Annotated in this window: 91 protein-coding genes (1 of these 91 running past the window's edge); 12 read left to right on the top strand and 79 right to left on the bottom strand. The window is 32.6% G+C overall.

Annotated features, from left to right (window positions below; genetic code table 11):
- From JMO20_RS05315 to JMO20_RS05175, 28 genes are all read right to left on the bottom strand, one after another.
- Nucleotides 1-417 carry the beginning of a type II secretion system F family protein gene (locus JMO20_RS05315; RefSeq protein ID WP_202708499.1) on the bottom strand. It extends 513 nt beyond the left edge of the window, so the window shows 417 of its 930 coding nt (coding positions 1-417); its start codon is at nucleotides 415-417; the stop codon falls past the left edge of the window.
- Nucleotides 410-1753 carry a CpaF/VirB11 family protein gene (locus JMO20_RS05310; protein ID WP_202708498.1) on the bottom strand — a complete coding sequence of 448 codons (1344 nt, stop codon included), beginning with the start codon at nucleotides 1751-1753 and terminating at the stop codon, nucleotides 410-412. The genes JMO20_RS05315 and JMO20_RS05310 overlap by 8 nt, the downstream gene beginning before the upstream one ends.
- A complete protein-coding gene (locus tag JMO20_RS05305) occupies nucleotides 1754-2575 on the bottom strand; it encodes an AAA family ATPase (RefSeq protein WP_202708497.1) in 822 nt (273 codons plus the stop codon).
- Nucleotides 2565-3413 (bottom strand): Flp pilus assembly protein CpaB, encoded by an 849-nt coding sequence (gene cpaB, locus JMO20_RS05300; RefSeq protein ID WP_202708496.1) that lies wholly within the window; start codon nucleotides 3411-3413, stop codon nucleotides 2565-2567. The genes JMO20_RS05305 and cpaB overlap by 11 nt, the downstream gene beginning before the upstream one ends.
- 27 nt (nucleotides 3414-3440) lie before the next feature.
- Nucleotides 3441-3881, bottom strand: a complete 441-nt coding sequence (locus JMO20_RS05295) for a prepilin peptidase (RefSeq protein ID WP_207753442.1) — start codon at nucleotides 3879-3881, stop codon at nucleotides 3441-3443.
- The gene (locus JMO20_RS05290; RefSeq protein ID WP_202708494.1) at nucleotides 3868-4524 is read right to left on the bottom strand and encodes a hypothetical protein; all 657 of its coding nucleotides are present in this window, start codon (nucleotides 4522-4524) and stop codon (nucleotides 3868-3870) included. Before JMO20_RS05290 ends, JMO20_RS05295 begins: the two co-directional genes overlap by 14 nt.
- A gap of 5 nt (nucleotides 4525-4529) precedes the next feature.
- Nucleotides 4530-4853, bottom strand: a complete 324-nt coding sequence (locus JMO20_RS05285) for a hypothetical protein (protein ID WP_202708493.1) — start codon at nucleotides 4851-4853, stop codon at nucleotides 4530-4532.
- A gap of 11 nt (nucleotides 4854-4864) precedes the next feature.
- Nucleotides 4865-5074, bottom strand: coding sequence for a mercury transporter (locus JMO20_RS05280; protein WP_202708492.1), 210 nt, complete (start codon nucleotides 5072-5074; stop codon nucleotides 4865-4867).
- A gap of 15 nt (nucleotides 5075-5089) precedes the next feature.
- Nucleotides 5090-5929: a conjugal transfer protein TrbL family protein gene (locus tag JMO20_RS05275; RefSeq protein ID WP_202708491.1), complete on the bottom strand. Its 840-nt coding sequence runs from the start codon at nucleotides 5927-5929 to the stop codon at nucleotides 5090-5092.
- Nucleotides 5930-5997: 68 nt separating this feature from the next.
- Nucleotides 5998-10419, bottom strand: coding sequence for an S-layer homology domain-containing protein (locus JMO20_RS05270; protein WP_202708490.1), 4422 nt, complete (start codon nucleotides 10417-10419; stop codon nucleotides 5998-6000).
- Nucleotides 10420-10435: 16 nt separating this feature from the next.
- Nucleotides 10436-10666, bottom strand: a complete 231-nt coding sequence (locus JMO20_RS05265; protein WP_202708489.1) for a DUF6133 family protein — start codon at nucleotides 10664-10666, stop codon at nucleotides 10436-10438.
- Between the two features lie 58 nt (nucleotides 10667-10724).
- The gene (locus JMO20_RS05260; RefSeq protein WP_279380055.1) at nucleotides 10725-11072 is read right to left on the bottom strand and encodes an Mbov_0395 family pilin-like conjugal transfer protein; all 348 of its coding nucleotides are present in this window, start codon (nucleotides 11070-11072) and stop codon (nucleotides 10725-10727) included.
- The gene (locus JMO20_RS05255; RefSeq protein WP_202708488.1) at nucleotides 11062-13131 is read right to left on the bottom strand and encodes a VirD4-like conjugal transfer protein, CD1115 family; all 2070 of its coding nucleotides are present in this window, start codon (nucleotides 13129-13131) and stop codon (nucleotides 11062-11064) included. Before JMO20_RS05255 ends, JMO20_RS05260 begins: the two co-directional genes overlap by 11 nt.
- Before the next feature lie 13 nt (nucleotides 13132-13144).
- A complete protein-coding gene (locus tag JMO20_RS05250) occupies nucleotides 13145-13594 on the bottom strand; it encodes a hypothetical protein (protein WP_202708487.1) in 450 nt (149 codons plus the stop codon).
- A gap of 16 nt (nucleotides 13595-13610) precedes the next feature.
- Complete coding sequence (locus tag JMO20_RS05245) at nucleotides 13611-14567, bottom strand: relaxase/mobilization nuclease domain-containing protein (protein WP_202708486.1); 957 nt, start codon at nucleotides 14565-14567, stop codon at nucleotides 13611-13613.
- Nucleotides 14568-14572: 5 nt separating this feature from the next.
- The gene (locus JMO20_RS05240) at nucleotides 14573-14929 is read right to left on the bottom strand and encodes a hypothetical protein (RefSeq protein ID WP_202708485.1); all 357 of its coding nucleotides are present in this window, start codon (nucleotides 14927-14929) and stop codon (nucleotides 14573-14575) included.
- A 6-nt stretch (nucleotides 14930-14935) separates the two neighbouring features.
- Nucleotides 14936-15244 carry a plasmid mobilization protein gene (locus JMO20_RS05235; RefSeq protein WP_202708484.1) on the bottom strand — a complete coding sequence of 103 codons (309 nt, stop codon included), beginning with the start codon at nucleotides 15242-15244 and terminating at the stop codon, nucleotides 14936-14938.
- A gap of 182 nt (nucleotides 15245-15426) precedes the next feature.
- Nucleotides 15427-16278, bottom strand: a complete 852-nt coding sequence (locus tag JMO20_RS05230) for a hypothetical protein (protein WP_202708483.1) — start codon at nucleotides 16276-16278, stop codon at nucleotides 15427-15429.
- Between the two features lie 259 nt (nucleotides 16279-16537).
- Nucleotides 16538-17614 carry a hypothetical protein gene (locus JMO20_RS05225; RefSeq protein ID WP_202708482.1) on the bottom strand — a complete coding sequence of 359 codons (1077 nt, stop codon included), beginning with the start codon at nucleotides 17612-17614 and terminating at the stop codon, nucleotides 16538-16540.
- Nucleotides 17604-19061: a DUF5677 domain-containing protein gene (locus JMO20_RS05220; protein WP_202708481.1), complete on the bottom strand. Its 1458-nt coding sequence runs from the start codon at nucleotides 19059-19061 to the stop codon at nucleotides 17604-17606. The genes JMO20_RS05225 and JMO20_RS05220 overlap by 11 nt, the downstream gene beginning before the upstream one ends.
- 107 nt (nucleotides 19062-19168) lie before the next feature.
- Nucleotides 19169-19582 (bottom strand): DUF6075 family protein, encoded by a 414-nt coding sequence (locus JMO20_RS05215; RefSeq protein ID WP_202708480.1) that lies wholly within the window; start codon nucleotides 19580-19582, stop codon nucleotides 19169-19171.
- 13 nt (nucleotides 19583-19595) lie between these two features.
- Nucleotides 19596-20558, bottom strand: coding sequence for a DUF3991 and toprim domain-containing protein (locus tag JMO20_RS05210; RefSeq protein ID WP_202708479.1), 963 nt, complete (start codon nucleotides 20556-20558; stop codon nucleotides 19596-19598).
- A gap of 3 nt (nucleotides 20559-20561) precedes the next feature.
- Nucleotides 20562-20819, bottom strand: coding sequence for a hypothetical protein (locus JMO20_RS05205; RefSeq protein WP_202708478.1), 258 nt, complete (start codon nucleotides 20817-20819; stop codon nucleotides 20562-20564).
- Nucleotides 20820-20831: 12 nt separating this feature from the next.
- Nucleotides 20832-21539, bottom strand: coding sequence for a JAB domain-containing protein (locus JMO20_RS05200; protein WP_202708477.1), 708 nt, complete (start codon nucleotides 21537-21539; stop codon nucleotides 20832-20834).
- Nucleotide 21540: 1 nt separating this feature from the next.
- Nucleotides 21541-21738: a hypothetical protein gene (locus tag JMO20_RS05195; RefSeq protein ID WP_207753441.1), complete on the bottom strand. Its 198-nt coding sequence runs from the start codon at nucleotides 21736-21738 to the stop codon at nucleotides 21541-21543.
- Nucleotides 21739-21832: 94 nt separating this feature from the next.
- Nucleotides 21833-28939 (bottom strand): DUF6908 domain-containing protein, encoded by a 7107-nt coding sequence (locus JMO20_RS05190; protein ID WP_243414634.1) that lies wholly within the window; start codon nucleotides 28937-28939, stop codon nucleotides 21833-21835.
- Nucleotides 28932-29954 carry a ParB N-terminal domain-containing protein gene (locus tag JMO20_RS05180; RefSeq protein ID WP_202708473.1) on the bottom strand — a complete coding sequence of 341 codons (1023 nt, stop codon included), beginning with the start codon at nucleotides 29952-29954 and terminating at the stop codon, nucleotides 28932-28934. Before JMO20_RS05180 ends, JMO20_RS05190 begins: the two co-directional genes overlap by 8 nt.
- Nucleotides 29947-30729 (bottom strand): ParA family protein, encoded by a 783-nt coding sequence (locus tag JMO20_RS05175; RefSeq protein WP_202708472.1) that lies wholly within the window; start codon nucleotides 30727-30729, stop codon nucleotides 29947-29949. The genes JMO20_RS05180 and JMO20_RS05175 overlap by 8 nt, the downstream gene beginning before the upstream one ends.
- A 170-nt stretch (nucleotides 30730-30899) precedes the next feature.
- Between JMO20_RS05175 and JMO20_RS05170 the strand changes: the two genes are divergently transcribed.
- Nucleotides 30900-31115 (top strand): helix-turn-helix domain-containing protein, encoded by a 216-nt coding sequence (locus JMO20_RS05170; protein ID WP_202708471.1) that lies wholly within the window; start codon nucleotides 30900-30902, stop codon nucleotides 31113-31115.
- 65 nt (nucleotides 31116-31180) lie between these two features.
- Here JMO20_RS05170 and istB read toward each other — a convergent pair whose 3' ends face one another.
- Both istB and istA read right to left on the bottom strand, forming a co-directional pair.
- A complete protein-coding gene (gene istB, locus JMO20_RS05165) occupies nucleotides 31181-31948 on the bottom strand; it encodes an IS21-like element helper ATPase IstB (protein ID WP_202708470.1) in 768 nt (255 codons plus the stop codon).
- Nucleotides 31949-31952: 4 nt separating this feature from the next.
- Nucleotides 31953-33116, bottom strand: a complete 1164-nt coding sequence (gene istA / locus JMO20_RS05160) for an IS21 family transposase (RefSeq protein WP_202708469.1) — start codon at nucleotides 33114-33116, stop codon at nucleotides 31953-31955.
- Between the two features lie 173 nt (nucleotides 33117-33289).
- Between istA and JMO20_RS05155 the strand changes: the two genes are divergently transcribed.
- The gene (locus JMO20_RS05155) at nucleotides 33290-34144 is read left to right on the top strand and encodes an HNH endonuclease (RefSeq protein WP_202708468.1); all 855 of its coding nucleotides are present in this window, start codon (nucleotides 33290-33292) and stop codon (nucleotides 34142-34144) included.
- A 171-nt stretch (nucleotides 34145-34315) separates the two neighbouring features.
- Nucleotides 34316-34462 carry a hypothetical protein gene (locus JMO20_RS05150; protein WP_202708467.1) on the top strand — a complete coding sequence of 49 codons (147 nt, stop codon included), beginning with the start codon at nucleotides 34316-34318 and terminating at the stop codon, nucleotides 34460-34462.
- A 230-nt stretch (nucleotides 34463-34692) separates the two neighbouring features.
- On the opposite strand, the gene rlmD is transcribed toward JMO20_RS05150, so the two are convergent.
- Nucleotides 34693-36063, bottom strand: coding sequence for a 23S rRNA (uracil(1939)-C(5))-methyltransferase RlmD (rlmD, locus tag JMO20_RS05145; protein ID WP_202708466.1), 1371 nt, complete (start codon nucleotides 36061-36063; stop codon nucleotides 34693-34695).
- 422 nt (nucleotides 36064-36485) lie between these two features.
- On the opposite strand from rlmD, the gene JMO20_RS05140 reads away from it, so the two are divergent.
- Complete coding sequence (locus tag JMO20_RS05140; protein ID WP_202708465.1) at nucleotides 36486-36728, top strand: hypothetical protein; 243 nt, start codon at nucleotides 36486-36488, stop codon at nucleotides 36726-36728.
- A 334-nt stretch (nucleotides 36729-37062) separates the two neighbouring features.
- Here the strand turns inward: JMO20_RS05140 and JMO20_RS05135 are convergent, their stop codons facing one another.
- The 10 genes from JMO20_RS05135 to JMO20_RS05090 all read right to left on the bottom strand — a co-directional run bounded on the left by JMO20_RS05135 (nucleotide 37063) and on the right by JMO20_RS05090 (nucleotide 46997).
- Nucleotides 37063-37485: a PPC domain-containing DNA-binding protein gene (locus JMO20_RS05135; RefSeq protein WP_202708464.1), complete on the bottom strand. Its 423-nt coding sequence runs from the start codon at nucleotides 37483-37485 to the stop codon at nucleotides 37063-37065.
- A gap of 47 nt (nucleotides 37486-37532) precedes the next feature.
- Nucleotides 37533-37925: an FxsA family protein gene (locus JMO20_RS05130; protein WP_202708463.1), complete on the bottom strand. Its 393-nt coding sequence runs from the start codon at nucleotides 37923-37925 to the stop codon at nucleotides 37533-37535.
- A 13-nt stretch (nucleotides 37926-37938) separates the two neighbouring features.
- Nucleotides 37939-38352, bottom strand: a complete 414-nt coding sequence (locus JMO20_RS05125) for an acyl-CoA thioesterase (protein WP_202708462.1) — start codon at nucleotides 38350-38352, stop codon at nucleotides 37939-37941.
- A gap of 216 nt (nucleotides 38353-38568) precedes the next feature.
- A complete protein-coding gene (pyk, locus tag JMO20_RS05120; protein ID WP_202708461.1) occupies nucleotides 38569-40326 on the bottom strand; it encodes a pyruvate kinase in 1758 nt (585 codons plus the stop codon).
- A gap of 14 nt (nucleotides 40327-40340) precedes the next feature.
- Nucleotides 40341-41300, bottom strand: a complete 960-nt coding sequence (pfkA, locus tag JMO20_RS05115) for a 6-phosphofructokinase (RefSeq protein ID WP_202708460.1) — start codon at nucleotides 41298-41300, stop codon at nucleotides 40341-40343.
- Between the two features lie 88 nt (nucleotides 41301-41388).
- Entirely contained in the window at nucleotides 41389-41580 is a 192-nt protein-coding gene (locus tag JMO20_RS05110) for a hypothetical protein (protein ID WP_202708459.1), read from the bottom strand.
- 99 nt (nucleotides 41581-41679) lie between these two features.
- A complete protein-coding gene (locus tag JMO20_RS05105; RefSeq protein WP_202708458.1) occupies nucleotides 41680-45156 on the bottom strand; it encodes a DNA polymerase III subunit alpha in 3477 nt (1158 codons plus the stop codon).
- Between the two features lie 165 nt (nucleotides 45157-45321).
- On the bottom strand, nucleotides 45322-45588 hold the full coding sequence (locus JMO20_RS05100; protein WP_202708457.1) for an HPr family phosphocarrier protein: 267 nt from the start codon (nucleotides 45586-45588) through the stop codon (nucleotides 45322-45324).
- Entirely contained in the window at nucleotides 45588-46553 is a 966-nt protein-coding gene (gene whiA, locus JMO20_RS05095; protein ID WP_202708456.1) for a DNA-binding protein WhiA, read from the bottom strand. The genes JMO20_RS05100 and whiA overlap by 1 nt, the downstream gene beginning before the upstream one ends.
- Nucleotides 46554-46592: 39 nt before the next feature.
- Nucleotides 46593-46997 carry an NUDIX hydrolase gene (locus tag JMO20_RS05090; protein ID WP_202708455.1) on the bottom strand — a complete coding sequence of 135 codons (405 nt, stop codon included), beginning with the start codon at nucleotides 46995-46997 and terminating at the stop codon, nucleotides 46593-46595.
- A gap of 352 nt (nucleotides 46998-47349) precedes the next feature.
- On the opposite strand from JMO20_RS05090, the gene JMO20_RS05085 reads away from it, so the two are divergent.
- The 3 genes from JMO20_RS05085 to JMO20_RS05075 all read left to right on the top strand — a co-directional run bounded on the left by JMO20_RS05085 (nucleotide 47350) and on the right by JMO20_RS05075 (nucleotide 49695).
- On the top strand, nucleotides 47350-48387 hold the full coding sequence (locus JMO20_RS05085; RefSeq protein WP_202708454.1) for a M42 family metallopeptidase: 1038 nt from the start codon (nucleotides 47350-47352) through the stop codon (nucleotides 48385-48387).
- A gap of 280 nt (nucleotides 48388-48667) precedes the next feature.
- On the top strand, nucleotides 48668-49216 hold the full coding sequence (locus JMO20_RS05080) for a hypothetical protein (protein ID WP_202708453.1): 549 nt from the start codon (nucleotides 48668-48670) through the stop codon (nucleotides 49214-49216).
- 20 nt (nucleotides 49217-49236) lie between these two features.
- Complete coding sequence (locus tag JMO20_RS05075; RefSeq protein WP_202708452.1) at nucleotides 49237-49695, top strand: DUF2383 domain-containing protein; 459 nt, start codon at nucleotides 49237-49239, stop codon at nucleotides 49693-49695.
- Between the two features lie 196 nt (nucleotides 49696-49891).
- On the opposite strand, the gene JMO20_RS05070 is transcribed toward JMO20_RS05075, so the two are convergent.
- The 10 genes from JMO20_RS05070 to uvrC form a co-directional block, all read right to left on the bottom strand.
- A complete protein-coding gene (locus tag JMO20_RS05070; RefSeq protein WP_202708451.1) occupies nucleotides 49892-51271 on the bottom strand; it encodes a tryptophanase in 1380 nt (459 codons plus the stop codon).
- A 276-nt stretch (nucleotides 51272-51547) separates the two neighbouring features.
- On the bottom strand, nucleotides 51548-52822 hold the full coding sequence (locus JMO20_RS05065; RefSeq protein ID WP_202708450.1) for a gluconeogenesis factor YvcK family protein: 1275 nt from the start codon (nucleotides 52820-52822) through the stop codon (nucleotides 51548-51550).
- Nucleotides 52823-52841: 19 nt separating this feature from the next.
- Nucleotides 52842-53693, bottom strand: coding sequence for an RNase adapter RapZ (gene rapZ / locus JMO20_RS05060; protein WP_202708655.1), 852 nt, complete (start codon nucleotides 53691-53693; stop codon nucleotides 52842-52844).
- 13 nt (nucleotides 53694-53706) lie between these two features.
- Complete coding sequence (locus tag JMO20_RS05055) at nucleotides 53707-54438, bottom strand: PHP domain-containing protein (protein ID WP_202708449.1); 732 nt, start codon at nucleotides 54436-54438, stop codon at nucleotides 53707-53709.
- Between the two features lie 17 nt (nucleotides 54439-54455).
- Entirely contained in the window at nucleotides 54456-55385 is a 930-nt protein-coding gene (gene murB / locus JMO20_RS05050; protein WP_202708448.1) for a UDP-N-acetylmuramate dehydrogenase, read from the bottom strand.
- A gap of 140 nt (nucleotides 55386-55525) precedes the next feature.
- A complete protein-coding gene (locus JMO20_RS05045) occupies nucleotides 55526-56869 on the bottom strand; it encodes an ABC transporter substrate-binding protein (protein WP_207753439.1) in 1344 nt (447 codons plus the stop codon).
- A gap of 105 nt (nucleotides 56870-56974) precedes the next feature.
- Nucleotides 56975-60511 (bottom strand): pyruvate:ferredoxin (flavodoxin) oxidoreductase, encoded by a 3537-nt coding sequence (gene nifJ / locus JMO20_RS05040; RefSeq protein ID WP_202708447.1) that lies wholly within the window; start codon nucleotides 60509-60511, stop codon nucleotides 56975-56977.
- 210 nt (nucleotides 60512-60721) lie between these two features.
- A complete protein-coding gene (locus JMO20_RS05035) occupies nucleotides 60722-61477 on the bottom strand; it encodes a phosphatase (protein ID WP_202708446.1) in 756 nt (251 codons plus the stop codon).
- 21 nt (nucleotides 61478-61498) lie between these two features.
- Entirely contained in the window at nucleotides 61499-62416 is a 918-nt protein-coding gene (gene hprK, locus JMO20_RS05030; protein ID WP_202708445.1) for an HPr(Ser) kinase/phosphatase, read from the bottom strand.
- Nucleotides 62417-62419: 3 nt separating this feature from the next.
- Nucleotides 62420-64285 (bottom strand): excinuclease ABC subunit UvrC, encoded by a 1866-nt coding sequence (uvrC, locus tag JMO20_RS05025; protein ID WP_202708444.1) that lies wholly within the window; start codon nucleotides 64283-64285, stop codon nucleotides 62420-62422.
- Nucleotides 64286-64454: 169 nt separating this feature from the next.
- Here uvrC and JMO20_RS05020 point away from each other — a divergent pair, with 169 nt between their 5' ends.
- Entirely contained in the window at nucleotides 64455-65147 is a 693-nt protein-coding gene (locus JMO20_RS05020) for a hypothetical protein (protein WP_202708443.1), read from the top strand.
- A 197-nt stretch (nucleotides 65148-65344) separates the two neighbouring features.
- On the opposite strand, the gene JMO20_RS05015 is transcribed toward JMO20_RS05020, so the two are convergent.
- Nucleotides 65345-65893 (bottom strand): stalk domain-containing protein, encoded by a 549-nt coding sequence (locus JMO20_RS05015; RefSeq protein ID WP_202708442.1) that lies wholly within the window; start codon nucleotides 65891-65893, stop codon nucleotides 65345-65347.
- Nucleotides 65894-66162: 269 nt separating this feature from the next.
- Here JMO20_RS05015 and JMO20_RS05010 point away from each other — a divergent pair, with 269 nt between their 5' ends.
- Nucleotides 66163-66426 (top strand): CD3324 family protein, encoded by a 264-nt coding sequence (locus JMO20_RS05010; protein ID WP_202708441.1) that lies wholly within the window; start codon nucleotides 66163-66165, stop codon nucleotides 66424-66426.
- Nucleotides 66427-66559: 133 nt separating this feature from the next.
- Nucleotides 66560-67057, top strand: coding sequence for a hypothetical protein (locus JMO20_RS05005; RefSeq protein ID WP_202708440.1), 498 nt, complete (start codon nucleotides 66560-66562; stop codon nucleotides 67055-67057).
- A 258-nt stretch (nucleotides 67058-67315) separates the two neighbouring features.
- On the opposite strand, the gene uvrA is transcribed toward JMO20_RS05005, so the two are convergent.
- From uvrA to ftsE, 8 genes are all read right to left on the bottom strand, one after another.
- Complete coding sequence (gene uvrA, locus JMO20_RS05000) at nucleotides 67316-70141, bottom strand: excinuclease ABC subunit UvrA (RefSeq protein ID WP_202708439.1); 2826 nt, start codon at nucleotides 70139-70141, stop codon at nucleotides 67316-67318.
- A gap of 23 nt (nucleotides 70142-70164) precedes the next feature.
- The gene (gene uvrB / locus JMO20_RS04995) at nucleotides 70165-72138 is read right to left on the bottom strand and encodes an excinuclease ABC subunit UvrB (protein WP_207753438.1); all 1974 of its coding nucleotides are present in this window, start codon (nucleotides 72136-72138) and stop codon (nucleotides 70165-70167) included.
- A 319-nt stretch (nucleotides 72139-72457) separates the two neighbouring features.
- Entirely contained in the window at nucleotides 72458-73462 is a 1005-nt protein-coding gene (locus JMO20_RS04990; RefSeq protein ID WP_202708438.1) for a hypothetical protein, read from the bottom strand.
- Between the two features lie 54 nt (nucleotides 73463-73516).
- Entirely contained in the window at nucleotides 73517-74758 is a 1242-nt protein-coding gene (locus JMO20_RS04985) for a PDZ domain-containing protein (RefSeq protein ID WP_202708437.1), read from the bottom strand.
- 136 nt (nucleotides 74759-74894) lie between these two features.
- The gene (locus JMO20_RS04980; RefSeq protein WP_202708436.1) at nucleotides 74895-76136 is read right to left on the bottom strand and encodes a S41 family peptidase; all 1242 of its coding nucleotides are present in this window, start codon (nucleotides 76134-76136) and stop codon (nucleotides 74895-74897) included.
- Between the two features lie 272 nt (nucleotides 76137-76408).
- Nucleotides 76409-77545 (bottom strand): peptidoglycan DD-metalloendopeptidase family protein, encoded by a 1137-nt coding sequence (locus JMO20_RS20580; protein WP_202708435.1) that lies wholly within the window; start codon nucleotides 77543-77545, stop codon nucleotides 76409-76411.
- 25 nt (nucleotides 77546-77570) lie between these two features.
- Nucleotides 77571-78512 carry a permease-like cell division protein FtsX gene (gene ftsX / locus JMO20_RS04970; RefSeq protein ID WP_243414632.1) on the bottom strand — a complete coding sequence of 314 codons (942 nt, stop codon included), beginning with the start codon at nucleotides 78510-78512 and terminating at the stop codon, nucleotides 77571-77573.
- Nucleotides 78460-79146: a cell division ATP-binding protein FtsE gene (ftsE, locus tag JMO20_RS04965; RefSeq protein WP_202708434.1), complete on the bottom strand. Its 687-nt coding sequence runs from the start codon at nucleotides 79144-79146 to the stop codon at nucleotides 78460-78462. Before ftsE ends, ftsX begins: the two co-directional genes overlap by 53 nt.
- 360 nt (nucleotides 79147-79506) lie before the next feature.
- Between ftsE and JMO20_RS04960 the strand changes: the two genes are divergently transcribed.
- Together JMO20_RS04960 and JMO20_RS04955 are read left to right on the top strand one after the other, a co-directional pair.
- Entirely contained in the window at nucleotides 79507-80253 is a 747-nt protein-coding gene (locus JMO20_RS04960) for a sulfite exporter TauE/SafE family protein (RefSeq protein ID WP_202708433.1), read from the top strand.
- A gap of 472 nt (nucleotides 80254-80725) precedes the next feature.
- Nucleotides 80726-81295 carry a 5-formyltetrahydrofolate cyclo-ligase gene (locus JMO20_RS04955; RefSeq protein WP_202708432.1) on the top strand — a complete coding sequence of 190 codons (570 nt, stop codon included), beginning with the start codon at nucleotides 80726-80728 and terminating at the stop codon, nucleotides 81293-81295.
- Nucleotides 81296-81498: 203 nt separating this feature from the next.
- Here the strand turns inward: JMO20_RS04955 and JMO20_RS04950 are convergent, their stop codons facing one another.
- The 19 genes from JMO20_RS04950 to JMO20_RS04860 all read right to left on the bottom strand — a co-directional run.
- Complete coding sequence (locus tag JMO20_RS04950) at nucleotides 81499-82026, bottom strand: hypothetical protein (RefSeq protein WP_202708431.1); 528 nt, start codon at nucleotides 82024-82026, stop codon at nucleotides 81499-81501.
- Nucleotides 82027-82285: 259 nt separating this feature from the next.
- Nucleotides 82286-84682 carry a Lon protease family protein gene (locus JMO20_RS04945; RefSeq protein ID WP_424141322.1) on the bottom strand — a complete coding sequence of 799 codons (2397 nt, stop codon included), beginning with the start codon at nucleotides 84680-84682 and terminating at the stop codon, nucleotides 82286-82288.
- Between the two features lie 188 nt (nucleotides 84683-84870).
- Nucleotides 84871-86160 (bottom strand): LysM peptidoglycan-binding domain-containing protein, encoded by a 1290-nt coding sequence (locus JMO20_RS04940; protein ID WP_202708429.1) that lies wholly within the window; start codon nucleotides 86158-86160, stop codon nucleotides 84871-84873.
- Between the two features lie 292 nt (nucleotides 86161-86452).
- On the bottom strand, nucleotides 86453-87829 hold the full coding sequence (locus JMO20_RS04935) for a GntP family permease (protein WP_202708428.1): 1377 nt from the start codon (nucleotides 87827-87829) through the stop codon (nucleotides 86453-86455).
- A gap of 72 nt (nucleotides 87830-87901) precedes the next feature.
- A complete protein-coding gene (gene pdxA / locus JMO20_RS04930; protein WP_202708427.1) occupies nucleotides 87902-88900 on the bottom strand; it encodes a 4-hydroxythreonine-4-phosphate dehydrogenase PdxA in 999 nt (332 codons plus the stop codon).
- Nucleotides 88901-88918: 18 nt separating this feature from the next.
- Complete coding sequence (locus tag JMO20_RS04925; protein ID WP_202708426.1) at nucleotides 88919-90238, bottom strand: four-carbon acid sugar kinase family protein; 1320 nt, start codon at nucleotides 90236-90238, stop codon at nucleotides 88919-88921.
- A 20-nt stretch (nucleotides 90239-90258) separates the two neighbouring features.
- Nucleotides 90259-91014, bottom strand: coding sequence for a DeoR/GlpR family DNA-binding transcription regulator (locus JMO20_RS04920; protein ID WP_202708425.1), 756 nt, complete (start codon nucleotides 91012-91014; stop codon nucleotides 90259-90261).
- 351 nt (nucleotides 91015-91365) lie between these two features.
- Nucleotides 91366-91821 carry a protease complex subunit PrcB family protein gene (locus JMO20_RS04915; protein ID WP_341533981.1) on the bottom strand — a complete coding sequence of 152 codons (456 nt, stop codon included), beginning with the start codon at nucleotides 91819-91821 and terminating at the stop codon, nucleotides 91366-91368.
- A gap of 111 nt (nucleotides 91822-91932) precedes the next feature.
- On the bottom strand, nucleotides 91933-92697 hold the full coding sequence (locus JMO20_RS04910) for a DUF4163 domain-containing protein (RefSeq protein ID WP_202708424.1): 765 nt from the start codon (nucleotides 92695-92697) through the stop codon (nucleotides 91933-91935).
- Nucleotides 92698-92750: 53 nt separating this feature from the next.
- The gene (locus JMO20_RS04905) at nucleotides 92751-93560 is read right to left on the bottom strand and encodes a hypothetical protein (RefSeq protein WP_202708423.1); all 810 of its coding nucleotides are present in this window, start codon (nucleotides 93558-93560) and stop codon (nucleotides 92751-92753) included.
- Between the two features lie 505 nt (nucleotides 93561-94065).
- The gene (locus tag JMO20_RS04900) at nucleotides 94066-94374 is read right to left on the bottom strand and encodes a transposase (RefSeq protein ID WP_202708422.1); all 309 of its coding nucleotides are present in this window, start codon (nucleotides 94372-94374) and stop codon (nucleotides 94066-94068) included.
- Nucleotides 94375-94625: 251 nt separating this feature from the next.
- Nucleotides 94626-94847: a hypothetical protein gene (locus JMO20_RS04895; protein ID WP_202708421.1), complete on the bottom strand. Its 222-nt coding sequence runs from the start codon at nucleotides 94845-94847 to the stop codon at nucleotides 94626-94628.
- 224 nt (nucleotides 94848-95071) lie between these two features.
- On the bottom strand, nucleotides 95072-95509 hold the full coding sequence (locus tag JMO20_RS04890) for a hypothetical protein (protein ID WP_202708420.1): 438 nt from the start codon (nucleotides 95507-95509) through the stop codon (nucleotides 95072-95074).
- Nucleotides 95510-95522: 13 nt separating this feature from the next.
- On the bottom strand, nucleotides 95523-95927 hold the full coding sequence (locus JMO20_RS04885) for a hypothetical protein (protein WP_202708419.1): 405 nt from the start codon (nucleotides 95925-95927) through the stop codon (nucleotides 95523-95525).
- A 117-nt stretch (nucleotides 95928-96044) separates the two neighbouring features.
- Entirely contained in the window at nucleotides 96045-106052 is a 10008-nt protein-coding gene (locus JMO20_RS04880; RefSeq protein ID WP_202708418.1) for an RHS repeat-associated core domain-containing protein, read from the bottom strand.
- A 46-nt stretch (nucleotides 106053-106098) separates the two neighbouring features.
- The gene (locus JMO20_RS04875; protein ID WP_202708417.1) at nucleotides 106099-106941 is read right to left on the bottom strand and encodes a hypothetical protein; all 843 of its coding nucleotides are present in this window, start codon (nucleotides 106939-106941) and stop codon (nucleotides 106099-106101) included.
- Between the two features lie 17 nt (nucleotides 106942-106958).
- Nucleotides 106959-107867 (bottom strand): hypothetical protein, encoded by a 909-nt coding sequence (locus JMO20_RS04870; protein WP_202708416.1) that lies wholly within the window; start codon nucleotides 107865-107867, stop codon nucleotides 106959-106961.
- 20 nt (nucleotides 107868-107887) lie between these two features.
- Nucleotides 107888-111187: a fibronectin type III domain-containing protein gene (locus tag JMO20_RS04865; RefSeq protein WP_202708415.1), complete on the bottom strand. Its 3300-nt coding sequence runs from the start codon at nucleotides 111185-111187 to the stop codon at nucleotides 107888-107890.
- Between the two features lie 29 nt (nucleotides 111188-111216).
- The coding region (locus JMO20_RS04860; protein WP_202708414.1) for a fibronectin type III domain-containing protein at nucleotides 111217-115343 on the bottom strand (4127 nt) is incomplete at its 5' end.

Here is a 115343-nt window from a genome sequence, read left to right as displayed (position 1 = left end):
TAAAGCTGTTTCCAGTTCACTAATTAATCCCTTTTTCCATTTTGTCGCTGTAAATTGGACGTACCAAAAAGGAAGTAGTGAAAACCCAATAGCTAGTACCGGCACAAGGAACATATTCCCTAGTGTAATGGCAATAAAAAAGCCGATGGTCATAAATACAAGTGAGAGCATGACGATCAGCATAAATAGATTTTCTTTATTGGTCATTTGTAATACGTGTTTGGTTTCATCAATGAGCTTTTTCAGTCCTTTTTTCTTTTTCTTTGTGGTTAATGTTTTGATTCTTTCATTTAATGCCTCTTCCTTTTTAGCTCTCTTTTTTAGAATATCCGTTACCATATCAAAGGGTGAAAGTCTAAATGCGACAAAGAGACCACTAATCATTACAATAAATGCGATAAGCAATAAACTATTCATGGCTACCACCTCCCTTAAAACGTTTTAATAGGCTACTTGGCATACCGTTTTCTAAAAGCCTTTTCTCAAGGGATGATGATATGTCATTGACCTTTTCATATTCTCCAATGATTTTAAGTTTTCCGTCTATAAATGCATTATCTATTACATTGAATTTATACAGTGTCCTGATTGCTCTTGAACCATCTTCTTTGATCTCGCACTCGGTAATTTCCATGATATGCCTTGAGTTGTCTTCTAGCTTCTTTGAAAAAGCAACAATGGGAAAGGCTTCTGTTACCAAATTATAAAGGGTTCTTTCATCCATATCATATCGCTGTTTACAAAGGGTTACCATTCGATAATAGGTAGCAATACAAGAGCTGGCATGTATCGTAGTAGTTACCCCATGCCCTGTCCTTGCCGATTCCTGAGCGAAAAAGGCTTCTTCCGACTTCATCTCAGCAACACAGATATAATCTGGGTTAACTGTAAGTCCTGTTTCAAGCAATTTAACCATGGTAATATTCTGTTTTGGATCATCACTATGTCGTGTTACAGTGTGGATAACATTGTTGATAACTTCACCTTTTTCATTTTTCTTGACTAAATTAAACTCTCTTGTACCGTTTTCAATGGTATATAGCCTCTTATTATCCGGTAGTGTTGAAAGAATCCAACTCATGAGTGTGGTTTTACCGCTAGACGTTGCGCCTGTTATACAGAGACTTTCACCATATCGGTGTGCAAGTGACAGGAAGTCTAGCATTTCCTCGCTTGCTGTATTCTGTCTGATGAAATCCTCTTTGACCAGTTTCTTGGGATTGACGATACGAATAGAAACTGCAACACCAATAGCAGGATCAATAACACCTTGTCCTAAAACTGTGATTCTAATACGTTCCGATAAATGACCTACAACAATGGGCTGTGACTGGTCAAGAATCATACCACTTTTATGAAGCAGTCTTCGGATGACATCAATGGCATGGCTTGGTGAATTAAAGGTTTCTTTTATAGGTAAAATATCGCCATTTGAATAAGTGACCTTAATATCATTCCATGCGTTAATATTGATTTCTTCTATGTCACTACGAAACAAATACTTGGTTAGGAATGAATACTCCGCCATTTCTGAGTATAGGGTTTCTACCAACTCATCTAGGTTCATATCTTCAACCGCTAAAGAATAGTCCATCAGATACTTAGTAATATAGGACTTCATCTGGTCTTTTTGATTTTCACTGTCATGGGATATTAAAATTGCATATTTCCCTGATATATATTCCTGCACTTCATGAAGGATATCAGAAAAATCCCGGATATTCTTTGCTGATTCTAAAAACACGCCACTCATCTACGCATCACTCCCTTTTTTGAGAAAAGCAATTTTAAGTTTCTTTTCCTTCTTCTTTTCTTTTTTCTCATGATCATCTTCACCAAAGAACAATATATCCATAAGGCTTTGAAGTTGCTTATTGTAACCCTCGCTTTTTTTATCTGTTAGTGTTTCAAAGAGTCTCGCTTCTAGTACTTGTCGTTGAAGTTCCTCACTATAATCCAGTTCATTCTGAATGCCACCAAAACGATTCCCAACAATATCTTTAGGCATTTCTGGTTTCACATTGGATAATATCTTAGTATGATTTGCCAGGTTGTATTTTCGCTCTTCCAATAAAGGTAACGAAGCGTCATAGAAACTAATGGCTTTTAAGTCTGGTGATATTAAACGAATGACTTGATCTGATAATTCAAGTGCACCTCTTGACAGTAAATCATGGTGAAACTGACTACTGCAATCCACAATAATGTGATCTGCAAGATGCTTTAACAGAATGAAAAAATCAAGAACTCTCTCTTTCCCATAGTCTGCATAAGTTCGAATATTCTCACCATGAAGATAGCTTAAAATACTTAAGTTTTTGGTATTCTGGACTGGAATGCACTTTTTCAAAATATTTTCCTGTGAAATCTGAATAGAAGACAATAACGCTCCTAATGACTGATCCTTTGTTTCTGTAAAGGGAAGCACGGTATGAATAGCCGGAGTGAATGGATTTGCCATCACTAATATGACACTTTTATTTTTTTTAACCAGTTCATTTGCAATCTTAATGCTGAGAGTAGTTTTTCCGCTATTGGGATTGCCCCATATAGCAATGATTTTATTATTCTTCATCGTTATCTTCCTCCAATTGTTCCCCAACTTCTTGGCTAGTTCCTTGTACCTCATCTTCTTGATTGGTAACATCGGGTTCATTTGCATCCTTTTGCGCTTCATCAATACTTTCAGATAATATTAACTTCTGTTCATCCAAGAACTTATCTGCATTTTCCTTTGTACCACGATACACAAAAACCACATGAATTTTACCCTTGGCTTCCATTTCTGCAAGGAGTTTTGCTTGTTCATAGGTTGCCTTTAATGTCACTGTAACCGGTAATTCTTTATCTTTTTCTATTGCTTCTCGATCTATTTCATATTCATCTGTATCAAGACCCGTTCCGGCTGTCACTGCTAGCACCTCTACATATTGAAGTTCCGCAGGACTTACTGTTTCTCTCATATCTCCAAAATCAGAAGCCATAACAGTAATAATATCCCCTGGTTCTAATTTTCCTGACAACCCAGCAGCAAAGCTTTTAATGCTGACAGATATGGCTCGTTCACTACCATCAAAATCCGTCAAATACTCATAATTTACAAGCGGTTTACTTGAAATCTTAGAATTTAAAATATAGTCACCTGTATGAAGTTCTGTTAAGGCATAACTACCGATGATGTTTTCTTCCTGACGTAAAACTGTATGTGGCAGATTATATCCACCAATTTCAACCGTTTCTATCATCTTTGATGTAATTCGCTCACCCTTTTGAATATTCTCTGTTACTCTTGCGACCGATACCTTCTCAGAAATCGCCTGATTGAATAATGGGGTCAATCCAAAACAAATAATAAGAGATAGCACGATACTGGCTATCCCTAGAACTGTCCTGTTTCTTAATATTTTTTTCATTACTTGTATTCCTCCTGTCTTTTCTTGTTATTTTACTAGGAAATAGGCTATTAAACAGCCTGCTCCTAGATATGGGGCAAGGGGTATATTTTTAATCACCTTTTTATTTCCAATCACGCTATAAGCGAAATGAATGATAATCGCAAGCATTAGTCCAAGAATACTTGCCATATATCCAGCTTCCAAGCCTAAGCAAAAGCCACAAGCACCCATGAGCTTAATATCACCACCACCTATGCTGTTTTCTTTAAGAAGTGCCATTATAAAATAAGGCAAAGGAACAAGCATCAGCCCTAATACTGCTGATATAGGTTCAATATCAATCAATCCAATAAGAATGATTAGCACAGGTATATGATCCGGTATTGTTCTTGTCTTGAGGTCAATCATGGCAGCATAAGTTAATAGCATGATGAAGGATACCAATTGAACAATATGAATGTACTGCATCATATCAATCCATTTCATAGCCATCATCCTCGATTGCTTGATTTTCCTCTATAGTTCTTGCCAAATCCATAAGACTATTGTTAACTTCTTTTTCGACAATCCCTAAATCATTCGTTGATACACTTTTCAATTCAGAAGCTTTATAAACCTTATCTAGGATGTTTTCAATAGGGATAAGATTTTCAAAATACCTCTCAGTAAAATCAAACTGATCATCATATCGAAAGATACTGTAGGTCTGCATTTTTACTGTCATTTCTGTAATCAATCTAGGCATATCATAAGGTGACTTTTGCTTGAATTCTTCAATAAATTGCTGATATTCTCTTTCTACTTTTTCATGAAGAATACTTTTAAAATGTTCATAGTAAAGACATGTCGTATAGTCTTTAATGAAACGCTTATGATCAACCTCTTTTGTTAAATAACCGGAATCCACATAGAAATCATACATTCTTTCCAGTGGCTCATCTTGATTTACCATCAGTCCAGCAATATGATCAGGAATGTGTTCTTCCAAAAACCATTTTCTAATTGCATAATGGATACTTTCAGCAGTCATATAATTTTCACCAGACCTCAAATCATAATTACCATCCGAGATAACTGCCAACTCCTTATCCATCTTTGATAACACTTTTTCTTTATTAGTTGGTTCCACGTGCGCTACCTCCATTCATCTTGGTATTTGTAAGGATAATATTTTTGCGACCTGGCAAAGCGAACCATAAACCCGACCTGATCTACTACTGAAATATTGGTATGGTCTTTCGTCAACATCATGACGCTTCCTGCAATTGCAACAAGAATGGTAACAATACTTACCACCGTATTCTTAAAAATCAGATAATACATAATATCAAGGATGCCAACGACTATGGTTACCATAATGGTTTTTAATAACTCTTCTTTACCGAACCCGTCAAAAATCTCAACCCTTGTTTTCAATCCTTGTGGAATATACAAGGGATTCTTTTTTCTTTCTTCCATACGCACCTCCATCACATGTAATAGCTCATGACTAAATCTTTAATCTGCCATATGCTTTCTGCTAAGACATAAAAGATTACTGTGTTTTTCATTCTCTTTTTATAGCTAGCACCTTGTTCTTCATCAATTCCTATATGAATAAAGCAGTGAACGACTCTCAATACTGCTCCTACACGAATTAAAAGGATGAAAGCATCAGCCATTTCTTTTAATAGATCCACTGCCTCACCATCCTTCTATTTTCTAAATACTGCTTTTCCCATCTGGTATATTCGAGCAGTTGAGTAAATTCGGTTCATCATGCCACCACCACTGTTACCACTTGAAACGATCAAAAATTCCTGTAAGAACTTCGGTGTCCTTAAGGCTAATAACAGAGCTGCTAGTCCCCAAAACACATGGGCATTGAGCATTAATGAAACGCCAAGTTTTGCTAGTACAATCTGTACCAAAACTGCTGTTGTACTTTGAAAGAACTTTTGTATATAGGTTCTAAACACACCATTGTCTTGATCCATTAATCCCACACAAGCTAGGGGAAGTCCTATTCTAAGAATCAGAATTTCAAGTCCTCTTGTTAGGAACTGTATATACAGCATAAAGAAGCAGATGAAGAAGATGATGGACACAATACCTGTGAAAATCCCTGCGCTAGTAATACCGGTAATAATGGTACTAAAATCCGTTGCCATATCATTAGAGACAGTGGTAATTAATTCATTGCTTAAGTCTTCAACAATTTCTGACAACCAGCCATATAATGTTGGAAAACTAATGGCGATGGCAAGTGACTTAAAGAAACCTGTAAGTAGCATAATGGGTTCAATCTCTGCATCACCTTCCGTCCATAAAATGTATCTCTCAAAGCCTTTTTTTAGAAATTTTAAGACAATCAGTGAAACACCAAATGAAAAGAAAATATCAAATATTCCACTTATGCCGCTAGTTCCAAGAAGTGTATCCATATAGTCTTCTGCATGAAGGGCAATGGGAACAAGGCCATCTAAGAGTGTATTTGCATATGCCAAACAGCCTGTTAATATTGCTCCAATTAATAGCATGATGACATACTCCATCGCTTCCGACCTCCTTTCAGAAAGAGTGGCCTAAGAATAACTTAAGCCACTTTCTTGATATTTTCTTTCTACTCAAAGTGATACTTTACTGAATAGGTGATATTTGATTTGTTGTACATGCAATTGTGATTTGTATAGTAATAGAATTCTAGTTGAGAATAAACACCTGCATTTAACGTCTTACTGAATGTAATCCCGTTCTTGGTTGTTTCATAGTCAAGCTGATCCCATTTTTTAGTTGTCACATTATATCCTCGTACACGACCAAAATCACTTCCGCTATGACCGGATACAGGGGGCACGGTAAAGGTATATTCAGTAATCGTCGCTCCTTCCAGACCTTCTTCTAAAATAACAGAATCTGGACCAGTCAAAGTCATTCCTCCACCACCGTTCGCATCAGCCACGAAAAAGACAATGGCTGCCCAAGGCGATTCAGCTCCGGCGGCATCGACTGCCTTCACACGAACAACATTTTTCCCACGAGGATATGTCTGTGTTTCTGAACTTCGACCATCCCAAACATATGAAATCGAGTCTCCCTCAGGATCTGTACTTTGGGCTGTAATAGTGACAGGTGTCCCCGGTGAAACGCTGTTACCGCTTGGTGATCTACTAATGACCGGCGCTGTCGGCGCTGAGTTTCTTACAGTAAAGGTTTTTGCCAACCATGGTGAATAAAATCCGGCTTCGTCTTTTGCTCTTACTCTTACTGTATGCGTACCGACTACATAGTAATCGTCCGCTGTTCTTCCTTCGTATTCTAATGTTGTCTGATCACCATCGGCATCTGTTGCTGAGGCTTGAATATTAACCAAGAACTTACCATTCTTAATGGTTCTAGTTGGGGTTGCTGTTAATGTAACTGTTGGTGCTACATTTACTACAGTAAAACTCTTTTCTAACCATGGAGAATAGAACCCTGCCTCATCTTTTGCTCTTACTCGTATAATGTGATCGCCTACTTCATAATAATCATCCTCTGTTCTTCCTTCATGTTCTAACGTTGTTGCATCACCATCAGCATCTGTTGCTGATGCTTCAACTTCAACCAAGAACTTACCATCTTTAGTGGTTCTTGTTTGAGTCGCTGTTAACGTAACTTTTGGAGCTGCATTAACTACAGTAAAGCTTTTCTCTAACCACGGAGAATAGAAGCCAGCCTCATCTTTTGCTCTTACTCGTATAATGTGATCGCCTACTTCATAGTAATCACCCGGTGTTCTTCCTTCGTATTCTAATGTTGTTGCATCACCATCGGCATCTGTTGCTGAAGCTTCAAATTTAACCAAGAACTTACCATTTTTAGTGATTCTTGTTTGCGTCGCTGTTAACGTTACCGTTGGCGCTGCATTTACCACAGAAAAGCTCTTTTCTAGCCATGGAGAATAGAAGCCAGCCTCATCTTTTGCACGTACTCGTATCGTATGGGTGCCAACTTCGTAGTAATCATCAGGAGTTCTTCCTTCATATTCCAAGGTTGTTGCATCACCATCCATATCTGTTGCTGAAGCTTCAACTTCAACAAAGAACTTACCATCTTTAGTGGTTCTTGTTGGTGTTGGTATTGCAGATAATGTTACCGTTGGCGCTGCATTTACCACAGAAAAACTCATTTCTAACCACGGTGAATAGAAGCCAGCTTCATCTTTTGCTCTTACCCTTATCATGTGATTACCAACTTCATAGTAATCGTCGGGATTTCTTCCATCGTATTCTAACTTTGTTGCATCTCCATCGGCATCTGTTGCTTTGGCTTCAATGTTGACGAAGAATTTTCCTTCCTTAGCTGTTCGAGTTGGTACTGCTGATAAAGTGACTTCCGGTGCTGTGTTCGTCACTTCAATCCCCTCAGATGATTGATACATGCGACCGTAAGGATCAATAATTGTTGCTGTAAGAACAAATTCTCCGGTATCTCGGATTGCTATTTCTCCTCCATCATTTGTGAGTTCTCCTTCAAACTCAACTGATTCTTCATTTTTTTCTAATGTCCATTTCGCTTGATTTTCATCAAGGTTCAACGATCTCGTTTCCACCTCAAATGTCTTTCCGAAATGTATGGATTCCGGCATCGTAAACGTATACTGAATAACTGGATTGATACTTATTTCTTGACTATGGGAAAAACTTCGACCAAGAAAATCTGTTATCGTTGCTGTTAAAACATAGTCTCCCGCATTAAGAAAGGTTATTTTACCACCATAAGCATTCAGTTCACCCATAATGGCTTTATTCATAGAAATTTCTTCGCCATCTTTTGTTATCTTCCATTCAACAGGAAGAACACTATTGTTACCATGTGTTCTTATATCCATCGTGCTATCCGTATAGGCAAGTTCAGGAAGCTCAAAATCGATATTTAAGACCGGTAACACCTCTGTCCTATCTCCTGGTTCAAATAAGAATACACGACCGGTTTCATCAATTATTCGTGCGACCAATTCATAGATGCCTGCTCTTTTAAATTGAATGGTTCCTCCATCATTATTTAGTGTGCCATCAACATAAGTATACCAATCTTGAAATCCAAAGGTATTATCAAGCAACCACTCAACGGTCAAGTCATTGATCTCGGTACTATTTGCATCTACCTTTATGTCTGTATCCGTATGAGCGTATTCAGGAAGTGAATACGTTATAGTAGGTACCGGATATACCTTGAATGTTTGCTCATAACTATAGCTCCTTCCACCATCATCAGTGAAAGACGCTCTTAAAATGTACTGTCCTTTATGTTTAAAACGTAATTCACCACCTTGATTCGTTAATTGTCCGGTTGTAACCTTGGAAATCTCGACTGGTTCGCCATCTTTAAGTAAGGTCCAATCTGCACGATGTTCTCCAATTTCATTAAAAGTCGCTTCAACGGTTACCGTATCATCTGTATGAAATAGTTCAGGCAAATAAAAACCGGCAGAGCCTACAGGATATACCATAACGGAAGTACTATCTGTAAAGACTCGACCGGTTTCATCGGTAGCCGAAGCTGTTAAGTTATAGACGCCTTTTTCTTTAAAACGAATCCTTTGTTTTCCTGCAGTAATTTCACCCTCAATAAAATCAACAATCGGAACATCCTCACCATTTCGTACCAGAGTCCATTGAAGCTCCATATCTCCTATATTTTCTGTTTCCGTTTTGATGGTGATTGGTCTATCCGAATGTGTAATTGATTCCATCTCTAGGTTAATTTTTGCTACAGGATAAATGTTGATTGTATCCGATGCAGTAATAACCTTTCCCAAGTCATCTTCAATGGTTGCTATCAATTCATAAGTCCCTTGACTTTTGAATTGTACAGTACCACCTTCATTTGACAATTCTCCTGTAAAAGCTGAGTCCATCTCAATAACTTTATCATCTTGTTTAATCGACCACTCAAGATCTCTTTCTCCAAGATTTTCGGTTATCAAATCAACAATAACTGATGTATCCGTATGCGCTTTTTCTAGTAAATCTAATTCTGTTGTAATATTGGAATAGACTGTTATTGTCTGCTCATGGGTTACCGTTCTTCCTCGACTATTCATCGCTGTTGCCATCAGTGTATAGCTACCCATGGATTTGATTTTAACCCAACCACCATCAGCTGTTAACTCTCCTTCGATAGCTGTGTTAAGTTCGATAGGAATATTATTTTTGCTAACCGTCCATGTAACAGATTTGACATAACGACTCTCAGGTGCGATGTTTATTTCTTCATTTACATACGCAGTTTGTGGAATTTCAAAGTGATACTGTGGTGCAGGAACACGTGATGGGCGATGCTCTGATGTTTGCTCACGTTCTTTAGTTTCATCAATAAGTTCCACCTCATCCGTCGCTTCCTCCTGTACCTGGTCTCTCTCATCCTTGATTTTCTTCAACCGATCAAGCATAGAAAAAGCTTCTGCACGAGTAGCTTTTCCCTCCGGTCGAACCGTTCCATCCGGATATCCTGAAATAATTCCATGCTGTTTGCCTTGATAGATATATTCTAGGTCTTCTTTAGATAAACCAGCTATATCAGTAAAGTTTACATCCTCTGTGAAATTTTCCTCATGAGAATGTTCATAAATGGATCGAACCATCATTCTTATGATTTCTAATCGAGTAATCGGTACATTGGGATAGTAATACTGCCCATATTCTTCTTGGAGGATAATCCCTGCGCCAACAAGCTTTTCAATGTCTTCTTGAGCAAAATTTCCTTGGATGTCTTCAAAACCTGTAAAATCAGCCTCTTTATCCTTAGGCTGAAGCTTCGTTACTCGTGCAATAAGAGCAGAGAACTCTGCTCTTGTAATCATTGAATCCGGATGACACAGCCCATCCGGATATCCATGCACGATACCTTTTTCTGTTAGTCGATTTATGACGTTCTCTGCCCAATGCCCTTTTGCGTCAGCGAAAGAACTTTCTGTTGCATAAACCAACCCTGAAAAGTTGGATAATAATATACTTAAAACTAAAATAAAACTTAACCACTGCCTTTTATTTTTATTCATTGTCATCTCTCTCCTTTTATCCTGCAAAGTTAAACATTTCTTCAATACGCTCTTGCAAAGTTGGCAAAATTACGTCACCGAAAAGAGCGTACAAACCCGCTAATAGCAATGCTCCAATTACAATCGAGATCAAAATTTTGACGGCTGAATCAACCATTCCTTCACCGCTATTTCCCGCAAGAATTGCTCTTCCTTTAATCATTACTTTTACCATTTCCATTTGTGCTTTGTTCATTAACTTTCTCATTTCATTACCTCCGTAAGTTTAAATTTATTTTTTATTTTTAATCGAGACCTGCCCATGATTAAACGTAGTAACCAATAATCAGATTAAGTGTTGCAGAAGCTAGTACTGCTCCTATAACTGAAACAATCACCGTTACAATACGGTTGTTCCATTTCTTTTGATCGATTTCATCTGCTGCACTTCTTCTAATGAAGAAATAAATAATCAGCAAAACACCGACAATGGGAGCTAAAACCATTAGCCATGTCGTTACGTCTTGAATCAATTTTTCAGTGCCTTTGACAATCTGACTGTCCTGAACCGTATCTGCCATGACTGGAACCGATGACATCATCATCACGACCAGTGTTCCAAAGATTGTCTTTAAAGTATTCCTTGCTTTCATTTTTAGTGGTTTAAGTTTCACCTTGTTCACCGCCTTTCATATTTCGCATATAGACAAAATTCGATTTTTCTTCTTGGGTGTAATACTCCCAAATGTTCCATGTATCAATGGCATTAGGAGATTTTCTTACGTTACGATTTTCTTCTCTTTTTTCACGCACCTTTCTGTTGTGTTCTTTGTCTCCAAGCCCAAATAGGGTATTAAAAAACCACTCTGATAAATCTGGCAATTGCATCATTGCCGGGTGATTTCTCGAAGTGATTAATGTATATGGTCTATTAATTCGTCTGATTTCATCTACTGTTAAAAGTGCTCGATGGGTCAGATTAACGCTATGGGAACTTGATGGATTAGAATATTTACCATGAGACGAACTTAAAGAATAGGTGGATACAGTGTAGTTCCCCAGCTTCTTTGATATTTCATCCAAAGTTCCCAAATCATCTGCCTGAAGATAAAGCCATGTTTCACAGTTAGATTTAATAGTTCCAGCGACTTCTTTGCCATACTTCTCATCTAGTTGCATAAAACTTTGAAGAAATAAATTAAACCTTATACCCCTTCCACCACCAACTGTCAGCTTGTTTGCAAAATCGGGGATTTTAACAAAGTTACCGAACTCTTCAAGCATGAAGTTTACTCGTCTTTTTAATCGTCCACCTCTTTCATCTGCATTTTTAACCAGTTGCATATAGCATTGATTAACAAAGAGACTTGCCAAACTGTAATAGGTTGTCTTTTCATCAGGAAGAACAATAAATAGCACCTGCTTATCCGTTCCCATTTTCCTTAAATCAAAATCACTGGCCTCTGACATTGAATGGATCAACGGGTTTGTAAACAGCCTTAATGTTGTCAGCGCTGAAGTATAAAATGATCCCCTAGTTTTGCTTGGAGCAACTTCACTTATGGCAAGTAAGGCTTTTGCAGGATGATGTGCCGGCATGTTCTTCATGTATTTAATGATAGGCATTGCGCCATCCACCACTTTGCACATCTCACTGATGAAGAAATAAACATTGCTCATGTTCTGATATCTTCTGTCTTTACCATTACGATTGTCATAAACGACTGCCATAATTGCACTGGCAATAATACTGGCTTCTCCATTGGTCCATATTTTTTCATTATGGCTATTTTCCGGTACAAGGGCAGCTGTTAAATCCCATGTGGCATCAACTGCTTTAGGAATATCATTTTCATCAATGGCATCAATGACCGGCTGTAAGAAGTTATACCGATCACTCTTTAGAGGGTTTTTAAAATCAATGCAAATCACTTCATAACCAAGAGCTTCAAAATAGGGATAGGTATAAGTGAAGATTTCACCTTTTGGATCACTAATAACTAAGCTTTCAGCTGAAAGTCCCAGTAGTCCAACAGATTGAAGCACTACAGACCTTGTTTTTCCTGATCGTGTTGCACCAATACAGAGACTATGAGTATCCTCATCAATGTAAAATATCTTCTCAGTATCTCCCTCTTTATGAAAACCAACAACGATACCGCCTTGGTTTAGCTTGGGTAACGGATATTCCTGCGTATCGGTTTCTGGTAAGTCTTTTTCATTTGACTTTTCATTACTTCTTTCTGATAGTCTTTGAAGGGTTTCTCCTTGGGATAAGTTTTCTTTTTTTGAACAGTATTCTTTTTCTTCATCCTGCCTGATCCTTTCCATTAATATTTTTAGTTCGTTTCTTCTAAGCTTTATAGATTTAAACCCTTTGTTTTTTTCTTCTTCTGTGAGCCATCTAGCTGATCCAAATTGCATTTGTCCTGCTCTAACCGGCGTTGCTATATCAGGAGTAATTGCTTCTAAATCTGATTGATAGGGCTTCATATTTGCCAGATAGAAATAAATAGAGCACAGAAGGATAAAGCCTTGTAAATAAAGAAATAGTGACAAATGTTGACCACCTGCCGTCATACTTTCAAAACATGATTTTATTGGGATAAAAGATAACACCTTCATTTTTCCTGACAATAAAAAATGTAGGTTCGTGGAAAAATAAATATTCATCCATAAACCTACAAGAAATATTAGTGCTGATATCATCAGCTTCAGTTGTTTATACTTCATCTTTCACATCACCTCACAGTTCTATCCCGTCATCAGCAACCATTTCGAGGTCTTCAAGCTTCTCATGGCGTAGAATCTCCGGGACAATCAATTCGATTTTTTCAAGAATCGAACCGATGGCTTTTTCGTCCTTATAATTCAAGTTACCATTAAGTCCCACATAATTCACTAGGCTTGAATGGATTAACTTTAAATCTGTTTCGCCAAACATCCGATTGGCATTAATAAGTCCTGCTCGTTTAGCAAAATCTTCTTTTGCAGCTTCAAGACTTGTAAAATAATGCCCCAATGTAACGGAGTTACCATCATAGGTATATCGCCAAGTCACAAATTCAAAGCCTTCCTGCATTTTGCCCATAGCTAGAACATGTCCATCATGTTCTAAAATTTTACGATAGCCATCTTTTAATCCATCTGCCTGCAATGGTCTGAGTTGATTGTAGAGTTCCATTAATTTTGTCATTCAATCGTCCACCTTTCTACATACTATTTTCACTTTCTTTGTCCCAGTTAAGACCTTTTCCTTTCTTTGATTCTTCAATTTTTTCTTTGAGTGCTTCCCCTTCCAGTGTTGATAATGGATAGTTCTTACCGGTATCTAATGGATCATCCATTTTGACAAGTTGTACTGCCGATAAAAGCATTTCCATTTTATTTCGAGAAAGCTTAGCATCCATCCTCTGGCTGTTTAATTCAAAAGCTTTTAACAGCGCTTCCTTCGTAAAATGCTCTGGAGGATATAGCTTTCTGTTTCTGCATTTTTTGCCTTCCCCATTTGTAAAAGTAATATATTTTCTAGTATCACTCCAATTCACTTGATAGCCTAATGCATTCATATTGGCTATAAACTCCTCTTTGCTTCTGGCAATCCATTTTACTTTTTTCACAGCTAAATAAAGTTCATACTTCCAGCTATGTCCTTTTTCTTTAGAACGGTATTCGCCCCGATTGACATGGCTGCCTGATTTGCCCTGAGTAATAATTAATCCGTATTTTCTACAAATCTCATCGGAATAATCTTTCATCATTTGAAGCTCTTCAGCACTTTGTTTCCACTTAAGTCCAGTTTCTTCATTAACAGTATTCACGATAAAATGTGTATGAAGATGCTCCTTATCAATATGCACTGCATAGGCAATCTGAAAACCTTTAAAGGCTTCGATCTGAACCAGTTCATCAGCAATCTGTTTAACGATTTCAGGAGTCACCTTATCATATGGTGCAAAGCTCTGAGTAAAGTGGATATATTGCCTTCCTTTTGTTTTACTGTTGAGTTCTTTTATCATAAAGAAGTCGTTATAAGCCGTATTAACGTCACAGTTATGACCACCTTTAAGATTCTCTTCTGTTTTAGCCGGATTGATAATATATTTAAGAACTCTTTTGAGCGCTGAAAGGGTATTATTTTTCCCGTTAATAAATTCAATAACAGCCATAAGCTCTACATCTCATCTAACTCATGATCTAGTTCATTGGCTAAATCCTTTAAATCCTCAAGCATCTTCTGACTAATTTCTGCTTTAACACCTACAGCTTCATATAGATTCGATAATGCGCCAATCATTTTTTCAGGATTTTCTTCAAAAAGTTTTGATTGCCTGATGTCTTGAGATATTAAAAAATCTTGTCCTTCAGCATATTGTCCCTTAATTACAACATCCACTGCATAAGAACCGTCAGTAATACCTACAGTGGTATACTTTCCATCTGTCGGTAATTGATTGAAATAATCAGCAGCTTCCTTAAGTTCATCCATCCATTTGCAACCATGTCCAAACCGATAAATATGATATTTCATTTGTCATTACCTCTTTCCTTTTACTAATTTGCATAACTCATCCCATAAACCGGTAAATGCTTCTCTGGTTTTCGTTAGATTGATTTCCTTCATTTTTCCTTGATGGGCTAATACGGTTAACTGGTTTAAATTGTTACCGATTTTGGATAGCTCATGATTCATTCTTTTAATGTCGTCAAAAAAAATAATCTCCTTGTCCAGTGCGGACAGGGAGACATATCTGCTAATACTAAGATTTGCTTTTTTAGCTTTACCTACAATCTTTTGATATTCTTTTTCTGTAACTCGTAAGTTGATTCGTCTAGTCTTATTCAAAATCATCGCCTCTCTTCAAAACTAATAAAAAACTCAAAGTATTATTAAATCCCTTGAGTTTCGATTTCATAAAGTTTTACTTATTCTAATCTCAATATCACCAGTAACTAATATCACATCTGAATTTATAGTAATAGTCTTTCAAATTGAACCACCATCTTCGAATCACTAATTATCCACTCTTATTTTAACATTGAATGGCTGATTTTCTCCTTTGTAACAAAATACTCATGTTCCATGATATCATCATCTCTCAATCGTAATATGGGATTATCATGATCAAAAACATACCTTTCTTCATACGCATAATAGTCGTGCAACCTATTTAAAACTCTATTTATTACATACAATGGTTTGTTGTTTATTGCAGTGTAATCATCTGAATCAAAAATAACCTTTTCAATTGGTACGCAATATTCGAAACAAAAATACTCGCTATTCTTTATGTAATCATTTCCAATATTTTTATCTCCTAGATAATTTGCTAATACATTTATAAACTCAGGTACAGCAGCTAAGTCGCGAGCATAGTGATTTTTATATATTTGATCTTTTAACATAAAACCATTAAAGCAGAAGTCAATTCTTCTAGTATGACCTAGGCGCCAACGTAGATAACTGCTCTCATGTTTATAATTATCATCAAGTGGTATTAGTCTACCATTAAACAGTAAATTCAACTTAGTTCCTTCAGGCTCAAAAACGATCCCGTGATCTTTTAAGAATAAGCTCATTGTAGTAGGTTTTGTCAAAAGTTCATATAGATTTAAGCCCGGACTATCTTGATAAGTATCATTTAACCTTCTGCTAAGATGAAAAAATAACATGTGGGTTAGTTCATCATAATTAATTCTTGTTTCTATAAAACTATTGATTACATCATTAAATATTTGATCGTCAGTAAAAGAATCTTTATTAGATTCTCTATCTGCTTCGTAGAATAAATCTAATAATTCTTCTTTACCAATTTCAAAATACTCAAATAAAGATCTTTCCATATCAAGTTTTGAATATGTGTCAATAAATATTTTCATACTGGATCCTTTCATCTCCCATTAATTAAAATATATGTTATACAATATACATTTTATTTAAATCACTCCACTATTTTCATTCTTTTCAGATTACATCATATGTTATTTAGGGTTTGGGACAAAGTCCCAAGTATTAAAGGGTATGGGAAACTCCCATCAAGCACAATGTCATACATTGTGGAAGCTTGCCCTCATAAAAGCAGAGCTTTCTTATTCGGTCTTTGGGGTATTGATAATAAAGTACTCACATCGAATTAATTCAATCATTTAGTACCCTATTTAATTCGTTTTTAATTATTTCTGAAATTTCTTTTGCATTGAACTTTTTAATGTCAAATCCTCGCTCCTGTATTCTGTTAAAAACAACATCATTGAAACCATCACTACGAATACGTTTTAGATAGTCATCAAAATTAATATTTACAATAAGTCCCTTATCAAAGTTTCTATAGAGCAAGTGTGCGCATGACATCTTGAACAAAATTCTATCCATACCTTCATTTCCTGTTAAATTACCTCCTAATAAAACAGTATACCTATAAGTCACATTGTATCTAATATACGGAATCATATTATACTGAGCACAAGTAAGTAAAATGTTAAAAGCTTGAGCAAAAAAGCCACTGATTATCGAAAAAAATATAACAGCTTCATTTAATTGATTACCAAAAGGATTTGTTTCAGTCAGAAAATCTCTAAACCGTTTGTCGAGTTTAATTGTCAAATCATCATATTCATCAAAAATAATTTTATTTAAGGCATTTTCGTCGAGAGAATTGATAACATCTTCAATATTATTAAATTCAGTTAAATACCTTTCTTTAGTCATTGTCACGTCTTTAAACATGCTAAGAAATGCTTGTTCTGTTGCATTCATAATTATATCAGAACCAATGTCAGTTAATAATGTTACAGGAAATATTAAAATAGCATCTGAATATTCTTCAATTATTCGGATATTATCTCTTATTGCATTTACTATTTGTTCCTTTAGTCTAGCTTTATAATCTGCATCTTTAATGTTTTGAGATGTTTCAATGAATTTATGTAGAGGGTCATCAACTATATGTATTTCACCAAATGCTACAAACGGAAAATGCTCATTATCTTCTATATCTAGAAATGATGCGCCTGTGAATGTATAGCACTCATGCTCATTAGATATATTATTTAGAATGAGTTTAACAATTTCTCTATTAGAGTACCAAAACAGATTAATTTCATCCAGAGTCGGATAAAAATCTTCTTTTTCAAAATTATTTAAGGCATTTCTTAAAAAATCTACGTATTCATTTTGAAGTTCCTTAATCTTAGTAAGCAAAAAATCATTTATCAAATTTCATCACCTCATTAAATAACGACTCGGGTAAAGCGAAAAACTCATTTAATAATTTGATCGTACTATTCATAGTTGATATACAATCTGGCCACACACTCTTCAAATTCTGTTTGTTCTCATAATCAGGTACACAATGATATTGATGCGCTGGTGAATCGCATTTTAACAACGAGCTTTCTCTAATTGCTCCCCATAATCCATGTTCAAAAGACGAATCATAGTCATAATAAAGACCAAACAATTCTTTCTGCCCTACTGAAATAGCTTTGTCTCTAATATTCTGTTTATCAAAGTACGATGTATCCATGTCCAAATATCTCTCATCAATCATTTCATTTACTAACATCTCAAGATATTTATAATCTACATGACTATCTGGAAGTTCCTTCTCTGCATCTCTAAATCTAGCCACTACCACTTTATATAACCCAATGCCATACATTTGATATTTTTCCCAAATATCATCTTGACTTTCTTCAGCTTTAATCAAATATTTCATCATGATATAATTTTCAATCACTGTTCGAATCGAGCTTCTTGCGGCAATAGAATTATATAAATTGTGTTCATATATTTCTATAATCCTCTTATATGAGTATGTACCTAAACCTAATAACACTAATGTTTTTTTATCTAGAGGGTTTACCGCTATAAAACAATTCGTGTAGTATTGAAATACTTCATAGAGTAACTCCACGTATCTATTCGCATCTTCATTATTCTCAGGCCATTTCATAAAAAACAATTTACAATCACTCATCTTACTAATCCTCCCCCAAAAATTTTCTAAAAATGTAACATCTAAGATTTCCAAATTTAGGACCATCATTTCCATACTCCTAATAGAAGGTCTTATAATTCTCATCTTCTCATCCGAATGCTCAAGTTTAGGATACTCTAAAATTAAGTCTAATTCTTGTTTTGGAAGACCATAAGTACCTGTTAAGAGAGTGAAAAACAGAACTAAAAATCTTATATCTGTTGCAAATTCAGATTGATGCATGTATCCCTTTTCCAACACTTTTGTAAGGATTTCTTGCCGCTTACTCGGGTGCATCGTCATATCAGTGAAATATTTAGAAAAAACTCTATTTTCACTATAAGTGTATAAAAGAGTTAAAGGCGTAAATACATTCGAGTCCATAATTTCTACAACATAAGAAAACAGCTCGTTTTGCTTTGCTTCATTTAGACCTAAAACTAATGAAAAAGCAGGAGCTTTTAATTCTCCACTAATTTCATGTAACTTTTTTAGAACAAAATATGATTTTTCTAACCCTTTTTTCCTACCGTACTTATATAGAATAAGTGATAACCATAAATACTCTGGGAACCTATTTAAACACCATGATTGGTTTTTAGTTACATCACCAAGCAGACTGTTCCAAGGTGTTATAAACTTTCCTTTTTTAAAAATATGTTCGGATAATTTATTTTCACTCAAATAATCACATCCTTTTAATATCTCAAATTGTTATCATATTAACATTATAAGCTAAGAGCATAGCTTCAGAAAGTAAATTTTATCATATTTATCAATTTGCTTTATGTTTAAAGAAACTCAATCTCCATTTTTTCATCCATTTTCTCTGCTACTTGTTTTTCAATATATATTCCAAAGCGCATTTCCATACCACCTTTTGCAATGAGAAAGTTCTTTCGATCCAAGTTATAAAATAGATCTCTTGGCGTTGTATACTCATCTTCATAGCCATTAAAAAGATTATAGGATAATCTCACTAAGGCTTTGCTGCTGGAGCATAGGTCAATCTCAACACTGGTTAAGACTTCAGGATTGATTTCATGATTTTTGAAATCATAGATGTGTTTGCATTTCATAAACAGATCTTCATTGCCCCCTAAAATATAGAAAAGCGCCATTCTCTCTGTATCTCCTGGATGTGTTTTGTCATGTAATATCACATTTTGAAAATTATGAGCATGATCCTTATTTAGAAAATACATAGCCTGCCTCCTTTCATAGCTCCATTTCTTCTTCCATATCCCTATCTAAGTTATAAACTACTGATGGCTCATTAACCTGATCTGATTGATGACTATTTCGAATTGAAAGTAAATCTTCATTAAAATCCTTACCTATTGGACTATGCCTTAACAGCTTATAGTTCTCATGATATTTCTCATTAAATTGCTGGCAAGCAAAATGCCCTGCTTCGTCATTGTCGAGGCAGAGCATAATTCTATTAATCTCTGGATGAAGTTTTAAATAATAATCTAATGCTCGATCAGCTACACCTCCAAGTGAAATCATATGATGTTCAAATGATTCAATTCCATGATACTGGAGTAAAGTTAAATAGCTCATCAGATCAATGGGTGATTCAAAGACACATACCGTTGTGCTACTTCCCTCATAAGAAAAGGGAAATGCCTTATCGGAGTTTTTTACATCTCCCCGATAGGAATTTCCCCTTGTATTGGTACTACGTACACTGGCGTATTTGGCTTCATGCTTTTCATCATAACCTACAAAGACACAGCTCCTATGAGTATTTTCAAATAGCTTGTCTTGACTGATAAAATCGTAAACAACTTCTTTATCAATACCTCTTGATTGTATGAGATAGGCAATGACATGCTTATAGGTATCATTTTTATCTGGCAATACAAATGGTCCTTTTGCATCATCAATTAGTTTAGGTCTTGGGGTAAAATCACTTTTTTCTGTACCAAGAAGTGTATAAACTGCATCTACCCAGTTCTTACCTTCCATTTCCATAACAAATTGAATAGGACCACCGCCTGCATCTTTAGAAAACCAATTCCATTTAGCACCAGTTGAATTGATGTAAAGACCTCCGTAATCTTTGACTTTATAGGAATTACCCACCTTTTTGAGATTAAGTCCTATTTGTTCAGCATATGCAATGAGATTGATGCTGTTCGCTTCATTAATTTCAGCTTCTGTAAATCGCTTCAAAGCCTAACACCCCTCATCCATATCACCAAAGTTTATTGTTTCGATATCTCCGTCAAAGGTTTTAATCACTCGTTTTAATACAACAATTTTCTCATGTTCTTCAGTGGTAAGCTCCAAAGACTTATGATGTAGCAAAAGTGCTTTAATGCCATGATCTAAAATATAGCTTTTAATCTTTTCCTTTGTTTCGCCTGTTGCACCAAGAATCCATGTAATGGTTTCAGCATTATTCTCTCGAATTTGTTCTGTTCTATTATTCATCGATTATCCCTCCTACAATTCCATCTCTTCATCCACTGAAATATATTCAACCTGCTCTTCTTCAGCTGCTGATAATTTAATAGGTTCATAATTTGCAACATCCATTCTATCGTTTGGTAATACGCCATTTTCTGCCATAGAACTAAAGCTATAGCCACCCACAATAATATGGTCTAAAACTTTAATGTCTAAGGGTCTAAAGATATCAACAATTCGTTGTGTTAAAGCAACATCTTCACGAGAAGCTTTTAAACTACCCCCGGGATGATTATGGGAAAGAATGATGCTACTACAATCATTTGCAAGAGCCATTTTAAGGATATCTCTTGGGTATACAACTGCCATATTGGTAGTGCCTTGCGACACTGTTCTAAGCTCAATAATGCTATTGCTGTTGTCTAAAAAGGCAACTAAGAACCTTTCCTTATCTTTCACACCACCAAGTAGTGAGGCGAAGTATTTCCCCGAATCATTAGGAGATTTAAAGGTGATTTTATCGTTTTCCTGTTCCAGTTTTAGCACATTATAAGAGGCAATAAATTCATTGAGTTTATTAAGCTTTTCAAGCTGTCTATCATTAGGTTCAACAACACCAGGATGTTCTAAGATATTAAAGGGATTATTTTCTTTTGCATAACTTTTTAATTTACTCATTGGAATACCGGTCAGTTTATTTAAGCTTTGAAAAAAGCTATCTGAGTATTTTGCTTTAGTTGCCATATCACTGTCCCCCTTCCAATGCTTCTAATGATTTTGCCTTAGCTTCAATTACTTCTTTAAGCGCCTTAATTCTGTCTTTTTCAACTTCTTCAACATCCAAAGCATCAATGCTTGTAAAGAATGCCTGAACGCCTAATTTTTCTACTGCTTTTACCACTTTCTTTTCTGAGCTTCCCGATAGCTCCAGCACCTCACACATAAGTTCTATGACGTTTTCTTGTTTGAGATTTTGAATCATTTGTCTAGTCACTAAATTCCACTCCTTTCATTTAAAAAGCAGAGGATAACCCCTGCTAAACTGTCATTTCTTCATCATCTTCAACTATCGTATCTTCATTAAAATCATCTTCACTCACCGCCAGACCATCATCTCCTTTATCCATATCCAGTTCAGCATTAAGCTCGAATTGTCGCTTTAGCTTCTGCGCAAATGCTTCCTTATACATAAATGGTTTTTCCCATTCTTCCTTGGACTGTGCCATATTTCTTTCATACTCATCAATCTGACTTTCCGTCTTTTCAATCCGCTTTTCAAGCCCTTCCAAAAGATTTTCAAGCCTAACCATATTACCGTGGGGACTATCTCCAAATTCAACTTCGTATTTTTGCTCTGCATGAAGGATCATCTTGTGTTGACCAAAGAAATTGTTCTTTAGGATTAAAAGATCAAATCCATTAAATGTACCCACATGAGCCTCTTTATCCGGTTCGAGTCTTGATAATAGCACTTGAAGATAGGTCCCTGCTTTTTCCCTTTCATCAAAGAATTTGCCATCAATATTAATTTGAAATTCTTCTGTCTTATTCATGTCTCGTCGACTGATGTCTTTAATCAATCCTTCAAGTCGCTGTTTTGCCTGCTGAATCAACTTAGGGTATTTGTAGGTGAAATTATCCTCCATGGCATACCTCCTGCTGTTGTATTCAGACTTTAAAAGACTTAAACGACTGACTTCATTATCAATATCCATCTTTTCTTTAATCAAAGGATTACCTGTTGCTAGGGCTTTGACTTCTGCAAAAGATAGTACTGTTTCATCAATATCCTCAGCATTTCTTGCAACAGATTTGCTGGTCATAATTTGGCTGATGAAGCGCTGTTTGTTCTCAACAATTTGCCACAAATAGCTGTCAAAAGTTGATTTTGTCACATATTTATAGATGTTTACAGCTTCATTTTGATTGCCTTGTCTTAAGATTCTTCCTTCCCGCTGTTCCAGGTCACTTGGGCGCCACGGGCAGTCTAAATGATGAAGAGCAATTAAGCGGTCCTGTATATTGGTTCCTGTGCCCATCTTGGCAGTTGAACCAAGAATAATGCGTTTGTTACCACTACGCATATCAGCAAATAGAGCTTCTCTTTGCGCTTCACTACTGGCATCATGTATGAAACAGACTTCTTTTTCTGGAATACCTCTCTTTATCAATTCTTCCTTGATATAAGGATAAACAGAAAAACGCCCATCTGTATTAGGCGTTCCTACATCACAAAATATGATTTGTGTTCCTTTAAAAAAATCACTCTCCTTATATTCTTCAAAGACCTTATCAATACACTGATTGACTTTGCTATCTGCTTCATTTGGTGCTTCATCATAAAGTAATCTTGGATCAAGTCCTAGAAGTCTTGCTTCATTGGTTATCTTTAGCATGTTGTCAATCCTTGGATCAACCATACCATTTCGAATATCACTTGCCCTTTCAACAAAGCTTTCCATGATCTCTTTTGTAAAATCACTGGACTCAGCTGAAATCAACTTATGTTTGTCTCCCTTTAATTTAGGCACAGGTAATTTAAGCATATCCGCTGTTTTTACATCTGCCATATTTTTAAAAATCGTCATGAGCTCCGGTAAATTAGAGAACTTAGCAAATCTGCTTTTATAGCGATAGCCCGTACCTTCAGGAGCCAATTCTAGACTTGAAACCACTTCTCCAAACTGAGCTGCCCATGCATCAAAGTGATGGATACCTCTTGCTTCAAGCTCCTTATTTTGAATATACCTTTGCATAACATACATTTCAGTCATGCTATTACTGATGGGTGTACCAGTCGCAAAGATGACGCCACGTCCTTGATTGATTTCTTGGATATACTGGGTTTTCATGAGCATATCCATGGATTTTTTACTACGTGTATTGGAGATTCCCGCACCATTTCTTATCTTTGAAAATACAGCACAGTTCTTAAAATAATGAGCTTCATCTACATAAACACAATCTATTCCAAGTTCTTCAAAGTTAATCACATCATCTTTGGGGCTGTCGTGAAGTCGTTTGATTTCAGCTGTTAATGAAAGCTTGAGTTTTTCCATCTGCTTGATACTCCAATTTTCGCCATTACTCTTTTTTGCATCAGCAATAGCAGCTGAGATATCATTAATCTGCCGATAGATCATTTCTTCCTGACGCTCTTTCGATACAGGGATTTTCTCGAATTGCGAGTGTCCCATAATAACAGCATCATAAGCTCCTGTAGCAATACGACTGACGAAACGTCTTCGATTAGATTTTTTAAAGTCCTTTTTTGTAGTGACTAGAATATTAGCCGATGGATAAAGCCTTAAGAATTCACTGCCGATATGCTGTGTTAAATGATTTGGTACAACAAGAACTGCTTTATTAATCAGTCCCAGTCGCTTTTGCTCCATACAGCTGGCAACCATTTCGAAAGTCTTTCCTGCACCTACGGAATGTGCTAGAAGTGTACTGCCACCATAGATAATCCTTGCAATGGCAGCTGTTTGGTGTTCTCTTAATTTAATGTCTGGATTCATCCCTGGCAATTTTAAATGACTGCCATCATATTCTCTCAGGCGAATATTGTTATAATGCTGATTGTAATAATCCACATACTTTTTACGTCTCTCTGGATCTTTAAATAGCCATTCTTTAAAGGCTTGTTTTAGCAGCGATTGTTTTTCTCTCGCCAGCATGGTCTCTTTTTTGTTGATGACATATTTGACGGTATCTCCATCTTCAACACGATCCTTAACCGTAGAATTTCTAAGATTCAAGCTGTCTTCAATGATGTAGTAAGCATTAATTCTAGATGTACCATAGGTTTCTTTGGCTGAAACTGAATACCCATCTAAGCCTTTGTTCTCAACACCAAAGCTTGCATTGTAATTGTTATAATGCACTTTGATTTCGTTTCTGCCACCAGTATTATGATAATATCTCGGTGTTTTCAAGGTCTCATAGATAAACTGCTCATAATCTGCTGGTTCAATCCATGTGGTTCCTAACCTTACATCAATATCACTGGCCTCAAGATCAATGGGTTGTACTTTTTCTAGGGCAGTAACATTTTTTGAAAAGAGTTTCGAATTCATGTCCGCAAAGACTTTGGCAAATTTAAGCTTTTGCCTTACATCACCTGAGAGATATTCATCAGCAGTTTCCCAACCTCTCAAAGCATCATTTTCATCATACTTTTCAGGGTTTAAGTAGATATCCTGTTTAAGCTCTTTAATGATGACTTTTGGTTCTTCATCATAAAGCTCAGCCATAAATGGAATGTCCACCATGCCTTTTTCATTTAAGGATGCTGTTAATGCTTCAAAAGCAGAATCTACATCGGTTATGGATTCATAAGGCTTAATGGTCTGTTTTGTGAACATATCTGCCTTTGTTACATGATGATCCTCATCCTCCACTTCTAAAGAACATAAAAGTGGATAGTCATTGTCATCACGGAAGGCGCTGGCATTGGGTCTTGAAGTAATATATCCATAATCTTTAACAAAAGCATCATAGATTTGGTTTAACTGGTCTTGAGCCTTTTCAAGTGATTCTTTCGTGCAGCCTTCCGTTTGAAGTGTAATGATTTCTCTAGTTATATCCCGAATCGCCATCATGCCTTGAATCCGCTCAAGGGTTTTACCGGTATAATCCATTCGTCTCATAATAGAGTTTTCACGGTAATAAAGTTTCTCATCAATAAAGGCATAACAGTAGTTCTTGTACTTAGGATCAGCAGGTATGTCATTGCTGTCCTCTTTTTTTGCCTGCTCGTAGTAACCAATTTCAGCTTGAAGATGAGACACAGCTTCTGATAGAGCTTCCCCTAGATTAAAGTTATTTTCTGTATTTACACACGTCGTATAGCGACTGTCTCTACCAAACATCCTTTCATCAAATACCATCTCACCAAGCATCATATGGGGATGGTCAATAAAGTATTGATTGACGGGGACCCCATTTTCATTATCTGCAACCGATAACCACGTTGGTATTTCCACCGACCTACGTTCTCTCTTTTTTAGAAAAAGGATATCTGCTGTTACATCGGTATTGGCATTTTCCTTAAATGCTGTATTAGGTAATCGTATAGCACCAATTAATTCAGCTCTTTCAGAAATATACTTCCTGACAGCTTGATCTTTTTTATCCATGGTTCCCTTACTGGTAACAAAGGCAATGATGCCACCAGGACGCACTTTATCTAGTGTTTTTGCAAAGAAATAATCATGGATCATAAAGTTATGCTTATCATAAAGTCTGTCATATACTTTGTAATTCCCAAAAGGTACATTGCCAATGGATACATCAAAAAAGTTATCTTCAAATTGTGTTTCTTCATAGCCTTTGACTTGAATCTGCGCTTTCTGATAGAGCTGCCTTGCAATACGTCCGGATATATCATCCAGTTCAACCCCAAAAAGCTTTGACTTGTTCATAGAATCAGGAAGGTGGGAAAAGAAATTACCAACGCCCATGGAAGGTTCCAAGATGTTCCCTTTTTTAAAACCAAACTGATCTAGTGCCTGATAAATACTTTGAATGACAACAGAGGATGTATAGTGGGCATTAGGCGTTGACGCTTTTGCACTATCATATTCTTCTTGTGACAATAGTTTTTTTAGTTCACCGTATTCATTGCTCCAACCACTTGCCCCCACATCAAAAGCTTGTGGCATACCACCCCAACCAACGTATTTGGCTAAGATGGACTGTTCTTTGTCAGTGGCCATACGGTTTTCTGTTTCAATGACTTTTAACGTTTTAATCGCTTCAATATTAGCTCTAAATTTTGTTTTTAACCCACCAATACCAATTTCATCTTCAGGTGAAAATTGATAATTGATTTTTGTAGATTGTTCCTGTTTTTGCTTTTCATCTTCAACTGGACCTATGGATACAATACCCCACTTTTCTTCTTCCGTCAGTGGTTTCTCATCGGGCAGATAATCTAAAACAAAATCAACACTTTCTTTTCTGAAAATTGGATAACCAGTTTGCCCTGCAAAGCTTAAATCCATAAGAGATACCGCATTGTTATCATAGTCAATGAATTCGATTTGAAATTTCCTTCCCTCAATATCCACTTCCATGCCAACTTCTAAGGGGTATTCATGGAGATCCTCATCTTCTAGGTCCAATAAATCATCTGTTTCTGAAGGTGCTTCAATAATGATTTCATGACCTTTATCATCAAAGGTTGCTTCTACGTTTGCCACGTCTACATCCTCTGAATAATAAGCCTTATAAACAATGTGACCTTGCCTAGCAATATTCGATAACCAATCTTTCAGAAAATCATTTAACTCATCTTCTAAATCAGGATTAACTAATTCATCACCCTGATACGCTTCATGATAGATTGCCATGTTATCCTGTTGAAAAGTGGCTGCTGTTAATGTTTTATGATTCTGATCCACAATGAGTTCCATATCCGGATCACTCATCAGGTCTCCATTTTGCTCGTAATAATGGGATAGAGAGATTCGATTCTCATAGAGCTTTTCAATGACAAGATCCATAAAGCCAGGTGCTTTCAGTTTCATATAGCGATAACGTCCGCTTAAGATACCAGGGGCTATCTTCATTAACTTTTTATAGTTCTCATGTGTAATGTCATTTTCAGCATAATTGATGTCAAATAATGTTGGTTGATACACTGCCTTTCTTGTTGGTGGCTTATCATTTTTATACCGAGGTTCAAAGTATTTACCGTTATCAATTAAGGCATCAATACCGGAAACAACTTTAGCCCAAGACAAATGAATTTCTTTATCAGATTTATATAAATCAATGGTAATCCCTTTACTGTCGTGATTTTCAAAACCGCTTAGGTCATCAGTGAATGTAACAGAACCACCACCAGTACCATATTCATTTTTTAGAAAGTCTGCTCTTTCTTTTGCAGTATGTTCTTCTGAAAAGAAATCAACAATCCGTTGTTTCCCACCTTGAAATCCAGAACCTCTTAGCAGTACCTTTTCAATAAGCTCATCATCTGTTAGTTCCATTAAAAAAGAGCTACGCTCCGGCAGCTCTAAATCTTTTGCTATCTCTCCTTGAAGATGATTTCTTGAAGAACGATCTCCTCCGCTCTCGTTCGAATCATCTCCCTGTGACGATAAGTCTGATAGGTGTTGGTTGGATCTTGTAATGGTTCTTTCTGTAGCATCTGCTCCTCTAGTTTCTCCATCCTCTCCCATGCTTCCTCGTTCACTTGATGCATCAGTAGAAGCAGCGTCCCTTCGGTCACTAGATAATTGTACCGATTGATGTGTTCCTCTTTCAGGTAATTCATTGCCATCTGTCCGTACTTCCCTAGTGGCTTCTTGTCGTAGCTTTCCTCCTTCGATATTTGAATCTGAGGATGATAAATCCCTTGTACTTCTTGGTAACTGAGTTCCATGGGTTTCATTGACATTCACACTCCTTTTTTCTTTTTTTATGCTTTTAATTTCTCTTTCAATTTCTCGTAAAATTTGCTCTGAGATGATGCTTGTCATATAGCCTAATCTTAAGGTTAATGCTTTTGTCTCAAAATCTGTTACTGTACTAAATGCATTTAAATTACTTAATTTAGGTTCTTCAATACCTGAGCGGATGGCTGTCATGTACTCCACACTATCAATGAGAGACTGCATAAACTGCTTTCTAACACCTTCAAGGGGAAGTCCCGATAATTTGGTCTTAGACAGTTCTTTTTCAAGTCCTTGCTGAATATCAGAGGCATAAGCTATGACTGATTCATGGGTCCGCCTTGCAATCCATTCTGACAACGTATTAGCTCTAAAGCTTTCTAATAATTGTGATTCTAATGCTTCATTTAATTGCCATACTTTAGGAATGGTATGTGGTTGACCATGAGTGTCTTCAATGTCAAATAGATATTTCAGTTTTAAATAAGCACTTTGATCATCAAAGACTGCGATACTCTTAGCGCCCCTGTTAATCCATCTGCCAATGCGACGATTCCAAATTTCCATATCTGCAACTAATGTAGCTTCAGGTCTTTGAGCATATATAAGCACGGCATTATTAAAGCTATGCTTATATATCCTTGCGTGAAATGTTAGAAATTCTTTCCACGCCTGCTCATCTTGCATGATTTCTTTCAAGATGTAGTCATAAATTTCCTTGATTTCTGTCAGTCTACTCAATCATCTCCTCCCCCTCCTCTAAGTCATGTGATTGGTTTTTCACCTGGCTAAAGTAAAAATCCAGAGCTTTTTCAATTGTTTTTTCAATAGCCTTCTTATCCTCATTTGGATTAAAGTACTTTGAAATGATTGTGGGTTGAAGCTTAAACGGTTTCACTTTACCTGTGCTTTTAAGCATATCACCACTGATAATCTTTTGGGCTATATTCCAATTAAGATTACCCTCTCTCTCATGCTTTCTCAAAAGAGCTGCCTTTTTCATATCTACTTTAAAGGTGTTCTCAGAAATAATGGCTTCCACCATTTCTTGATTTTCCTGTGATAGATAAGAAAGGTCTACACCAGCTCGCATGGCAATTTTGCCTTCATCAACTAAGTCTTTTAATGGAGCATTTAATTCGTTGATACGCAAATAGCGGGCTACTGAGCGAGAGGACAAATCATATTTTTCACCAATCTCTTTTTTTGTATCTAACTTCGTGCCCACTGGGCATGAAGTTAAATCTTCCATTGCATTAGGCGCTTTAGACAACTTCTCAATCTCACTTAGTAAATCTGTTCTGACACCTTGGCTTTTCATTACACTGTGTCTAGTAGCAAGAACTGTGGCTCTTTCTGAGTGAGCCAGTTCTGAAAAGGAACGTTGCATTAAATTTGTTTCAGTGACAATTAGTGTCGCTTCTTCTTCTGTGAGCCCTTCCTTTATTACCGTTGGAATCTCAGTTAACCCGGCTTCTTTAGCTGCATTAACTCTGTTGTGGCCAGATAAAATTTCAAATTTATCATCTACTTTTCTTACAACGATAGGAACAATCACGCCATAGTTTTTAATACTCTCAACCATGTCATTGAATCGTTCCCCTTCATAAAGCTTGAATGGATGATTTCTAAAAGGAATGAGATCATCAAGCTTTAATGACGTGGTGCCATCTGTTTTTTCAGATGGCGCATCACTATGATCCTCCCCAAAGATTGAGGCAAATGTTTCCACTTTTTTCATTTTTGCTTTATCCATTGTTAATCAACTCCTTTGTCAGTTCCTGATAAGCAATAGCCGCTTTATTCGTTGGCATATAATCCACGATACATTTACTTTGAAGATTGGCTTCTCCAACTTTTACAGATTTGGGGATTCTAATATCAAACACTTTGATATGCTCACCATAAGATTCATCTACCATTTCAATCATATTTTTGGATAGATTGGTTCGCTCATCAAACATCGTTAGCAGAATGCCTTCAAAAGTAATACTTGGATTAATTCGGCGCTTTATCTTCATAATAGTATGAAGCAATAGTTCCAGTCCTTTTACCGATAAGTACTCCGGTGTTGCTGGAATCAATACACTGTCACAAGCAGCTAATACATTTAATGTCATTAAGCCTAAGGATGGAGCTGAATCTACAATGATGTAATCATAATCTGCTCTAAGCTGTTCTATGATTGTTTTTAGAACGTATTCTCTGCTCATGGTACTGACCAAGTTCATCTCAATGGCTGACATTTCAATACTGCTGGGGATGACATCCACGCCATCCATGTTTAGTATGTAGTTCTCTTTTGGTGGAAAATCATCTTCATTCATAACAGCCATCATCAAATGATACAGTGTCGTATCAAGTGTTTCAGGTTTCTCAATACCAAAGCAGTCAGTCATTGAAGCTTGATTGTCCGTATCAATTGCGAGTACCTTGTAACCCTCCTTTGCTAAAATCGTTGCTAAATTCCTACAAGTTGTGCTTTTTGCTACCCCACCTTTTTGGGATGCTACGGCTATAATTTTACTCATGATTTTTTTTGCTCCTTTCTAATATTCACTTTATAATGTGATAATACATTTTATAATTAATTTAAACAAGGTTTCATCTATTTTACTTTTCTATATAGCAAGTCATTCTGCAAAATTATTGCAGATATTCACTAATAGGTGTATTATTTAACTTAGGCAGGTGATAATTAATGAAATTAACAATGGGTGAGAAAATCCGCATTTTACTTAAAAGAAAGAATGTAACGATTATAGAACTTAGCAAAAGACTTGGAACCACAAATCAAAACATGGCAAATAAATTCAAAAGAGATAACTTTTCAATGAATGAACTAGAAGAGATTGCAGAAGCTCTTGACTGTGAGTTTGAAGGATATTTTGTTGATAGGAATGGGGATAGGATATGATTCTATGTAAATGTCAATCCTAAAATGTATAAAAATTATAATCTCAAAATGTACAATTATTATAATTAGTGGTTATTGTTTTTCTTAGCTTCTAATAATTCTACTTTTCCTTTTAGTCTATAAGAGGGACCTGTTATTTTAATAATACTCGAATGATGGATTAACCTATCTAGTATTGCATTAGCAAGTGTAATGTCTGAAAAAACTTCTCCCCATTTACTAAAGGGTTGATTAGTGGTGATAATGGTAGAGTTCTTTTCGTAACGTTTATTGATGAGTTGAAATAATAAATTAGCCCCTTGTTTATCAATAGGTAGATAGCCTATCTCATCAATTATCAGTAGCTTATATTTTGCATAGTGCTTTAGTTTAGTTTCTAGTCTATTTTCAGCATGTGCCTTGTTAAGTTGCATAATTAAGTCATGGCATGATATAAAATAAGTTAAATGCCTTTTCTTAGCTGCAGCAACACCAAGTGCTACAGCCAAGTGAGTTTTACCAACTCCTGATGAACCAAAAAACAGTATATTTTCCTTATTTTCAAGAAATCTTAAACTCTGTAAATCTAATAATTCCGCTTTATTAATGGAAGGCTGAAAATCAAAGTTAAAGTCTGATAGTGTTTTTTCAAAAGGAAAAGCCGATACTGCTATTTGAATCTTTGAAGCTCTCTCATCTCTAAATTCCAATTCCTTTTCAGTCAACTTTAATAAAGCATCAATAAATGGAATTTCATTTTTAGCTATTTCTTCTAAAAAGTTTGGTAAGAAACTTTTGAACTTCTCCAGTTTAAGTATCTCAAGGTTATTCATCAGCTTATTATATGTACTCATGAAATCAATCCTCCAAAAATATATCCATATTTTTTAGATTTTCCTCAATAAATAGCTCCACATCCTCATCAGAATAGTGTTTAAGTGCATCTGAACGTAATATGTCCTTTGCATGATCTCTTTTGTAGTGAAGAATTTTATCAGATATTTTATGACAAGCAATTAAATCTTTAGTATAATAAATGTATAATTCAGTTTCTATTTGTGATACTGTTAAGTAACAACCTATATAACTTGTTGGAACAGAGTATTTTTTACCTTTATACCTAATCATGGATTCGTTAGATACCTTATATTCTTTTTCGTGGTAGAAATATGATAAAAGGAGATCCATAGGTGGTAAGGGGTTTAAATACTCTTTTTCTTTTTTAAATCTTAAAAAAGGTACTTCATTTGTTGCTTGTGATATCTCACTATTTACGTCTTGATTAAATGATTCCACAATGGTTTCTAATTCCTCGAAGGTATCAAACTCTTCATTAAATGGAACCAATCTATCTGTTAGTTTTGCAACAGTTTCTACTTTTCCTTTGGTTTCAGGTCTATATGGCCTACAGGTTATCACTTCAAAGCCAGCATCTATTGAAAAGTATTTAAAATTTTTATTTATGGTTATATTCTTAAAGGTTGTCCTATTTCTATCTACTACTGTGGACATATTATCAAACAGTATTTCCTTTGGAATTCCTTGATAATATTTAAACCCTTCAAACAGACATTCAAATAGTGTTTCTTGAGTCCTATCTGTTGTGAGTTTTAAGAATTTAAGTCTTGAATAACCTAAAACCATTAAAAATATGTTAACTTCAAATACTTCCCCTTGCTTACTAATCATCTTTATACTTTCTTTCCAATCTACTTGTGCTTGAAGACCTGGGCTAGTATCAAATCTGATTGTTGCTTTTTTTATTTCAGATTTCCTATGACTCTTAACAAAGTTATTTACTGTCTGATATCCTCCTTCATATCCCTTTTTTTGAATGAACTTAAATATCGCCATTGACTTAGATCCATAGTTATCTACTTTATCTATTACTATTTCTTTATACTCATCTAACTTACTTTTTACTTCTCTAGATTTTCTCGATACATCTCCTGAGCTATTAATATACTTTTCTACTGTCCTCCTATCACAATTGAATCTTCTTGCTAGCTCACTTTTGTTCAATAATTCAACCTCCTCCCTCAGAAGTTTTATTTGATTAGACACATCTTTTCGCATAATATTTCTCCTATCTTTTTTGAAAATATTATACTAAAAAAATGTATAAATCTGTGTATTTTGAGATTATAATTTTTGGTTAATTTGATTATATAATTTACATTCTACGTAAAATTAATATGGGAATTAACTTTAAATTTGCCAGTGAAATTATTAATATTTTTGATCCAGCCTCTGTTGATGAAAATTTTAAATCATTAACTTTTGTAAATTTTTCTTCATCAGATGAGTTCATTAAAATAGTTCTTGAGAATGGAAGTAATTGCATTAAGAAACCTGAAAAGTATTCACTTCTTCATCATTTAATAGAAGGCTATTTATACTGCTATTTGTCACATGAAAGGTACTACTTACTAGATTCACTTTGTGATGATTTTGAAAAGGAACTAATTATCGACTTTTTCCACAGGCAGTATGACCTCATAAATGAGTATCAAAGCAGTGAAATCGATTATGAGGAGATAATTGAAACCCTTGATTCAGAATATGAAAACTCGGACTACCAATGCCATAAAGAATATAAAGAGAATCTTAGAACTCTTTATGAAAAATACGAAGAGGAATTCGAAAAATTTATTCCTAACATAGTGGATTCAATATTTTTTTTATTATTTGGCAATAAGAAGTTCCTATTTTACTTCAATGAATACATGTCATCATTTATATCAAAAGATTACTTACCAGTAGATATGTTTGACGAACATAATCACCTAATTCGTATAAAATATCTGCCAGAGTGGCTTAAAAGAGCAGTTTATTACCGTGATCGTGGAAGATGCCAATACTGCAGTCGTGACATTTCTGGTTTATATAGCATTCTTGAAGATAACGAAAAACACTTTGATCATATAATTCCACTTGAGAAAGGCGGAACAAATGACTCGACGAATATGCAGTTAACCTGCTCAGAATGCAATCTTTCTAAAAATAAGAGTCTAGTTAATCCAGAGCACTATTATGAAGTTTATTGGTAAGACAACTAGCATTTTAAATCTAATGTATATGGAGAAAAAAATGAATTACAAAGATATTATCTTTATCATTTTCCCACCTCTCCCAGGTATAATAGGATCATATTTAACATACCATTTTACTAACCAGAATTCTAAAAACGAAAAATGCACTTAAATACAAAGAACATTATTATGAGTAATCCGAATCCAGGAATTGATCCAGTTATAGGAAAAGCTGCTGTAGGTAAAATTGTGTTGGCTATGAGAAAAGACTTACTTGGAAAAACAAATAAGAAAGCTGACGATTTTATTTTTATCGATGTAATGAACTGCTTTTAGTATAAAACAAGCACTAAAAAATCCTGAATTCACTCTCACGAATTCAGGATTTTTTGCTACCTATTTTCCATTTTTTAACCTCAAAACCCACTGCTGGTAGACGTGTTCCCACGTACCAGGTCATATTGCGATTTTGATTTTGATACTCCTTTTTAGGTCTTTTTGAGGGTAATTTTCACTATTTTTGCTAAAACTAAAGAAGTCATAATAGTGCTTAAACTCCAGTAAAATCAATGGTTCTGGCGTTGTATTCGCACCACCGTCTCTACATGCATAGTATGAGGAAACATATCCACTGGTTGAACCTCTACAGTTTTATATCCTTTTTCATCAAGATATTTCAAATCTCTAGCCAATGTTGAAGGGTTACAGGACACATATACAACTCTATCAGGTTGCATATTTACGATCGTATCTAAAACCTCTTGGTCACAGCCTTTTCTAGGAGGGTCTACCACTACTACATCCGCATTGACTCCTTGAGAATATAACTTAGGGAATACTTCTTCAGCTTTGCCAGTGTGAAATTCTGCATTAGTTATCGAGTTAATTTTAGCATTCTCCCTAGCATCCTTAATAGCTTGGTCGACTATTTCCACTCCATATACTTTTTTTGCTTTTTTGGCTAGAAATAAAGATATACTACCTATACCACAATACAAATCAAATACAGTTTCATTTCCAGTCAAGTTAGCGTACTCAAGGGCCTTATTATAAAGAACCTCTGTCTGCATAGGATTAACTTGAAAAAATGACTCAGCAGATATTTTAAATTTCAATTCTCCTATATAATCGACTATCTTATCTTCTCCATGAAGCGTTTTGCTTTTCTTCCCTAAAATTCTATTATTTCTACTAGTATTGATATTCTGTACTATACTTTTTATATTTGATAATTCACTTGTTAAAGAATCAATCAGTTTCTCTCTATATGGAAGTTCTTTTCCATTTGTAATTATCACAACCATAATATCTTCAGTTGCAAACGCTGTTTTGGTTAAAACATGTCTTATTATTCCTTCTCTTGTTTTTTCATTATATGGTTTAATATTATTCTCATTCATATAAGTCCTTACAATATCTAAAACTTTGTCATTCAAATCATGCTGAATAACACAGCTTTTTATGTCAACAATATCGTGGGTTCCCCTCTCATAAAAACCTATTTTTACTCCATCAGCACTCATTCCTACTGGAAATTGAGCTTTATTTCTATAATTATATGGTGTTTTCATACCTATAGTGTTATGTATTTGAACTCCATCTAGTTTCCCTATTCTCTCTATATCATTCTTAACCTTATCTGTTTTAATATCTAGCTGTACTTCATAGCTTAATCCTTGAAGCTGACATCCGCCACATATATCTGCTACTGAGCATTTTGGCTGAATTCTATTCTTAGAAGGCTCTATTAACTTTATCATCTTTCCAACAGCATAATTCTTTTTGACTAGTATAATTTTGACTTCTATTTTATCTCCAATAAGTCCACCATTTACAAAAACAGTGAAACTATCTATCTTTCCTACTCCTTGACCTTTATGATTCAAATTAATTATTTCAATTTCTTTTACCTCATTCTTTTTAACTGGTACTGTCATCTTTCTCACTCCTACTTATTATTAGTAAACATATTTTTCAAAGGAATTATACAAGTGGGTAATTCCATATTTATATTAAGTCTATTTTCTAGATTATATAGGTTATATGGCTTATTGAATCATTTTCATTTAATTTTAATATTAAAATATCTGAACACATGATTCACTATGATATAGTCTTTCATAAAGGTTTGATAAGTAATTTTCATATATATTAACTATCATTCCCTCACTCAAATAGTATATCTTAAGTTAGTTATATTTTATAATTATTTTTCTACCAATTACAAGTCGAATCTCCTTTATTTGATTTTTTAAACAAATACTTTATTATTAAGCAATATAAATAACGCCTTACTTTGTAACATATTATAGATCATACAATATAATGTACTAGCTTAATCGAAGGGAGTGAGTTGCTAATGACTGACGGAGAATACTGCAATCATAGATGTCATAATAAATGCTGTAAGGGTGATGAGCTTCTATGTATTGCTATTCCAGTTCCTATAACTGTTGTTATACTTGGCTTTGAATTAAATGTTGATATCCCCTGTATTCGTATAACAGCTCCTGATGATATGAGTTCAGATCAAGCTAATGACCTAATGAATTCTCTTAATGGTATATTAAGTAATTTGACTACTATTGTTTCAAATGAATAAGAGTAATACAATTTAGTATTTGTAATATTACCCGCTATAAGCTAGCTTATAGCGGGTAATAATTAAATTAAAAATCAAATAATTAAATTTTAAAAATATACACCTATCATGTAGCTACAAAAAAAGTACACACCTAGAAATAGACATCAGGTGTGCTTAGATAAATTAGAATCAGTAGCCCTGATCTATTCAAGGACATACTAAACATTTTTAACCAATTTTTATGATTTTATACATTTTAACCCATATTTACAAATACTCTCTTAAGTATTTTCCTTATAATAGATTATATAGACATTTAGGTTTACAATTCATCTTTTTATTACCACTTTTTTTAGTCAATCTTAAAAATATTCAATCCAGATGATTCATCAAAGAACCTACCAACTTCTCCATCTACTGTATCAAGTATAATTTCACAAGTTCCACTTATATGACATTCATTTAAATGTCCACCAAAGGCTTCATATTCCTCATTTCCAACAGTTATGTGTAAGTGCAGGTACAATTCACCATCTTTAGTAGTTATATTACCAGTTAAATTAGTTATCTCGTATTCCCCTATCAACTCTTTATTATGGTACTCATGGGTCTCAGTATTATATAGACCTACAGTTAATCTATCTGCTGCCCCTAAACCCGTTAGTGAACCTAGTTTTACATTATTCTCTTTACAGAAGTTATATAGTGAACCTACAACCTCCTCACCTTTATCAATTCTTAAAAAATACTTATTGCCAAATCTTTTAGACTTCATAAAACCATCCTTTCTGTATACCCTTTTATAATTTTATTACTCCCTAGTTATCTAAAATAAATATTCATATTTCCCTCTTCTATCATTTTTTTAAATTTCCTCTTAATAAATGCCTTAAATATTTCTCTTATGCCTGGAATAACTAGACAAAACCCTAATATATCTGTAATCAACCCTGGTGTCAATAAGAAAGCTCCCCCTATCAACACACATAGTCCATTTAAAAGCTGGTTCCCTGGAATTCTACCTTCATTTAACTCCATCTTTATTTTACTTATAATGAGTCTTCCTTCACTTTTGGCTAAATATGCTCCTGCTATACCTGTTACTAATACTAATCCTATTGTAGACCAAGTCCCCATCACACCTGACAATTGAAACAAAATGTATAGCTCTACAATGGGTGTAATTGTAAATAGCAATATTAGCTTCATTAACATGGCAATTCCTCCATTATTCTATATTTTCACTCAGCATATCCCAAACTGCCTTATAGCTTTTCCTAAAATTCACAGGTTTTAATTCTTTATTTACAAAGGCATGCATAGTATATCCCTTTGCTAAAAGTACATCATCAGCTTTTCTATAAACTTCATACTCAAATTGCAACTTTACCCCTTTTAACTTAGTTAGTTTCGTTTTAACAGTAATCTCATCATCATATTTCGCAGCTATTATATACTTACATCCTACATCTATAACAGGTAATAAAATATTTTCATCTTCCAAACTTCTGTAGGTCATTCCCATTTTTCTAAAAAAATCAGTTCTCCCTATTTCAAACCACGTAAAATAGTTTGCATGATATATTACTCCCATTTGATCTGTTTCAGCATATCTAGTTCTAAAAGTAGTTTCTTGAGACAATTTTATCCCTCCATTACATATGTATTAATAATTTTAGTTATTTATTTATCCATCAATGCTTTTGTCCTAAAATAAAATACTATGTCTATAATTATAACACTTACCTATGTTAAATAAAAGATATCTAAATCCTAACATATACTATTTGGAATCTCTAAAAGGAGCTGAAATATAAATTTCAGCTCCTTAATTTAAATCTTAACAACTATTTTTTTATTATAAGACCCTAGCTTCTCCTTTATAAATTAATCCTCTAGTACTATCTACAGTAACTATTTCTGAGTGGGTTAATTCTTTAACGGCGTCATGAGCGCCTACGATAACTGGTTTACCAAGACTTAAGCCTACTATTGCAGCATGGGAAGTAAGTCCGCCTTGCTCTGTAACAATTGCAGAAGCTCTTTCCATAAAAGGCACCATATCTTTATTAGTGTCAATAGCTACGATTATATCCCCATCTTTAAATTTTTCTTTTAACTCATTTTCATCTTTTGCTATGCACACTCTACCTATGGCAGACCTATCACCAATTCCAGTCCCTTTCATAAGTATTTCTCCAACTACATGAACTTTGATAAGGTTGGTACTACCTGATACTCCAACTGGAACACCTGCTGTAATAACTACTAAATCTCCTTCCTGAATTAAACCTTCCTTTAATGCATCTTCTACTGAAATATCTATAATTTCATCTGTTGATGAAGTTTCCTTAGATAATATTGGATATACTCCCCACACAAGTGCTAGCTTTCTCATTACTTTATCTGAAGGAGTAGGTGCGATTATAGGACATTCAGGTCTAAACTTAGATACAGCATTTGCAGTATACCCTGATGAAGTAGCTGTAATTATAGCTGAAGCCTCTAAGCTTTGTGCTGTTGTACAAGTAGCATGACTTATTGCATTAGTAATTGTGATATCCTTACCCAATATTTTAGCTCTCTGAGCTCTCTTATAGTCAAGAGAATCTTCTATACGTTTTGCAATACTTGACATAGTCTCAACAGCTTCTTCTGGATATCTACCTGCAGCTGTTTCTCCTGATAACATTATTGCATCGGTTCCATCAATAATAGCATTGGCAACATCAGTTACTTCAGCTCTAGTTGGTCTAGGATTTCTTATCATAGAATCTAACATTTGAGTTGCTGTTATAACTGGCTTTCCTACCAAATTACATAATTTAATAATGCTTTTTTGAACTAAAGGTACATCTTCAGGTGGGATTTCAACTCCTAAGTCTCCTCTGGCAACCATGATTCCATCGGATACCTCTATTATTTCTCTTATATTGTCTACACCCTCTTGATTTTCTATTTTAGAGATTATTTGAACATGTTCAGCATCATTTTCCTCTAAAATTTTCCTGATTTCTATAACATCTTCTGGCTTTCTAATAAAGGAAGCAGCAATAAAATCAATGTCATTTTCTATTCCGAACTTGATATCACTAATATCTTTTTCAGTTATAGCAGGTAAGTTTATTTTAACTCCTGGTACATTCACACCTTTATGATTTTTAACTGGTCCTGGATTTTGCACAATACATTTAATATCTGTTTCATTAATTACCTCTGCTACCTCTAGCTCTATTAGTCCATCATCAATCAAAATAATATTACCTTTTTCAATATCATTTGGTAATCCCTTATATGTAATATTACAAATCTCTTGATTTCCTGAAATATCTCTAGTTGTAATTATGAATTCTTGACCTTCTTCAAGATGTATTTCGCCATTTTCAAAATCACCTGTTCTAATTTCAGGTCCCTTTGTATCAAGCATAATTGCTATAGGTCTATTTAAATCCTTTCTAATTTTCTTAACTAAATCAATTCTCACTTTATGCTCAGGATGATTCCCATGGGAAAAATTCATCCTAGCAACATTTAATCCATTATTAATTAATTGCTTTAAAACATCTTCACTCTCCGATGCAGGTCCTAAAGTACATACAATTTTCGTTTTTCTCATATTAATTTTCACCTCTAAATTGAAAGTATTTTTGTTAAGTTATACATATTTTTATCAAATTTATTTTCTATTTTAAGAGCCTCATCAATGGGTAAGTTTATTATCTCATTACCTTTGACACCAACTACTCTGCCAGTCTCTTCACTAGTTAAAAGCTCTACTGCCTTTGCTCCCATTTTACTTGCCAAAATTCTATCGAAGGCCGATGGACTCCCACCCCTCTGAATATGCCCTAAAATAGTAACTCTTGTCGTTATACCAGTCTTTTCCTCTATTTCTTCGCTAAGCTCATATGGATTCACTATATGCTCAGCTAATATTATTATACTATGTAATTTGCCCCTATTTCTTCCTTTAATAAGTTTTTTACAGACTGCATCAGCACTAAATTCCTCTTCTGGGACAATAACACTCTCTGCTCCTCCTGCTAATCCAGCATATAGAGCTATATCACCACAATGTCTTCCCATAACTTCTATAATATTAGCTCTACCGTGAGATGTAGTTGTATCTCTTATTTTGCTTATAGCATCAATTACTGTATTTATTGCCGTATCAAAGCCTATAGTATAATCAGTATATCCTAAGTCATTATCTATAGTACCAGGTACTCCAATTGTTTTAATTCCTTCCTTACTTAAAGCATTTGCTCCTCTAAAGGAACCGTCACCACCTATAACTACTAATCCGTCAATTCCAAAGACCTTTAAAACATTTAATGCCTTTCCTCTGCCTTCATCAGTTTTAAACTCTTCACTTCTAGCAGTTCTAAGGGTAGTACCACCTCTATGAATTATATCTGCTACAGAGGATAAATTCATCTCTTCTATGTTTCCCTCTATTAATCCTTTATATCCTTGCTTAATACCCATAACCTTTAATCCATGGAAAATACCAGACCTTACAACTGCTCTAACAGCTGCATTCATTCCTGGTGCATCTCCCCCACTTGTTAAAACTCCTATTGTTTTCATGAAAAACCTCCTCATAAATGAATTATGCCATGCAGGTCACCATTCGACCCACCACCAAAAAAATTTAATATAGGGTATTTTAAAATACTTAATACCCTATGTCAATTAATACAGAATGGGCATCGCTAGCTTCAAATTCAGGTACTAATATCTCATATATAGTATTATCTCCTTCTTTTGAAAACAACTGCACCTTAACTAAAAAGCCTTCTTGAGTAAGCTTATCTTTAATGTCATTTGCAGCCTCAATTCCTTCAATCATATGAATTGCTGTCCACATTCTTAAACCCCCAAAGTAAATATATATTAAAAGATTCTGCACCAGTCTATTAAAACAATTATATCATATCCAAAAAATATAGAGAACTCTGAAACTAAATCAACAGACTTTAACATTATTATTGCCTAGAATTCCCTTCAATTCAGATAATAAATTTTTACTATTGATATTGACCCAATAGTTCCTTTCTGCCATTATTGTCTGTTTCTTCTTCTCTAGATATACATAAACAGGTACATTACCACTATGATTAGCTAGGATACTCTTTACATCTTCTAACACTGACATTGATTGAACTGTATCTATCTTAACATATAATTTTTCTTTATTGATTGAAGTAAGGGGCTTGATGCTTTCACATATTACCTTTGGCTCTTCTTCTTCATTCATATTAATTCTACCTTTGACCACAACTATGCTATCTTCAGCAATATACTTTGTGTATTTGTCATATGTCCTGGGAAATACAATTAGTTCAACCGTTCCATATAAATCTTCTAGTGTAGCAAATGCCATCATATTATTATTCTTAGTTATTTTATTTTTCTTACTAATAATAATGCCACCAATGGTGATTATACTGCCATCCTTGATATTGCTAGTTGAACTGACTTCCTCTGCATTCTCTCCTAATTCAATGAGTTCATTAGTATTAATAGTTGAGATTTTCTTTAATTCTTCTTCATGACTTGATAAAGGATGTCCACTGATGTATACTCCCGTCATCTCTTTCTCCATTGAAAGCTTGACCTTCTCCGGAAATTCTTTTATATCTGGCAATTGAACATCTCCTAAATTACCATTATTTTCAGATGATAATTTATCAAATAGTGAAAATTGTCCTTGGATATTCCTCTTTCTATCTTGATGAACCCCTTCTAATATCCTTTCATATACCGCTAATAGCTGAGCCCTATATACTCCTAAAGAATCAAAGGCACCAGACTTTATAAGACTCTCTACAGCACGTTTGTTTATAGCTTGTGTATCTACTCTCTGGCAAAAATCCATAAAGCTTTTAAATCTGCCCTTTGCTTCCCTTGCCTTTACAATAGCTTTTATGGCAGGCCTTCCCACATTTTTAACTGCAGCTAAACCAAACCTTATATTCCCTTCATAAACTGTAAACTTAGAAAAGCTCTCGTTTACATCTGGCGGTAATACTTCTATACCTAATCTTCTACATTCTTGTATATATAAAGATACTGAGTTAGTATTATTGATAACACTAGTCATAAGAGCTGCCATGAATTCAACAGGATAGTACTGCTTTAGATATGCTGTTTGATAAGCTATAACTGCATAGGCTGCAGAATGAGATTTATTAAAGGCATACTTGCCAAACTCTATCATGTCATCATATACTTTATTAGCAATTTTTTCATTTACACCATTGCGTATAGCACCTGCTATTTCAATGTTTCCATCATCATCCTTTTTGCCATAAATGAAGTTCTTTCTTTCTTCCTCCATTACATCCATTTTCTTTTTACCCATTGCCCTTCTAACTAAGTCAGAACGACCCATAGAATATCCACCGATATCTCTTACAATTTGCATAACCTGTTCTTGATAAACCATGCAACCATAAGTAACATCTAGTATTGGCTCTAATTTAGGATGTAAATATTCAACTTTCTCAGGATTATTTTTATTTTGAATATATCTAGGTATTTGATTCATAGGACCTGGTCTAAACAAAGAGTTTGCAGCCACAATATCCTCAAATCCTGTTGGCTTTAGTTCCTTAAGGAATTGTCTCATACCAGTGCTTTCAAATTGGAATATACCTAGTGTATCACCTTTACTAAACATTTCATATACCTTTGAATCATCATGATTTGAATCCGAAAAATCAATCTCTCTATTATGATTTTCTTTAATCAACTCAATTGCATCCCTAATAACAGTTAAGGTTCTCAACCCTAAAAAGTCCATTTTTAATAGTCCTAATTCCTCTAATTGAGTCATTGTAAATTGAGTTGTTATAGCATCATTATTTCGTGATAAAGGTACATATTCAGTAATCGGTAGCTTAGAAATCACAACACCAGCTGCATGGGTAGAAGTGTGTCTAGAAAGTCCTTCTACGGCTCTAGCTAAGTCCAATAACTCTTTTATTCTTTCATCATCTTCATACAGCTCTAAAAGCTTTTTATTAACCTCTAAAGCCTTATCTATAGTCATACCTAATTCCATAGGTATTTGCTTACATATAATATCGACTTCTCCATAGCTCATATTTAGTGCTCTTCCTATATCTCTAATAGCACCCCTTGCTGCCATTGTACCAAAAGTAGCAATTTGAGCTACCTTATCCTTACCATATTTTCTAACTACATATTCAATAACTTCCTCTCTTCTCTCATAGCAAAAGTCAATATCTATATCGGGCATTGTAACTCTCTCAGGATTTAAAAATCTCTCAAAGATTAATCCATATTTTATTGGATCTATATCAATTATCTCTAAAGTATAGGATACAACACTACCTGCTGCCGATCCTCTTCCAGGCCCTACCATGATTCCATTATCTTTAGCATATTTGATAAAATCCCATACTATTAAGAAATAATCCACATATCCCATGCTTTCGATAACATTTAATTCAAACTCTAACCTTTCCCTAATTTCATCAGTTATATTTTTATACCTTTCTTTTAATCCATCATAACAAAGCTTCCTTAAGTATTCAGAATTCGTAAACCCTTCAGGGACCTTATACTCTGGAAGATGTAAGGTATCAAAATCCAATTTAACATTACATCTCTCGGCTATTTTCACTGTATTTTCCATTGCTTCAGGCACATCTGGAAATAGACTTTGCATTTCTTCTGGTGACTTTAAATAAAACTCAGGTGATGGAAACTTCATTCTATTTTCTTCATCAACAGTTGTTCCAGTTTGCACACATAACAATACATCATGAACTTTTGAATCTTCCTTGTTTGTATAATGAATATCGTTAGTAGCTATCAAAGGAATATTACATTCTTTACTTAATTTAATTAGTTGCCTATTAACTTCTTTTTGTTCATCTATTCCATGATCTTGTAATTCTAAATAATAATTATCTTCTCCAAAAATGGATTTATATAATAGGGCAGTCTCTTTGGCTTTTTCATAGTTATTATTAAGTAGGTAACTCTGAACTTCCCCACCTAAACAAGCACTTAAAACTATGATTCCCTCACTATATTTTTTCAAAACTGAATGATCTACTCTTGGCTTATAATAAAAGCCATTTACATATCCTTCTGAAACTATCTTCATTAAATTTTTATACCCTGTATTATTCTCAGCTAACAGAACAAGATGATATTGATTTTTATCTCTACCTGGATTTTTTTCAGTATATTTTCCTTTTGACACATAAACTTCACAGCCTAATATTGGCTTTACACCTTTTTTAACTGCCGTTTTGTAAAAATCAACTACGCCAAACATCGATCCATGATCAGTAATAGCTATACTCTCCATTCCTAGCTCCTTAACCCGATCTATGAGCTTATCTACCCTAGATGCGCCATCTAAAAGACTATATTCAGTATGAACATGTAGGTGAGTAAATTTCATAATTTTCATCCTCTCAAATTATACAATAAAAAGGTGTAATCAACATATTTCTCCTATATAATAAAAAAGTAGCTTCTACACTACTTACATTATATCAGAAAGTTTTTTAAACATCATCTCTATATATTAATCCATAAAAATACAAATAAAGAATAGGCTGAAAACCTATTCCTGAGGTAGTTTAACTTCTAATAGCTCAATTAAAGCATCCATTGCTTCCTTTTCATCATCACCTTTAATGGTAATCTCTACTTCATCCCCCTTTGAAGCCCCTAAAGCCATAATTCCCATTATGCTTTTAGCATTTACCCTTTTATCATCCATCTTAATAAAAATATCACTTAAAAATCTGCTGGCAGTTTGTACAAATAATGCTGCGGCTCTAGCATGTAAACCCACTTTACTTTTAATAACAATATTTTTGGCTTGCATTAGCTTTCTCCCTTCTCTTTTTTTAGTCTCTCAGCAATCTTTTCAATCTTTCTAAGCCTATGATTGACTCCAGACTTACCGACAGGAGGATTTAACATTTGCCCAAGCTCTTTTAAGCTTGCCTCTCTATGCTCTAACCTCAATCTAGCAATTTCTACTAAATTCTCTGGCAAATAATCTAATCCTTTTAATTGGTCAATATATTCAATATTATTTGTTTGTCTAATTGCTGCATTTATAGTTTTACTTAAATTAGCTGTCTCACAATTTACAATCCTATTGATGTTATTTCTTACCTCTTTAAGTATTCTTATATCCTCTAGTTTAAGAAGTGCTGAATGAGCCCCTATGATATTTAATAGGTCAACTATTTGCTCTCCTTCCTTAAGATATATAACAAAGCTTTCCTCCTTACGCTGTATTAATTTTGAATTTAATCCAAAGGAGTTAATTAACTTTGATAGTCCGATTCCATGCTCTTCACTATGGGTTACAAACTCAAGATGATAAGTCTTTTCAGGATCACTTATTGAACCTCCGCCTAAAAAGGCTCCTCTAATATATGCTCTTTTGCAACATCTATCCTTTAATATACTTTTAGGTATTTTATAACTAATCTTATACAAATTATTATTATCTTTAGCTAGTACCCCAGTATCCTCTAGTATTCTTCTTGTATTATACCTATGGTTTACAATTATCAAATAGTTATTATTTTTCTTTAATTGTCTATTTCTCCTTACCATTACTTCTGTATGAACATTATATATTTTTTTTAAAAGAGTAAAAATCCTTCTTGCAATCGCTGCGTTTTCAGTGGTAAATTTTATATTTATTCTTTCTAAACCACCAATTTGTATTGTACCACTCATTCTAATCAATGCTGCAAGCTCAGCTATCAAGCAACATCTATTTTGAACATCTATCCTTGATAAGTCGTTTTTAGTTTTAGATGAAAAAGACATTTACATCTACTCCCTACTTAATACTATAATCAGGTATTATTACATTTCTTGAATTGCTTTTCTAATTATACTTCTTTCATCTTCATATTTAGCTAGCTTTGCTGCTCTATTAACATGAACAAATCTAGCATCAATAAATCCTTCTTTTCTTTGGGGTGTGCATTCCATACTCCGAGTAACCATTAAAAACCAGTGTACAGTTTTATTAACAACTTGGCTTTCTTCTCTATTATTTCTGAAGCTGTAATGTATTTTCCCAAGATACTTAATGATTTTACCCTTTACTCCTCCCTCTTCAAATACCTCTCTTAAAGCAGCTTCTTTAAAGTTTTCATCCTCTTCAATCTTACCTTTAGGTAATACCCAGTCACCATTGTACTTTTTTAGAAGTAATATTGCATTTCCAAAAACCACAACCCCTCCTGCACTTACTTCTTCTTTCATACTGCCACGCTCCTATATTCAGAATACATAAATACTATGAATTTTTATACAATTAAATTATCATATCTGCTAAAATCTTTCAACTATTATCTTTAGTTTAATGATACTCAATAGTAGGTTTACTTGTTAATATTTATAGTCTTATACTAAATATATTTATCAATTCATTTTTCTATAGACTTATTATATCATAGATGTTTTTTATTGGAATAATTAATCTTTTTGTTATAAAATAAATTTAGGTGTATGATTAAATAATTGACTAATAATTTGCTCTATTACATAATTAAACATATTTATATAATCATATTCCTAAAATATAAATTGAATTTCAAAGGATGGAGGAATTTAAATGAAAATTGATATGAATTATGTTACAGACAAACTTGTTGAGATTTTAGAAACACCAAGTCCATCGGGAAATACAAAAGAAGTAATTAATCTTATTAAAAAAGAGCTTGACGAATTAGGAGTAGAAAACTACATAACTAATAAAGGTGCTTTAGTAGGTACAATTAAAGGCGATAACGATGATAAACATAGAACTTTATCAGCCCATGTTGATACTTTAGGTGCTATGGTAAAAGAAGTCAAGAGTAATGGAAAACTTAAGCTTACTCAATTAGGTGGTTACATGTGGAATTCGATTGAAGGTGAACATTGTACTATAGAAACATATGATGGTAAAAAATACACTGGTACAGTTTTAATCACTAAGGCCTCAACTCATGTACATGGTGGAGAAGCTAAAAATCTCGAAAGAAAACAAAGTACAATGGAAGTTAGACTAGATGAAAAGGTAGAAGATAAAGAGGATGTACAGAAACTAGGTATAGAAGTTGGTGATTTTGTTTACTTTGATCCTAGAACTACAGTTACAGAAAGCGGATTTGTGAAATCAAGACATCTGGATGATAAAGCTGGTGTAGCTGCTATATTAGGTATGGCTAAATACATCAAAGATAATAATATTACTCCTACTCATACTACAAACTTCTTTATTAGTAATTATGAAGAAGTAGGTCATGGAGCATCGGCTTCAATCCCTGAAAAGACCTTTGAATTTGTAGCAATTGATATGTCAGCCCCTGGTGAAGGTCAAACATCTGATGAATTTAGTGTTACAATTTGTGCCAAAGATTCTAGTGGACCTTATGATTTTGAACTAAGAAAGAAATTAGTCAAGATTGCAAGGGAAAATGATATTAATTATAAAATTGATATCTATCCTTTTTATGGTTCAGATGCCAGCGCTGCTATGAGAGCTGGTTGGGAATTTAAACATGGTCTTATCGGACCTGGTGTAGATGCATCCCACTCCCATGAAAGAACTCATAAAGAAGCAATTGAAAATACTATCAAGCTTGGAATGAAGTATATAATTGATTAATCTAATATAAGATTTAAATAATATCTTTATTTGCTATAATAAAAAACCACATCCTAAACAGGATGTGATTTTTTATTACAAATATATCACTCTTATTGATTAATATATTTAGTAATATATCTTTCTGTAATCTTTTCTGCTAAAAAAATTCATTATATAAATTTCAAAGATCCTATTTCAATTTCTTTCTTTTAGAACCATATTTTTAATTCTTTTACTTAATTAAGATGTTTATTTATATATAAAGAAATAAAAAATAATACTGAAGGAAGGTGAAATTATGCCTATTAATGAAAAGTTCGTAATAACTCTACAGGGAAAATCCTATGTTACTTATGAAGGACTTTTAGACTTAGCTCATCAGAATCAATTAAAGTCAATTGAGGTTGATTTAGTTCAATATCCTAGTAAAGATAATAATATGACTGCTATTTGCAGAGCAACCGCAATAACAAATAGCAATAAATTTGTCGACTATGGCGATGCTAGTCCTATGTCTGTGAACTCTAAAATAGCCCCTCATATCATTAGAATGGCGTCTACAAGGGCTAAGGCTAGAGCTCTAAGAGATTTAACAAATATAGGCATGACAGCAATCGAAGAATTAAATACAGAGGACATATCTGAACCTAATGAAACTGTACATCAGGAATACACTTCAACTAACGTTGGACTATATAACGATGAACCTCCCACTCAAAGACAGGTTGATACACTAAAAAAATTATCTAGTACTTTAGATGTAGAGGTTGATTACCGTAATTTAACTAAACGTAGTGCTGGAAGCTTAATATCACGTATGCTAGATGAAAAATATAATAGACATTAAAATATAAATGAGGTGTAACTATGAATAGTGGAGAAAATAATCTTAAAACCCTTAATACTCTTTTACAAGGAGAACAAATGGGTGTAGACTCCTTTAATTTATTAATAAGTAAAGTAAAGGATACAAGGCTTAGAAATACTTTTCAAAAGATGCAAAAGGACCATAGAGATCATTCAGCTCAATTATCAAAACGGATTCAAGATTTAGGTGGTACTCCCCATGAAAAATTAGGATTAAAAGGTGTTATGGCAGATACTATGCTTAATTTTGACCTTAAAATGGATGACACTGATAAACATATACTTGATAAGGCATATAAAGGAGTCTCAAAGGGTGTTTCTATGTCAGAAGAGATAGCTAGAGGAGATTTAGATTCTGAGTCCATGAATCTAGTTAAGGATATATTGTCAAAGGATAAAAGCCATATAGAAATAATGGAAAGCCTAAAAAGTGAATTTAGTAGTGAAGAGTTATCTTAAATTCTAAAACCCCTTTAAATAGCTAATAATTATTTTAATATTAGCTATTTAAAGGGGTTTATTTTTTATACTCTAATTTAATTTTCTTTATAAAATTCTTTTTCTTGCTTAAGACTAAAGAATCATTGTGACATTAAAAATGTCACAATGATTCTTTATAATTTTTTTAATTATCTCTACAATCTAATACTATTCTTTACTCAACTGGCTTTAACTTAGCTATAAAGTGTCTTAATACCTCTGGCTCATAAGTAAAGTCATATCCTTTTAATTGATCTTTTCTCTTGTTAATATTTTTAAATGCCTCTACTATAACGTCCATGTGATTATTAGTGTACATTCTTCTTGGTATAGTAAGTCTTAAAAGCTCTAGAGGCGATTCTAGTTGCTCTTTAGTGTCCGGATCTCTTCCTAATAGGAATGACCCTATTTCAACAGCCCTAATGCCTGCTTCTTTATATAATTCTACACACAATGCTTGCGCAGGGAATTGATGATATGGGATATGAGGAAGCATCTTCTTAGCATCAACAAATACAGCATGACCTCCAACAGGCTTTTGAATAGGAATGCCTGCTTCGTCTAGCTTTCTGCCTAAGTATTCAACTTGACCAATTCTTGATTGAAGATAGTCTTCTTCTACAACTTCTCTTAATCCTCTTGCTAAAGCTTCCATATCTCTACCTGAAAGTCCACCATAAGTAGGAAATCCTTCTATAGGTATAACCATTTTTCTAACGCCTTCATACAAATCTTCATCATTATTAATGGCAATCATACCACCCATATTTACTAAACCATCTTTTTTAGCACTCATGGTTAATCCTTCCCCATATGAAAACATTTCTCTAACTATTTCTTTTACAGTTTTATTTTCATATCCTTTTTCTCTTTGCTTAATAAAGTGTGCATTTTCAGCAAATCTAGCTGCATCAAAGAATACCCTTAAACCATACTTGTCTGCAACTTCTTTAACAGCCTTAATATTTTCCATAGAAACAGGCTGTCCTCCGGCACTATTACAAGTTATAGTTATAAGTATAAAAGCACACTTCTCTACACCTTTTTCTTCAATAAAACTAACAAGCTTATCAATGTCAAAGTTACCTTTGAATGGATGTTCTTTTTGTGTATCGTAAGCATCTTCGATAACTAAGTTTATTGCTCTTCCACCCTTCAACTCAATATGTGCTTTGGTAGTGTCAAAGTGCATATTACCTAGTACATATTGTCCTTCTTTAATAAGCAACGGGAATAAAACGTTTTCCGCACCTCTACCTTGATGAGTCGGTACAAAATAATCATACCCAATAATATCTTTAATACTATCCATTAAATTATAGTAGTTTTTACTACCGGCATAGGACTCATCACCTAGCATCAAGCCAGCCCATTGATTATCACTCATAGCTCCAGTACCACTATCAGTTAATAGGTCAATAAATATATCTTCACTCTTTAATCCAAATTGATTGTATCCAACCTCTTGGATTTTTCTTTCTCTTTCCTCTTTAGAAATTAATTTAATTCTCTCAACCATTTTTATTCTATATGGTTCTGCCATTTTATCATACATAATTTCCCCTCCTTATATTTTGAATTATAGTTAGAATCACACAATTTTAAATTTTCAAACAATAATAAAACTTCTATTTTAATTTATAAATCCCTTCATTTTTTAATAGTTTTCTTTAACACTTTTGTAACAACTAAAACATCATGATTAGTATTCCATACATTAATATATCCTTATTCTATTTTCTATCATAAATCCCTAGACATTCTATAGTGAACTATTTATCTAAATCAGTAGAACAATATAAAGAGACTTCTTTTAAAGCCCCTTTTCGTATCACCATCTTTTTTTATTTACTAAATCAATTATTATTTCACTTACCTTAGGTGCATCATGTCTAATATAATTCTTTTTTATATCTATCAGCTTATCTTTTACAACCTTAATATCCTTCTTCATTAATTCTTTTTCTTGTTCTTCAGTCATTATTATTGGCTTTGCTCCATCTTTAGCATATATATTTAATGTACTTTTAGGAATAGGCTCTATATTGGTAATAACGTAATCTATAATATTTCTTTTACTATGCCTTAATATGGCCTCTACATGTTGAAGTACATCATACCCATCAGTCTCCCCAGGCTGGGTCATAACGTTTGGTATATAAACCTTAATCGCCTTAGATCTCCAAATTTTATATGTAATATCTCTAACTAGAAGATTTGGAATCACGCTAGTATAAAGACTTCCAGGTCCTAAAACAATACAATCTGCCTCATTAATAGCCGTTAATGCTTCATTTAGAGGTCTGCTATTTCTTGGTTTTATAAATACTTTATCTATTTCACTACCAAGCTTAATGTTTTCCTCTGGAATATTTGATTCTCCTTTAATTACAGTCCCATTTTTAAGTTTTGCATATAATTCAACATCCTCTAGAGTCATTGGTAAAACCCGTCCAGTAACTGCTAAAACATTACTCATTTCTTTTATAGCAATTTCAAAATTGTCATAAATACCATCCATTGCAGCAATAAATAGATTTCCAAAACTCTGTCCTTTAAGCTTTCCTTCTTTAAATCTATATTGAAGAAGTTTTTCCATAGTAGGTTCTGTATTAGCCAGTGCTAAAATACAACTTCTAATATCTCCAGGAGGTAGCATTCCCAGGTCTTCCCTTAGTATTCCTGAACCACCACCATCGTCTGCTACAGTTACTATGGCAGTTATATTAGTAGTATACTCTTTTAGACCTCTCAATAAAACAGATAGACCTGTTCCACCACCAATTACTACTATTTTAGGTCGTTTAGTTAATATCCTATCTTTATATAATAATTCATTAACTAAATCTCTATCAAGCTGTACATTTTTTTTATAATATCTCATAACTATTAATACGGAGGTTATCCCCCGTCTTAATGATATTATTATCAATAAAATTCCTATAACTACTAAAATAGGATCTATAACTAATATTCTTCTTATATCAGAAAATAAATTATTCAATACTGATGATAAACCAACCCCTAATACTAATATTCCTATAATCCCCAATAATACCCATCTCTTTATTTTCAGACCAGGTTTTAACCACTTTAAGATACTCATTATTTTACTCCTTTAAAGATTATTGACAATCCCTATGATCTATAATTACTCTCCTGTCATTCTTTTTCAAGTGCTCATACAAAACATTGGCAATAGTTACAGATCTGTGCTTTCCCCCCGTACACCCTATTCCTATTACCAGCTGAGTCTTTCCTTCTTTTATATAGAATGGAATTAAAAAATCTATCATATCTTTAAGCTTCTCAATAAATATATTACTTTCTTCCCATTTCATTACATAATCTTGTACATTCTTATCATTGCCAGTATGTTCCCTTAACTCACTAACATAATGAGGATTAGGTAAAAACCTAACATCAAATACTAAGTCTGCGTCTAATAATACTCCTTTTTTAAATCCAAAGGATATTACAGATATGGTAAGATTATCACTGTCTTTGCCTTCTAAGAAAATTTCCTTCATTTCTTCTTTTAACAAGGATAGGGTTAAATTTGTAGTATCTATAATGTGGTCTGCTTTTTTTCTAACCTCAATAAGCCTTCCTCGCTCCATTGCAATTCCATCGGTGATTCTTCCTTCTGGACTTAATGGATGAGGTCTTCTAAGTTCTTTATATCTTTTAATTAACACTTGATCAGAAGCATCTAAAAATAAAATTCTATACTTGAACCCATGGGATTTTAGTGCATCTAGACTCTTAAATAAATCATTAAAGAACTTACCCCCTCTAATATCAACCACCACACCTACCTTATCTATATTTCTCTTAGACTCATAGCACAATTCTGCAAAGTCTGGTAATAAAGCTGGAGGTAGGTTGTCCATACAATAATACCCAATATCCTCTAGTACTTTTATTGCTTGACTCTTTCCTGCTCCAGATAATCCTGTGATTATTACAAACTCCACTCTTTTCACTCCTTTAATCTTCTGCATTAAGTATCCTCTCTGCCTTTAGTCCGGCCTTAATGGCTCTAGTAATACCTTTTTCAACATTTCCAACATCTTCTGGTGTATGCGCATCACTACTAATGATAAAATTAACATCTTCCTCCATAGCAATTTTTATGTATTCTAAAGATAATTGACCATGACTGGAATTTATCTCAAGTGCAGTTCCTCTTTTAGCAGCTGCCTTTGCTAACTCTTTAGTATCAATGTCAACTTTTGCCCCAGGATGAGTTATCAAATCTATATCATATCTATTGATTGCATTAATTGTAGCCGTTGTGTTAAGTTTTCTAATTTTTTCATCTATATTCTTTGAAAATCTACTACAATAGTTAAGTATATATGCCCTATAACTATCTTTAAGGGTTCTAAACTTAGCTCCAAAATGAAATCCTACTAGTAACATGTCTATATACCCCATTATTTCATCATCAATATCTATCTCACCATCATAGCTTATTATATTACACTCCATACCCATAAGTATCTTTATCTCTTTATATTCCTTATTAAGAGCATCTATTTCAGTTCTAATTTTTGAAAGATTTCTTTTCTTTACACCATATGTTAAATGACCTACCCCATGGTCAGCAATTGCAATTTCCCTCAATCCCTTTTTAATAGCACTCTCTACATTGTCTCTTATAGTACCCTTTCCATGACTATATAATGTGTGAGTATGATAATCAGCAAAAACTTTCATAATAACCCTTCCTCTTTCTATTCTTCTCCTATTATTCTTACTTCCGGCTCAAGTTCAATATTATGCTTATCTTTAACAGTTTTCTGAATAAATCCTATCAGTTGAAGCACATCTTCAGCTGTTGCATTACCCAGATTTACCACAAATCCACAATGCTTTTCTGATACCTGAGCATCACCAAATCTTAAACCTCTCAGCCCTGATACATCAATCAACCTAGATGCATAATCACCTTCAGGCCTTTTAAATGTACTTCCAGCACTGGGCATATCAATAGGTTGCTTAGTATTTCTTTTATCTGTAAGCTCATCCATCTTAGCTTTTATTTCGTTATAGTCGCCAACTTTTAATTCAATTTCAGCTTCTACAACTATAAGATTCTCTTCTATAACTCTACTATGTCTATACCCAAAATGCATTTCTTCATTGGTGTATTCTAAAATATTTCCGTCTCTATCTACACATTTAACTGATTTAATTACGTCCTTCATTTCAGTTCCATATGCTCCTGCATTCATTGCCACAGCTCCACCTAAAGATCCAGGTATACCACTACATCCTTCAAATCCAGTTAGAGAATTCTTTAAAGCAGCTTTAGCTACCTTTGAAATTAAACTCCCAGCTTGTGCTTTAATTATATTTTTATTTACTTCTATATCACTAAAGTTCTTATCTATTTTTATGACTACTCCTCTAATACCCTTATCTCTAACCAATAGGTTAGTTCCATTTCCAATAACTTGATATCTTAGATTGTTGTCTGTACATATTTTGATGCTTTCAGATATCTCTTCAATAGTGCCTGGTAAAACAAGAATATCAGCTGGTCCTCCTATTTTAAAATAAGAATGATTTTTCATAGGTTCATCTAATTTAATTTCACCCACTTTTATTTTCTCTTTTATAAGCTTATAAATTTCTTCCTTTTTCAATATTATCAACTCCATAATTTTTTTATAATTTGAAGAATTTTCATATAAAAATTCATTATATATTTGCAATATTTACTTTATAATTTTGTTTGTATCTACAATTAAGTATATCTTTTTTTTATAATATTAACAACATTTTACCTTAACTATCTCCTTCATTGCCTCAATAGTTGTTCAATTTGATTTCTTGCTTCTTCTATAGCCTCTTGACTAGATTTTTGTCCAATTACTGCCATTCTAATCTGGCTTTGTAATATTCTATCTATATCCTTCCATTTTCTATGTCTTGGAACTACTTGAGTATATGCCAATGCATCTTCAAACTTTTTCATATTTATATTTTCTGAGTACATATTTTTAATATTATTTTTAGTCGGAAACATTCCTAAACTTTCCAATTCCCTCTGATATTTATCTTGAACTAAAAACTTAAGTAATTTAACACACATTTGACGTTTACCTTCATCCTCTTGTTTAAATATGCCATAGGAAGCTACATTACTATTTAATGATGTAGGTACTTTTTTATCTCCTATTGGATAATTAACAACTGCAAATTCGAATCCTTCCCCTTTTCTATATTGATTCTCTAAAACTCTAACAGCCCATGTTCCTGTTGGATAAACTGCAACAGTTTCATCCTTATAAAACATCTCCCAAGCTTTGTTTTCATCTATAGTACCAAAATTTTCAGGTGTTACTTTATATTCTTGATTGAGGGATACTAGTTTTTCTACTCCACTTATTGCCTTTTCTCCATAAAAACTATAGTTTCCATTCTCATCTATCAACTCTCCTCCATCACTTAATATTATTCCCCAAACATTATAATAATTAGGTTGAATAAATGAAGTTATACCGTAATGATCTATTACCTCGTCATTATCTGAATCATATGTTAACTTCTTCATCTTCTCAACAAACTCTTCATAGGTCCAATTTCCATCAGTAGGCGGTTCAACTCCATTCTGTCTAAATAACTCTAAGTTTATGAACATGGCATAGGTGGACATCATGGTGGGAATTCCCCAAATTTTATCATCATGGGATACTGCTTTTAAAGCTTGATATTTGAATTTCGATAATTCTTCTTTACTAAAGTATGGGTTTAAAGGTTCCAGTACCTCTTCTTCCATAAACACAAAATCATTACCTATAGGAGCTATATCTGGCAACCTCCCTGTCTTTAATCCTACTTCTAGTTTTATCGGCCCAGTACTCCAATCAATTGGCTCTAATTTTATATATACTCCTGGATTCTCTTTTTCGAATCTCTTTATTTTTTCTGTTATCCATCCATATCTGCTGCCAGTCTCCACATTTAGTCTTGGATAATCCCATATAGTTATTACTCCTCTCCATTGCTCCTTAGATTTATCATTCATGTCTTCCACATCAGCCTTATGTATAAAGATATTATAAACTGGCCATGCAATGATAAACATTATCAGAATCATTGATAATATGCTCTTTATTAGAAAACCTGTTTTCCTAAGCATTAAGACACCCCCCATAGATATAATTATTCTATAAGAAATATCTTTATGTTTAATTTGAGTATGAAAAAACACGGTCAATAACTTGACCGTGTTTTAAATCATATATTATTCAGCGTCAGCTAAACGCTTATAAGTCTTATATCTTGCTTGTGCATCCCCTTCTGCTTTCTTGAATAACGCAGCAGCAACTTCTGGGAATGTCTTCTCTAATGAAGTATATCTTACTTCACTTCTTAAGAAGTCTTGGAATGAAGCCGTTGGCTCTTTAGAATCTAGAACAAATGGATTCTTTCCTTCCTCTTCTAGAAGTGGATTATATCTCCATAAGTGCCAGTAACCAGCCTCAACAGCAGCTTTAGACTGTTCTTGAGCTTTACCCATACCACCTTTAATACCATGGTTGATACAAGGAGCATAAGCAATGATTATTGAAGGTCCGTCATAGCTTTCAGCTTCAACTAACGCCTTCATAAACTGGTTCTTATTAGCTCCCATAGATACTTGAGCAACATATACATATCCATAATTTGAAGCCATTAACCCTAAGTCTTTCTTTCTAACTTTCTTACCAGAAGCAGCAAACTTAGCAACAGCTGCAGTTGGAGTAGCTTTTGAAGACTGTCCACCAGTGTTGGAGTAAACTTCAGTATCAAATACTAGTACGTTTACATTTTCTCCTGATGCAAGTACATGGTCTAATCCACCGTAACCGATATCATAAGCCCATCCGTCTCCACCAACAATCCATACAGACTTCTTGATTAGATAGTCTTTCTTTTCAGCTATTTCTTTAAGGATTGCTTTAGCTCTTTCATCCTCTACATTGTTATTGTCTAATAATGGAAGTAGTTTTATTGCTGCAGCCTTAGAAGCACCTGCATCATTCTTACCACTTATCCATTCGTTACAAGCATTTTTAATTTCTTCAGGTACATCAAGTTTTACTAATTCAGTCATTATACTTTCAAGAGTACTTCTCATTTTCTTAACTGCTAATGCCATACCATATCCATATTCAGCATTATCTTCGAATAATGAGTTAGCCCAAGCAGGACCTTTACCTTCAGAGTTTTTGCAGTATGGAGTCGAAGGTGCTGATCCACCCCAGATTGAAGAACAACCTGTAGCGTTAGCAACGATCATTCTATCTCCAAATAATTGTGTAACTGTTTTTGCATATGGAGTCTCTCCACAGCCAGCACAAGCTCCTGAGAACTCAAGTAATGGTTGTGCAAACTGACTTCCTTTAACTGTATTTAATGACATTAAATCTTTCTTCTCAGACACTGTCATAGCATAATTCCAGTTATCAATTTGTGGATCAATTTGAGTTTCTAAAGGCTTCATAATTAATGATTTTTCTTTAGATGGACAAATAGCCGCACAGTTTCCACATCCAGTACAATCTAATGCACTTACTTGAATTCTATATTCTAACCCATCAAAGCCTTTACCTAATGCTTTCTTAGTTTCAAATGTCTCTGGTGCGTTTTCTTTTTCTTCTTCATTCACTAGGAATGGTCTTATTGCAGCGTGTGGACATACGAAAGAACACTGATTACATTGAATACAGCTATCTATTTTCCACTCTGGAACGTTAACAGCAATACCACGTTTTTCATAAGCGGCACTACCATTTTCAAATGTACCATCTTCTGCTCCTACAAATGTACTTACAGGAAGTGAATCTCCATCTTGTTTATTTATAGGTCTTAATATATCTTTAATGAATCCTGGCTCTTCTGTAGTTGCAGCAACTTGAGTTGCAGCTTCTTCACCACTCCAAGCAGAAGGAACTTCAACTTTTTCTAATGCCTTGATACCACGTTCAACAGCTTCATAGTTCATATTAACTATCTTTTCACCTTTCTTACCATAGGATTTAACTATAGCATCTTTTAGATATTTAATAGCATCATCAATATCTATAACTTCAGCTAATTTGAAGAATGCAGCTTGCATAACCATATTAGTTCTATTTCCTAGACCTATTTCAGACGCAATCTTAGTAGCGTTAATAGTATAGAAATTAATATTATGATCAGCTATGTACTTCTTCATTTCCGCTGGTAATTTTTCTTCTATTTCATCTTGTGACCAAAGGGTATTAAGTAGGAATGTTCCTCCATCCTTAAGTCCTTTTAATATTTCATATTGCTCTACATATGACTGCATAGAGCATGATACGAAATCAGACTCATCAATTAAGTAAGTAGACTTGATTGGCTTCTTACCAAATCTTAAGTGAGATACAGTAACTCCACCTGATTTCTTACTGTCATAAGAGAAGTATCCTTGAGCATACATATCAGTGTTATCACCAATAATCTTAATTGCATTCTTGTTAGCTCCTACCGTACCATCTGAACCAAGTCCCCAGAACTTACATCTTATAGTTCCCTCTGGAGCTGTATTTATTTCTTCTTTTATTTCAAGTGATGTATGAGTTACATCATCATTTATTCCTATTGTAAAGCCATTTTTAGGCTCGTCTTGCTTTAAGTTATCAAATACTGATTTAATTTGTGAAGGAGTTGTATCTTTAGATCCTAAACCATAACGTCCTCCAACAATAATAGGTTGCTTCTCTTCTTCATAGAATAAAGTACGAACGTCTTGATACAATGGTTCTCCAAGTGCCCCTGGCTCTTTAGTTCTATCTAGTATTGCTATTTTTTCAACTGTACTAGGTAATACATCGAAGAAATATTTAGCAGAAAATGGTCTGTATAAACGAACCTTAATTAATCCAACCTTTTCTCCTTTTGATAATAAATAATCAACCGTTTCTTCAGCAGTCTCAATAACTGATCCCATAGCTATTATTACACGTTCAGCGTCTTCTGCACCATAATAGTTAAATGGTTTGTACTCTCTACCAGTTATTTTGCTGATTTCTTTCATATAATCTGCAACCATATCTGGAACTGCATCGTAGAATTTATTTGATGATTCTCTCGCTTGGAAGAATATATCTGGATTCTGAGCAGTACCTCTTGTCACAGGATGTTCTGGATTTAAAGCTCTGTTTCTAAATTCATTGATTGCATCGTAATCTACTAATTTAGCAAATTCGTCATACTCAATTACTTCAACCTTTTGAATTTCATGAGATGTTCTAAATCCATCAAAGAAATGTAAGAATGGTACTCTTGACTTGATAGCACCTAAGTGTGCAACACCAGCAAGATCCATAACTTCTTGAACACTTCCAGATGAAATCATAGCAAATCCTGTTTGTCTAGTTGCCATAACATCTGAGTGATCTCCAAAAATTGATAGTGCATGAGTTGCAACAGCACGTGCACTTACATGGAAAACTCCTGGTAATAACTCACCAGCCATTTTATACATGTTTGGAATCATAAGTAATAAACCTTGTGAAGCTGTAAAAGTAGTAGTTAAAGCTCCACCTTGTAGTGAACCATGAACTGCACCTGAAGCCCCGCCTTCTGATTGTAGTTCAGTCACATCTACAGTTTGACCGAAAATATTCTTTTGTCCATGGGCCGCCCATTCATCTACGTGTTGTGCCATGTCAGATGAAGGTGTAATTGGATATATTGCAGCTACGTCTGTGAATGCGTAGGATACATAGGCAGCAGCAGTATTTCCATCCATGGTTTTCATAACTTTAGCCATTGGTTAACCCCCTTTTGGTATTATATATTATTTATTTGATAATATTTTAGCATACAGCATAACTTTAGTATAGTAAACTATACTTAGAAAGTCAATAAATAGGGGGGTAATTAATGTTACAAAAATTTATTATTTCATTAAGAAAGACCCTGTTTTATTAGGGTCTGATTATAAAAATATTTAAATGTCGATTTATGTTGAATTTAATCTTTATACAGTTGGAACATTTGTACTTTCCATAAACCTCGTCTTTCCCTTTTTAGTTAAGTATTCTTTTAATCTCTTAGTATCCAAGTTCATTATGAGATTTTCTGGCATACCAATTTTTGAAAGCATATCAGTTGCTACATCCAGCTTACCTACATCAAAAGAAATATGAGCATCACTTCCTAGCACGATTTTAACTCCATGATCTTTACATAGCTTTGCAATTTCATAGCAGTTATCCATGCTCCCAGCTCTGCTCCCTTTATGCTTTAGAGAACTATTGTTAATTTCAATAATAGTGTTTGTCTCCTTTGCTTTAAGTACTATTTGTTCTTTATCTATTGGATACATTGGATTACCAGAATGCCCTATTATATCAATATAATCATTCTCCATGGCTTTACATATTGCTTTTGTATTTTCCTCAATACTCCCTGGTGTAATACAAACATCATGCAATGAAGCAATAACTAAGTCCAATCTCTTTAAAATTCTCTCTGGTATATCTAATTCACCTTCGCAATTCATTATGTTTGCTTCTACACCTTTTAATATCTCTACACCATATATTTTTTCAGGTATTACTCGTTGATTAGCTATATGAAATATGTGGGGACCTCCAGGCATCTCTGGACCATGGTCAGTTATAGCTATCATTTGTAATCCTTTATTGTTTGCCTCTCTTGCATACTCTTGAACAGTACTATATGCATGTCCACTTGAAATAGTATGGCAATGTGTATCAATTAAACTTCTCAAATTATTACCTCCTAACTAACCTTATTTTTCCATTTCCATTAAGACCTTATTACTTAATTCTTGTGCTGCATTATATCCCATTTGCTTTTCTCTATTATTTCTAGCAGCTACTTCAATTATCATTGCTAAATTTCTGCCAGGCTTAACTGGAATCACATACTTTGGAATATCTACCTTAAGTATTTGAGCATATTGTTCATCCATACCAAGTCTATCATACTCTTTCTTTTCATCCCAGAACTCAAGCTCTATTACAAGGTCTATAGCTTCCCATGTTTTTACTGCTCCAACACCATATAACCTTTTAATATCAATAATTCCTATACCTCGTATTTCTAGGAAGTGCCTAATTAACTCTGGTGATGTGCCCTTAAGGATTCCGTCTTCGATTCTTTTTATCTCTACTGCATCATCAGCTACTAATCTGTGTCCTCTTTTAACTAGCTCTAATGCAGTCTCACTTTTACCAACGCCACTTTTACCTAATATTAATACACCCATACCAAATACTTCCACAAGAACTCCGTGCATTGTTGTTTTTGGAGCAAATACATCATCAAGATAATTAATTATCTTATTAATAAATTTAGTCGTTGCAATATCTGTTCTTAATATTGTTCTATTATATTTTTTTGCCATTTGTATAATTTCAGGGTACACTTCGAGTTCTCTTGTTATTACAACACCAGGTATAGGATATTTAAAGATCTCCTCAATTCTTCTCTCTTTTTCTTTGTCACCTAAAGTAGCTAAATAATTCCACTCTACCTTTCCAATTATTTGAAGCCTCTTATGTGGAAAATATTCAAAATATCCCGTTAACTGTATACCAGGTCTGTTTAAATCACTGGTAGTAATCTTTGTCTCTGGATTATCAGGCCTATAAATTATCTCTAAATCTAGTTCTTCTGCAAATTGATCAATTGTTATTCCATTCAAATTTTATCCCTTCTTTCCTCTAAAAAAATCATATACTGACTGGGCAGCACGTTTATTCATACCTTCTATCGAGGATAACTCCTCTACAGTAGCCTTTTTAATATTATCTATTGATCCAAGACTTTTTAATAAAGCTTTTTTTCTCGTATTACCAATACCTTTTATATCATCAAGTATAGATTTAAACATCTTTTTATCTCTAAGACTTCTATGATAATTAATAGCAAATCTATGGGCTTCATCCTGTATTCTTGTAACTAACTTAAAACTAGAGCTATTATTAGGTAATGCTATCTCTTGATTCTCATATATTATTCCCCTAGTTCTATGAAAGTCATCCTTCACTAGCCCGCAAACTGGTACATCTAAATTTAATTGGTCAAGGACCTTCTTAGCAATGTTTACTTGACCCTTACCACCATCAATCATAACTAAATCTGGAAATACTGAGAAACTTTCAATACCTATTTTACTTTCCTTAATAAGTTTCTTTTCCTCTATTCCTCTATTAAATCTTCTATAAACAACCTCTTCCATACTTCCATAGTCATTAGATCCTGTTATTGATTTTATTTTAAATCTTCTATAGTCACTTTTCTTTGGCAATCCTTTTTCAAAAACTACCATTGATGCTACAGATTCTACACCTTGAATATTGGAAATATCAAAAGCTTCTATTCTTTGAGGAATTTCATCTAAGTCTAAATACTTTGCCAATTCTCTAACTGCTTCAATGCTATTATTCATTTTACGTTTTATATTTTCACTATATTGTTCTAAGGTTTGTCTAGCATTTTTCTTAACCATATCAACTAACTTATTCTTTTCTCCTCTTTGAGGTATCTTTACAAAAACCTTAGATCCTCTTTTTTCACTTAGCCATCTAGATATTGCTTCTCTATCTTCAAAGTCATCTTCAACTAATATTTCCTTAGGTACGTAGGCTGATCCCAAGTAAAATTGCTTTGTAAAGGAACTAAGCACTTCTCCAATACTCTTATCATCTGTTCCTGTTAGCATAAAGTGTTCTCTCCCCATAATCTTTCCACTTCTAACAAAGAATATTTGGATGCAGACTTCATCAACTCCTCTAGCCATTCCAATTATATCTTGATCAATCATAGTTGTTGAAATTACTTTTTGCTTTTCTAGTACATGTTTTAATGAATTGATTTGATCTCTGTATTTGGCTGCATTTTCAAAATCTAAGTTCTTGGAAGCTTCCTTCATCTTATTTTGTATAATATCTATAAGCTTATCTTCTTTACCACTCAAGAACATCATTATCTCATTAATCATTTCCATATAGACTTCTTCATCTACATTCCCTTGACAAGGAGCCAAGCACTTATTTATATAATAATTTAAGCATGGCCTATGTTTTCCAATATCCTTATCCAAGTTAAGGTTACAATTTCTAATAGGATATAAATTCCCAATTATATCTAAAGTATTATTTACTGCAAAATTACTTATATATGGACCAAAATATTTAGCCTTATCCTTTCTTACTTTTCTCACTTTTAATACCCTAGGATATTTTTCGTTTGTCGTAACCTTGATATATGGATATTGCTTATCATCCCTAAGTAAAACATTATATTTAGGCTTATGCTTTTTTATAAGATTTGCCTCTAGAATTAAAGCTTCTACCTCTGTATCCGTAATTATATATTCAAATTCATTTATATTTTCAACCATTGCCACTACTTTGGCCCCTTTGTTCTTTGATGATTGAAAATACTGCCTCACTCTCTTCTTAAGAGATATTGCCTTCCCTACATATATTACTTGCCCTCTATCATCCTTCATTATATAAACACCAGGTTTATCTGGTAATTTTTTCAGTTCTTCTTTGATATTGAACATATATATCACCCTTCTAATCATTCTAGGTTATATTCTATTTATTGAAAAAGTAACTTCATCAATTTCCAATTTTATTATATAATACTTAATAATATCACAATTGATGGTTTTTTGAAATTTGTATATAATAAACAAGGAAACTTTATACTAATCACTATGGAGGTGTATTATGTCATATACAAAAAGATTACTCATACTTCTAGGTAGCTTTTTTACCACATTTATTTTTCTCTCTTTAATGTCTACAATTGTTACACCATTGTTTGCTAGATTTGATTATACTATGACTACTTATGTAATTTATCCACTCTATTCAACATTAACTTTTTTCTTTTTCGTTCTTTTACTATCTGTTTTACGAATTGTAGTATATGGTAAAATATTAAAAGAAAATTCAATATTCTTAACTATTAGAGCAGATAAAATTACAATAACAGATAGACTTTGGTACTACATATTTATTGGTTTAATATGTTTTCTACCCATTATTAGAGGATCTTCTTCAGGATTTATAAATATTGTTCCAATTTTTCTTTTTTTAATAATTGTTTTATTAGTTGAATTGATTTTGAGATTTTCTATTAAGAGAATTAAAATTAATTTTTTAAGAAGTGGGATTTTAGTATCTGGGTTTGATACTCGTATCAATATTCCTATGGAAGGCCTTGGAACACAAATTAGAAATGACTATGGCTACTATAGCTATAATGATATTGAATCCTATTATATTTTTCCTGATAGAGTAGAATTATTTCTTATCACGGAAAGAGGTAAAATTGTCTTAAAAGTTGATAATGAACAATTACGTCAATTAAAAGGAATTCTTGCTCAACAACAAATTAAGGTAAGAAAGCATTTATAATTATTCTTAATGATATTACTACGAATAATCTAACTTACTATAGTTTTGATATCATAAAAAAAGCTATGAAATACCACTACAGGTGTTTCATAGCTTTTTTATTTAAAGAAGCAGTATATTTACAGTTCAAATATTTATTGCAAGATTAGATATCCGATTTCATCATAATTAATTTCCCTTAGTGTCAAGTTTCTTTTCTATTTAGAAAGTATAATACCCCTTACTCTATTTTCATTATTTATAACTAGGCCTACATCTTCTCCAATTTTCAAATCTTCAACTTCTAAATTCATTTTTTTATCATTTCTTTGAAGTATTATTACTACATCTCTTTCAATCTCAAGCACTGGATTGATAGTAGGGCTATTATCGTCTAAATGCTGTTCTATTTCAATAGTTTCCTTATCATAATTAATATTAGTGATTAATCCATAGATAAATTGTTCTCCTTCTAAATAATCACATTCGGGAAAATCTTTATAGTTACTAATTTTAACTTTATTTTCTTCTTCATTCCAATTTACTTCTCCATTTATCCCTTCAACTATATCTCTCACTGGTGCATATATTCTATTTTTATAAACAAAGGGTTTATCTTCAACCTCTAATTTATTCCCATTTACCTCAATTATAACATTTGTAAAGAGTACTTCAATATTTTTAGTAATTTCCTGGGCAAAGCTTGCACCTGATAACATTAGTAAAAAAATTATTGCAAATATTAAAATCTTATTTTTATTTTTCATAATAACACCTCCGCTATCATAGATTATTAACAGTATTAACAAAAATATACAGTTTGTCCACAAGTTATTTGAATTTTTTGTTTATTTATAGTAGAATTATGTTAGCTGAAAGAAATTGTATTTTACAATATTTAAAATGAAGAAATATATTTAAATGTATTATGCAATTTTATCATTTAAAAATCATAAAGAAAGGTGGGATCGCATGATTTCAAAATTAAGGTTTAGAAGTAGAAGAAATCAGAATATAAAACAGGGGGTATTTTTATTTGAGTTACAAGAATGCTGCAGAAATACTACCATCCCACCTGTTAGAGCAGGTTCAAAAGTACATTGATGGTGGACTCGTATATATACCTAAAAATGGAAAGAAGACAGGTTGGGGATGTCTTAGTGGTGCAAGAAAATCAATAGATATTAGAAATTCAAAGATATTAAATTTACATAGTCAAGGTTACTCCATTAGTGAGTTAGCAGATAAGTTTTATTTAAGTGAAGAAACGATTAAAAAGATAGTTTATAATAAGAAGTAAAGTAATACTACATAAGAGAGTTAAGTAAAGCATATATAATAGTATAATCCATGACCAGCAAATTAAGTAGATTAGCTGCCAAGGTATTATACTATTTTGTTTATAGAAATAAAAATAAGAAAGGAGAATTATTATGGCTAAGCAGAACTATGGGATTTTAAGTATAATCGTTATTGTATTACTAGGTGGCATTGTTTCTGGTATTTATTTTAATTTACCTTACTTATGGATAGGTGGACTCATCCTTCTGGCGGTCACCTATATTTACTTAACTAGCAGTAAAACCTGTGTGAAAAAACTATTAAAAGTAGCTAAAAAGTTCAAAGGAGAGGAAAAGTTAAGCAAATCATACTACCTTTTGACTGACAAGTTTAGAAAGAGTCTAAAGTATACTCTATTTAAGGATTTCAACCCTAATAAAATTAGTAACATCTATTTAGAAAATAAAAATGATATTTCTACTAACTTTGTAGCTGAATTAGATGATAATAAAAAATATACTTTCTATGTCATTAAGCGAAATAAAAGTGCAGACGGTAAAAATGTGTTTTCATGGGTTATAGATGATATTAGTGGGCATGAATTTGAAAAAAGCTATGAAGAAATCCACGGTAAAGTCAGTAAAGAATAAATTAACTTATTTTATACCTATCCATTTCTAGTCTTCAATGAGATAATGATATTAATCAGTACTGATTAATACATCGAGAAAGGAGATGGTGGATTTGAAAATTAAGGGGTGGTTTAAAGCTTAATATTAAGCTTTAAACTCAATACAAAATAGGGGATGCCTTAATGGCATCCCCTATTATTTTTATTAGTTAAGAAGATTGAATATTAAAGTTTTATGCAAAATTACACCTGATTTGTAAATATACAATTTACTTAGTTAATTCTTTAATAGTTTCCCTAAAAACTTGCCTGTATAAGAGCCTGGAACCTCACATATTTCTTCTGGAGGCCCTTGAGCAACTATCGTTCCTCCATTATCTCCTCCTTCAGGCCCTAAATCAATAATATGATCTGCTGTTTTAATCACATCAAGATTATGCTCTATTACAATCACTGTATTACCGCCATCTACTAACTTCTTAAGAACCTTTATTAGCTTATGGATATCAGCGAAATGTAGTCCTGTGGTAGGTTCATCAAGCAAATACAAGGTCTTTCCAGTACTTCTTTTACTTAATTCTGTGGCAAGCTTTATCCTTTGGGCTTCACCACCAGAAAGTTGAGTGGATGGTTGCCCCAGTTTGATATAACCCAATCCTACATCGTACATAGTCTTTAGTTTTCTTTTAATCTTAGGAATATTTTCAAAGAACTCCACTGCTTCTTCAACAGTCATATCTAGTACATCTGAGATAGTCTTTCCTTTATATTTTACCTGTAAAGTTTCTCTATTGTATCTTTTGCCTTTACATACTTCACAAGGTACATAAACATCAGGCAAGAAATGCATTTCTATTTTTATAATACCGTCACCTCTACAAGCCTCACATCTTCCACCTTTAACATTAAAGCTAAATCTTCCCTTTTTATAGCCTCTCATTTTAGCTTCTTGAGTCATTGCAAAGACATCTCTAATATAATCAAAAACTCCTGTATATGTTGCAGGATTTGACCTAGGGGTCCTTCCAATAGGTGACTGGTCAATATCTATTACCTTATCTATATGTTCTAATCCCTTTACATCCTTATGCTTTCCAGGCTTCTTCTTCCCTCTATGGAGCTCTTGACTTAATCTCTTATAAAGTATTTCATTTACTAAGGTACTCTTTCCAGAACCAGAAACTCCAGTAACACAAGTAAATACTCCTAGTGGGAAATCAACATCTATATTCTTCAAGTTGTTCTCTTGAGCTCCTTTAAGCTTAACCCATTTTCCATTTGGTTTAGCTCTATCTTTAGGTACCTCTATTTCCTTTCTTCCACTTAAATATTGCCCTGTAATGGAATCCTTGCTTTTCTTAATATCATTAATATCTCCTTGGGCTATAATTTCACCACCATGTACTCCAGCTCCAGGTCCAATATCAACAATATAATCTGCTTCTACCATAGTATCTTCATCATGCTCAACAATAACTAATGTATTTCCTAAATCCGTTAGATTTCTTAATGTCTTTAATAGCCTTTCATTATCTCTTTGGTGAAGACCAATACTTGGCTCATCTAATACATATAGTACACCAACTAAGCTAGACCCTATCTGAGTAGCTAATCTGATACGCTGAGATTCTCCACCAGATAGTGTTCCTGCACTTCTAGACATTGTTAGATAATCTAACCCTACATCCACAAGGAATGCTAGTCTTTCTCTAACTTCTTTAAGAATTTGTCTACCAATAAACATTTCTCTTTCTGTTAGTTGAAGATCATTAAAGAACTCAAGGGACTTTCTTATTGATAATTCCGTAACCTCAATTATGTTTAATCCACCAACAGTTACCGCCAAACTCTCAGGCTTTAGTCTAAATCCTTTACAATCAGGACATGGAATAACACTCATAAAGCTCTCAATTTTATTTCTCATATAATCTGAATTGGTTTCATTATATCTACGTTCAAGATTATTAATTACTCCTTCAAAGGGTGCACTATATGATCTAGTACCACTATACCTACTTTCAAATTCAAAATTAACCTTTCTCTTTCCAGTACCATATAATAGCTCGTCTAATAATTTCTTAGGAGCTTCACTTATAGGTGTATTTAAATCGAATTTATGATGATCAACTATAGACTTAAACATTCTAAAATAATAGCTATCCTCTGAAGTATTTCCAAATGGTGCAATGGCTCCTTGATTTATGGATAAGCTCTTGTTTGGAATAACTAACTCTGGATCTACCTTTTTATGATTACCAAGTCCATTACATGTAGGACACATACCAAATGGACTATTAAAGGAAAATGACCTGGTAGATATTTCTTCAATTCCTATACCACAGTCAATACAAGCAAAATTTTGACTAAAAATTAATTCTTCCTTACCTATTACATCAACTGTTATCATACCATCTGATAATTCCAACGCAGTTTCTAAAGAGTCAGTAAGCCTCTGTTGAATTCCTTCTTTAACAACTATCCTATCAACTACTACTTCAATAGTATGTTTTTTATTTTTGTCTAGATTTATATCATCATTTATATCATAAATTTCACCATCTACCCTTACCCTTACGAATCCTTCTTTTCTAATATTTTCTAGAATCTTTTTATGGGTCCCTTTTCTCCCCCTCACAATAGGAGATAGAAGTTGAATCTTACTTCTTTCTTCCAAGGAACATATATGATCAACCATTTGGTCTACTGTCTGGGAAGTAATTTCTTTTCCACACTTTGGACAGTGCGGTATCCCTATCCTTGCATAAAGCAATCTAAGATAATCATATATTTCAGTAACGGTTCCAACTGTAGACCTTGGGTTATTACTTGTTGTTTTCTGATCAATGGATATTGCTGGTGATAATCCTTCTATATACTCAACATCAGGCTTTTCCATCTGTCCTAAGAACTGTCTGGCATAGGCTGATAAGCTTTCAACATATCTTCTTTGCCCCTCTGCATAGATAGTATCAAATGCAAGGGAAGATTTCCCTGAACCACTTAGTCCAGTTAATACAATCATTTTATTTCTAGGTAACTCTAAATCAATATTCTTTAAATTGTGTTCCTTTGCACCTTTAATAATGATTTTATTTCTTTCCATACTTTATCCCCTCGTTTCTCTAGCTATAAATTGTTTTTAAGCTCATCAATTTTATCTCTTAATTCTGCCGCTCTCTCAAATTGAAGATTTTCAGCTGCTTCCATCATATCAACTTCAAGTTGCTGTAGTAATTCCATAATATCTTCATGGGTAAGCTCTTCCTTATTTCCAATATTATATTCTTCAAACTCCTCTGCAACTTTAGTAGCCTCAATTACGTCTCTTATATTTTTCTTAATAGTTGTTGGAGTTATATTATGTTCTTTATTATATTCCATTTGTATATGTCGTCTTCTATTTGTTTCATTAATGGCCTTATCCATTGACCTAGTCATTCTATCAGCGTAAAGTATAACCTTCCCCTCTGAGTTCCTCGCTGCCCTACCAATAGTCTGAATCATTGAGGTTTCAGATCTTAAGAAGCCTTCTTTATCTGCATCTAGTATAGCAACTAAAGAAACCTCTGGTAAATCCAGTCCTTCTCTTAAAAGGTTAATACCTACTAAAACATCAAATTTCCCCAATCTAAGGTCCCTTATAATTTCCATTCTTTCTATAGTTTTAATATCCGAATGTAAGTAAGTTACCCTTATCCCTATTTCCTTAAAATAATTAGTTAAATCCTCGGACATCTTTTTTGTTAATGTAGTTATTAGAACTCTCTCATTTTTCTCAGCTCTCATGTTAATTTCTTTAACTAAATCATCAATTTGATTTTTAATTGGTCGAACCTCAACCTTAGGATCCAACAGTCCTGTTGGTCTAATTATCTGCTCAACCACATTTTCAGAATGTTCAAGCTCATAAGAGCTAGGAGTAGCACTTACATATACAATTTGATTTATATGTTTTTCAAATTCTTCAAATTTTAAAGGTCTATTATCCAGTGCTGATGGTAATCTAAATCCATGATCAACTAAGGTTGTCTTTCTTGACCTGTCTCCTGCATACATACCCCTAACCTGTGGCAATGTTACATGGGATTCATCAACTATCATTAAATAATCATCAGGAAAATAGTCAAGTAATGTATATGGTTTACTACCTTCAGGCCTTCCACTTATATGTCTTGAATAATTTTCAATGCCTTGACAAAATCCCATTTCCCTTAGCATTTCAATATCATACATAGTTCTTTGCTGTAATCTCTGGGCTTCCAAAAGCTTGTCTTCAGATCTTAATACCTTAAGTCTTTCCTCAAGCTCCTTCTCTATTCTTACAATAGCCTTTTCTATCTTTTCTTCTGATGTAGCAAAGTGAGAAGCTGGAAATATAGCTATATGATTTCTTAAACCAATTATTTCGCCCGTTAGGGAATTTACTTCTGTTATACGATCAACTTCATCACCAAAGAACTCAACTCTAATTGCATTTTCACTGGATGAAGCTGGAAATATCTCAACTACATCTCCTCTAACCCTAAATGTTCCTCTGACGAAATTAATATCATTTCTTTCATATTGAATGTCAATTAATTTCTTAATAACTTCATCTCTATCTTTTATCATTCCAGGTCTTAATGATACAACTAGATTTTCATAATCAATAGGATCTCCTAATCCATATATACATGAAACACTGGCTACGATAATAACATCTCTTCTTTCAAATAATGCTGCTGTAGCCGAGTGTCTAAGCTTATCTATTTCATCATTAATTGATGAGTCCTTTTCTATATAAGTATCTGTTGAAGGAACATATGCCTCAGGTTGATAATAATCATAATAACTTACAAAATATTCTACTGCATTATTAGGAAAAAACTCTTTAAACTCACTGGCAAGCTGAGCTGCTAGAGTTTTATTATGAGCTATTACAATAGTTGGCTTCTGCACCTCTTGAATTACATTAGCAATAGTAAAGGTCTTACCTGACCCAGTTACTCCTAATAGTGTTTGATGCTTCGTTCCTTTTTCTATGTCACTTACTAATTTTTTAATTGCCTTTGGCTGATCACCAGTAGGCTTATACTCCGACTTTATCTCAAATTTACCCAAAATATCACCTCGTATTTTAGAGTACTTACTTTTACGTACTATTATCTATATACCTTACCATCTAATCATTATAACAAAATAATCCATAATAATGATTAAGTAAATATTGTGTGAAAATTACAATAATGCTATTTATACCAACTTTTACTTATTTGAAACTTCAGGAACGTTTGTTCGTATCCATTATATAAATAATTCCATATAAAGTCAATGGATAAATAAATAAAATAAAAAACTCAAGTTTTTATAAATTACTTGAGTTTTTATTTGAAAATAAATTTAAATATTTAGCTTTTATAAAATACATTACTTTATCAAATTAATTAAAATTTGAAACCGATAATTTATATCCTTGATGCTCTGGTCTTAATATATTTACTTCTGTCCATTTTCCATATTCCTTAACAAATTCATGAACTAATATATCTTCTCCATTTGTTAGTCTTATGAAATCAAATTTATACTCTTTCCCATTTCCACTTGCATACACCGATACTATTGACTCATTTTTTTCAACATTATCTATTTTGCTAATTAGATTGTACCAATCTCTATAAACAATTTCTACAAACATCTTACCATCCCAGTCCCATAAATGATATGGAGCACATAAAAAGTCTTCTGGAATATAATCAACTGATTTTATTTTCCAACCATTACTACCTTCATATACAGCTGTAATTATTCCATAGTAATAGGCAAAGTATGTAGGTTCGCTGTTATATTCTTCACCTTCTTCTCTTGGAGGTCCAGTAATAACTTCTATTTCAACTATATAATGTTTTATATTACTAGGAGTACTTGGTGATTCATATGCTGGATATAATTTTAATAAGGTTATATGTCCCACACCCTCAAAAGAATCTAAAAATTTTTCATAAGATATATCTTTTTTTGTTTCATTGCTTAATAGTTCATAGGCATGTGTATAAGGTTCTCTTCCCATGCCTATTGTTCCACACCCGCCTTGAAACCCTATCGTATTGGAAGCTTCTTTTAGCATTGAGTAGTAACTGTGTATTACATCTATAGCTGTAGAATATTTTTCTGGATATCCCTTTAACAAGTCATTATACCTATATTTTAAATCTAGAGCTGGTTCTTTAGATGGTCTCTGAAACCTCTCTCTGTCAATTCTAAAGTCATGTAAACTTAATACCTCTTGGTCCTCCTTCCCTACAACTATATTCCTACTAAAAATATCTCCTCCTAAAAAATACTTGTTTAATTTATTAGGAGTTAAATTTAATAATAAAGAAACTAATAGTACAATAATTATTATTAGAATTACTAACTTTAGTAACCTATTCATTCTGTTAAGCATTGAGACACCTCCCTGTAACTAATTTATGAAAAGAAAGGTATCTATAGAATTAGATTACTTTTTTCTAATTCGCCTTATTCTGTCAAACAGAATTAATAATGGACTTTTTGCCTCTCTTGCTACAAAAGAGATATTTGTATTATCAGGTACTGCTAGTATTCCAAGACTTCTAATTCCTTTTTTATAGTCTCTATACTCTTTAGTTATAATTTTACCAGAAGTATTAAGGTAATCTATCAAGACATATTTGGGGCTATAGTACAGGATCTTACTTAACTCTTCTTTATTTCTTACCGCGAATCCATTGATTGATAGAATAACATCTCCTGTCTGCAAGCCAATTTTATTACCAAATCCTTTGGGCAAAGTATCTAGTACTCTAATTCCTTTACTAGAAGGTACAAATATTGGGCTTCCATTTTTTTCTCTTTTTCTTCCCATTTGTATTATAAATTCGTGAACAATGGGAGCAAATAAAGCAGCTATTATTTTAAAAATATATGAATATGTGGATATTGTGGCTAAAGTTAATAATATACAACTATATATAAATAGATTTCTTGATGAATTTCTAATCTTATTTTTAGGTAAATCTGTAATTGCCATATCTCCATAACCTAAAGCAGCAATTACTCCTGCCATAAGATATACCATACTCTCATAAATAACTTTTGAACCTGATGAGTTAAAAATAGGCCACCAATCAGAGGGTCTAAGCCCTATATTTACGCTGGACTGTGAAGTCATAATTAGAACTATAAAGGGAATAGGCCAGAATCTCATCATATTAAATCCCCCTACAATCCTGTTGTCTCTTTCAATAAACATTGGAATTTTAGTACTATCTCCATCTATAAAAATAAGTAAGCTTTCTATTAAATGTAATATAGCTACTATAGCTATAACACTCGATACATTTATTTTGGGATAACCTAATACAAGGCTAGATATAGAAATTATTCCACCAGAATATGAAAAACAAATAAACCTTGGATGTATTAACATTAAAATTATAGCTACTATAAACAAATATTTGAAATCATTTGCTTCTATTGATATACCCAGAAGCATTATTAAAATACTTCCTACAACTCCCCCAATTATTCCTAATATTGAAGATTTTAGTATAGTTATCAAGATTGATTCCTTATTAATTCCAAGTATTTGCTTTTCCATCTTGTATATCCTTCTATATTGAATTAAAACCAATAATATAACTATCCAATATATTGGATTTCTAATTATAGTTGCTATAGTTATGAAACCTGATAAGATAGTATCTATTATATTAATCACATTCATCCCCCTAAACAAAGCTTTATTTGGTAATAATTCCCTATATCTAATAATCTATACATAATATTAAATAAAAGCACCCACTTTATGAAGTGGATGCTTTGTTGTATATGTCTTCTTCAGTAATATTTCTATTCTATTTCATTCTCTCCTTTATAACTTCTATACCTTTTTGTAATTGTGTATCATTATCTATATTATTAACTCCAAACTCTTCAATATCTTCAGGTAATTCAACCTCAATATTTGGTTCAATTCCTACGCCATGAATATTTACTCCACTTGGAGTAAAATATTCTGAAACAGTGAACTTAAATCCTGAACCATCGGACATAGGATTTATTCTTTGTACAATTCCTTTTCCAAAAGTTTTAGTTCCTATTAAAACTCCGGAGTCAGTATCCTTAACTGCCCCTGAAAGTATCTCTGAAGCACTGGCACTGCCACCATTTACAAGTATTACAAGAGGAACATCTATCTTGCCCTTATCAGAATTTAAATATTCTCTTTCTTTATTTTTAGTTTCAGTGTAAACTATTACACTTTTACCCATTAATTCGTCTGCTATTTTAGCACATTGATCAAGAAGTCCTCCTGGGTTATTTCTTAAATCAATAATTAAACCATTCATACCATCCTTTTGTAAACTAGTTAAATTCTTTTTAAAATCATCATAGGTTTCTCTGTCAAAGGACGTAATTCTTATATATCCAATTTTATCTTCTAACATTTGAGACTTAACTGTAACTAACTTAATTTCTTCTCTAGTGATATTTACATCTATAAACTTATTATTATTATTTTTATCTTTTCTTAGAATTGTTACCTTAACATCTGTTCCTGGTTCACCTTTCATAATCTTTACTGCATCAGACATTTGATCTGCTGTGAATTCCTTGTCATTTACCTTAACAATTTTATCATCTGGTTTTATACCTGCTCTTTCACCAGGAGTATCTTCGATTGGGGAAACTACGGTTATGTAATTATCATCTCCAGGCGTAACAATAACTCCTATTCCTCCATAACTTCCTTCAGTTTGCTCCATAAAATCATTAAACTCTTCTTTAGTCATATATACTGAATATGGGTCATCCAATGATTCAAAAATACCTCTATAAACTCCATTCATCAATTCTTCGTCCGTTACATCTTTTAAGTAGTTCTCATGTAAAAAACCTTGTAAATATTCAACTTTAGAATATTTATTATAGCTATCAACTAACTCTTCATATTCATCAAGATTTACTATAACCTTATCACCTTGCTTTAATTGTATTTCATAAGTAATAAAAAATGTTGCAACATTGGTAATTAGCAACGCTGCAATTACTCCTAAAACTAATAAAATCACCTTGTTATTTTGTCTTTGTCTCATATTTAGTCACCCCTATTAGTTATATACCAATATTAAATTTTTATTATACATATGTAAACATTATACCACCGAGACATGCTTTTTTCAAAATTCCAAAAACTTTTTGTCTCTTATATCCCCTTTATAAAAACTTTATATTTTATAGTAAAATAAAAAAATTACATAATTGTATATTAAAAGTTTATGCAAAACATATAAAAATCAATCATAAAATTATCATATATATATATTTATATAAAGTAAAAAAGGAGGTTTCCCTCCTTTTAAATTTTCTAATTATTTGTTACCCAATCCAATGGATTTGTATATTCACCATTTTTCCTAACCTCAAAGTGAAGATGGGGTCCTGTTGAATTTCCAGTTGTACCCGCTTTAGAAATCACATCACCTTTTTTAACCCATTGCCCAGCCTTTGCTACCAGCCTTGAGTTATGGGCATATAGTGTTGAAATTCCACCACCATGGTCAATAATAATTATATTACCATATCCGCCAGAATATCCAGCAAATATTACCTTCCCACTATTAGCTGCCAAGATACTAGTTCCTGTAGGGGCAGGTATATCTATACCTGTATGCATCTTTCTAACATGAAAAATAGGGTGTATCCTATACCCAAAGGGAGAACTAATACGATAGTGTCCTGGTACTGGCCACATCATTTCTCCACCTTCATATTTAGCGATGGTTTGTAGCCTTTTGATTTCTTGTTCTACCTTTTTAGCCTGAGCTAACATATCATCTTCTTGCTTCTCATAAGACTTTTTATTCTGTCTTAATTGACTCATAAGCTTTTCTTTGGATCTAGTTGCAACTTCTATTTCTTGTTTTTTTACTGCAATCCTTCTTTTAACACTCTCTTGTTCTGTAAACTTGTTTTCCAATTCAACCTTCTTACTTTCAATTAATTCCCTTTGTTCTTTTAAGTACTTTATCAAGCTAACATCGTGATCAATTATTTTTTGAATCATATCGATTCTGGTTAGCAAATCCTTAAAATCCTTCGCAGAAAACAGTATTTCAAGATATCCTATAGAACTATTCTTATACATAGTCCTCAATCTAGAATTGAAGGTACCCTGCTTTTCATCAATATTGTTTTCAGCTTCCTTAAGTTCTCCCTTAGTAATCACGATTTCTTGATCAAGCTGTACTAATGTATTTTCAACTTCTTTTAGCTCTGAATTAGCCAGCTCCATTTCAACATCTAACTTTTCAATATCACTTGAGACGCTATTCATCTTTTTCTGCAATGCTTTTTGCTCCTGTTTATTTCTTTCAATCTGAGAATTAATATCCTCAAGTCTATCTTTTGCCTTGTCAATTTCTCCATCTGCATAGGCTGAAATGGCTAAAAGACTAAATAGTAGAAAAAATACGAGAGCAAAACAGATACTCCTTTTGTTCACAAATCCTCTCCCCCTTTCTTTTAAACTATACCTTCAAGAACTTTCTTATTGATAACACACTACCTATTACTCCAATTCCAACTCCTATTGATACAAATATGATAGTTATATCTTGGAATATTTTGTAGTATGGAACCAAATACACTGTAAATAAAACATACAGCTCTTCATTTAAAACTGTAAATAAATACTTATAACCAAAGTATACTACTGCTATCGAAATAACAGCTCCTATTAAACCAAGCAACATACCTTCTACTACAAATGGTCCTCTTATAAATCCATTAGTAGCCCCAACGTATTTCATTATATTAATCTCACGTTTTCTAGCAGCCACAGTTAGTTTAATAGTATTAGATATTATAAATATTGAGATAAGAATAAGGAATCCAATTATGATAAATCCACCTAATCTTACAGTATTGGCTATAGTCATAAGCTGATCTAAAACATCTTTAAGGTATCTAATATCCTCAACACCTGTTAGACCCTCTAATCTCATTACAACATCGTCAGCATACTTTAAATCCTTAAGTTGAATAACATATGAATTAGGTAAAGGATTTTCTTCTTCTAATCCTTCCAGAAGGTAACCATTCTCACCTAAATTTTGTTTCATAATCTCTAAAGCTTGTTCCTTAGATTGATATATAACTGATAATATACCATCGAATTCGTTTATTGCATCTCCAATTCTTTCTGTATCACTTTGATCAACATCTTCTTCAAGATAAACTACAACTTCATCAAATTGATTCTGAGTGACTGTAGCTATATTGTTTATGTTCAAAATTAATAATAAAATTACCCCTAAAATTAAAAGTGCTGCTGTAACTGAACCTACAGAGGCAAAACTCATCATTCTGTTTTTCCACATACTTACAAAACCCTGTTTTATCATGTAGCTTAGATTTCTAAAATTCATCGCCGTACACACCTCTCTGTTCATCTCTGATAACTTGTCCATTTTTTACTGCAATAACTCTTCTCTTCATCGAATTTACTATTTCACTGGCATGTGTGGCCATTAATATGGTTGTTCCTCTATTATTGATTTCTTTGAGTAGCTTCATTATTTCCCAAGCTGTATCAGGATCCAGATTACCAGTAGGCTCATCGGCAATAATCAACGACGGATTATTAACTAAAGCTCTAGCAATGGATACTCTTTGCTGTTCTCCTCCCGATAGTTGATTTGGATAGCTATTTGCTTTTTTACTTAAACCCACCATACTTAATATAATAGGTACTTGTCTTCTAATTTCCTTATTGGGAGCTCCTATAATCCTCATTGCAAAGGCTACGTTTTCATATACAGTCTTCTTCGGTAGGAGTCTAAAGTCCTGAAAGACCATTCCAATCTTTCTTCTAATAGTCGGAACTCCTCTATTCCTGACTTTAGTAATATCTTTATTATTAAAAAACAATCTACCTGCACTTGGTTCTGTTTCCTTCAATAACAGCTTTATCAATGTAGACTTTCCTGCTCCACTAGGTCCAACTAAAAAAACAAATTCTCCTTTATCTATAGAAATATTTATATTAGACAGTGCTCTTACTTCATTATCATAAACTTTAGTTACATTTACAAACTCTATCAAAATACCCCTCCTTACTACAAAACTAGATGTCATTTTATTATTTCGACACTATTAACATAATTCCTTTCAAAAAACCTTTTTTTTCACTAGTAACTTAGTACTATTCTACAGAATTCCACTATAAATAATTGTATCAAATTTGCCCTACTGACTTCAAATGCAGTTTTTGCTATTTTACTGGTTTTTTTGTTTTGTAATATAAACTTAATATTAGATTATGTAAACTAATTTGGTTTTTTTTGTAGAATTCTATCTATTTTTTTGTTATTTTCTTAAGAATTATCCAATATCAAATTTGAATAGTCTAGCATAGTCTATATTAGAAATATAACAGGACAAATACTGAGGAGGTAAAATTTAATGTACCAGAATATGCTGTTGTTTATCTTAATTGGGTTTGTAGCTCAGATAATTGATGGTGCCCTTGGTATGGCATATGGCGTGAGTTCAACTACTATGCTTTTAAGCATGGGAACACCTCCTGCTGTTGCCAGTGCTAGTGTGCATTTAGCTGAAGTATTCACAACCCTTACGTCGGGAATTTCCCATCTTAAACTAGGAAATGTTGATAAAAAATTATTAAAAAAACTTGTTTTACCAGGAATAATAGGTGGTGTCTTAGGAGCTTATATTCTTACTTCTATACCTACTGGAGTAATCAAACCTATAGTAGCTATATATTTGCTGATTATGGGAATCAGAATCCTATATAAAGCAAGGAAAAGGATAAAGAATAAAGAATCTTCTTATAGCAATAATAAAATCTCAATCATAGGGCTTTGTGGAGGTTTTTTTGATGCTATAGGTGGAGGTGGTTGGGGGCCAATAGTTACTTCTACTTTAATAGGTAATGGACATGATACTAGATATACAATTGGATCAGTTAATTTATCAGAGTTCTTTGTTACAATTTCTGAGGTGTTAACATTTATACTTTTTATCAAGCTTACCCATTGGCAAGTAATTGTAGGATTAATAATTGGAGGAATAATAGCCGCTCCATTGTCAGCTATATTATGTAAGAAACTGCCAGAAAAGGTTCTGATGAGAATTGTAGGTATTACAATAATTTTGTTAAGTATAAGAACTATTTTTCTAGTATTTTAATCAATGTATTAAGAAATTGTGTATTAAAATTTTATGCAAGATTATATTCTCATGACTCCGATATTCAGCCATTTCGCTATTTAATTTAAGGAAAAAGTAACTGGATAAGTCCAATCGGATGAAATATTACAAAACTACACTTTATTTGTAAATATGCAATTTCCTCAGTCAATAAAAAACTGTATATCAAGCATAATGCAAGATTAAACCTTATCTTCAACTTTAGAGGAAATTCCATACTAAAATTCTATGTAATTTCATAGGTTTGTGTCCCAGCTTGAAAAGGTTTAATCTTGCAAATTAATTAATATAAATATATACTTCTCATCTTACATTCTAGCTAATATAAAAACTTAGAAATACAAATAGTTGTATTGTTAAAAATAAAGTAATAGAATAAAGTTAAGCATTAGTTTACAATAATAGGATATCTTGATACTAGTTTTAAAATTTATTGCAAAGGAGCTTGTAAATGGATAAAAACAGTTTAAGGAAAGATATTTTAGATAAAAGAAAAGGTCTTTCGAAGGATGAATTAGAACTAAAAAGCGAAAAAATCAAGAAGCTTTTATTATCATCAAAATTTTATCAGAATCCACAATCAATAATGGTATACATAGATTTTAGAAATGAAGTTAAAACTGAAGGTATTATAAAAGAATCTCTTAAGGTAGATAAGGATATTATTCTTCCAATCTCCATAGTTGAAACTAGAGAACTTTTATTATCTAAGCTAATGGATTATGATAAAGAACTTTCTCCTGGTTCATATGGAATTTTAGAGCCAAAACAAGAGTTTATTAGAGAGGTTAAGCATGATGTAATTGACTTAGTTCTTGTCCCTGGTGTTGCCTTTGACAGAAGAGGATATAGGATTGGTTATGGTGGTGGATACTACGATAGATTCCTAAGTAAACTTGATAAGTCTGTTCCCAAAGTAGCCTTAGCCTTTAATGTTCAAATGGTAGATTACGCTTATGAAGATGACCATGATATTCCTGTAGATTATATAATTACTGAAAATGAGATTATAGAGTGTTAGAAATATAATATTAAATAATAGCATATTAACGTATTCTCTTGAAGCCCCAGCTTTGCTGGGGCTTTTTTATGAATCTAAACCATATAATTTATTTATATAATCTATATCTATCTTTCCATTCATAATTTTATATTTTTTTTTCTATATCAAAGGATTTTTTATCCTTATATGTACTATAATAAATATCAATATATTCGTCATTTTTAATTTAACTCTCTTCTTTCTTTTAATGCTTCAAAATAATTTTCTATATACTCAATATCAATAGTACCTTTTTTGACTTCATATTTTACTAATCCTTCTGGCTTTTCCTTTTCATTAGATCGTCTAGTATTAATCTGTAAATATCTAGGCGGATAAATCCATATATCAAAACCACCATTATTAGAATAAAAGGATATCATGTAGTCTGGATCAATTATATCTAATTCTGAATTATTTGAACGTTCTATAAGATAAAGATTGCTAAATGAAGATACAAACTCATTAATTCTATTAACATTATAATCATACTTATCCTCTAGTTTAGTATTTATTGTATTAGTTTTTGAAATTCTTAGCATTGTTGAATCTTTTGATTGTTCCGATTGAATACTAGACTCATCTGACTTAATTCCATTTAGAACTAGTTCATCAAAAGTTCCTCTCCGTGGTATCCTGCTAACAATAACTATATATATAATCAATACAATTATAAAAATTTTTAAAAAGGTTCTTTTAATATTGTTCACCCTTCCTTTTATAATTTACTCTCATTGTAAAATTAATAATGCATCAGAAAATAAATTTACTATATAATCTATAATAGCATATTAAAGACTAAATTTAAATGATGCTAAATCTAAGAAACTATGGATTTCATGCTATAAGAAAGCTACTTAGATTACTTTTCACTATACTAGCTGTTCAATTTATTATAAATTTAAGATAAAAGGAATCCTTTTCTCTACCTTGGATTCCCTTTACTATATACCTATTCTTTATTCTCTTTTATTCAAAATCTTTATTAATATTAGCGTATCTATCTAGTTTATTCTGAACAAGATAGTTTATTGATCCAACTGGATAATTACCCTTTTCATCTTTCTTGCCAGAAGGTACTCCTGTCAATATTTCAATACCTTCATCTATTGTTTTCACTGCATAAATAGTGAACTTACCTTCCTTTACAGCTTCAATTATTTCATCGTCAAGCATAAGGTTTACAACATTTTGATGAGGAATAATTACCCCTTGATCTCCAGTTAAACCCTTCTCCTTACAAACCCTAAAGTATCCTTCAATCTTTTCATTTGCTCCACCAATTGGCTGTATCATACCTTTTTGATTTACTGATCCAGTAACTGCTATTGCTTGATTTATAGGCACTTCACTTAAGCTTGAAAGTAGAGAATATAGCTCTGTACTTGACGCACTATCTCCATCAATTCCATCGTAGGACTGTTCAAAAGTAATACTTGCTGTTAAAGATAGTGGCTTATTTTTAGCATATCTTTCACCCAAATACCCACAGAGAATTAAAACACCTTTGTCGTGTATACTTCCACTTTGTTCTACTTCTCTTTCTATATTTATTATTCCGTCTTTTCCCACAAAAGTGGACGTTGTTATCTTATTAGGTCTACCAAAGGAATACTGTCCGGAATCCATAACTGCTAGGCCATTAATCTCTCCTACCTTGCTTCCACTAGTATCTATTAAGATAGTTCCATCGCTAAACATTTCCTGTAGCTTCTCTTCGTACTTATTATTTCTATAGTTCTTTTCCCTGATTGCTCTTTCTACGCTTTCAAAGGTTACAATTTTCTTGTCTTCAGTTTCTGCCCAAGCATCAGCTTCATATATTATTTCTACAATTTCATTAAATTTAGAAGTTAATTTTCTTTGGTCAGATGCTAATCTACTACTATACTCCAAGATTCTTGCTATTGCTGTTTTATCAAATTCCTTTAATCCTTCTTCTTTACATTTATGGGTTATGAAAGAAACTATTTTACTTATATTTTCCTCATTCTTATCCATTTCAATATCAAAATCTGCTCTAATTTTAAACAACTTCTTAAACTCCTCATCATATACATATAGAAGTTGATAAGTGTAATAATCTCCAATTATAAGTACCTTTAAGTCAATCGGAATTGCTTCTGGCTTTATAGTTTCTGCTACTACACTTCCTTTATTTATATTTTCAATCTTAGTCTCACCTGTTGTTAGAGCTCTCTTTAAACCGTCCCAAGAATATTGGCTTTGTAATATATCCTTTGCCTGAACTATTAAGAATCCACCATTAGCTTCATGAATTGTTCCTGGCTTAATTCTTGTATGATCAGTTTTTAAGATGCCTCTTTCATTTAAATATTCTATTTTCCCCAAAAGATTGTAATAGTTAGGATTAGACTCTCGTACTACAGGAGATCCAGATTTGTCACTATTATCTATAAATAGATTTACTTCATATCTAATAAAGAAATCATCACTTGCTTTCTTTTTTGCTAGTAGTTTTTGTAATGTATCTTCATCTTCCTCTTCATGCAAAAACTCTTCAATGTTTTTTATAACATCATCTTCTAGCTCTGTAAGAAATTGTTCAACATCCTTATTTTCTTCAAATTCATCTATTAATGGATTTATATAAAAATCTATAACATCGAAAGCTATTTTTTCTTTAAGCTGTTTGATCCTATTACTTAGCTGTTCTTCTAACCCTCTTAACTTTTTAATCAGAGTCATAGCTTCCATACTTAATTCACTTGAATTTTCTCTTAGTTCGTCTATTTCCTCTTCTGACAAATTATCTAATTCACTTTCCTTTACTGGTTTACCATCAATTAGGGGAATGCTAACTAACCCTTTATCTGTTTGCTTAAATATAAATCCATAACCTTCTGCTAAATCGTTTAATTCATTAATTACATCTTCACTTTTCTTTTTATATTGATGGTATATAACATTTTTTCTATCATCATACTCCCTTGAAGAAACTGCTTTAGGTATATCTACTTTGAGTTTCTCAATTATATTCTCAACCTTTTTCTTTAAAATACTTCCTTCTCCAGGTAATAGTTTTATAGCTTTTGGATTTTCTGGTTTCTTAAAATTAAATACATAACACCAATCATTTGGTTTATTTCTATTCTTAGCGTATTCTTTGGCAATTTCATAAGAATACGTATTTCTACCTGTTCCAGTCAATCCAGTTACAAAAATATTATAGCCTTTTCTTTTTATAGATACTCCAAATTCTAAGGCCTTCATGGCTCTTTCTTGTCCAATTATATCCTTATGAGAATCTATTCTCTCAATTTTCTTCAATTTTAGCTGTCCTTCATCAATGTTACTTTTTAATTGTTCTACTGGTACAACGCAACTCTTTATCAAAACATTCACCTCCGAAAATTCATATCTGTCAAAATAAAAAACCCTTATTACTTTATATATTCTATAAAACAAAAAAATTTCCTACTATATGATAAATAAAACTGCTTACTCCTATTTTTACCCATTGAGTAAGCAGTCAAAAGTAATAAAAAGAAATTTTTTATTCAATCTAAATTATATTGCAATATATGGTTTTATCATTTTATAATACCAGCCGAAATTTTGACATTTATTTGATGACTGTCATCTACTCGCCCATCCTTATGTCTTGTACTATTTAAAAAATGAATATCAAAATGTCCATCCATACCATTACCCTTAATATAATCAAAGTTCAGTCCAGCGCCATAATCGTCACTTCTCCAGCTAGTATATTCTCCTCCAGGAGCACTATCATTTCCTGCATGAGGCATAGAAGAGGCGCTTGCAGCTATTCGTCTTCCATTATATTCAATTATTATAGGTCTACTTTTCCAACTAAAGCTTCCTCCCCATATTTCCTTCATGGCTGCGGTATCCTCAACTGTTAATGTTTCTGAATCTGCATGATTAGCACCAGTGGTTCTTTCAGCCATAAATGACTTTCCTGTATAGAAATCTACTACTTTAAATTTAGCTCCTATAGGGACTACATATTGAGCTGCATTCCACCAATCTAAGTATTCTCCATATTGTTCTCCCAATGTGTTCATTACTCCAACATCATATACGGGTATTTTCACTATATCTCCAATATTTAAAACTGTGTTTGAACTAGCATTATTTGCTTTTAATAATTCATTTATTTGTAATCCATAGTCATTACTTATAGTCCAAAAGTTCTCTCCTTCTTCTACACTATGACTAATATATGTTATTTCTACGCTAGGTTGCTCTGGAATTACTATTTCATTTGAATCATTTGCATTTTCAGTTGCCTCTGTATTTGATGAACTATTTGGAATTACTAATCTTTGTCCTATATATATAAATGAACTATCATCTAGATTATTTACAGATAAAAGCTTGTCCAAACTAACACCTAACTTATTGCTTATTATCCAAGGAGTATCTCCCGCCACAACTGTATAGTAATTTAAACTATCATTTGTTGAAATTTCTTCTTTAATCACCTCTGATTCAGTAGGAACTTTTATGATTTGGCCAGTATAAATATAATCATCGGAATCCATATTATTAACTGACATTAAATCTATTAAAGAAACTTGTAGCTTCTCACTTATCTTCCATAGAGTATCGCCTTTTTGAACAGTATAGGTTTGTAAGTTTTCTGGTATTGTTAATTTATCACCTATATTAAGAATTGTGTCACCATTTACACCATTAGCTTCTAAAAGCAGTTTTAACTCTATATTATACTTCTGACTTATCTTCCAGTAGGTATCTCCTGATTGAACGTTATATGTCCCTGCAAAGGATATACTCGGAACACCTAACATAGACAATGCTACAACTCCTGTCAAAATTCTCTTGGTTATCTTCTTCATCCTATCACTCCTCATGTATTATAAGTATAATCTTGTTTTAGTTGTTATATTATTTCCACCAGTTTGTTAAGAGAATGTAACGCCTTAGTTAACATAATATCATAATATTGTTATAGATTCGCTACTACTTCTGGTTTTCCTTTATGTAATAATTGGAGTGATATCCATATGAATTATTTATAACCTAATTATTCTATTATAGTAATATACTTATCAATGAGATTAGATTATTTTGAATCAAAAAAAGAAATAAGCTTCTACAAAAGAAGCTTATTTCCAGAAAAGGTTTTCTTTATCCAAATATTGCATTAACTATTAATAGCTCAACAAGTCCTACACCCCATGCAATGGTAGTAGTTACTGACCAAACTCTAATTTGATCCTTAGCATCTTTTATTCCTAGCATCCTATTAACTACCCAGAAATAACTATCATTAAAGTATGAGAATATTAGTGAACCCATTGAAGCTCCAATTGCTGCAAATACAGGATCAACATTTAATGTAGCAATTATAGGTGCTGTTATTGATGCGGCAGTTATCATTGCAACTGTACCACTACCTTGTATAAGTCTTACTAAAGAAGCGATGATAAATGGTAATAGTATTGCTGGCATACTAGTCTTTGCAATTAATTCTGCAATGTAGTTTCCTGCTCCACTATCTCTTAATACCATTCCTAATGCACCACCACCACCAGTAACTAATATAATTATTCCGGCTGATTTAATACCTTGTTCCATCTTCTCTAGTGTATCTTGTCTTGAATACTTATTTGTAAGTCCAAATATTGCAACTAAAAGACCAATTCCAACAGCTATTATTGGTGTTCCTAAGAATGTTATTACATTTACTATAGCTCCTTCATATCCTACTGTACTGATTATAGTATTTAATAATATCAATACCACTGGCACTAATATAGGAGCAAATGCCCTTAATGGAGAAGGCAAATCTATCCTATCATTTTCACTTCTAAAGTTGAAGACAGGTTCTTGATATTCTGTACGAATCCACCCTTCACCATCTTCAGTAGGAATTTGATAGATTCTTTTTCCTATCCATTTACCATAGGCCATCCCTGCTAATGTCATAGGTATTGCCATTATTATACCCCATAATAAAAAGCTACCTACACTTACATTAAATATACCTGCTACTCCTACTGGTCCTGGAGTGGGCGGTACCAAGGAGTGGGTAATAACCAAACCTAATGCTAAGGCTATACCTAAAGATACTACTGATTTTTTAGTTTTCTTTGATATTGCCTTTACTAGGGGAGATAAAACTACGAAGCCTGAATCACAAAAGATCGGGATTGATACAACAAATCCTGTTAAAGCTAGAGCTAATTCTTCACGCTTCTTTCCTAGAGTTTTAATGAATGTCCTAGCCATGGTTTCTGCGGCTCCAGATATTTCAAATATTTCCCCCATCATAACTCCAAATCCTATAATTATACCTATACTTCCTAATGTTCCACCGAATCCACTGGATATTGATCCAACTACACTATCAGCTGGCATACCTCCAATCAATCCAGTTGTTGCTGCTGCAATAATTAATGCAGGAAATGCATGTATTTTGGTCTTCATGATTAGTAAAATTAATAATGCAATCCCTATTACTAAGCCTAATATCATCTGACCTCCAGATACGGCTATATCCATGAATGATTCCCCCTTTATTTTTTTTATAAATATCCCCTGAGGAATTTTATCCCCAGGGCTTATTTAACAAGATTATTGGTTAAACTTAGGTGCATATTCTGCTGCAAGCTTAATTGATTCAACCATACTCACTTTGCTTGCCTTACCTGTCCCAGCGATATCAAAGGCTGTCCCATGATCTACTGATGTTCTAAGGAACGGTAGACCATTAGTTATAGATATTGTTCTCTCAAAGTCGACCATCTTTGTTGCTATATGTCCTTGATCATGATATAGGGACAATACAGCATCATAGCTTCCTTTAAGACCAAAATGGAATACTGAATCAGCTGGCACAGGACCTACAATGTCAAAACCCTTTTCTATAGATTCTTTAATTGCCGGTTCCATTTCTTTAACTTCTTCATCTCCAAACAATCCATGCTCACCACTATGAGGGTTTAACCCTGCAACAGCTAGTTTAGGATTTTTAAATCCTAGTCTACCTAAAGCCTCTACACACCTTTCTATATAATCAAGTAATCTTTCTTTTGTCACCATATCACATGCATCTCTTAGTGATAGATGCCTTGAAAGAAAGAATACCTTTAGATTAAAAACTTGAAACATAGTTAATGGGTCTTCACTATTTGTCAAATCTTCAAGCATTTCTGTATGACCAATATAATTTATGCCACCAGCCTTCAATGCTTCCTTGTTAATAGGTGTAGTGGCAATGGCAGCCACCTCACCTTTCATAGCCAAATCAACGGATTCTTTTATATATTCAAAGGCCGCTTTACCCGCCATGCCTTGAATTTCACCCATTTTCAGACCATCAATATTTACATTATCTAGATCTATTAAATTTAGCAAACCTGCTTCATAGCTTCCCTCTTTAGGATTACTTATAATATTTATATCTAATTGAATATCACAAAACTTCATTGCTTGCTCTAGCGTTGACTTATCACCAATTACTACTGGATTACATATATCAATAACCTCATTATCTGCTAAAGCCTTTACTACTATTTCTGGACCAATTCCAGCTGGATCCCCCATAGGTATCCCTATATATGGTTTATTCATTGTGACTCTCCTTTCTATTTACAAGCTCTCATGAAGCTCATTCGATATTTTAGTTAATAAGTATTCTATACAGTCTATCATTGCCATAGAATCTCCTACCAATCCACCCTTAGTTATAATAGGAGTGTTATCATATTCTCCATCTATGATCCTGCCGTAAGCTGCTAGTGGAAGAACCTCATCCTTTACTTTGATTCCAACGGCATTTAAGTCTTGACATACTGCTACGGTTACATCTCCACCACTTGTATATAATCCACCAATAATAGAATTAGTCTCATCCATGATTTTCTTAACTATACTAGATATTCCCATAGTAATTTTCTGAGCGATATCATCTTCTGTCACATTAAGTTTTATGGCATGTTCTTTCAAATTTAATACTTCATTCTCATTATTAGTAGTTATAACACCAACTATTTCATAGTCTTTCATTTCTCTTTTTAATTTTTCTGTTACCCTATTAATTTCTTCATTTGACGTATTATCATATATTAATTTTTCAGCATCTATATTTACTAATAAGGGTGAATATTCAAGCTTTAATTCCTCTAATTGATTTCGAGTTAGATTAGTAACGCTTCCAATAGCCATCATAACCTTTCTTCCCGGCTCCTTCATAGGCTTTTCTATATTAAGCTTTGAATACTCTGATGTGAATGGACCTGGATCCACAGCAACTATAGGTAATTTTGCATCTTTTGCTGCCCTTGCTATCCTATTAATATCATCATCAGTTGTAGCATCTATAACTATTACTCTATTTCCCTTATTTTTCTCTTCAATTATAGAGTCTCTAATCTTGTCCACACCTTGAAGAACATTACTTAAAGATATATGTCCAACTTCATACTTACTTTGTTCCTTAATAATATCTGGCACATAAGATGTAAACACTGGTGTCTTAGGGTCCTTAGCAACATCTGTTTTTTCTAATGGTACTGAGTGTACCATCAAATATCCTCCAATAGTGACCCTGCCTGATGATGGGAATGCAGATACAACTATTGCAAGTTCGTTCCCATTGAGATTATCCAGTACAGCATCAATCTCTGACCCAATATTCCCCCTTAGTGTACTATCTACTCTTTTTGAGAAAAACTGTATTTCTTTATCCTTAAAAAGTTCTACTACATTTGCAACCCTATCATATGCTCTATTTTCCTTGATTCCCCTGCTATCAGTACTTATGGATATAATGTTATAATCATTATGCTTATCTTCTGAATATGACTCTAAATCTAAAAATGTTGCAGATTTATATCCTTGTCTTGCTAATAAAACACTTGTAGCATTAGCTCCCGTTAAATCATCTGCAATAATTACAACCTCTGGCATTACTTTGCACCTCTTTCCATTTAAACCAATTCAATTGGTATCTCTTTATCTTTAATCTCACTCACAGTATCTTCATGTAAGTTTTCATCTGTTATTATTAGGTCTATTTCATCAAGACCACAAACCTTTGAAAAGCTTTTCTTTCCAAATTTAGAGCTATCTAAAACTAATATAACTTCATCGGAGGAGCTCATCATTGTTCTTTTTAATCTTGATTTCTCTAAGTTAGGAGTGGTTACTCCTTTTTTTAAATCAATTGCACTAGTTCCTAGAAAAGTTATATCAGCATATATATCTTCTAAAAATTCTTCTGCCTTAGTACCTATGCAAGCTCCCGTTTCACTCTGGATGACTCCACCAGTACAAAATACTTTTATCCCTTTGGCTTTAGATAAAAAAGCACCTATCATTATGTCAGTAGTTATTACAGTAATATTTTTTTTATCCTTTATTTTCTTAGCAATTTCCATAGTTGTAGTTCCAGCATCCAATATAATTGTGGAGCCTTCCTCAACTAAAGTTGCTGCATATTCTGCAATTTTTTCTTTTTCTTCATTTGCCGAGTCTGCTTTTTCACTGTAAGGTATTTCTTGATTGACATTACTAACTGCACCACCATGGGTTCTCGTTAATAAATTATTATCCTCAAGATATTTTAAATCTCTTCTAATTGTCATTGTTGATACCCCTAGCTCACTGGCTAAATCTTCAACAATAACCTTCCCGTTTTTCCTCATAAGATTAATAATATAATTTCTTCTCTCTGCTTGGAGCATATTTACATCTCCTTTATGTTCAATTTTAACATATTCTTGTGTTTGTATTTGTGTTTTTATGTTTGTTTATGTTTATTATACACTTATGAAAATGTTTTCGCAAGTCTTTTTTTATTTCCAAATGAAAAGCATTAAGTAGTGTATCTGTAAATTTTCTTCTATTTTTCAGCCAACACCTTATTATTTTTTGTTTTTTGATTTATTTTCCCATTAATAAGGTTCCTTGTTCTAAAGTATTTATCCATCTCAAATGTTTTTATTTGTTCACTTTTGTTTAATTTGAATGAAACCAAACATATCCCTCAAATATTTTTATACAAAAAAAAGAGCAGATTGCTCTGCTCCTATCACTTATTCATCATACTCTACTTCAAGTCTAATATTTTGAGGTAGTTCTTTAAGGTCTGTTTTTACTATTGTATAAGGATATGTAATGACCTGAGGTACTATCTGATCTGGGCTAGGATCAGTATATTTGGCATATACTATTAGATTGAAATAATCATCACTCTTTTCTTTTTCTATTCTGTCTATAGCTACAGAGTAACCCCCTGTCCTTTTTTCACCTCTTGTAACTATAACATAAACACTATCTTCAATCCTACATGCCAGTGCTCTCTCTTCAACCCTATACTGTGGTAGTATTTCCTTAATTTTTTGTGGAATTTGTTTTTCTTCTAAAACATTAAATTTCACGGTATTATCACCTTCATTAAAAATTAGTTTAGGAATAAAGATGATTCCTAATACTATTATAACAACTAAGCCCAAAATCCAAAGCCTTTTCATAGAATAATCCTTTTTCACAAAATACCCCCTTCTCCATTTTTGTGCGATTAATACAACCGTATACCTTAATAAATACTATTCTTTAGCTCTGGATTTTATGATAATTTTAGGAGAATATAGGAACTTTAATTAATTCTTTAATAAATCCTTCCAAATTTCACTATCACTTTTTATGAACTCATTCAAGTCTTGATAATTTATTTCATATTCGGCATGACCACCTACAGCGTATGGAACGCTAATAGATATACCTAAGGAATCTTCCGTTAAATAACTATAAACATCCGATTGATTTTCCGTTCCAATATTATCTAGGGAATCAGCTTCAGTAAATTCTCTTTGTAAATCCTCTACAGATAAAGTACTTAAATCAATATTTTGCCCTTGTTCATCATTCACAGCTGTAAAATCTCCACCTATAAACTTTTGAATAAAGTCAGAGTTAATATTTATAATATCTTTTAATCTTATTCTAGTTCCTCTCTCAATATCAATATTGGTTGTATAAAAAAGCTTGTTAGGATGAGCAACCCCACTCACAATTCCAAGTCCTGAATACTGAATGCTCAAAACACTTGGTTCTTGTAAAGTAATGTTATAGTCAATATCAACTTCTACAGGAGCAAAAGGATTCTCATAGTATTTCAATACTTTAAGAGCTTCTTCTTTAATAATATTATTCACTTTATCTTGTTTCTCGGTATCAGATAATCCTGTTATCTGTGGATAATTAATACTATAGCTTACCTCACCTTCATTACTTAAAGAATTCGATTCTGTTATAGAATAGTTTTCTACCTCATTTCCATCAGTATTGGAAGTGTTACTGTCACAGGCACTAATGTTCATCGCTAATATCATTGTCAATATAAGAAAAACTATTTTTTTCGTCATTTTTGCTCTCCTCTCCTAATTTGAATACTATATTATTATATTTTATATCTATATTATTTATCAATCCTTTCTTGATAAACTAAAGCTATGTATAAGAATAGCAATGACTCAATAAATGATTTGCCAATTGCTACTATTTGATCAATCCACTTAGTGCTATTGCTATATGAAAACAAATTTATATAATCTATAACTCCCTTTTCTCTCAATTCTGATAAAAGTAATTCATTTCTATAATTACTCAATAGGAAATATATAGGGATTATAAATAAACTTATAAATATAATAAATACAGTAATTTCTTTAAATTTATTTGTCTTAATAAACTTAATTAATTCATTAAAAAAATTCTTACGTTTAATACTTGTACGTATTATTATTAATGTTCCAACTGTAAATATTAGATTTTTATATAACCATGATAAAACTATTATGGCTACATTAACTATATTATATTTAATGAAATTAATGATGCTTGTAATCAATATTAGGTTTAAAACCTGTGAAATTATAGTGGTTACCAAAATAGCAAATAAGACTTTAAGCCAATATTTTTTGATTCCTTCTATAAATTTATGTATATTTGATTTTTCTCTGTTAGAATATACTTTACTTAGAACTCCAAAAATTCCTGAAAATATTATAGTTGATACAACTAAATTCTCCAAAATAGTAATTACTAATTGTATTGTAAAATATCTATTGTTTTCATTTATCAAAATTCTTAATACTTTTTCCAAAGAGTATTTATCCCATTCTAATTTTATAACTATAAAATGATAAAATAACAACATTAATAATATTATATAATTCTCAAATATTTTTTTAGTCGCAATTTTTGATCGCTCTAAAACCTTTCTCATTAATATCTTCCCCCCTAAGACTTTCCACTAATTAGCAATTCAGTATCCGAGGTAGTGCAATCTGATTGCACTACCTCGGATACTTTTTTACTTTGATATGAAATCTATTTCATTGCCAAATTAAGAAAGTATATTCTCAATTATATTTTATCTCTCTTTGTTAAATCTGATATATTCTCATAATAGTTTGTTAAATTAATATCCTTGTCCCATTTCATATTAAAGAATTTATAATAATGACCTAACTCATCAGAACCTCCTCCATATGACTCTCACTACCTAACATATAATCTGAAAACCACATCGCTTCTTCTAATACTATTGTATATATTTAATACATAATATTTAATACATAATTTCACACATTATTTCTATTTGTTGAGCTGCTTTTATTAATTGAAGATGTTCTATTACTGCTACCACTTGAGCTAGAACTTGAAGTCGTATTAGTTTAGTTATACTAGATATTTCAAATAAATTTTAAGAGTCTATCTCACAATGATTTTTAAAAATCATTGTTGAGACACCTTTTTTTCATTTTACAGGTTTTCTCTATTTCTCTACTTGAATAAATATTATTCATGTAAGAATAGACTAAAACTTTGAATAAATTCTTCGGTGAAACCACAGGTTTTCTTCCTAGGTGTAAGTATGCTTGCATTAATTTATCATACTTTAACCCCTCCAATACTTGGCTAAGCAATCTCACGGAATCATCCTGTGGAATCAAAACTTCAGAATTTATAGGTAAAACTAGTTGATAATCTTTATTAATATTGATATAATTTTGAGGTGTATGTTTGTTTATTCGCATAAATAAATTATACACCAAAAGCAATCCCTTCGGGGGTTGCTTTTTACATTTTTTTGCAAGAAAAAAGGGCTTCTCGCCCTAGAAATTACTTTCTATTTTGAGACAGCCCCTTAATTAACTGAGTTATATATAGTTGTTATTTCCCAATTAGTATTCAGTCATTCTACTATATGTTCATGAATAAAACAAATCTAGCATTTAATATTGTGAATATTTCTTTAAATGGTAGATATTCAATTTATTTATACAAGTCAATATAATAAAATCATAATTTCTTTGAGTTTTTCAATATTAGATGTTAAGTCATCATTCTTTATTGAATTATATGCATTATCAGAATTTAGCGAAGTCAGCGTATTATTATATATTTTTCTAAATTCTTTAACATCTTTTTCATAACCTGAACTACATGAAGTTAATAAAATTATAATCATAAAAACATATAATAATATTTTTAATTTTTTTGAATTCATTCTATCATACCTTCCTTTATTATATAACTAAAATCTTAAAGGAGGATTGAATAATTTATCTAATTCCTTTTTCCATATATCATAATACTTATTTACAATTAGTTCAATGTATTTCACTATTATAATACATAATCAATACTAGATTTCCAATTACTCAGTTATTTCCTACATTATGGCTACCTGTAAACATCTTTTTCCTTAATAGCCTATTATACAAGTGCACTCTATACAAATATATATAATATTATCACAAATATTGCAACATACCCTATTCCTATAAAAGAAGCTATAAGAAGGTTCTTTGAAAGTAAGTTAACTACATTATTTTTGTTTCTTATATAAAGATAGTTTAATACAGCAGTCACTATAGCACTGATCCCACTATAAGCCATTAAATGGTTAAAAAGATGATATCCTGATATAGGCCAATAGATTGTCCATATGCTGAATAAAATTGCATACATTAGTATCAGTTTCTTATACTTATATTCTAAATAATAAATTAATATAAAAGTGTACAAAGCAATTGAAATGAAGAAAGTTAAAAGCTCAAAGTAATCGATGTAATACCAATAAGCTACATCTAAATATAACTTAATAGCTATATTAATAACCCATACTGCAATTAGAACTATGTAGTCTTTCGTGTTTATTTTATTCATATGAAGTCCTCCATTATTCATTTTTATTACGTTTTCTAAGACTTATTAATACAAATTCAGTACCTATTTCTGCTTTTTCATGAACATCAAAACTTTCCCAGCTATCATATGAATTTCTCAATAATAAAAGTCCATTGTACCATTTCACATATCTATCATACTGATTTTTATTCTCTTTAGATACTTTCTCTCTAATATTTTCTAATAGCAAACCCAATTTCTCAATCTCCTGTTTTTTCTCTTCAGACTGTAAACCTTCTAGGCTTTTCAAAGTATTGGAACTATCAATAGACTTAACTGTATTAAAGTATATATCTTCAAACTTCTCAGAAAAAGCATCAAATTCTTTATTCTGACATCCAGTAGACGCTAATACATTTGTTATAATTATTATCAATAATATAATGTTTTTCTTCAATATTTAAAACCTCCATTACTAGTTTTTTCATAATAATCTTAGCAGTTAGTCAAGGGAATAATTAGATAGCTCAGTGCAAATCTATAGAATTACAAATAAGCTATCTAGAATTTTATTCTATGGAATAAAATATACTGGATTATCTTTTATATAATCAACGGTTTTCTTTGACTCCTTATAATCTGCATTGATTTGCTTTAGTAAGTTAGCATAGGATATAATTGCCTGCTTATACTCTTTACTATAACTCTCAACCTTGGATACCTCATCAATTAAATTATCTATCTCTTCTATAAATTTCTCTCTTCCAGAAGAGGTAGTGATTAGATATTTATAAGGTGTATTATTTATTGCATCTGATTGCATTTTAGCTTCAATAACTTTCTCATCTGTAAGAGAACTTAAATCTAAATTACCTATACTATCATAGTTTGATCCACTGGCAAGACTTATTGACATGTACCCTACAAAAGCTAGTGCTGCCAATCGAGGATCTTGTTTTGCTGCAAACTGATATCCATCATAAGTAGTTTTTGCTAAATCACCCACAGATGGTATAGAATTTATCGCATTTTCCCTTTCGAGCTCATTTAAATATTCTCTCTGAAATAGGTATCCTTTGGAAACCTCGTGTAAAGTATGTCTAACTGGAAACGTTGCAGATTGATAGATAATTTCATCTTCTATTATTTCGTCTACATACTTTTTCGCACTATCCTGTATTTCTTTACTAATGGAATCAAATGAAGTAAGATAATGTGTGCTATCACTCGTCCCCTCAGTAATATCTAAATTACCATCACTTGATCCATTACTACTATCATTGCTATTAACAGTCTCTGTTTTGTCTAACCCTTCACTAATTTCTTCATTCTTCCTATTCACATATCTTTCATATGGATCACTTGAATTGTTGCTACTATTATTAGTTGTATTATTTGATTCTTGTCCATTGCTATTATTGTTATTTACAGTCTCTGTTTCATCTAACCCTTTACTAATTTCTTCATTCTTCTTATTCTTATATCTTTCATATGGATCACTTGAATTGTTGCTACTATTATTAGTTGAACTATTTGATTCCTGTTCGTCATCATCATCGTTATAGACAGTCTCAGTATCATCTAATCCTTCATTAATTTCTTCATACTTATTATCTAAATATCTTTCATATGGGTCACTTGAGCTATTTGTATTTGAGTTACTAGAACTATTATCATCTTCATCAAGTAGACTACCCCAAGTCTCATTTCCTGTCATTCCATCTACTGTGAGATTATGGTCTTCTTGATATTGTTTTACTGCTCGTTCTGTTGCTGGACCATATGATCCATCTGCTCCCCAGGATCCTAAATCGTATCCTTCATCTATAAGTTTCTCTTGTAGTTCTGCTACATCATCTCCACTTGCACCTCTTGTCAATGCAGGTTTGGATTGATCATCATCAGAATCATTATAATATGAACCTGAGTCACTACTTTCATCAGGACAAACTACATAATGCCCTGTCGGGTCAACAAACTGTATCGGATCATTATAGCAGTAAGTATACAGATTTAAGCTCAGTGGGTTATTATCTTCCCCTGTATAGCTATCTTCTGTTATAAATCTACCTGTATATGGATTATAGTATCTAGCCCTTAGGTAGTACAATCCTGTTTCTTCATCAAAGTATTCTCCTGAATATCTTATTGGATTATCGTGTTCTTCTGACGTCAATATTGCATTTCCAAAGATATCGAAGTCATATTGATTTTTAGTTTTTCCATTTTCGTCTACTGTTTGTACTACATCACCATGCCCATTATATAGGTAGTAGTAAATATTTGTTTCATTGCTTTCTTCGTCACTACTATCTAAGATTGCAACATAGTTTATTCCTTTTACATATCTTCTTATTGTTTCATTATCTTCATCTGTTTCTAATATAACATATTGTCTATCGTAGAGGAAGTATGTTGTTTTAGGTTCAAAGTCTTCCTCTGAGGATTTGACTATTTTCTTTGTTCTTAGTCCGTCTCCATCATATGTGTAGTTTACTATTGTCTGTTCTTCTTCTTTGATGTTTTCACTTCTAACTAGCTGATTAAACCCATTGTATGTGTTGCTTACTTTATATATCAAGGGGTTTATCTTTCTTTTAAATCCAAAGTCAAATATATTTCCTATAGTCTTTTGATGCATGTCCTTATTTTGAGGTCTTATATAGCTTGTTTTCTGTCTTAGCTCATTTCCTCTATTATCGTATATATAGTCTATTGTCTTTTGAAGGACCTGTTTACTTTCTTTGTCATACATCTTTTCTACTAGCTTTAGTAATTGATTTGAATCTGAATATGTGTAATAGCTTTTCTTTATTGAATATTTTACTGATTCTCCTATTGTATTTTTATAGGCACTATATTGTTCTGATGTATAGGCTTCATTTAATGTTTCTCTGTTTCCCGCCTTATCGTATCCATAGACTGTTGTTTTCCCTGGGGCTACTACTTTTTCTATTCTTCCTGCTTCATCATATTCATATGTTGTTGTTCCATAGTTATCTGTTTTACTTATCTGTCTTCCCGCTAAGTCATATGTGTATTTATATTCTGATATTATATTTCCATTTGGTGCTGTATTTGTTACTGTTATTAATTTGTTGTTTTTATTATATTCATATGATTCTCTTATTCCCCCTGGATAGTCTATCCAATCTCTGTTCCCATTTTCATCATAGTGATATGTTGTTTTGTTAGAATCAAAGGTTACAGTTTTTAGCCTGTTTAGCTTATCATACTCATATTCTGTCTTATTTCCTTTTTTATCTGTTACTGTCTTTATATTCCCTATTGTATCATATGAGTAGATTAATATAGGTGCTTGAGAGTTATCCTTATATATTCTCTCTATTTGATTTATTTCATTATATTGATAGGTGGTTACTCCACTTTCATCTATCATCTCTATTCTGTTTCCTAATTCATCGTAGTCATATTCTACCTTATCTTCTGTTTCAAGTATTTCCTTCTTAGTTAGTAAATTTCTATTATCAAATGTTTGTATTAAATGATTTTTACTTTTATCCTCTGTATATACTTGATTGCCAGCTATGTCATATTTGTATTTTATTGTGTTATCATCTTGGTCTTCTACTTCAATTAATGTTCCAAATGCGCCATATTTATAGTAGGTTATTTTATCCTTAGGATTTTTCATTGTTAGTTTATTGCCTAGCTTGTCATAAGTATAACTTGTTGATTCTTCTAACTGATTTAATACAGTTATTAGATTACCAACATTGTCATATTCATATTTAATTGCATTACCTAAGGCATCTATTTCTTTGATTTTTTCTCCAAATACATTATACCCATATTTTGCAGTAAATTTGTTAGTACCATTTTCTTGATTGTATTCTGTTATTTCTGGATCTACTATTTTCACTACCTGATTTGCTAGATTATAAGTATATTGTATTCCATATCTTTCTTCATCTATATTTGCTGATAGATAGCCTTTTCTATCCATTTCTTTTATTACATTTCCATTTGCATCAAATATTCTTTTAGATATTACTTCTTCATCATCGTTTTTTGTAATGATTACTCTGTTTAATTTATCGTAAATGTAATACACGGAATTTTGCTTGTCATTAGTTTCTGCTGTCTTATTTCCTGCCAAGTCATAAGTATAAGTTATAGTTTGGTCTTTGGCATTAGTTACAGTTTTAACTCTATTCATTTCATCATAGGTATAATTGGTTTCTGATCCCTTTGCATTTCTTACCTTGATTTTATTTCCTGCTTCATCGTAATAATTCTGAGTATATACCTCTTGACCTTTATACATACTTATTGTCTTTTCAACTCTGTTTAAGATGTCATATGTAAATGTCACTGTATATTTTTCTCTATTTACTTCATCTGCTTTTCCGTATTGATATGCCCTTGAATTTATTTGTTTTATCTTATTACCTAATATATCGTATTCATATCCTGTTATGATTTTTATTTTATCTGGATATTCTTCATCTCTTAGATTGTCTAAGTTGTCAAAGTCCTGATAATTGTATACGTCATCTTCATTGATTAAAGATATTTCTTTTAAAAGTCTATCTTGATTATCATATTCAAATTTCTGAATGTCATATATACCAGTTTCCCTAAGGGTTTCTGTCTTAATAACATTTCCATTTTTATCATAGTATGATTTGATGTAGCTTCCATTATTATTTGTTACTGTCTTTTCTAGATTATTGTCATAGTAGGTATGGGTTATTTCCCTTGCTTCTGTCCTATTTTTTGAGTCTGATACTGTTTCTTTAAACAGGTTTCCTACCTCATCATATTCATAGGTTTCTATCCTATATATTATATTTCCACTTGTATCTCTCTCAATAGGTATTTTCTTTTCTACTACTCTGTTTAAATAATCATATGACATTAATGTTGTAGTATCTCTTTTATCTTTAACTGAAACCACATTTCCATTTAAGTCGTATTTATATAACACATTATTTAAATCATATTTACTCTCTATTGCTTCTAAATCATTAATATTGTCTACTACTTCATCTATTTTACAAGGATCTGTCAGTTTTCTTTGCTTATCAAAGGCATTGTAGCTAAAGAATGTTGTATAACCCCTTTGATCTGTTTGACTAGTCTTTCTTCCTAATAAGTCATATTCATATGTTATATACCCTGAGTCTGGGTAAGTTACTTTATTTAAAGTTCCATCTGGGTTGTATTCAAATAATATAGAGTTCCCTCTTTGGTCTGTCTTCTTTACAAGATTTCCCAGCATATCATACTTATAACTGCTTGGGGATTGAGTAGCTAGTTTTTCTTCTACTACCCTTCCTAAGCTATCATACTTATATGTTATACCTTCTGAGGTTTCCATATCTCCAGTATATCTTAGTCCATCAACTCTTTTAGTCACTCTACCTAGAGCATCGTATTTGATGTATTCTATCACTTCACCTTCTGGTGATAATGTAGCTATCCTACGATTCATAGAGTCATATATATATGATATTCCTTCCATTAATTCTTCTAATTCAGAAGTATCCATATCTTCATCATAATTATTTGGTGTAACTTGTTTTATAAGATTACCCATGTCATCATATATATACTTAGTAATGGCTAAGCTTCCATCAGCTGCTGGTACTATTTTACGGGTCTGTCTGTTCATTACATCGTATTCATAGTATACAGATACTGATTTTTGATTAGTTTGTTTTATTAAGTTTCCTACTGAATCATACTCATACCTAATGGGATTTTCTTCATCTTGTCTCTGCTGCTCAACAACTCTGTTATCATAGTCATACTTATAGCTTATGATATTTCCTAGGGAATCTTCTTTAGTCTTAACTTGTCCATTATTATAATAGCTATAAGTTATACTTGATTTTATTTTAGAGAAGTATTCATCATCAAACTCCGCATTTGATAAATACTCATTCTTTATATCAGAGGTGTCTACTAATAGAGATTGTTTTATTAGCTGAGACCTAGTATCGTATTCATATCTTGTAATTTTATAATTATTTTCATCTATCTTACTCTTTTTAGTAATTAAGTTGCCTGTATCATCATATTCATTTGTGATTTCTCGTCCCATAGGACCATAAGTTTTTATTAGTCTACCAGCTCTATCATACTGGTATTCAACTTTATCTTCTGCAGAGGTAGTTGATGTTTCATTTGAACCTTTAGATTCTTTATATTCAAATGTTTCTTTACTTAATAACCGACCGGCTTCGTCATAGGTATTCTTGGTTATTTTATAATATTTGTAATCATCATCCTCAGCTATATATTGTTTTTTAGATACTAACTTCCCTAATGCATTATACTCATATTCATTAGGATTTTCTAGCTTAGGACTTTTTATTTGGTCATAATTTTCTTTTAAGTTTCCAAAATCATCATATTTAAATACTTCATATGTTTCATCGACATATACTTTCTTATATGGTTTGCTGAAAACATTGTTATATACTTTGGTTAGGTGCTGCATTTTATCTGTTTTAGTGATTTCTGAATTTCCTGTTAAATCATAATTATACTCTTCACTAGTTCCATCAGCAAAAGTGACCTTCTTAGTCATTCCATTTAAATAATACTCTGTCTCTGTTTTATTTCCCTTGGAATCTTCTTCATAAATTGCCTTCCCCAGTCCATTGTACTTATATTTATTAGTGAAGTTATTTGTACCATATTTCATATTATCTGCTACTGTTTGAGCAGATTTATATATTGTTAAATTATTAAATACATCATATTCGTATTCATTGCCTATTGATTTTGATGGTTCTTCAGTATTATATCCTTCTCCATCAACTTCTTTAATCAAATTACCTCTTCCATCAAATTCAATGTATTTAACGACTTTCTTATTTTCACCATCAAAGGCTATAGTTTTTATCTTTCTATTTAAAGAATCATATTCGTATTCTATTCCTGGAGCAGCTTCAATGTCCATATCAATATATCTTGGATCTACCTGCTTTACTAGATTACTATTTGCATCGTAAACAAATCTTGTTGTTTCACCAAGGATATTGGATTTAGTCAATACATTATTTAATCCATCATAGGTATAAATCTCTCCCATTTCTTCTCCATTTACCATTGACTTTTTAGATAATAGATTACCTTTGGAATCATATTTATAGTTTATAGTATTGACTGCCTCACTTAATACTTCTCCTGAGGATTTGTCTATATAGTAAGGTCCAACAGTTTTAGTTACATTATTTTGATTGTCATATTCAAAATCAGTTACAATGTCCTTTCCTTCATTTCCTATATCTATTTTCTTAATTAGGTTTCCTTCATTATCCCTCTCATACTTTCTGACATATTCTCCATGCTTTATATTGCCATCATCTGTAACTTCTATATATGCACCAGCTTCCTGTTTAACCTTATTGTTGAAATAATACTCATAATTATATTCTTTATATTTTGTTTCTTCTTGATTTACATATCTTATTGTTTTTACATTGTTTCCTTTATTGTCATATTCATAATGAGTATGACTTTGTCTATTATCATCTATTTTATGATATTCATCTGTGAGTCTGTCCATATCATTGTATTCATAGGATATATCTGTTTCTATTTTATCTACATTATCTACTACATTCCCTTTTATGACATTAGACAATTTCCCCACATTATTGTATTTATACTTTGTATAAGTATAATTATTTGGTATATAGTCATTTGAAAGATAACCTTCTGAGGTTTTTGGGAATATCCATGCCTCTATCTTCCTGCCCAATTCATCATATTTATACTTTGTGATTCTACCCCCAGGCTCTTCTGCTATGACTACCTTGTTTAAGCTATTATAGACATATGTAGTTTCATTAAGCTCTGGATCAACCTTCTTTACCATTCTCCCTAATTTATCAAACTCATATTGTATTTTGTTTAGTTTAGGGTCTGTTGTGCTTGTTTTATTACCAACATAATCATAGGTATATGATGTAACAAAATAGTTTTTATTATCAGGTGTAGCCTCTACTCTAAATAAGTTGTCTAATATATCGAAATAATTTTTTGTTTTATATCCTTCTTCATCTGTTGCTTCAACTAATAAAGCAGTATCGTCATCATAACCTATTATGTAACTAAAATCCTTATCTCCTGTTAATATTTGGTCATTTTTATAAAAGGCTTTTTTAATAAGCCTATTTGCGCTATCATACTCATATCTAACGCTATTCCCATTAGAATCTACTTCCTTTGTCTTGTTACCATCATTATCATACTCTATCCTTTTAAGAACTGTCCATTCCTCATTTTCTTTATCGTATACACTTGATTTTACTAAGTTTCCAAATATATCGTATTCCTTTTTATAACGATCCTCATTGGAATCTGTATACTCTATTTCCCTATTTTTATATTTAAACTCATTGTATTTGTACTCTTTAGTCGTTAAATCAGGTCGTTTTGTTTCTAAAAGTCTTCCTAATGTATCATACTGATATTCTGTTCTCTTTCCATCTGGATTAATTTCTGCTGTTATATTTCCAGTGTTTCTATCATAAGCGTACTTTTCTGATATCTCTCCATTATCTAATACTGTATACTTCTTAGTTAAGTATGCACCCTTATGGTCTACGCCATCTGCATCTATTCCATAATCATAATTAGTAATATAGTTTCTATCACTAGAGTGTTTTATTGATTTTATCATATTACCATATTCATCATAGTTATATTCTATAACTATTGATTGATTATATCCCTGGGTATTTTGTTTTGTTTCCTTTATTACATTTCCATTATCATCAACATCATATAATATCTGAGATGTAGTGTCTTTATCCTGTTTCCAAGTCTTTGATGTTAACACATGATACTTATCATATGCATAGGAATAAGTGACCATATGCTCGTCATTTATAGGGTTTCCATCCTCATCTCTTTCTGCTTCTGGACCCGTATAATTAGTTAGATTACCATATTCATCATATCTATAGTTTTGTGTTTTCTTAATAGGAGTACCTACGTCTTCCCCATCTTGTATATTAAATATAAGACTTTCCTTCTTCTTAATTAACTTCATCTCATCATGTTCTGTAGTGATTACTTCTTTATAGTCATCTCCATTTATTAATGTTTCTTTAAGCTGATGAAGTCCATCATATGTATAATTAGTCTCGTTACCCTTCATATCTGTGATTTTAGTGTAATATCTATAGCTATTCTCTAAATAATCATTATTATATCGTTCATAATCTTCTTCACCATATCCATCGGATTCATTTATATATTCATAGTCAGTTTTGTCCTTCTCTTCTAATACAAATTTGTCTAAAAACTTATTTTGTGTACTATCGAAGTCCTTCTTAGCAAAGTCTTTTCTTTGAAATATCTTTCGATACTCCATACTTCCTTCATTAAGTCTTTTAGCAAATGTATCATAGGTATATCTGGTAACTTTATTAGTTTTACAGTAATCTATTTGTACTAGATTTTCATATCCATTATAAACTGAATAATCGTCACCATTCATAAAAGTAAAACCTAATTTAGGTTGTTCATACCAAAAATGATATTTAGGCTTACCATCTATATCATATACTCTTTGAAGCCTTGTCCTTATTACTTTTTTAGAATCACTTACTAAGACTGCCGATTTATCATAGACTATTTTTTTATCTCCAGGTAAATTTATTATTACCTGAAATTTATTATTAAGATCTCCAGAATCAGTACTATTTGGGTCCTGTGATGCTTTATAGCTTTCATCCTTACTATATTGTTGATTTTGTTTTGCACTAACTGTGAAATTATAATCCTCTTTATATTCTATGGTTACTTCTCTACCAACTGTATCTATAATTTTGGATATTAATTTTTTAGATATTTCTGTGCCATCAATTTCATAAGATAAAGTTGAATATTGAAATGTAATGGTATTATCATATCTATCTACTATTCCTAATATTTTTCCTTCGGAATCAAAATATGTCTTTTTGCCATCTTTGCCCATCATTACATATTTTGAAGTTCCTTCACTTTGACCATTATTAAACTCAGATGATTCTCTAACATATACATCATTTACAGTCTGTCCTTGCAAAATATAGGTAAGTTCATCATCCATCAATACATCTTGTAGAGTATATACTGCTCCAGTGTCTGTATGTAAAAACATATTCTTATTACCATCTTTGCTCTCTCTAACTTCTATACTAGGAAAAGAAAATCTTGTTCCTACACCTAGATTATATCTATCTTCATAAAATGAAGATGTTTTTTCATTGGATTCCACATAATCTACCCATGCACCATTTACATATTTAACCTTCATCTCTTGAACATTTGATGTTCCACTCTTATATATTCTCTTTATTTCCAAATCTAAACCATTTCGTCCAGGTAATGAATAATCTGTTTGTGTTAATGTCAGCTCTCCACTATTTGGACTTATATTTTCCTTCGATAGGTTGCTTTTTAAGTAAACTGGTGATAATTCTGTATCGTACTGTTTCTTCGGCCCTACAACATTATTCATATATTCCTCAAGAGTATCTGCGTTAACTCCTTGAATAGGAAGAAAAATTGTGAATATGCTTAAAATAAGTAGTAATTTGTATATTCCCTTCACCGCTAAATGCCTCCTTTATTTAAGGTTCTTTTATTATTTCAAAATTCTAATAATACTTTTCTTGATAGCATTCAGCGAGAATTTCAACTTCACTGTAACCTGATTTTATTTTTTCAATTATTTCCTTTGAATCTTTATCTATTCTTTCAGCGATTACTAATGCTTCTATAATTTCTTCTTCAGATAAATTATACTGATTAGTAAGCTTGTCTAACTGTTCCTCTGTTACTTTTACCCTAGGTAATTCACTTTGGCTATTTAAAATTCCTAAATCTTCGTTTATCTTTTTCCACTCTATCCCATCAAATCTATAGGAAATTATATCCTTATGCTCAAGCCCTAGTTTATATGCAATTCTATCTGCTATCATAATGTCATCAGGAGTAATATATTCTTCTCTCATTAAGTCCTGTAAGTATTGAGGGTCAAAGGAATTTGGAATGAACTCTCCATTTTCTGATTGATATGTAGCAAAGATTTTTGACCACGATTTACCTGACTGTTTTTTGTTACTTAATATTTCAAGTTCTTCCATTTTTCCAAAATTATTATATAAGAACTCATAGGCAATTAATAAATCTGGTAAGCTATGGCCTTCTTTGATTAGTCTTTCAATTTCAGATTTAAATCTTGGTTGGATTCCTAATTCTATTAATGCTTTTTTGTAATTGGTTACATTCGTACCGTAATCACCTGGGTCTGCATCTTTTATAAAATTTAGTATTTCTTGAGAAATTTCTATATCCTCAATTTTTTGATTTTCAGAAGTTTCATTAATGCTTCCATTTAATTGTTTAGCAGCGCTGGAATAAGATATTGCTCCAATTTGCAGTGTTGCGCATACCATTAACATAACCAATAAAAATCTGGATACTTTCTTTCTGTTCATTTTAGTCATCTCCTTATCTAGTTTTCATTTGGGTTAATAACCCTTATCTCATTCATTAGCTCTTCTGTAGGATTCAAAGGCTTTACATCCTCTACACTAACATTTGGTACATCTAAATTTTCATTATATAAATTATTTTCTAATGGCTCTCCTTCAGCTTCAAGGCTACTTTTCCCCAAACTTAACTGTTCTTCATTTTCCCTTTGTATTTTTGCTAATACCTCACTTTCTATCTCTGAAAGTGTTATTATTTGAGTTAAGTTTATCTCCATTCTTTTCTTTTCTTTTTCTTCTTCGTATTTTTCTTGATTATTGATATAATCTTCTAAATTTATGTCGAGCTGTAATGAGTACAAATATTCATTTAACGCAGTTTCGATTGTATCGTACTTATCTTGAAGCTTTAATATTACAGAAATAGCTGTTTCCATATCTATCTTATTCTTTAAATTGACGTACTGAGCTATATCATTATTTTCACCATCTTCTCCTATCACTGCATTACTTACTGAAACCGTTTCTGCCACACTATTTGTAATCTCATTTAATTGGTAAATAACTTTTTCTACTAGCATTTTAGCATCCATTACATCAGCTTCTGTATTACCTTCATCAATCAATTTTTTCACAAATTTGTCACTCACACTTGATTGTAAGATACCATTGCTTCTTTTATCCTTTGACTTTTGTCTGCTTTTTTCACTTCTCAACATATCTAATACTTGATTCCAGGACCCTCTTATGCTTTTCAGTTCAAGTACTCTATTAATATCTACTCCTGTGAGGTTTGATATTTCTGTAGCAATCCTTAAATCATCTCCATTAAATCCTCCAGCGCTTAATCCTGTAATTACAAGAGGAATTAAGAGGGTTATCACTAGCAAAGAAATTATAAACCTTTTAGTATTGCCAATTAAAGTCCTCAATCCTATCTCTCCTTCTTATATTACTCGACTACATAATCTATATAACTCTCTCCATCAATTTTAGATTTAAATAATATGTCTGATATTTCTCCAGACCATGATGTTCCTGGCACTATATTTCTATCAACTGAAAATTCTATTCTTCCCAGTGTATGTTTCACATAAATGTTAGTACCTTCTATTTTCCCTTCTGTAATTAAGTCTTCATTTGGTGTAAAGTTATATAAGTCTAGTACCTCAACTTCATTTGAATCATAAGTAACAACAAATCTTAAATCTGTAAAGTCCTGTACATTTGAGGCTAAAAGGGATAGATTGAATTCTTCTTCTTTAGTACAATTTACCTTATATGTTGGATTGCTGGTACTTTCTGTTATTGCATCACTCCAAGCTGTTATGCCTGTAATGTTTTTTGCCCTTACTCTATATATATGAGATGTACCTGGCTCAAGTTCACCATGCGTATAGCTAGTATTTATTCCATTATCTATGGTCTCACCATCTATCTCTACATCATATCCAGTTGCACCATCTATCTTATTCCATCTAAGCTCTATCATATTATCAAATGTAGTTACTTCTACATTTTTCGGAGCATCTGGTGGATTCGGTAAGGTTGCTAATGCTAAAACTCCACACCATTGACTGGTCCCATTTTCATCCTTAAATCTGATTTTGTAGGTATGGAAGGAATTTTCTTCTAACCCTGTATGATTAAATATCGTATCTTCTCCTATATCTTTTAGTTCACCATCAACTTCTATTTGATATTTAGCTCCCATTGCTACAGCATCCCATGAAAGAGATATTTTATTATTAGTGACAATAGCTATTATATTTGTTAATGCTACGTTTCCATTTGATTCATCTATTTCAGGCAAGGTAAACATTGTTAATGGCTTACTCCAATTACTTTTACCAGTTATATTTTTGGCTCTTACCCTATAAACATGCTCTGTATTAGGATCTAGACCATCATGTATATATACTGTATCCGTAATATCTTCTATCACATTTCCATCTACTTCTATATCGTAACTTTCTGAATTAAGAATCTTATACCAAGTTATTGTTATAGAGTTTTCTTCAGATGTAGCCATTACATTTTCTGGAGTATCTGGCTTCTCTGGGTTTGTTGTCGCATCAATTGACTCCGTCCACGAACTTTTACCGCCCTTATTAACAGCTCTTATTTTATAGGTATGTCCAGATAAAGGCTCTAATCCTTCATGTACAAATGTTGTTTTATTTTCATTATCAATTATCAATCCATCTACTTGTAATTGATAGCTCGTAGCTCTATCCATCTCGTCCCAAGTTAATGTTACTGTATCTTTAGTTTTTTCTAACATCACATTAGTAGGTATCTCTGGAGGATATGGTAATGTAGTTTCTGTCCTCAATTCAGTCCAGTTACTTTCACCACCACGGTTTATTGCTTTCACTCTATAACTATGCTCAGTTTCAGGTTGCAAATTATCGTGTGTAAAAGTAATATTTTTCCCATTTTCAATTACTGCTCCATCAACTTCAATTAAATACTCTGTGGCTCCTATTACTTCATCCCAATTTATTGAGATAGATTCCTGTGATAGTGTAATCTCAAGATTAGTAGGTGTAGACGGTGGATTAGGTAATGTCACCTCATTGAATGCTTCACTCCAATTCCCTGCACCACCTGAGTTATTTGCTCTAACCATGTAGCTATGCTGAGAGTCTGGAGACAAGCTATTATGTATATAGCTTGTCCTTGTTCCATTATTTATTATCTCCCCATCAGCCATTAATTCATATTCCGTCGCTCCAACTACTTCCTCCCATGATATTTCTATTGAATTCCTTTGAGGTATTAAAGAAATATTAGTGGGTGGCTTTGCCAAGGTTGTTCCTGTTATTTCATTAGAAAATTCAGTACTAATATTCTCTTGATTTCTAGTTCTAGCTTGTATATTATAGCTTGTATTAACCGTCAAATCCATTAATGTGATTCTCTTATTATTCAACTTAATCCATGTAGGACTAGAAACAGTATTGCCATCTGAATCCAGATAATTCCCACCTACTTTAATTTGATAATCTGTCGTTGAAGGATTTCCGTCCTGAGAACTAATTTCCAATGAGTTTTCATTAGAACTTTCAACAATAAGATTTGGAATTTGAGATTTTGTGCATATGGATTCAATCTTACTTGCAATATGTCCCACATCATCTCTAGCTTCAAATTTAACTTGGTACTCAGTGTTTGGATTCAATAAATCTGATGCATAATTGGTTTGAGAGGTCCAAGTACTACTACTGTCGTTAATACTATATCTATATGGATTATGTGCCAATCCAGATATATTATCTGTTGCAGACCCACTTATATTAATATCAGTATCTGAATAATCAAAGTTAACATTTCCTAATAAAGGTGCCTGATTATCAATAGTAACATTGACCTCTTGCTCTACCTCATCACTACCATCAGATACTTTAAATCTGAATCTATGGCTTCCTTCTGAAAGTTGCCCAATATCTATTGCATCAAAGTTAACAGTATGCTCTGTTTCAGTATTAGTTATATATTTTCTATCTTTAGGTGTACTTTCCGAATCAATATAATATTCAAATGTTAATGCATCACTATCTGCATCAGAACCAATAACCCTAGGAATAAATGAACTATCAAAATCACTCAACATTTGATTTTCACTAGGAGAAATAACTTCTAATTTGGGAATGTTTTGTATTTGTTCAAATATTGATGTCAGATTTCTACCAAAACCACTATTTAAATTTAAAGTTAATCCATCTGTTCCATCAGAAAACTCTCTGAACTGACTACGATTATTTGAAATTGAAACAGAAGTTAATATTATGTCATTGTTTTGAAGTCTTTGAATTGTCTGGTCATCTCTATACCCACGATCACTATAAATCTCTTCGTCTCCTATTAATACAAAGTATTTAATCGCATGTGTTCTATAGGTATATCTATCAATAGCATCATTAATAGCATCAAGCCCATTTTCTACTCCCCCATGGACATCTATACTGTCCAAGTTATCCTTAAAGCTCTCAACGTTGCTAGTCATTGAAAATACTCTTGTATCTTCCTCATATGATATAAGCCCTAGCCTATAATTTACTCCTTCATTTTGTAAATTACTTGTAAAGTTTTTTATCTGATTTCTTACATCTGCAATATCGCTTCCCATACTTCCAGACTCATCAATTATGAAAACAATGTCTAATTCACTTCCGGCGTGGACATTCATAGGTAAAGATGTAATAACCATAGCTATTATTAAAATGAAAATTGTTTTTGACCGATTCATTTCCACAACTCCTCTTCTCTATGTTCCATCTATTTCACCTCATAAGTTACTTTAGAGTGCTTACTTACCTTGGCTTTGAATTTTATACTATTTACTATTGTTTTATCTGCATCCGTAACCTTATAGGTGATTCTACCTGGCTCAAAACTAGTAACTGAAATATTTGTTCCAGTTATATCTCCTGACTCTAGATTAACCTCTGGAGTTACAGCACATAAATCAATTACTTCTAATTCATCAGGATTATAATTAACCTCTATATATCTTGTGGTTACACCATCTTTCTTTGGAGCTACTACTACAAAATTAAAGGTTGTATCCTTACCGACATTTACTGAAATTTCAGGCTTAGTATTGTACTGTAGCTCTTCGCTCCATTCACTATAGCCTCCATTATTTCTAGCCCTAACTCTATATAAATGCCAAGTATTAGGTTCTAAATCCTTGTGGATATACTCAGTAGTATCTAATTCCTCGATTACTTTTCCATCTACCTCTATATCATAGCTTGAAGCTCCATCTACTTCATCCCAAACTATCCTAATTTCCGAAGTTGTAGCTTCTGCTTCTAAATCATCAGGGATATCTGGTGAAGTTATTTGTTTTACTAATATACTCCAATCACTAATTCCATTTGAATTTTTAGCCCTTATTTTATATGAATGAGTTGTACCTGGATCAAGTTCATCATGTCTATATTTACTAGAATCTACATCCTCTACCAATTCTCCATCTACTAATAAATCATAACCTTCTGCTCCATTTACCGTATCCCATTTTACTATAATTTTTGAGCTACTTGAACTTGTATGAATATTAGTAGGTATACCAACTAAGGTAGCTTGGGTGATACTATCACTCCAATCCCCTACATACTCTCCCTGTTTTGCCCTAACTCTATAATAATGCCAAGTATTAGGCTCAAGATCTTTATGCTCAAAGACAGTGCTATTCCCATTATCAATTGTTTCTCCATCTACAAGCACGTCATAACCAACTGCTCCGTCTACATCATCCCAAGTTAGAAAAATTCCATCACTTGATGATACAGCACCAAGGTTAGATGGTACACTTAGCAATGTCGTTGCAACTATCTTCTCACTCCATTCACTTATTCCGCCATTATTCTTAGATCTAATCCTATAAGAATATTCAGTATTTGGTGTTAAGTTACTATGCATATATGTGGTTTTTAACCCAACATCATATACTTCTCCGTCTATTTCTATCTCATATCCTTCTGCACCAATCACCGAATCCCACTTTACAGTAATTTGAGTACTTAAGGATGTAGCTATTAAGTTTTTTGGCTCTTCTGGTGGAGTAATTACTACAATTTGAGAACTCCATCCACTATTTAAACCTTCATTATTTGACCTTACTCTAAAGATATATTCTTTGTTTGGTTCATTTGTGTCGATTGTATATGTATTGCTCATTCCATTCTCTATAACTTCGCCATTAATTTCTACTTCATATCCTGTTACCCTAGGGACTTCATCCCAAGTTAAGGTTACTTCATTTATTTGTATGTCTGAGCTTAAATTAGATGGAATGGATGGTAAAGTTGATTTTATGAACAATTCACTCCACTCACTTATTCCTTCCTCATTTTTAGATCGAATTCTATAACTGTGTTCAGAGCTAGACAATAATTGATCGTGAAGATATTTATTATCAATTATCTCTGACACTACACCATCTATCTCAATATCATATGCCTTTGCTCCTGATACTGGATCCCATGATAAATCAATAGTTGTATCTGTAGCCTCTGCGTCTATGTTTTTAGGTGTACCTGTTAGAGTAGTTTGAGCAACTATACCACTCCACTTACTGACAGATCTTGAGCTTTTAGCTCTCACTCTATAAGTAAGCTGAGTATTTGGATTAAGTCCTTCATGGGTATATTCTGTTTTATCACCAGCATCGACTATTGACCCATAAACTTCTATATCATAACCTGTTGCGCCAGTCACTGGTAACCATGATATATTTATACTGTCCGAAGTAGCTGAAGTCATTAAATTATCAGGTATACCCAATGTCACAACTATTGTCCTTATAACTTCATTGGCAATATTTCCATTATCATCAGTAACATTGTATTTTATCTCATATGTTCCTTCTATATTTGTATCAACTGCCCCAGATATTTCAATATTATCTGTAATGTTTCCATCATAATTATCTTCAGCTATTGATCCCTCTTCTATATAGTTATCACCTACATTAAGGTGAACAGTTTCATCTCCTATTAAAGTGATTATTGGCTTAGTTGTGTCTACAACATGTATTGTTCTATATTCTGTTACTTCATTTCCCATGTTGTCACTAACTTTATATGTTATTTTGTAGTCTCCAAGCATAGATGTATCAACTGATCCAATTATTTTTAAATTATTAGTTAAATTTCCTTCTACTATGTCTGTAACTACAGCCCCTTCTTCTATATATCTTGAGAAAACTTCCAATGTAGTCTCTGTTTCTCCGTTTAATGTAATTGTTGGAGGCATAATTTGTTGTATACATGGGTATCCATTGTTTATCTTTCCTCTACTATCAATACTCCAGACATCTTGGAAATTCCAATTCCTATATGTTTCTTCGCTTTTCATTTCTGTTGTTGTTTTGCCTATTCCACCGTCGGAATCTCTCTGTCCTGATGTATCTATATTCCAATAACTATCTCTAACTGTTGCCATAAAGTGTTTACTACCAATTAATCCACCGATCTTATTTTCACCAAACCAATGTCCATCATGACCGTGTCCGTCATTATTATCAATGTCAGTAACTTCTCCTGTTGAATAACAATTATTTATTGTTCCAGAAGTAACCTCTCCAACTAATCCACCTACGTCATGTTTCCCTTCTACACTGGCTGTCGAATAACTGTTTTCAATGCTTCCATCACGGTTAGTTCCTACTAATCCACCTACATTATTCTTTGCTCCATATACACTTCCAGTTGAGTACGTTTCATTTATATTACCGCTGTTATATCCTACTAATCCGCCAACATAATGAGAATCACCAACTATTGAGCCATCTGTATAAGATGTCTCTATTGTCCCATCATTATCTCCTACTAATAATCCAGTAAATTTCTCACCTTTAACACTACCTTTAACATAAGTGTTTTGTATAAGTCCGTGATTTTCTCCGGCCAATGCTCCTGTGTATTCATTGTCTGTATTTGATACATTTACATTTTCAAGACCTATATTTTTGATTATAGCTGTTTTATGAATAACTCCAAACAATCCTTGATTATCACTATCTGCATCTATAGTTAAGTTTATTATTTTATGTCGATCTCCATCTAAACTACCCTTAAACTCAGTTTTATCTGTTCCAATTGTTTCCCATTGCCCATAACTTGCTAAATTAATGTCATTACCAAGTTTATAATGTCCATCTAATTCGTATCTAACTAAGTTTAATTCCTCTGAATTGGTAATTATATATGGGTTTGAAGTTGTACCATTACCTTCTACAAAGTAATCAAAACTTTTTTCAGGTATATTTTTATTCTGCCATTTAAAGTATGGATATGATTCATTCTCATCTATTGTCCATACATCTGTAAAACTCCAATTTGAATAAAATTCCTGCATTAATAATGCTTTTGTAAGCTTTCCTTCTCCGCCGCTTGATGATGCCTGATTTGTCTCTATTCTATCCCAATAACTATCTACAATTCTTACCATATCAAATGCTTCTCCAATCAAGCCACCGACATTATTTCTACCATCGGATACTTGGCCTATTGCATAGCAATTAGTTATTGAGCCAGAAATCATCTCTCCAACTAGTCCACCTACATTATATCTTCCTTCTACCCTTGCCGTTGAATAACTATCTATGATATCACCAGCAAAGTTATGACCTACTAATCCTCCTACGTTATCCTTAGATCCGTATACACTTCCAGCTGAATATGTTTCTTTAATCGTACCTGTGAAGTTATAGCCCACTAAGCCTCCTGTGGATTCGGAATCTCCTTTTACTGAACCATTTGCATACGATTTTTCTATTGTCCCATCATTAAATCCTACTAATAGTCCTGTGGAGCTTTCTCCTTCAACAGTACCTTCCACATAGCAATTTTCTATATCACCGTAGTTACTTCCAACTAAACCACCTATGGATA

Origin of the sequence: Sporosalibacterium faouarense, assembly GCF_016765695.1 — a bacterium.
GTDB lineage: Bacteria > Bacillota > Clostridia > Tissierellales > VENL01 > Sporosalibacterium > Sporosalibacterium faouarense.
The sequence above is the reverse complement of the archived record's forward strand: the minus strand, read 5'-3'. Positions and strand labels throughout refer to the sequence as shown.

Bases quoted from the DNA above. Each gene is read 5' to 3' on its own strand.
- JMO20_RS05135 (WP_202708464.1), bottom strand. From the start codon at position 37,485: ATGAAGTCTAAAAGATTTGGCAATAAGTATTTTTTAAGAATTGATAAA.
- JMO20_RS04865 (WP_202708415.1), bottom strand. From the start codon at position 111,187: ATGAATCGGTCAAAAACAATTTTCATTTTAATAATAGCTATGGTTATT.
- JMO20_RS05015 (WP_202708442.1), bottom strand. From the start codon at position 65,893: ATGAAAAATAAAAATAAGATTTTAATATTTGCAATAATTTTTTTACTA.
- istB (WP_202708470.1), bottom strand. From the start codon at position 31,948: ATGAGTACATATAATAAGCTGATGAATAACCTTGAGATACTTAAACTG.
- JMO20_RS05045 (WP_207753439.1), bottom strand. From the start codon at position 56,869: ATGCTTAGGAAAACAGGTTTTCTAATAAAGAGCATATTATCAATGATT.
- uvrA (WP_202708439.1), bottom strand. From the start codon at position 70,141: ATGGAAAGAAATAAAATCATTATTAAAGGTGCAAAGGAACACAATTTA.
- JMO20_RS05155 (WP_202708468.1), top strand. From the start codon at position 33,290: ATGGGAATTAACTTTAAATTTGCCAGTGAAATTATTAATATTTTTGAT.
- JMO20_RS05215 (WP_202708480.1), bottom strand. From the start codon at position 19,582: ATGTATTTTCTAAATAAGGATCATGCTCATAATTTTCAAAATGTGATA.
- JMO20_RS04980 (WP_202708436.1), bottom strand. From the start codon at position 76,136: ATGAGACAAAGACAAAATAACAAGGTGATTTTATTAGTTTTAGGAGTA.
- ftsX (WP_243414632.1), bottom strand. From the start codon at position 78,512: ATGGACAAGTTATCAGAGATGAACAGAGAGGTGTGTACGGCGATGAAT.
- JMO20_RS05100 (WP_202708457.1), bottom strand. From the start codon at position 45,588: ATGCAAGCCAAAAATATTGTTATTAAAAGTAAAGTGGGTTTACATGCT.
- pdxA (WP_202708427.1), bottom strand. From the start codon at position 88,900: ATGAATAAACCATATATAGGGATACCTATGGGGGATCCAGCTGGAATT.
- JMO20_RS05080 (WP_202708453.1), top strand. From the start codon at position 48,668: ATGCCTATTAATGAAAAGTTCGTAATAACTCTACAGGGAAAATCCTAT.
- JMO20_RS05255 (WP_202708488.1), bottom strand. From the start codon at position 13,131: ATGAAGTATAAACAACTGAAGCTGATGATATCAGCACTAATATTTCTT.
- JMO20_RS05055 (WP_202708449.1), bottom strand. From the start codon at position 54,438: ATGAAAGTTTTTGCTGATTATCATACTCACACATTATATAGTCATGGA.
- JMO20_RS04925 (WP_202708426.1), bottom strand. From the start codon at position 90,238: ATGCCAGAGGTTGTAATTATTGCAGATGATTTAACGGGAGCTAATGCT.
- JMO20_RS04940 (WP_202708429.1), bottom strand. From the start codon at position 86,160: ATGAAGAAGATAACCAAGAGAATTTTGACAGGAGTTGTAGCATTGTCT.
- JMO20_RS04900 (WP_202708422.1), bottom strand. From the start codon at position 94,374: ATGCGAATAAACAAACATACACCTCAAAATTATATCAATATTAATAAA.
- JMO20_RS05240 (WP_202708485.1), bottom strand. From the start codon at position 14,929: ATGAAATATCATATTTATCGGTTTGGACATGGTTGCAAATGGATGGAT.
- JMO20_RS05245 (WP_202708486.1), bottom strand. From the start codon at position 14,567: ATGGCTGTTATTGAATTTATTAACGGGAAAAATAATACCCTTTCAGCG.
- JMO20_RS05140 (WP_202708465.1), top strand. From the start codon at position 36,486: ATGACTGACGGAGAATACTGCAATCATAGATGTCATAATAAATGCTGT.
- JMO20_RS05180 (WP_202708473.1), bottom strand. From the start codon at position 29,954: ATGGATAAAGCAAAAATGAAAAAAGTGGAAACATTTGCCTCAATCTTT.
- JMO20_RS04890 (WP_202708420.1), bottom strand. From the start codon at position 95,509: ATGAATAAAATAAACACGAAAGACTACATAGTTCTAATTGCAGTATGG.
- JMO20_RS05295 (WP_207753442.1), bottom strand. From the start codon at position 3,881: ATGAAATGGATTGATATGATGCAGTACATTCATATTGTTCAATTGGTA.
- JMO20_RS05090 (WP_202708455.1), bottom strand. From the start codon at position 46,997: ATGAAAGAAGAAGTAAGTGCAGGAGGGGTTGTGGTTTTTGGAAATGCA.
- JMO20_RS04935 (WP_202708428.1), bottom strand. From the start codon at position 87,829: ATGGATATAGCCGTATCTGGAGGTCAGATGATATTAGGCTTAGTAATA.
- JMO20_RS05310 (WP_202708498.1), bottom strand. From the start codon at position 1,753: ATGAGTGGCGTGTTTTTAGAATCAGCAAAGAATATCCGGGATTTTTCT.
- JMO20_RS05170 (WP_202708471.1), top strand. From the start codon at position 30,900: ATGAAATTAACAATGGGTGAGAAAATCCGCATTTTACTTAAAAGAAAG.
- JMO20_RS04920 (WP_202708425.1), bottom strand. From the start codon at position 91,014: ATGCTCCAAGCAGAGAGAAGAAATTATATTATTAATCTTATGAGGAAA.
- whiA (WP_202708456.1), bottom strand. From the start codon at position 46,553: ATGTCTTTTTCATCTAAAACTAAAAACGACTTATCAAGGATAGATGTT.
- JMO20_RS04955 (WP_202708432.1), top strand. From the start codon at position 80,726: ATGGATAAAAACAGTTTAAGGAAAGATATTTTAGATAAAAGAAAAGGT.
- JMO20_RS05075 (WP_202708452.1), top strand. From the start codon at position 49,237: ATGAATAGTGGAGAAAATAATCTTAAAACCCTTAATACTCTTTTACAA.
- JMO20_RS05195 (WP_207753441.1), bottom strand. From the start codon at position 21,738: ATGTGTGAGGTGCTGGAGCTATCGGGAAGCTCAGAAAAGAAAGTGGTA.
- nifJ (WP_202708447.1), bottom strand. From the start codon at position 60,511: ATGGCTAAAGTTATGAAAACCATGGATGGAAATACTGCTGCTGCCTAT.
- JMO20_RS05110 (WP_202708459.1), bottom strand. From the start codon at position 41,580: ATGTGGACAGCAATTCATATGATTGAAGGAATTGAGGCTGCAAATGAC.
- JMO20_RS05175 (WP_202708472.1), bottom strand. From the start codon at position 30,729: ATGAGTAAAATTATAGCCGTAGCATCCCAAAAAGGTGGGGTAGCAAAA.
- pfkA (WP_202708460.1), bottom strand. From the start codon at position 41,300: ATGAAAACAATAGGAGTTTTAACAAGTGGGGGAGATGCACCAGGAATG.
- JMO20_RS05065 (WP_202708450.1), bottom strand. From the start codon at position 52,822: ATGAGTATCTTAAAGTGGTTAAAACCTGGTCTGAAAATAAAGAGATGG.
- JMO20_RS05285 (WP_202708493.1), bottom strand. From the start codon at position 4,853: ATGGAAGAAAGAAAAAAGAATCCCTTGTATATTCCACAAGGATTGAAA.
- JMO20_RS05105 (WP_202708458.1), bottom strand. From the start codon at position 45,156: ATGAAATTTACTCACCTACATGTTCATACTGAATATAGTCTTTTAGAT.
- JMO20_RS04990 (WP_202708438.1), bottom strand. From the start codon at position 73,462: ATGCTTAACAGAATGAATAGGTTACTAAAGTTAGTAATTCTAATAATA.
- JMO20_RS04895 (WP_202708421.1), bottom strand. From the start codon at position 94,847: ATGAATTCAAAAAAATTAAAAATATTATTATATGTTTTTATGATTATA.
- murB (WP_202708448.1), bottom strand. From the start codon at position 55,385: ATGGAGTTGATAATATTGAAAAAGGAAGAAATTTATAAGCTTATAAAA.
- JMO20_RS05305 (WP_202708497.1), bottom strand. From the start codon at position 2,575: ATGAAGAATAATAAAATCATTGCTATATGGGGCAATCCCAATAGCGGA.
- JMO20_RS05250 (WP_202708487.1), bottom strand. From the start codon at position 13,594: ATGACAAAATTAATGGAACTCTACAATCAACTCAGACCATTGCAGGCA.
- JMO20_RS05005 (WP_202708440.1), top strand. From the start codon at position 66,560: ATGGCTAAGCAGAACTATGGGATTTTAAGTATAATCGTTATTGTATTA.
- JMO20_RS05230 (WP_202708483.1), bottom strand. From the start codon at position 16,278: ATGAAAATATTTATTGACACATATTCAAAACTTGATATGGAAAGATCT.
- JMO20_RS05205 (WP_202708478.1), bottom strand. From the start codon at position 20,819: ATGAATAATAGAACAGAACAAATTCGAGAGAATAATGCTGAAACCATT.
- JMO20_RS05070 (WP_202708451.1), bottom strand. From the start codon at position 51,271: ATGTATGATAAAATGGCAGAACCATATAGAATAAAAATGGTTGAGAGA.
- JMO20_RS04875 (WP_202708417.1), bottom strand. From the start codon at position 106,941: ATGAACAGAAAGAAAGTATCCAGATTTTTATTGGTTATGTTAATGGTA.
- JMO20_RS05150 (WP_202708467.1), top strand. From the start codon at position 34,316: ATGAGTAATCCGAATCCAGGAATTGATCCAGTTATAGGAAAAGCTGCT.
- pyk (WP_202708461.1), bottom strand. From the start codon at position 40,326: ATGAGAAAAACGAAAATTGTATGTACTTTAGGACCTGCATCGGAGAGT.
- JMO20_RS05265 (WP_202708489.1), bottom strand. From the start codon at position 10,666: ATGAGAAAGTTAATGAACAAAGCACAAATGGAAATGGTAAAAGTAATG.
- JMO20_RS05275 (WP_202708491.1), bottom strand. From the start codon at position 5,929: ATGGAGTATGTCATCATGCTATTAATTGGAGCAATATTAACAGGCTGT.
- rlmD (WP_202708466.1), bottom strand. From the start codon at position 36,063: ATGACAGTACCAGTTAAAAAGAATGAGGTAAAAGAAATTGAAATAATT.
- JMO20_RS05270 (WP_202708490.1), bottom strand. From the start codon at position 10,419: ATGAATAAAAATAAAAGGCAGTGGTTAAGTTTTATTTTAGTTTTAAGT.
- JMO20_RS05200 (WP_202708477.1), bottom strand. From the start codon at position 21,539: ATGGCAACTAAAGCAAAATACTCAGATAGCTTTTTTCAAAGCTTAAAT.
- JMO20_RS05130 (WP_202708463.1), bottom strand. From the start codon at position 37,925: ATGTTAATGAAGCTAATATTGCTATTTACAATTACACCCATTGTAGAG.
- cpaB (WP_202708496.1), bottom strand. From the start codon at position 3,413: ATGAAAAAAATATTAAGAAACAGGACAGTTCTAGGGATAGCCAGTATC.
- JMO20_RS04910 (WP_202708424.1), bottom strand. From the start codon at position 92,697: ATGACGAAAAAAATAGTTTTTCTTATATTGACAATGATATTAGCGATG.
- uvrC (WP_202708444.1), bottom strand. From the start codon at position 64,285: ATGTTCAATATCAAAGAAGAACTGAAAAAATTACCAGATAAACCTGGT.
- JMO20_RS04960 (WP_202708433.1), top strand. From the start codon at position 79,507: ATGTACCAGAATATGCTGTTGTTTATCTTAATTGGGTTTGTAGCTCAG.
- JMO20_RS05020 (WP_202708443.1), top strand. From the start codon at position 64,455: ATGTCATATACAAAAAGATTACTCATACTTCTAGGTAGCTTTTTTACC.
- JMO20_RS05085 (WP_202708454.1), top strand. From the start codon at position 47,350: ATGAAAATTGATATGAATTATGTTACAGACAAACTTGTTGAGATTTTA.
- JMO20_RS04905 (WP_202708423.1), bottom strand. From the start codon at position 93,560: ATGAGAAAGGTTTTAGAGCGATCAAAAATTGCGACTAAAAAAATATTT.